The 87,904-nt window shown below is 61.1% G+C and carries 81 protein-coding genes, 2 riboswitches and 1 other annotated feature; of the genes, 37 read left to right on the top strand and 44 right to left on the bottom strand.

What is annotated here, in order from left to right; genetic code table 11:
* Positions 1–661 (top strand): transposase (locus ACTNBU_RS02230; protein WP_441030278.1); only part of this gene is annotated, 661 nt, incomplete at its 5' end.
* Positions 662–968: 307 nt separating this feature from the next.
* On the opposite strand, the gene prmA is transcribed toward ACTNBU_RS02230, so the two are convergent.
* From prmA to spoIID, 8 genes are all read right to left on the bottom strand, one after another.
* Complete coding sequence (gene prmA / locus ACTNBU_RS02225; protein WP_441030276.1) at positions 969–1,922, bottom strand: 50S ribosomal protein L11 methyltransferase; 954 nt, start codon at positions 1,920–1,922, stop codon at positions 969–971.
* Positions 1,923–2,024: 102 nt separating this feature from the next.
* Positions 2,025–2,897 (bottom strand): DegV family protein, encoded by an 873-nt coding sequence (locus ACTNBU_RS02220; RefSeq protein ID WP_441030274.1) that lies wholly within the window; start codon positions 2,895–2,897, stop codon positions 2,025–2,027.
* Complete coding sequence (locus ACTNBU_RS02215; protein WP_441030272.1) at positions 2,890–3,477, bottom strand: DUF1836 domain-containing protein; 588 nt, start codon at positions 3,475–3,477, stop codon at positions 2,890–2,892. Before ACTNBU_RS02215 ends, ACTNBU_RS02220 begins: the two co-directional genes overlap by 8 nt.
* 228 nt (positions 3,478–3,705) lie before the next feature.
* Positions 3,706–5,088, bottom strand: a complete 1,383-nt coding sequence (gene mnmE, locus ACTNBU_RS02210) for a tRNA uridine-5-carboxymethylaminomethyl(34) synthesis GTPase MnmE (protein ID WP_441030270.1) — start codon at positions 5,086–5,088, stop codon at positions 3,706–3,708.
* A gap of 30 nt (positions 5,089–5,118) precedes the next feature.
* Complete coding sequence (locus ACTNBU_RS02205) at positions 5,119–5,697, bottom strand: flavodoxin family protein (protein WP_441030268.1); 579 nt, start codon at positions 5,695–5,697, stop codon at positions 5,119–5,121.
* A 126-nt stretch (positions 5,698–5,823) separates the two neighbouring features.
* Positions 5,824–8,637, bottom strand: a complete 2,814-nt coding sequence (gene ileS, locus ACTNBU_RS02200; protein ID WP_441030266.1) for an isoleucine--tRNA ligase — start codon at positions 8,635–8,637, stop codon at positions 5,824–5,826.
* A 46-nt stretch (positions 8,638–8,683) separates the two neighbouring features.
* Positions 8,684–8,884 (bottom strand): PF20097 family protein, encoded by a 201-nt coding sequence (locus tag ACTNBU_RS02195; protein WP_441030264.1) that lies wholly within the window; start codon positions 8,882–8,884, stop codon positions 8,684–8,686.
* Between the two features lie 41 nt (positions 8,885–8,925).
* Positions 8,926–9,179, bottom strand: a binding site (T-box leader).
* Positions 9,180–9,267: 88 nt separating this feature from the next.
* Positions 9,268–10,299 (bottom strand): stage II sporulation protein D, encoded by a 1,032-nt coding sequence (gene spoIID / locus ACTNBU_RS02190; protein WP_441030261.1) that lies wholly within the window; start codon positions 10,297–10,299, stop codon positions 9,268–9,270.
* 235 nt (positions 10,300–10,534) lie between these two features.
* Between spoIID and ACTNBU_RS02185 the strand changes: the two genes are divergently transcribed.
* Positions 10,535–11,293 carry a ZIP family metal transporter gene (locus ACTNBU_RS02185; protein ID WP_441030259.1) on the top strand — a complete coding sequence of 253 codons (759 nt, stop codon included), beginning with the start codon at positions 10,535–10,537 and terminating at the stop codon, positions 11,291–11,293.
* A gap of 743 nt (positions 11,294–12,036) precedes the next feature.
* Here ACTNBU_RS02185 and ACTNBU_RS02180 read toward each other — a convergent pair.
* A complete protein-coding gene (locus tag ACTNBU_RS02180) occupies positions 12,037–12,204 on the bottom strand; it encodes a hypothetical protein (protein WP_441030257.1) in 168 nt (55 codons plus the stop codon).
* Between the two features lie 118 nt (positions 12,205–12,322).
* Here ACTNBU_RS02180 and ACTNBU_RS02175 point away from each other — a divergent pair, with 118 nt between their 5' ends.
* A complete protein-coding gene (locus ACTNBU_RS02175) occupies positions 12,323–12,565 on the top strand; it encodes a helix-turn-helix domain-containing protein (RefSeq protein WP_441030255.1) in 243 nt (80 codons plus the stop codon).
* A gap of 74 nt (positions 12,566–12,639) precedes the next feature.
* Here ACTNBU_RS02175 and ACTNBU_RS02170 read toward each other — a convergent pair whose 3' ends face one another.
* The 5 genes from ACTNBU_RS02170 to ACTNBU_RS02150 all read right to left on the bottom strand — a co-directional run bounded on the left by ACTNBU_RS02170 (position 12,640) and on the right by ACTNBU_RS02150 (position 16,886).
* Positions 12,640–12,804 (bottom strand): hypothetical protein, encoded by a 165-nt coding sequence (locus ACTNBU_RS02170; protein ID WP_441030253.1) that lies wholly within the window; start codon positions 12,802–12,804, stop codon positions 12,640–12,642.
* A gap of 163 nt (positions 12,805–12,967) precedes the next feature.
* The gene (locus tag ACTNBU_RS02165; protein ID WP_441030251.1) at positions 12,968–13,633 is read right to left on the bottom strand and encodes a peptidoglycan recognition protein family protein; all 666 of its coding nucleotides are present in this window, start codon (positions 13,631–13,633) and stop codon (positions 12,968–12,970) included.
* Positions 13,634–13,637: 4 nt separating this feature from the next.
* Positions 13,638–15,659, bottom strand: a complete 2,022-nt coding sequence (locus tag ACTNBU_RS02160) for an ABC transporter permease (RefSeq protein WP_441030249.1) — start codon at positions 15,657–15,659, stop codon at positions 13,638–13,640.
* On the bottom strand, positions 15,634–16,530 hold the full coding sequence (locus ACTNBU_RS02155) for an ABC transporter ATP-binding protein (protein WP_441030247.1): 897 nt from the start codon (positions 16,528–16,530) through the stop codon (positions 15,634–15,636). The genes ACTNBU_RS02160 and ACTNBU_RS02155 overlap by 26 nt, the downstream gene beginning before the upstream one ends.
* Positions 16,527–16,886, bottom strand: a complete 360-nt coding sequence (locus ACTNBU_RS02150; RefSeq protein ID WP_441030245.1) for a GntR family transcriptional regulator — start codon at positions 16,884–16,886, stop codon at positions 16,527–16,529. The genes ACTNBU_RS02155 and ACTNBU_RS02150 overlap by 4 nt, the downstream gene beginning before the upstream one ends.
* 502 nt (positions 16,887–17,388) lie before the next feature.
* On the opposite strand from ACTNBU_RS02150, the gene rpsO reads away from it, so the two are divergent.
* The 3 genes from rpsO to ACTNBU_RS02135 all read left to right on the top strand — a co-directional run bounded on the left by rpsO (position 17,389) and on the right by ACTNBU_RS02135 (position 22,043).
* Positions 17,389–17,655 (top strand): 30S ribosomal protein S15, encoded by a 267-nt coding sequence (gene rpsO / locus ACTNBU_RS02145; protein ID WP_441030243.1) that lies wholly within the window; start codon positions 17,389–17,391, stop codon positions 17,653–17,655.
* A gap of 350 nt (positions 17,656–18,005) precedes the next feature.
* Positions 18,006–20,156 carry a polyribonucleotide nucleotidyltransferase gene (locus ACTNBU_RS02140; RefSeq protein WP_441030241.1) on the top strand — a complete coding sequence of 717 codons (2,151 nt, stop codon included), beginning with the start codon at positions 18,006–18,008 and terminating at the stop codon, positions 20,154–20,156.
* Positions 20,157–20,433: 277 nt separating this feature from the next.
* A riboswitch (glycine riboswitch) is annotated at positions 20,434–20,532 on the top strand.
* 125 nt (positions 20,533–20,657) lie between these two features.
* Complete coding sequence (locus ACTNBU_RS02135; protein WP_441030239.1) at positions 20,658–22,043, top strand: alanine/glycine:cation symporter family protein; 1,386 nt, start codon at positions 20,658–20,660, stop codon at positions 22,041–22,043.
* A 92-nt stretch (positions 22,044–22,135) separates the two neighbouring features.
* On the opposite strand, the gene ACTNBU_RS02130 is transcribed toward ACTNBU_RS02135, so the two are convergent.
* Positions 22,136–22,603 carry a VOC family protein gene (locus ACTNBU_RS02130; RefSeq protein WP_441030237.1) on the bottom strand — a complete coding sequence of 156 codons (468 nt, stop codon included), beginning with the start codon at positions 22,601–22,603 and terminating at the stop codon, positions 22,136–22,138.
* Positions 22,604–22,784: 181 nt separating this feature from the next.
* On the opposite strand from ACTNBU_RS02130, the gene ACTNBU_RS02125 reads away from it, so the two are divergent.
* The 4 genes from ACTNBU_RS02125 to ACTNBU_RS02110 all read left to right on the top strand — a co-directional run bounded on the left by ACTNBU_RS02125 (position 22,785) and on the right by ACTNBU_RS02110 (position 28,536).
* Entirely contained in the window at positions 22,785–23,573 is a 789-nt protein-coding gene (locus ACTNBU_RS02125) for a carbon-nitrogen family hydrolase (RefSeq protein ID WP_441030235.1), read from the top strand.
* A 393-nt stretch (positions 23,574–23,966) separates the two neighbouring features.
* On the top strand, positions 23,967–25,157 hold the full coding sequence (gene trpB / locus ACTNBU_RS02120; RefSeq protein ID WP_441030233.1) for a tryptophan synthase subunit beta: 1,191 nt from the start codon (positions 23,967–23,969) through the stop codon (positions 25,155–25,157).
* The gene (trpA, locus tag ACTNBU_RS02115) at positions 25,150–25,926 is read left to right on the top strand and encodes a tryptophan synthase subunit alpha (RefSeq protein WP_441030231.1); all 777 of its coding nucleotides are present in this window, start codon (positions 25,150–25,152) and stop codon (positions 25,924–25,926) included. The genes trpB and trpA overlap by 8 nt, the downstream gene beginning before the upstream one ends.
* 450 nt (positions 25,927–26,376) lie before the next feature.
* Positions 26,377–28,536 carry a M28 family peptidase gene (locus ACTNBU_RS02110; protein WP_441030229.1) on the top strand — a complete coding sequence of 720 codons (2,160 nt, stop codon included), beginning with the start codon at positions 26,377–26,379 and terminating at the stop codon, positions 28,534–28,536.
* A gap of 77 nt (positions 28,537–28,613) precedes the next feature.
* Here ACTNBU_RS02110 and ACTNBU_RS02105 read toward each other — a convergent pair whose 3' ends face one another.
* The 5 genes from ACTNBU_RS02105 to ACTNBU_RS02085 form a co-directional block, all read right to left on the bottom strand.
* Positions 28,614–29,084 carry a helix-turn-helix domain-containing protein gene (locus ACTNBU_RS02105; protein WP_441030227.1) on the bottom strand — a complete coding sequence of 157 codons (471 nt, stop codon included), beginning with the start codon at positions 29,082–29,084 and terminating at the stop codon, positions 28,614–28,616.
* Positions 29,085–29,248: 164 nt separating this feature from the next.
* Entirely contained in the window at positions 29,249–29,653 is a 405-nt protein-coding gene (rpsI, locus tag ACTNBU_RS02100; RefSeq protein WP_441030225.1) for a 30S ribosomal protein S9, read from the bottom strand.
* Positions 29,654–29,667: 14 nt separating this feature from the next.
* Positions 29,668–30,099, bottom strand: coding sequence for a 50S ribosomal protein L13 (rplM, locus tag ACTNBU_RS02095; RefSeq protein WP_441030224.1), 432 nt, complete (start codon positions 30,097–30,099; stop codon positions 29,668–29,670).
* A 237-nt stretch (positions 30,100–30,336) separates the two neighbouring features.
* Positions 30,337–30,600: a pro-sigmaK processing inhibitor BofA family protein gene (locus ACTNBU_RS02090; protein ID WP_441030222.1), complete on the bottom strand. Its 264-nt coding sequence runs from the start codon at positions 30,598–30,600 to the stop codon at positions 30,337–30,339.
* Positions 30,591–30,866, bottom strand: a complete 276-nt coding sequence (locus ACTNBU_RS02085; protein WP_441030220.1) for a DUF2508 family protein — start codon at positions 30,864–30,866, stop codon at positions 30,591–30,593. The genes ACTNBU_RS02090 and ACTNBU_RS02085 overlap by 10 nt, the downstream gene beginning before the upstream one ends.
* 115 nt (positions 30,867–30,981) lie before the next feature.
* Between ACTNBU_RS02085 and ACTNBU_RS02080 the strand changes: the two genes are divergently transcribed.
* Entirely contained in the window at positions 30,982–31,434 is a 453-nt protein-coding gene (locus tag ACTNBU_RS02080; RefSeq protein WP_441030219.1) for a nucleoside deaminase, read from the top strand.
* 204 nt (positions 31,435–31,638) lie between these two features.
* On the opposite strand, the gene ACTNBU_RS02075 is transcribed toward ACTNBU_RS02080, so the two are convergent.
* The gene (locus ACTNBU_RS02075) at positions 31,639–32,478 is read right to left on the bottom strand and encodes a hypothetical protein (RefSeq protein WP_441030218.1); all 840 of its coding nucleotides are present in this window, start codon (positions 32,476–32,478) and stop codon (positions 31,639–31,641) included.
* A 185-nt stretch (positions 32,479–32,663) separates the two neighbouring features.
* A riboswitch (purine riboswitch) is annotated at positions 32,664–32,762 on the top strand.
* Positions 32,763–32,818: 56 nt separating this feature from the next.
* Here ACTNBU_RS02075 and ACTNBU_RS02070 point away from each other — a divergent pair.
* Positions 32,819–34,084 (top strand): amidohydrolase family protein, encoded by a 1,266-nt coding sequence (locus tag ACTNBU_RS02070; RefSeq protein WP_441030217.1) that lies wholly within the window; start codon positions 32,819–32,821, stop codon positions 34,082–34,084.
* Between the two features lie 86 nt (positions 34,085–34,170).
* On the opposite strand, the gene ACTNBU_RS02065 is transcribed toward ACTNBU_RS02070, so the two are convergent.
* The 7 genes from ACTNBU_RS02065 to ACTNBU_RS02035 all read right to left on the bottom strand — a co-directional run bounded on the left by ACTNBU_RS02065 (position 34,171) and on the right by ACTNBU_RS02035 (position 39,901).
* A complete protein-coding gene (locus ACTNBU_RS02065) occupies positions 34,171–34,641 on the bottom strand; it encodes a COG2426 family protein (RefSeq protein ID WP_441030216.1) in 471 nt (156 codons plus the stop codon).
* Between the two features lie 70 nt (positions 34,642–34,711).
* The gene (locus tag ACTNBU_RS02060; protein ID WP_441030215.1) at positions 34,712–35,527 is read right to left on the bottom strand and encodes a hypothetical protein; all 816 of its coding nucleotides are present in this window, start codon (positions 35,525–35,527) and stop codon (positions 34,712–34,714) included.
* On the bottom strand, positions 35,521–36,216 hold the full coding sequence (locus ACTNBU_RS02055; protein WP_441030213.1) for an ABC transporter ATP-binding protein: 696 nt from the start codon (positions 36,214–36,216) through the stop codon (positions 35,521–35,523). The genes ACTNBU_RS02060 and ACTNBU_RS02055 overlap by 7 nt, the downstream gene beginning before the upstream one ends.
* Positions 36,197–36,589, bottom strand: coding sequence for a GntR family transcriptional regulator (locus tag ACTNBU_RS02050; protein WP_441030211.1), 393 nt, complete (start codon positions 36,587–36,589; stop codon positions 36,197–36,199). The genes ACTNBU_RS02055 and ACTNBU_RS02050 overlap by 20 nt, the downstream gene beginning before the upstream one ends.
* 146 nt (positions 36,590–36,735) lie before the next feature.
* A complete protein-coding gene (locus ACTNBU_RS02045; RefSeq protein ID WP_441030209.1) occupies positions 36,736–37,578 on the bottom strand; it encodes an HAD-IIB family hydrolase in 843 nt (280 codons plus the stop codon).
* Positions 37,579–37,685: 107 nt separating this feature from the next.
* Positions 37,686–39,044, bottom strand: coding sequence for a regulatory iron-sulfur-containing complex subunit RicT (gene ricT / locus ACTNBU_RS02040; RefSeq protein ID WP_441030207.1), 1,359 nt, complete (start codon positions 39,042–39,044; stop codon positions 37,686–37,688).
* A complete protein-coding gene (locus ACTNBU_RS02035) occupies positions 39,041–39,901 on the bottom strand; it encodes a DNA polymerase III subunit delta' (RefSeq protein ID WP_441030205.1) in 861 nt (286 codons plus the stop codon). Before ACTNBU_RS02035 ends, ricT begins: the two co-directional genes overlap by 4 nt.
* Positions 39,902–40,254: 353 nt before the next feature.
* Here ACTNBU_RS02035 and ppdK point away from each other — a divergent pair, with 353 nt between their 5' ends.
* Positions 40,255–42,879 (top strand): pyruvate, phosphate dikinase, encoded by a 2,625-nt coding sequence (gene ppdK, locus ACTNBU_RS02030; protein WP_441030203.1) that lies wholly within the window; start codon positions 40,255–40,257, stop codon positions 42,877–42,879.
* A gap of 129 nt (positions 42,880–43,008) precedes the next feature.
* Here ppdK and ACTNBU_RS02025 read toward each other — a convergent pair whose 3' ends face one another.
* Together ACTNBU_RS02025 and ACTNBU_RS02020 are read right to left on the bottom strand one after the other, a co-directional pair.
* Complete coding sequence (locus ACTNBU_RS02025) at positions 43,009–44,058, bottom strand: ribonucleotide-diphosphate reductase subunit beta (protein ID WP_441030201.1); 1,050 nt, start codon at positions 44,056–44,058, stop codon at positions 43,009–43,011.
* Positions 44,059–44,070: 12 nt separating this feature from the next.
* Positions 44,071–46,584, bottom strand: a complete 2,514-nt coding sequence (locus tag ACTNBU_RS02020; protein ID WP_441030199.1) for a ribonucleoside-diphosphate reductase subunit alpha — start codon at positions 46,582–46,584, stop codon at positions 44,071–44,073.
* A 350-nt stretch (positions 46,585–46,934) separates the two neighbouring features.
* On the opposite strand from ACTNBU_RS02020, the gene ACTNBU_RS02015 reads away from it, so the two are divergent.
* From ACTNBU_RS02015 to ACTNBU_RS02005, 3 genes are all read left to right on the top strand, one after another.
* Positions 46,935–47,801, top strand: coding sequence for a nitroreductase family protein (locus ACTNBU_RS02015; protein WP_441030197.1), 867 nt, complete (start codon positions 46,935–46,937; stop codon positions 47,799–47,801).
* A gap of 146 nt (positions 47,802–47,947) precedes the next feature.
* Positions 47,948–49,246, top strand: a complete 1,299-nt coding sequence (locus tag ACTNBU_RS02010) for an MBL fold metallo-hydrolase (protein WP_441030280.1) — start codon at positions 47,948–47,950, stop codon at positions 49,244–49,246.
* A 17-nt stretch (positions 49,247–49,263) separates the two neighbouring features.
* Positions 49,264–49,647, top strand: coding sequence for a desulfoferrodoxin family protein (locus ACTNBU_RS02005; RefSeq protein ID WP_441030195.1), 384 nt, complete (start codon positions 49,264–49,266; stop codon positions 49,645–49,647).
* A gap of 321 nt (positions 49,648–49,968) precedes the next feature.
* Here the strand turns inward: ACTNBU_RS02005 and ilvD are convergent, their stop codons facing one another.
* The 3 genes from ilvD to ACTNBU_RS01990 form a co-directional block, all read right to left on the bottom strand.
* Positions 49,969–51,651 carry a dihydroxy-acid dehydratase gene (ilvD, locus tag ACTNBU_RS02000; protein WP_441030193.1) on the bottom strand — a complete coding sequence of 561 codons (1,683 nt, stop codon included), beginning with the start codon at positions 51,649–51,651 and terminating at the stop codon, positions 49,969–49,971.
* Between the two features lie 541 nt (positions 51,652–52,192).
* The gene (locus ACTNBU_RS01995) at positions 52,193–52,630 is read right to left on the bottom strand and encodes a citrate lyase holo-[acyl-carrier protein] synthase (RefSeq protein WP_441030191.1); all 438 of its coding nucleotides are present in this window, start codon (positions 52,628–52,630) and stop codon (positions 52,193–52,195) included.
* A 125-nt stretch (positions 52,631–52,755) separates the two neighbouring features.
* Positions 52,756–53,346 (bottom strand): adenylyltransferase/cytidyltransferase family protein, encoded by a 591-nt coding sequence (locus ACTNBU_RS01990; RefSeq protein ID WP_441030189.1) that lies wholly within the window; start codon positions 53,344–53,346, stop codon positions 52,756–52,758.
* 33 nt (positions 53,347–53,379) lie between these two features.
* On the opposite strand from ACTNBU_RS01990, the gene ACTNBU_RS01985 reads away from it, so the two are divergent.
* From ACTNBU_RS01985 to ACTNBU_RS01930, 12 genes are all read left to right on the top strand, one after another.
* Positions 53,380–54,240, top strand: coding sequence for a TRAP transporter large permease (locus ACTNBU_RS01985; RefSeq protein WP_441030187.1), 861 nt, complete (start codon positions 53,380–53,382; stop codon positions 54,238–54,240).
* A gap of 548 nt (positions 54,241–54,788) precedes the next feature.
* Positions 54,789–56,279: an S-layer homology domain-containing protein gene (locus tag ACTNBU_RS01980; protein WP_441030185.1), complete on the top strand. Its 1,491-nt coding sequence runs from the start codon at positions 54,789–54,791 to the stop codon at positions 56,277–56,279.
* Positions 56,280–56,684: 405 nt separating this feature from the next.
* The gene (locus ACTNBU_RS01975; RefSeq protein ID WP_441030183.1) at positions 56,685–59,243 is read left to right on the top strand and encodes a hypothetical protein; all 2,559 of its coding nucleotides are present in this window, start codon (positions 56,685–56,687) and stop codon (positions 59,241–59,243) included.
* Positions 59,244–59,434: 191 nt separating this feature from the next.
* Positions 59,435–62,581 (top strand): alpha-mannosidase, encoded by a 3,147-nt coding sequence (locus ACTNBU_RS01970; protein ID WP_441030181.1) that lies wholly within the window; start codon positions 59,435–59,437, stop codon positions 62,579–62,581.
* Between the two features lie 117 nt (positions 62,582–62,698).
* Complete coding sequence (locus tag ACTNBU_RS01965; protein ID WP_441030179.1) at positions 62,699–63,259, top strand: DAK2 domain-containing protein; 561 nt, start codon at positions 62,699–62,701, stop codon at positions 63,257–63,259.
* Positions 63,260–63,306: 47 nt separating this feature from the next.
* Positions 63,307–64,323, top strand: a complete 1,017-nt coding sequence (locus ACTNBU_RS01960; RefSeq protein WP_441030177.1) for a dihydroxyacetone kinase subunit DhaK — start codon at positions 63,307–63,309, stop codon at positions 64,321–64,323.
* Positions 64,324–64,328: 5 nt separating this feature from the next.
* On the top strand, positions 64,329–65,210 hold the full coding sequence (gene lsrF, locus ACTNBU_RS01955; protein WP_441030175.1) for a 3-hydroxy-5-phosphonooxypentane-2,4-dione thiolase: 882 nt from the start codon (positions 64,329–64,331) through the stop codon (positions 65,208–65,210).
* Positions 65,211–65,230: 20 nt separating this feature from the next.
* Positions 65,231–65,554 (top strand): hypothetical protein, encoded by a 324-nt coding sequence (locus tag ACTNBU_RS01950; protein ID WP_441030173.1) that lies wholly within the window; start codon positions 65,231–65,233, stop codon positions 65,552–65,554.
* Between the two features lie 166 nt (positions 65,555–65,720).
* Complete coding sequence (locus ACTNBU_RS01945; protein ID WP_441030171.1) at positions 65,721–66,872, top strand: polysaccharide deacetylase family protein; 1,152 nt, start codon at positions 65,721–65,723, stop codon at positions 66,870–66,872.
* Between the two features lie 190 nt (positions 66,873–67,062).
* Complete coding sequence (locus ACTNBU_RS01940; protein ID WP_441030169.1) at positions 67,063–67,770, top strand: response regulator transcription factor; 708 nt, start codon at positions 67,063–67,065, stop codon at positions 67,768–67,770.
* 91 nt (positions 67,771–67,861) lie between these two features.
* Positions 67,862–69,310, top strand: coding sequence for a sensor histidine kinase (locus tag ACTNBU_RS01935; protein ID WP_441030167.1), 1,449 nt, complete (start codon positions 67,862–67,864; stop codon positions 69,308–69,310).
* A complete protein-coding gene (locus ACTNBU_RS01930) occupies positions 69,310–70,575 on the top strand; it encodes a S1C family serine protease (RefSeq protein WP_441030165.1) in 1,266 nt (421 codons plus the stop codon). Before ACTNBU_RS01935 ends, ACTNBU_RS01930 begins: the two co-directional genes overlap by 1 nt.
* 29 nt (positions 70,576–70,604) lie before the next feature.
* Here ACTNBU_RS01930 and ACTNBU_RS01925 read toward each other — a convergent pair whose 3' ends face one another.
* The 6 genes from ACTNBU_RS01925 to ACTNBU_RS01900 form a co-directional block, all read right to left on the bottom strand.
* Positions 70,605–70,967, bottom strand: coding sequence for a TSUP family transporter (locus ACTNBU_RS01925; RefSeq protein WP_441030163.1), 363 nt, complete (start codon positions 70,965–70,967; stop codon positions 70,605–70,607).
* A complete protein-coding gene (locus ACTNBU_RS01920) occupies positions 70,964–71,317 on the bottom strand; it encodes a TSUP family transporter (RefSeq protein ID WP_441030161.1) in 354 nt (117 codons plus the stop codon). The genes ACTNBU_RS01925 and ACTNBU_RS01920 overlap by 4 nt, the downstream gene beginning before the upstream one ends.
* 138 nt (positions 71,318–71,455) lie before the next feature.
* Positions 71,456–71,647, bottom strand: coding sequence for a DUF1540 domain-containing protein (locus tag ACTNBU_RS01915; protein ID WP_441030159.1), 192 nt, complete (start codon positions 71,645–71,647; stop codon positions 71,456–71,458).
* Between the two features lie 223 nt (positions 71,648–71,870).
* A complete protein-coding gene (locus tag ACTNBU_RS01910; RefSeq protein ID WP_441030158.1) occupies positions 71,871–73,592 on the bottom strand; it encodes a carbon starvation CstA family protein in 1,722 nt (573 codons plus the stop codon).
* Between the two features lie 18 nt (positions 73,593–73,610).
* Positions 73,611–74,129: a hypothetical protein gene (locus ACTNBU_RS01905; RefSeq protein WP_441030156.1), complete on the bottom strand. Its 519-nt coding sequence runs from the start codon at positions 74,127–74,129 to the stop codon at positions 73,611–73,613.
* 407 nt (positions 74,130–74,536) lie between these two features.
* Positions 74,537–75,217, bottom strand: coding sequence for a FadR/GntR family transcriptional regulator (locus ACTNBU_RS01900; protein ID WP_441030154.1), 681 nt, complete (start codon positions 75,215–75,217; stop codon positions 74,537–74,539).
* A gap of 192 nt (positions 75,218–75,409) precedes the next feature.
* On the opposite strand from ACTNBU_RS01900, the gene ACTNBU_RS01895 reads away from it, so the two are divergent.
* From ACTNBU_RS01895 to ACTNBU_RS01870, 6 genes are all read left to right on the top strand, one after another.
* The gene (locus tag ACTNBU_RS01895; protein WP_441030152.1) at positions 75,410–76,135 is read left to right on the top strand and encodes a hypothetical protein; all 726 of its coding nucleotides are present in this window, start codon (positions 75,410–75,412) and stop codon (positions 76,133–76,135) included.
* Entirely contained in the window at positions 76,132–76,344 is a 213-nt protein-coding gene (locus ACTNBU_RS01890) for a 4Fe-4S dicluster domain-containing protein (RefSeq protein WP_441030150.1), read from the top strand. The genes ACTNBU_RS01895 and ACTNBU_RS01890 overlap by 4 nt, the downstream gene beginning before the upstream one ends.
* A gap of 17 nt (positions 76,345–76,361) precedes the next feature.
* Complete coding sequence (locus ACTNBU_RS01885; RefSeq protein ID WP_441030148.1) at positions 76,362–77,429, top strand: 3-methyl-2-oxobutanoate dehydrogenase subunit VorB; 1,068 nt, start codon at positions 76,362–76,364, stop codon at positions 77,427–77,429.
* Positions 77,430–77,433: 4 nt separating this feature from the next.
* The gene (locus ACTNBU_RS01880) at positions 77,434–78,195 is read left to right on the top strand and encodes a thiamine pyrophosphate-dependent enzyme (RefSeq protein ID WP_441030147.1); all 762 of its coding nucleotides are present in this window, start codon (positions 77,434–77,436) and stop codon (positions 78,193–78,195) included.
* A 1-nt stretch (position 78,196) separates the two neighbouring features.
* Positions 78,197–78,733 (top strand): 2-oxoacid:acceptor oxidoreductase family protein, encoded by a 537-nt coding sequence (locus ACTNBU_RS01875; RefSeq protein ID WP_441030145.1) that lies wholly within the window; start codon positions 78,197–78,199, stop codon positions 78,731–78,733.
* A 481-nt stretch (positions 78,734–79,214) separates the two neighbouring features.
* Positions 79,215–80,291, top strand: coding sequence for a branched-chain amino acid aminotransferase (locus ACTNBU_RS01870; RefSeq protein WP_441030143.1), 1,077 nt, complete (start codon positions 79,215–79,217; stop codon positions 80,289–80,291).
* 56 nt (positions 80,292–80,347) lie between these two features.
* Here the strand turns inward: ACTNBU_RS01870 and ACTNBU_RS01865 are convergent, their stop codons facing one another.
* From ACTNBU_RS01865 to ACTNBU_RS01845, 5 genes are all read right to left on the bottom strand, one after another.
* The gene (locus ACTNBU_RS01865) at positions 80,348–80,812 is read right to left on the bottom strand and encodes a threonine/serine exporter family protein (RefSeq protein ID WP_441030142.1); all 465 of its coding nucleotides are present in this window, start codon (positions 80,810–80,812) and stop codon (positions 80,348–80,350) included.
* A gap of 16 nt (positions 80,813–80,828) precedes the next feature.
* Positions 80,829–81,605 carry a threonine/serine exporter family protein gene (locus tag ACTNBU_RS01860; RefSeq protein WP_441030141.1) on the bottom strand — a complete coding sequence of 259 codons (777 nt, stop codon included), beginning with the start codon at positions 81,603–81,605 and terminating at the stop codon, positions 80,829–80,831.
* Between the two features lie 27 nt (positions 81,606–81,632).
* The gene (locus ACTNBU_RS01855) at positions 81,633–83,162 is read right to left on the bottom strand and encodes an ATP-binding protein (protein WP_441030139.1); all 1,530 of its coding nucleotides are present in this window, start codon (positions 83,160–83,162) and stop codon (positions 81,633–81,635) included.
* 35 nt (positions 83,163–83,197) lie between these two features.
* Positions 83,198–84,562, bottom strand: a complete 1,365-nt coding sequence (locus tag ACTNBU_RS01850; RefSeq protein ID WP_441030138.1) for a vWA domain-containing protein — start codon at positions 84,560–84,562, stop codon at positions 83,198–83,200.
* Between the two features lie 135 nt (positions 84,563–84,697).
* Positions 84,698–85,669 (bottom strand): leucine-rich repeat protein, encoded by a 972-nt coding sequence (locus ACTNBU_RS01845; protein WP_441030137.1) that lies wholly within the window; start codon positions 85,667–85,669, stop codon positions 84,698–84,700.
* 231 nt (positions 85,670–85,900) lie between these two features.
* Here ACTNBU_RS01845 and ACTNBU_RS01840 point away from each other — a divergent pair, with 231 nt between their 5' ends.
* From ACTNBU_RS01840 to ACTNBU_RS01830, 3 genes are read left to right on the top strand one after another with little or no spacing between them, the layout of a single operon-like run.
* Positions 85,901–86,284: a GntR family transcriptional regulator gene (locus ACTNBU_RS01840; RefSeq protein ID WP_441030135.1), complete on the top strand. Its 384-nt coding sequence runs from the start codon at positions 85,901–85,903 to the stop codon at positions 86,282–86,284.
* Positions 86,281–87,132: an ABC transporter ATP-binding protein gene (locus ACTNBU_RS01835; RefSeq protein ID WP_441030134.1), complete on the top strand. Its 852-nt coding sequence runs from the start codon at positions 86,281–86,283 to the stop codon at positions 87,130–87,132. The genes ACTNBU_RS01840 and ACTNBU_RS01835 overlap by 4 nt, the downstream gene beginning before the upstream one ends.
* Positions 87,129–87,746, top strand: a complete 618-nt coding sequence (locus tag ACTNBU_RS01830; protein WP_441030132.1) for an ABC-2 transporter permease — start codon at positions 87,129–87,131, stop codon at positions 87,744–87,746. The genes ACTNBU_RS01835 and ACTNBU_RS01830 overlap by 4 nt, the downstream gene beginning before the upstream one ends.
* The last annotated feature ends 158 nt before the right edge of the window (positions 87,747–87,904 follow it).

Genomic DNA, 87,904 nt, shown 5'->3' with positions numbered 1-87,904 from the left:
CCACATGGCCTCTGTCTATGCCCTGCTGGAGGAGTTTCCGGGAGCCAAACAGGTTGCCGGAGCACACCTGACAAGCCTCAAATCTCTTTTGGAGAAGGCCTCTAAGGGCCGATACAAGCGAGATGTGGCATTGTCAATTCGGGATGCCGCACGAATGTCCATTGGTTCCAGAATGCCTGCCAAATCTCTGGAATTGCAGCATACCATCCGGCTCATTCGGGAACTGGATGCTGAAATCCATGAAATTGAAGCTGAGATTGAGACCATGATGGACGAGATCCGGTCTCCCATCATGACCATCCCCGGCATTGGCTGCCGCATGGGCGCCATGATCCTGGCTGAAGCGGGGGATCTGTCACGTTTTGACTCTCCGGACAAGCTGCTGGCTTATGCTGGTATGTCACCGTCTACTTACCAGTCCGGACAACTGAATAACTGTTACCCACACATGGAGAAACGGGGCTCCAGATATCTGCGTTACGCACTTTTCAACGCCACCAAGTATGTCTGCCTTTGGGACCCAGCCTTTGCCGCTTATCTCGCAAAGAAACGGGCAGAGGGCAAGCACTACAATGTAGCCATCTCCCACGCAGCCAAGAAGTTGGTGCGGCTTATCTTCGCCATGGAGAAATCCGGGCAGCCCTATCGCTCAGCGGCTTGATCCAACTATTTGAATAGACAGCAGGGGTCTGATAAGACCTCAGCTTTTCCATACCCTTTTTGAACCATCTGTCTGTGAGCACTTCCACTCATTTTGAGGGTTGACTTTTAATAGTTAATCTTTCACTTCCGGCGTCCCTGGGGAATTGTCCGGGTCCGGCCCCAGAGACTATCTGCATTTTCCATTGTAGCGGGCGTATCCGGAAAAGAAAGGGGAAAGCCGTCGAGAGGAAAAAGGAAAGCGGTGCATTCTTCAAAAATGCACCGCTTTTTATCCGCAAAAGTCCGAAATTCGCCGTTTTTCCGCCTCACCGGCAGACGTAGGAGAACCATCCCTCGGACTGGTTGGACTCCAGAATGGCCAGCCCCGCCTGACGGAGCTTGTCCGCAACCTCCACCGCCCGGTCGTCGATGATGCCGGAGCAGATGAACACACCGTCGGGCTTCAGCAGCGGCCGCACCGCCGGCGCCAGGGCGATGATGACGTCCGCCACGATATTGGCCAGCACCACGTCGTAGCCGCCGCCGATCTCGGCCTGTAAGGCACTGTCCGTGAGGATGTCTCCGGTGCGGACGGTGTAGACGTCCTTCCCGATGCCGTTGAGGGCGGCGTTCTCATAAGCCACGTCCTGGCACTTGTCGTCGATGTCGCAGGCGAAGGCGTGGGCCGCGCCCAGCTTCAGGGCGGCGATGGACAAAATGCCGCTGCCGCAGCCCAGGTCCAGCACCCGCTCGCCGCCATGGACCCGCTGCTCCAGCGCCTTCAGGCACAGCCGGGTGGTGGCGTGGCTGCCGGTGCCGAAGGTCAGGCCGGGATTCAGGATCAGAGGCACCCGGTCTCCGATGTCGGCGTTCTCCCACTCCGGGATGACAATGAGCCGATCACCGATCTCCATGGGCTTGTAGAACTGCTTCCAGTTGTTCTCCCAGTCCGACTCCTCCAGATTGTCCAGCGTCATCAGCAGGCTCCCACACTCCGGATGCCGCTCCTTGAACTCCGCCAGGGCGACGCGCACCTGCGCCAGTGTGGAAAAGCCGTCCTCGTTGGCCTCCAGATAGAACGTCACCCGGGACTTGCCCTTTTCCGCCGCCATCAGGTCCTCGTCTACGTAGTCCCAGTACTGGTGGTTGTTCTCCAGAAAATCCTGGAACTCCCCTTCGTCGTCAATGACCACGCTGTCGATGCCCTGTCCGGAGAGGAACGCCTCCACCTGCTCCAGACCCTGATGATTGGTGTCGATGTGTACTTCCAGCCACTTCATATGCAGTCTCCTTGAAATTAGGAATTAGGAATGAGGAATTAGGAATGAGAGAGCCGGAAAGCGCAGAACAATGGGCGTTCCGGCTCCTCGTTCCTGATCGCTTTATCGCTCTGTCCCCAGGAAGAACAGGGCCACGGTGCCCGGCCCGGAGTGGTTGCCGATGACCGGCCCCACGTAGTTGATGCGGATGTCCTCCGTGCCGAACCGGCGGCGGACCTCACCGGCCACGAACTGCGCGTCCTCCAGGCAGTCGCCGTGACTGATGAACACCGTCTGACGCGCCGGGTCCACGGCCAGCGTTTCCATCCGGTCCACCAGGGCGGTGAGGGAGGCCTTTCGCCCCCTGGCCTTGCTGACGGGCACCAGACGGCCTCCGTCGTCCATGTGCATCACCGGCTTCACCGACAGCATGGTGCCGAACAGCGCCGTGGCGGCGCTGATGCGTCCGCCCCGTTTCAGATGGTTCAGATCGTCCACCGTGAACCAGTGGCACAGGTGCATTTTCGTCTCCTCGGCGAAGTCCCGGACCTCCTCGATGGTCTTTCCCTGGCGCTGCTCCCGGACGCACAGATAGACCAGCAGCCCCTGGCCCAGGGAGGCGGAGAGGGAGTCTACCACAAAGAGTTTCGCCTCCGGAAACTCGCTTCGCAAGTCCTCCGCGGCGATGCAGGCCGACTGGTAGGTGGTGGACAGGGCGGAGGAGAAACTGATGCAGAGAACGTCCTTCCCGTTCTCCAGCAGCTTCCGCATGGCCTCCTGAAAATCCCCAACGCTGACGGCAGAGGTGGTGGCGGGAGTGCCCCGCCGGATCTTCTCATAGAACTGGTGGAAGTCCATATCCCGGCCATCCAGCCAGTTGCGGCAGTCCTGATCGCCTATGTGAAAGCTGAGGGGCAGTACCGTCAGCGATAGCTCCTCCGCCAGAGCGGCGGTGAGATCACAGCAGCTGTCTGTCACAATGGCAAAATCACGCATCCTCCGCGGCCTCCTTCTCCTGCTTCCGGCGCTCCTTCCGGCTGACCTTCTGGGGCTTTTTCGGCTCCTCCGGCTGACGCTGACGGCGCAGCAGCGCCACATACCGGCTGCTGGCTACCTCCGCGGCGTAGGCCAGCAGGGCGAAGTGGATGGCGGCGTCGGCAATGTCCTCAGGCTGGTTGTACGCCTCCATCATCTCCGTGATGAGGTTCAGCGCCTTGCCCAGACTGTCCCGGAACTGATCGTAGCCCTCGCCCACGTTCTGCCGCTGCTCCAACTGGGCGGAGAGCACCATCTCCATATCTTTTGCGGACATCACCCGCTTCAAAACGCAGATGGCCGTCAGATAGGCCAGATGGGTCCGGTTGTACTTCTTGCCCTCTGCCCGGGGCAGAAGACCGCTTTTCGTGTAGTTGTTCACCATGGCGGAGGTCAGTCCGTCATCCTCCTCGAACCGCAGGATCTGCCGGTCCATATAGGACAGCACCTGATCCATATACAGCGGGAAATCCGGCAGCTGTTCCCAGTTCACCGGCCGCTGGCTCCGCATCCGCTCCTGGATCTCCATCAATTCGTCCATAAAAAACCTCCTTCGTCCCGCACTGATATCAGAAATGGAGACCTCCGTGCCGGAGGCCTCCGCCGCCAGCCGTCACCGGCTGCGCCAGCGTTTCTCACAACACTATTATACAGCGGAAAAACGGTTTTGTAAACGAATCCAAAAAATTTTAAAAACCATGAGCAGGCATCTCGCAATCGTATGACACAGTCCTGCGGTGTCGAATTCCGGCGCAAGCTGCCGGAGCGGTCATTTCCCCACGCAGAACCGGGAGAAGATGCGCTCCACGATGTCCTCCCGGGCGGTACGTCCGGTGAGCTCTCCTAGGGCGTTGAGCCCGTCTTCGATGTCCGTCACCACGGCGTCGGGGGTCAGTCCGGCGGAGAGGGCCTCCCGCGCCCGGCGGACGGCTTCCAGCGTCCGGCGGACGGCGTCCTCCTGGCGGATGTCCGTCAGCAGGCCCCCGGCGTCCTTCGGGTCCCCGGCGGGGAACAGGTCCGCGATGGCGTCCTCCAGCAGGCGTAGTCCGTCGGGGGCCACGGAGCTGAAAGAGACGGCCTGGTCCGGCTCCCGCAGGGACCCGGGAATTTCCAGAACCGGGCAGGAACCCTGGGGGAGCAGGTCGGATTTGCTGAAGCCCAGGATCCAGTGGGGGGCGCGGCTGGCCAGTTCCAGGATCTCCTGATCCTCCTCCGTAGGGCCAGTGACGCCGTCGATGACGGCGATGACCAGCTGGGCGCTGTCCACGGCTCTCCGGCTGCGCTCCACGCCCAGCTGTTCCACGGCGTCGGCGCTGTCCCGGATACCGGCGGTGTCCACCAGACGCAGCAGCACGTCCCGCACCACGGCGGACTCCTCCACCGTGTCCCGGGTGGTGCCGGGGATGTCAGTGACGATGGCCCGCTCATAGCCCGCCAAGGCGTTCAGCAGGGAGGACTTTCCGGCGTTGGGACGGCCCACGATGGCGGTCCGCACGCCGGCCTTCAGAACCTTTCCCCGCTGGCCGGTGGCCAGCAGCCGCTCCAGCGCTGACTCCGTCTCCGCCAGTGTCTCCCGGATCTGCTCCGGTCGGATGTCCTCGATGTCCTCGTCGGGGTAGTCCACCACGGCGTAGAACCGGGAGGCAATGTCCAGCAGCCCGTCCTGAATGCGCTCCAGCGGGCGACGGAGGGCGCCGTCCAGCTGGGCCATGGCGTTTTTGGCGGCGGCGGCGGTCTCCGCGTCGATGAGATCGATGACGGCCTCCGCCTGGGTCAGATCCATGCGGCCGTTGAGGAAGGCCCGCCGGGTGAACTCGCCGGGCCGGGCCTGCCGGGCCCCCAGGGCGAACAGCGTGTTCAGCACCTCCCGCAGCACTACGGGGGAGCCGTGGCAGTGGAACTCTGCGGAGTCCTCACCGGTGTAACTTCCGGTCCCGGGGAACCGCACGGCAAGGCCCCGGTCCAGGACGCCGCCGCTCTGGTCCAGCACGTCGCCGTAAATCATCTTCCGGGGCTCCGTCTGGGAGAAGGGTCGGCCGTTCATAGGCCGGAACACCTGGTCACACAGAGCGAAGCACCCCTCGCCGGAGATGCGGACGATGCCGATGGCCGTGGCGGCCTGTCCGGTGGCGATGGCGGCGATGATGTCCATAGGATTCCACTCCTTCTTCAAAATCGATGTTCAGTCCGCCGCCAGCAGTTGGGCGGCGAAGGCACGGGCCCGCTCCGCTTTGTCCGGAGACATAAAGACGTCCCTGTAGCCCGGGTCGTGCTCCGCCAGCATGCCCAGATAGGTGAGGCGGGAGTGCTTACAGTACCGCTTCATCCCCGCCTCCCACAGGTCAGCGCCCTTTTCCGGCGGATAGCCACAGGTACACAGCAGGGCCAGCTTCTTTCCGGCCCACAGGGAGGGGCCTTTTTCCTCGCCGTAGTATTTGTTCATGCCGTATACCAACCGGTCCAGCAGGGCCTTCATGGGCGGCGTGCAGTACCAGGAGTAGATGGGCGTGGCCAGCACCAGCAGGTCCGCCCGGAGGACGCGGTCAAAGAGGTCCTGCACATCGTCCCGCTGACGGCAGCCGAAGGCGGTCCAGTCCCGCTGACAGGTGCGGCAGGCAGTGCAGGGCTGGATATCCCGGTCATACAGCCAGACGGTCTCCGTCTCCGCGCCGCGGGCCTCCAGAGTCTCGGTAAAAGGTTCCAGAAGCTGTCGGGTATTGCCGTTTTTCCGGGGGCTGCCCATGAGGATCAGCACGTTCATCCCGGTTCCTCCCTTCGGTATTCTGTGCGTATCAGGATAGCACATTCCGCATCGGGGTTCAAGCGCCCCGGAAGCGGAAAAGTCCCCCGGCGGAGAGCCGGGGGACTGTCATACAGGGAAAAATGCTCAGAACTGGGGCAGCTTGCTGACCACGGCCGCGCAGCGGGGGCACAGGGTGGGATGGTCGGCATCCTGACCCACGCGGGTGGAATGCATCCAGCAGCGCTCGCACTTGCCGCCCTTGGCCTCGCTGATCTCGATGGTCAGGCCGGGGAAGTTGGTGCCCTTGCCCACGATGGAGGTCTCCTCTGCGGGGGCGGAGGTGATGTTGCAGTCGGAGACGATGAACACCTCCGCCAGGCTGACGCCGAAGGTGGCCATCAGGGCCTGGGCGGACGCGTCGTCCTCGGCGTGGAGGGAGACATGGGCCTCCAGGGCCTTGCCGATCTTCTTCTCGGCCCGGGCGGTCTCCAGCACGGCGTTGACGTCGTCCCGCAGCTTCTCCACGATGTCCCACTTCTCCATGGCCTTGTCGCTGAGGGCGTAGTCGGTGAAGGGCTTGTTCATCTCGTTGAACACCACGTTCCGGGCGTCATCCTTGGCGCGGTGGGGCATGGCCTGCCAGATCTCGTCGCTGGTGTAGGCCAGGATGGGGGCCATGATCTTGGTCATGGTGTCCAGGATCAGGAACAGGGCGGTCTGGGCGGAGCGGCGCTTGGCGCCGTCCTTCTCCTCGCAGTACAGCCGGTCCTTGATGATGTCCAGATAGAAGTTGCTCATCTCCACCACGCAGAAGTCGTTGACGGCGTGGGTGACGGCGTTGAACTCGTACTCGTCGTAGGCGGCGAAGCACTTCTCGATGAGGGCGTTAAGCTTGGTGACGGCCCAGCGGTCCAGTTCCTCCATCTTGTCGGCGGGCACCAGATCGTCGGCGTTGAAACCGTCCAGGTTGCCCAGGCAGTACCGGGCGGTGTTGCGGAACTTCAGGTAGTTCTGGCTCAGCTGCTTGAAGATCTCGTCGGAGCAGCGGACGTCGGTGTGGTAGTCGGCGCTGGCGGCCCACAGGCGCAGCAGATCGGCGCCGTACTTGTCCATGATCTCATAGGGGTCCATGCCGTTGCCCAGAGACTTGTGCATGGCTTTGCCCTCGCCGTCCACGGTCCAGCCGTGGGTGACGCACTCCTGGAAGGGAGCGCCCTGGCCGAAGGCGCCCACGGCGGTGAGCAGGGAGGACTGGAACCAGCCGCGATACTGGTCGAGGCCCTCCAGATACATGGTGGCGGGCCAGAAGCCCTGGGTCTTCTTCATGGAGGCAAAGTGGGTGGAGCCGGAGTCGAACCAGCCGTCCAGGGTATCCTCCTCCTTGGTGAAGCCGGACTTGGAGCCGCAGTGGGGGCAGGCGAAGCCCTCGGGCAGGATCTCGGCGGCCTCCTTGGAGAACCAGGCGTTGGAGCCCTCGGCGGCGAACAGCCTGGAGATGGCCTCAATGCTCTCGTCGGTGACGATGGGCTTGCCGCAATCCTTGCAGTAGAACACGGGGATGGGCAGGCCCCACTTCCGCTGGCGGCTGATGCACCAGTCGGTGCGCTCCCGGATCATGGACTTCATCCGGTCGATGCCCCAGCCGGGGACCCAGCGCACGTCGTCGCAGGCGGCGCAGGCCTCGTCCTTGAAGGACTCCACGGAGCAGAACCACTGGGGCGTGGCCCGGAAGATGATGGGGCCCTTGCAGCGCCAGCAGTGGGGATAGCTGTGGACGATGTCCTCGGAGGCGAACAGGGCGCCGCTCTCCTGCATGTCCTTCAGAATGACGGGGTTGGACTCGTCGGTGCTCATGCCGGCGTACTTGCCGGCGTACTCAGTGTGCTTGCCCTGGTCGTCCACGGGCACCACCATGTCCATGCCGTAGCGGCGGCAGGTCTGATAGTCGTCGGCGCCGAAGCCGGGGGCGGTGTGGACGCAGCCGGTACCGGAGTCCATGGTGACGTAGTCCGCCAGCAGCAGGCGGGAGGTCTTGGGCAGGAAGGGATGGTCCGCCAGCATGTTCTCGAAGAACGCGCCGGGATGGCTCTCCAGGATCTCATAGCTGTCGAAGCCGCCGATGCGCATGACCTTGTCGGTGAGGGCCTCGGCCATGATATAGATCTCGCTGTTGGGAGCCTTCACCAGGGCGTAGGGCTCATCGGGATGGAGGGAGATGGCCAGGTTGCCGGGCAGGGTCCAGATGGTGGTGGTCCAGATCACGAAGAACAGCTTGCTCTTGTCATAGCCGGGCAGCTTGCCCAGATCGTCGTGCATGGGGAACTTCACATACACGGTGGTGCAGGGATCGTCCTGATACTCGATCTCCGCCTCGGCCAGAGCGGTCTCGTCGTGGGGGCACCAGTACACGGGCTTCAGGCCCTTGTAGATGTAGCCCTTCTTGTACATCTCACCGAAGACCTTCACCTCTTCGGCCTCGAAGCTGGGATCCATGGTCTTGTAGGGGTGCTCCCAGTCGCCGATGACGCCCATGCGCTTGAAGCCCTCCCGCTGCACATCGATATAGTGGTCGGCGAAGGCGTGGCAGGCGGAGCGGAACTCGGGCACGGACATCTTCTTCCGGTCCAGCTTGTTCTGCTTGATGATGGCGGACTCAATGGGCATGCCGTGGTTGTCCCAGCCGGGAATATAGGGGGTGTAGTAGCCCCTCATGGCGTAGGACCGGGTGATGAAGTCCTTCAGGGCCTTGTTCAGGGCGTGGCCCATGTGCAGGGCGCCGTTGGAGAAGGGAGGGCCGTCGTGAAGGGAGAACCGGGGCTTGCCCTCGTTCTTCTTCAGCAGCTCGTTGTAAACGTCCTGCTCCTCCCAGCGCTTGAGCATCTCCGGCTCCCGCTTGGGCAGGCCCGCCCGCATGGGGAACGCGGTCTTGGGCAGATTGATGGTCTTGTTGTAATCCATATCTGTGTCTCCTCCTGTGTCGGTATGATTGATTGTTATTTTGATTTTATTGATAGGGCAGAATGATGGTCTTGCAGTCCTCACAGCGCCAGGCGGCGGGATTGTTCGCCCGGAAGACATCCGTCAGAGCGGCGACGGTCCGGAAGTGGAAAGGGGAGGGGGCTTCGCCCTTCTCCGACCAGAAGATGGGGTTCCGGGACGCCAGCGCGCCCTGCTTCATCTCTTTTCCGCAGTAGGGACAGTTCATGAAAAGACCCTCCTTGCAAAATAAAAAACGCCTTGTCTCTGTCAAGAGACAAAGCGTTCAGAAAACACTCTGCGGTACCACTCTCGGTTGCCGTGCCCTCACGGGCCCCGGCCGCTCGCAGCCTGCTGTCACAGGCCGATGCGTTAACGGGCATCACACGTCCTTGCTTACTCGCGTCGTCTTTCAGCAGGAGGCTCCAAGGTGATCTTCGCCCTCCGCGCCCGTCCGCCTTGCACCAAACGGCGGCTCTCTTTGCGGGAACCAAAGGGGTACTCGTCCTTATCCACGCCGAATATTCAATATACCCTGACATCATATCACGTTTTTCCGGTTTGTCAACCGGCTTTCCCGGGAAAATTACCGTAAAAAATACGTTGGCCCTCTCAGCCGCCCTGCCAGCTCCGGGCGGCGATGGTGACGCCGGTATAATAGTGCTGGATGATTTCCCGCCAGGTCCTTCCCTCTTTCGCCATCTCATTGGCGCCGTACTGGCTCATGCCCACGCCGTGGCCGTAGCCGGTGACGAAAAACACCAGCTTTCCGTCCTGGACCTCCACATCGAAGGAGGCGGACCGCAGGCCGAAGGTGGTCCGCACCTGACTGCCCCGGACGGACACGCCGCCGATGGTGACCCGGTCCACGTTGATGCCCTCGGTGACAGTGAGATCCCGCACCCAGCCGCTGATATCTCCGGAGAGGTCCGCCTCAGGATAGATGGCCAGGAACTTCTCCCGGAACTCCGCCGGAGTAAATTCTACGCGGCTGTAATAGTTGGGAATTTCCGTATCCTTCTCCGGGCTGGACACGCTCTGGAGATAGGGGAGGTCCTGGGTCCACACTTCGCCGGCACTCTTGGTCTGTCCGGCGGAGGAGGAGTGGAACACTGCCAGAATTGGCTGGTCATCATACAGAATGGTCTGGCCGTCGGTGGCGGAGACGGCGTTTTCAATTTTGGCCTCGTACCGCTCCGCGTTTTCGCCCCAGTTGGCCGCGGCCTGCGCTTTCCCCAGATACGCCTGACAGCAGGTGTGATCGCCGCAGATGTCGGCGTCCGGGGCATGATTGCTGCCGGCGGACAGCTTGTACAGGGTGTAGGTCCGGGCGGCCACCGCCTGGGCGCAAAGCGCCTCCTGCTCAAAGGAGGCGGGCATCTCCGCCCGGAGGACGCCGGTGAGATAATCCGCCATGGTCATGGTCTCCACCGTGTCCCCCAGCAGCACCCGGACGGTGCCGGAGCTGTCGATCTCGCCGGGGGGCAGGATCTCGATGGGCTCCGGCTCCTGTTCGCCCGCCTTTTCCTGCTCGTGACGGACCACTGTGACCGTGAACAGCGGCAGCAGGAACAGCAGGCACAGCAGCAGCGCCGAGACCCCAAAATTGTACCGCGCCCGTCTGGCGGTCCTTCGTTTTTTCATGCCGGTATCCGTTCCTCTCTCCGTAAATTTCACATTCCGCACCCGGCGGGTCCGTCCCGCAGGTCCTGGGACAGTCTATGTCCCCCGGAGAAAAATCATGCGGGGACCATTATAGCATACCCGGCATACTTCCAACAAGGGCGACAGGCAGTCTGGACCGCAGTCACACCCTCCGGGACGGCGGCGTATTCTGTCATACGGGTGTAACCACGCCCTTATGACAGGAGGAATTTCAATGAATCACGCACTCACATGGGCGGCGGCCGGTACGGGCTTCACGTTTCTGATGACCGTGACCGGCGCCGCTATGGTGTTCTTTTTTTCAGGTGAGCCGAAGGCCAGATTTCAAAAGGCCATGCTGGGCTTTGCCGCCGGAGTGATGACGGCGGCCTCCGTGTGGAGCCTGCTGCTCCCGGCCATCGACCGGGCGGCGGCGCTGGGCCTGCCGGGCTGGCTGCCGCCCGCGGCGGGACTGCTGGCGGGCGTCTGTTTTCTGGCGGCGCTGGACGGCGTTCTGCCCAGACTCCGGCGGGAGGACCGGGCCCACCGTACATCCCGGGCCACCACTTTGCTGGCTACCGCCATCACTCTGCACAACGTGCCGGAGGGCATGGCTGTGGGGCTGGCCTTCGCCCTGGCGGCCAGGGGAGAGAGCCTGGCCGGAGCGGTGGCCTTGGCGCTGGGCATCGGCATTCAGAACTTTCCGGAAGGTGCCGCCATCTCCCTGCCCCTGCGGCAGGAGGGACTGTCCAGAAGGCGGGCCTTTCTGGGCGGAGCCTTGTCCGGGGCGGTGGAGCCGGTCTTCGGCGTTCTAGTGGTATTCATCGCTGCGGGGGCCACGGCGGCTATGCCCTGGCTGCTGAGCTTCGCCGCCGGGGCCATGCTGTATGTGGTGGTGGAGGAGCTGATCCCCCAGGCCCACAGTCAGGCGGGGACCCATGGATTTGTCACAGGGTTTCTGATCATGATGGTGCTGGATGTGGCACTGGGGTGACGAAGGGGGTGGAATTTTCATCACGGAAGTCCGGTAATGCGCCCCGTTCGGGGCGCGGGGAAATGCCGGGGAAGCCCGCTGGCTTCAAAACCCCCATTCTCTTTTTCCGAGGAAAAAGAGAATGCGCCTTTTGATGGTGTAAGAGAAAAAGGCTCGGGCGGCGGCATTCCGGACTTCGTCCGGAACGCTCGCAGCGCCTATTACGGGGTTTTGGCTTGGCGGAAACCTGCGGGCTTTGCCCATTCAACCAAATACGGCAGTTACAAAAGTTGGGGTCCCGCCCGGATGCACCGCCCTCCTCTTTTCACTGCCGCACCCTGGCAGTTTGAGAGAGCCCGGCGCCGTTCTTTCGATACCCACCGAATTGCGTCAGCAAAAAAGAAGCAGGGGCTATCTGGGAGCACCCCTTCCACCAAGCTCCGGCAACTACCAGGGTGCGGCAGCAAAACAGGAGCAGGAGGCATCCGGGAGCGCCCCCAACTGACGAAACTGCCATACGCGGTTGAGTGGTCAAAAGCCCTCGAATCAGCCCCCCAATAACCCCTCGTAAAAGGCGGGAAAAGGCGTTTCAGGCAGAGCCTGAAATGCCGCCGCCAGCGTCTTTTCTCTTGACACCATCAAAAAGCGCTTTCTCTTTTCGGCGCAACCGAAAAGAGAAAGGGGGGGTTGCCCGCGGCGGAGCCGCAAGCCCGCGGCCTTCGCCGCACCATCCCGCACCCCCGCGAGGGACAACTCCTATCTTATTATTGATACCGATAATTCCTGGCGGTACACTCATCCACGTATTTCATAAACTGCCCATGATCCCGGAACTCCATCAGGCAGTACCCCTCCGCCGGGTGAAAGGACACCACCCGCGCCGCGGCGTTCACCCATACCCGCCACACCGGCGGCTCCTCCTGCTTTGCCATTTCACGCCTTCTTTCTCCTCTGAATGCCTCTATTTTATGCGATTACTGCATAAAAATCAATATGCAATTTTCGCATACAATAGAATAAAGCGACTTGACAGCGAGGAGGCGGTCGGCGATGTATCAGCGCATTCGGGACCTGCGGGAGGACCGGGATCTGACCCAGGGGGCCATGGCGGAGCTGCTCCACATTTCCCAGGCCACCTATTCCCGCTATGAGAGCGGCTCTCTGGACATCCCCAGCGCCACGCTGATCGCCCTGGCCCGGTTCCACAGCACCAGCGTGGATTATCTGCTGGGCCTCACCGACGACGATGCGCCGTCCCGCCCGCCTGCGGGACGGGCGGATGGATCGGAGTGAATGCGGACAGAGCGGACACGCCTATGCGTGTCCGCTCTGTAATCTTTTCCGGGTCCAGCAGGGCACTTTCCGCGTCACTGATAGCGGTAGTGCTTGCCGGTGAACCCGTCCACATAGTTCAGAAACATCTCATGGCTGCGGAACTCCATCAGCCGGCAGCCCTCGGCTTCATGGAAAGAAACGATGCGGTTCTTGGTGTCGACCCAGATCCGCCACATGGTATCCGTGCGCTGTTCCATTTTCTTCTCTGCCTCCAAACACATATTCCAATCGCCTGCTCCCTTTCCGGTGAAACAGTTCTGTTGTGACTTCCATCGAGAGTTCCCTCTAATTACTAAGACGAATCAGAAGGCAAAATAGTTGCACGAATTTTCAGAAAAATTTTTAAAGACTGTGGAAAACTTACCGCTTCTCCTGCTGCAGCACCGCCAGCTCCGCCGACACATCGCTTAAAAAGGCGTCCCATGCCTCCGGGTTTTCCACATAGTACAGGGGACACAGCTTTCCCGTCACATCGTAGTGGCGGATGACGTCCCGCTCCGGATCCAGCCGGAATTCCCGGCACAGCCAGGCCGTCAGCTCCACCACCCGGTCGTAGGTGACTGTGGAAAACTCCCCGGTGTCGTCGGGATGGCAGACCTCAATGGAGACGGTATCGCCGTTGCGGCTGTTAGAGGCGTAGGCCTCCTCCGTCAGGGGGACGCACAGCAGGACCTCCCCCTCCAGACCCACCACAAAGTGGGAGCTGGCATAGGTGCCGTCCTTTCCGGTGGACAGAGATTCAAAGTAATTCCGGTTGGCCTGAGCAGTGGTGCCGGGATTGCCCACGTAGTGGATGACGATGCCGTTGATCTCCTCCAGCGGCGTGCCGGGGCGGGACCACTGGTTCACCGTCAGCAGGTCCTCCGTCACGTAGTCCGGCAGCACCGTGTCCTCCGCCGGAGGACCGGCGGTGAGCCATCGGAACAGCCCTACCGCCAGCCCGCAGGCCAGCGCCAGCAGCGCGGCGCACAGGATCACGAACCGAGGATTCCACCGCCGGCGTCTCTTTCTTCTGCGTGCGGACATGCGCTTATCCCACCGCTTCCGTCACAAAAGTCTCCGTGGGGCCGTCGGCGCCGCCGATGATGCCGATGGCCGCGGCCTCTGTCTCCGTCAGGATCTCCGTCGGGACCCCTCCGTATTTCAGGGCGAACTCCCGGTCGTCCAGTTCCGCGTAGGTCACCAGATCCCGGTCCGTTACCAGACCCAGCTCCTTCAGGCAGGCCACGGTGTTTTCCATGCCGGGACGGACTCTGATGGTAATCCAGTTGCTGCTGCGGGTGGACTCATCGGCATAGCTGAACTGCAATTCCAGATCGATGGCGTAGTCACCCCCGCTGTCCTCGTTGAACCAGTCGTAGGTGCCCCAGGTGCCGTCGGCGGCGTCTTTTGCCGCTGCCTCCAGAACAGAGGCGGCTTCCCGGCTGTTCAGATCATAGCCGCTCTCGCTGACATCACAGTACAGATAGCCGCCCTCCACGGTGTAGCGGCTGTCGCCTGCGTGGAGCCGCCGGGTCTTCATGTCCTCGTCGTTGATGAGCCGGTCCAGCAGATTGTCGTAGGTGCCCTCCTGGACGAGACGTTCACGGGTCAGGGGCAGATCATAGCTCCGCCGCACCTCTCCGCCGCCGGTGAACTCGTAGACCAGCGTGAGATAGGTGAAGGTCACGGCGTTCTCCCCGCCGCCGTCGGGAGTGACGATGTCCCAGCTGTGGGGAGAGCGAATGTAGTCCTCGTCCGCCACGATGGTCTGATGGAGCTGCCGGATCTGCTCGATGACCGCATTGTCCTCGCCGGGATAGAGGGTGTAGCTGTTGCCGGCGGCGTCCAGACGGACCTCTTTCACGCTGTTCAGCTCCGGCACCCGTCCGGCGATGTTCAGCACGTCGAACCGCAGGATGCCGCACAGGGCGATGCAGCCCAAGGCCACCGCCGCCAGGCCCATCCAGCTCCTCCGGAACACCCGCAGGGACTTGGCCAGCAGCATGGAGGAGCCGTAGTAGCCGATGGTGCCCGCCACCAGCATACACACCACCAGAGGAACGGAGTCGTAATACTGGCCGTCCTGGAAGCTGCTCCAGAACAGGGCGTACAGCAGCTGTCCGCCCAGCAGGGCCGCCAGGGCCGCAAGACCGAAGCGGAACACCGGCTTCATCCAGCCCACGGCCACCACGTCCCCGGCGCTCTCGCTGCGGCGGTGGGCATACAGCGCCCAGGCCAGGGTCAGCAGTGCCACGCCCACCAGGGCGTAGACGCCGATGAGCCAGAAGTTCCGCAGCGTCACTTCCGCAAGCCCGCTGGTGAAATAGCCGGTGTTGGTCAGCGCCGTCCGGGCCTGCACCTCCTGCCAGGTCCGGTCCACGTTCACGCGGTCCAGCAGATACACCGTGGGGGACAGGAATTCCACCGTGCCGGAGTAGCTGCTGGTGAGGCCGAACAGATAGCCCTGGGCGAAGGTGGACAGCAGCCAGTCCAGCATCACGGCCAGGAAGTGGAGCAGGAAATACACCGCCGGCAGGGCGAAGATGTTGCCCACGCAGAAAGCCGCCAGGGTGGCGGTGGAAAAGTAGAAGAAGCTGTCTCCCAGCACGCCCAGAACGGTGACCAGCAGGCCCACCGGCTCAAAGCAGCTGTAGATCAGGGTCAGCAGAACGCACATGGCGCCGGTGACCACGTAGGGGATCAGCATCATAGCCATGCCGGAGAGGAAATTGGTGACGAACAGCCCTGACCGGCGGATGGGCAGGGTGTGCATCATGCTGACGCTGCGGGGGCTGTACAGATAGCTCCACACCGTCATGGCGCAGAGGATGGCGTAGCACAGGGAGACGATGGGCACGGCGTAGGCCAGAATGTCGTAGTAGCCTGCCGTCACCTCCAGGGGCTGGATGACCAACTCGGGATACCGCAGCTTCTGGAACAGCACCGCCAGCGGCATCAGCAGTCCCAGGAAGGAGGCCATGCCCCACAGGGGCCAGAAGCGGCTCAGGTTCTTCCGGAACAGTCCGGCGCTGAACAGTCCCCGGTCACAGGACCATGTCTTTGACTTCATAGTTCACACCTCCCAGTTCGTAGATGAAGATCTCCTCCAATGTCAGGGGCACCGCGTCCACCAGCAGCGGACTGTAGGCCGCCACCCGCTCCTCCGCCTCCCGGGCGCTCATGCGCATGATGAGGGTGTGGATGCGGCCCATCTTCGACGCGTGAAGTACCGGCAGCTCCGCCGGGACCTCCGTCACGCCGTCAGGGAACACCACCTGGAGCTTGACCATGTTGTCCTGGAGCTGGGCCAGAGACCGCTCCAGCAGCACCTTTCCGTGATCCATGATGCCCACATGGTCGCAGACGTCCTCCAGCTCCCGGAGATTGTGGGAGCTGACCAGCACTGTGGTGCCCCGCTCCGACACGTCGCCCATCACCAGGGACCACACCTGCCGCCGCATCACCGGGTCCAGGCCGTCCACCGGCTCATCCAGGACCAGATAGTCCGGCATGCAGCAGAGGGTCAGCCAGAAGGCCGCCTGCTTCTGTATACCCTTGGACAGGCGGCGGATGGGCCGCTTCTCGTCGATCTGGAAGACCTCCTTCAGCTTTTCATACCGCTCCATATTGAACGCGGGATAAAAGCTCCTGTAGAACCGCATCATGTCCCGGATGGAGGACTGGGGGAAATAATACCAGTCGTCCGGAATGGCCGCGACCCGGGCCTTCAGGGCGCTGTTCTCCCAAACCGGCTCCCCGGCGATGGAGATGGTGCCCTCGTCCTGGCGGTAAATGCCCGTCAGATGGCGGATCAGCGTGGATTTGCCTGCGCCGTTGGGTCCCACCAGTCCGTAGACGCTGCCGGTGGGCACCGACAGCGAAGCACCGTCCAGAGCGGCAAAGCCGTCGAACCGCTTCACAAGTTCCCGTACTTCGATCATTGGTCTACCTCCTTCAGCAGCGCCGCCAGCTCCTCCTGGCAGACGCCCAGATACCGCAGCTCCCGGAGCAGGTCCCTGGCCTGCCGCAGCAGCTCCTCCCGCCGCCGGGCCCCGGCAGCGTCGTTCCCGGCGGCAAAGCTGCCCTTTCCGGGAACGGAATAGATATACCCCTCTGCCTCCAGCTCATTGTAGGCCCGCTGGATGGTGTTGGGATTGATGGCCAGCTGAGCGGCCAGCGCCCGGACGGAGGGCAGCTTCTCGTCCGTTGCCAGCGCCCCGCTGACGATCAGCTTCCGCAGCTCGTCCCTGATCTGCTCATAAATGGGCCGGGAGTCCCGGTAATTCAGGCTGATCATCCGCTCACCTCCTGTTTAAAATGACTGCCGCGAGAAGGACGGTTGCCAGCGCGGCAACACCCAGTAACATGACAAGCAGCGACATGACGCACCTTCCTCAACAACTGTACTAACCGTATTAGTACGGTTAGGTTATCATGAACGGTGTCCGTTGTCAAGGGTGGATTCCGGGATTTTTGCTTTTTTCATGCCGACAGCCCCGGCGGTGCGGAATGAAGGGCTGCGGCATCGGGCAATCTACGTGGGGAGGGCGTTTGCACGTCCTGGACGGTCTTCCGGAGAAACATCCCGGCAAATTAAACAGATTCCGAGGAGATACGCCCGTCCGGCCGGAAAAAAGTTGCGAAACGGCGTATTTTTTCCTTTACAAGCCGGGAATTCTATGCTATATTGACTAGGCACGCGAACGTGCAGAAAACTTTCCCCGAAGCTTCGTACCGCGGATCTTCACCGGCCCGGCGCGCAGTTTCGCGGGGCATCGTATGAAAGGTGGAAATTGATTATGCTGCGCAAAGAACAGAAGACCGAGATCATCAACGCCAACCGCACCCATGAGAACGACACCGGCTCCCCCGAGGTCCAGGTGGCCATTCTCACCGAGCGGATCGCCAACCTCACCGCCCATCTCCAGCAGAATCCCCAGGACAACCACTCCCGCCGGGGCCTGTTCAAGATGGTCGGCCAGCGCCGCCGTCTGCTGGACTACCTGCAGAAGAAGGATATCGAGCGCTATCGTGCCCTGATCGCCAAGCTGGGCATCCGGAAGTGATTTCAAAAAAGTTGTTCAGACTTTTTTGAGCGGGGCTTGCCGGATTTCTCCGCGCACTTACGCCCCGCCGCAATGCGGCGGGGCGTTCGCACACTCCGGAACCTGAGGGTCATTTTTTGGGCCGTACACGCCGCTGCAAAAATGATCCCGTCCGTTTCACCGGCTCCGGCCGGTGGAACCGGAGGGCGCAGGCCCTCCGGACGACCCTTTCCCTGCTGAAGAATCGGAATTCCCGCCGGGAGAGACGGACTTTTTGTGTTTGAAACTGTGCCCGAATTTGAGACTCGGACATGCTTTCAAATACGAAAAGCGTCCCTCCCGAGCAACATCAAATGTAAAGGAGAAACGCAATGTCAACCATCATCACCAAGAGACAGTTCCCCAACTATCACAAGTATGAGATGGAGCTGGCCGGCCGTCCCCTGACCCTGGAGGTGGGCAAGCTGGCCGAACTGGCCAATGCCGCCGTCATGGTGGGCTACGGCGACACCCGCGTGCTGTGCTGCGCCACCGCCGCTCCCCGTCCCCGGGACGGCATCGACTTCTTCCCCCTGAGCGTGGACTTTGAGGAGAAGATGTACGCCGTGGGCCGTATTCCCGGCAGCTTCAACCGCCGTGAGGGCCGTCCCGGCGAGAAGGGCATCCTCACCAGCCGTGTCATCGACCGCCCCATCCGGCCCCTGTTCCCCTATGACTTCCGCAACGACGTGTCCATCATGTGCACCGTCATGAGCGTGGACCACGACTGCTCTCCCGAGATCGCGGCCCTCATCGGCACCTCCGCCGCCCTGGCCATCTCCGACATTCCCTGGAACGGCCCCGTGGGCGCCCTGAAGGTGGGTCTGGTGGACGGCAAGCTGGTGTTCAATCCCACCAGCGAGCAGCGGAAGGTCTCTGACCTGGACGTTACCGTGGTCTCCACCGGCAAGAAGGTGGTCATGATCGAGGCCGGCGCCAACGAGGTGCCCAACGACGTCATGTTCGAGGCCATCCGTCAGGCCCATGAGGAGAACCAGAAGCAGATCGAGCTGATCAACAGGATGGTCGCCGAGATCGGCAAGCCCAAGTTCGACTATCCCCACGCCGCCTTCGATCAGGAGCTGTTCGACGACATCGTGGCCAACTTCATGGACGAGGCCAAGGCCGCCATGGACACCGACGACAAGAACGTCCGTGAGGCCCGCTGGAACGCCATGATCGAGAAGTGGCACGAGAAGTATCTGGACACCCATCCCGATATGGACCAGTACCTGGAGGAGATCACCTACAAGTTCCAGAAGAAGATCGTCAAGGCCTGGCTGCTGGAGGGCCACCGCGTGGACGGCCGCCAGAAGAACGAGATCCGTCCCCTGGCCGCTGAGGTGGGCGTGCTGCCCCGCGCCCACGGCTCCGGCCTGTTCACCCGCGGCCAGACCCAGGTGCTGTCCGCCTGTACGCTGGACACCCTCTCCGCCAACCAGAAGCTGGACACCATCTGGGAGGAGACGGAGAAGCGGTATATGCACCACTACAACTTCCCCGGCTACTCTGTCGGCGAGGCCAAGCCCGCCCGTTCTCCCGGACGCCGTGAGATCGGCCACGGCGCGCTGGCCGAGCGCGCCCTGCTGCCCGTGATCCCCTCCGTGGAGGAGTTCCCCTACGCCATCCGCGTGGTCAGCGAGGTGGTCAGCTCCAACGGCTCCACCTCTCAGGGTTCCATCTGCGGCTCCACCCTGGCTCTGATGGACGCCGGCGTGCCCATCAAGGCCCCCGTGGCCGGCATCTCCTGCGGCCTGATCCAGGACGACGACGGCTCCTTCACCACCTTCATCGACATCCAGGGCGTGGAGGACTTCCACGGCGAGATGGACTTCAAGGTGGCCGGCACCAAGAAGGGCATCACCGCCATTCAGATGGACCTGAAGAACGACGGCCTGACCATGGAGATCATCAAGAACGCTCTGGACATCACCTATGACGCCCGGTGCCAGATCCTGGACCAGATCATGCTGCCCTGCATCGCGGAGCCCCGGAAGGAAGTTTCCAAGTACGCGCCCAAGATGCTGACCATGCACATCAATCCCGACCGCATCCGCGAGGTCATCGGCTCCGGCGGCAAGGTCATCCAGAAGATCGTGGCCGACACCGGCTGCAAGATCGACATCAACGACGATGGCTCCATCTTCATCTCCGCCCCTAACCCCGAGGCCTGCAACGCCGCCAAGAAGTGCATCGACGACATCGTCTTCGAGCCGGAGGTGGGTGCGCTGTACTATGGCCGCGTGGTACGGCTGATGACCTTCGGCGCCTTCGTGGAGCTGGCTCCCGGCAAGGACGGCCTGGTCCACATCTCCAAGCTGGCCGACCACCGCATTGAGAAGGTGGAGGACGCCTGCCGCATCGGCGACATGATGTGGGTCAAGGTCACCGACATCGACGAGAAGGGCCGCGTGAACCTGAGCCACAAGGACGCCATGCGCGAGATCAAGGCCAAGGAGGCCGCCGGCGAGCGCATCAAGTAAGAACCGCGTCTCCGGACACAAAACAGCGCTTCAGGAAAGTCCGGGAGGGATCTTCCCTCCCGGACTTTTGTCACACGAACCGGCGGGCAGAAGGGTTTTCTGAAACTTTTTTGCCGCCTCTGTTGACAATTGCTGTCGAACGTAGTAAGGTAATACTTGCTCCGGATTTCCGGGGGAAAATTCAATAACGGCAAACGAAGTTCTTAGGGAAATGGCGGAAGCCTGCCGAAGGAGTAAAACTCTCAGGCGCCCGGAGATCCGGGTGGGGACTAAGAATGGATGTGGCTCTGGAGAAGCTCAATGACGAGTACCGAAGGTGCAAGGCGCGGCGGCCGGCCGCGCTGAATCTCTCAGGTAAAAGGACAGAGTATAGACCGGAAGGGTCTTTCCGCGCGTTCTGCGGAGTGGATTACCGGATCTGTTGGTTGAGTGGGACCGTGTCACAGTCCCGCTCTTTTTCTTTTTGTCTCGTTTGCCGGGAACAGAGGGGAAATCAACACTATGGAAGCCATCATCACCAAGATCGTTGGCGCAGTCAACGACGTCCTGTGGAACAAGCAGCTGCTGCTGTTGTTCCTGCTGCTGCTCACCGGTATCTATTACTCTATCCGTACCCGGTTTGTCCAGATCCGCAAATTCGGCGAGGGCTGGCGCCGCCTGTTCGGCAGCTTCTCCCTCAGCGGCGAAAAGGCCGGCAAGGAGGGCATGAGCTCCTTCCAGGCTCTGACCACCGCCATCGCCGCCCAGGTGGGCACCGGCAACATCACCGGCTGCGCCACCGCCCTGTACTCCGGCGGCCCCGGCGCCATCTTCTGGATGTGGGTCTCCGCCTTCTTCGGCATGTCCACCATCTACGGCGAGGCCGTGCTGGCACAGAAGTTCAAGACCACAGACAAGGACGGCCATGTCACCGGCGGTCCCATCTACTATATCCAGGCGGCCTTCAAGGGCGGCCTCGGCAAGTTCCTGGCCGGCTTCTTCTCCATCGCCATCATCCTGGCCCTGGGCTTCATGGGCAACATGGTCCAGTCCAACTCCATCGGAGACGCCTTCCACACCGCCTTCGGCATCCCCAAGGCCGTCATGGGCGTCGTTGTGGCCGCCATCGCCGCGTTCATCTTCATCGGCGGCGTGCGGCGCATCGCCTCCTTCACGGAGAAGATCGTGCCCATCATGGCCTGCTTCTACATCCTGGGAAGCCTCGTCATCCTGGTCATCAACCACGCCAACCTTCTCCCCGCCATCAAGTCCATCTTCGTGTGCGCCTTCAATCCCCAGGCCGTCTTCGGCGGCGCACTGGGTCTGGGCGTCAAGGAGGCCATGCGCTTCGGCGTGGCCCGGGGCCTGTTCTCCAATGAGGCCGGCATGGGCTCCACGCCCCACGCCCACGCCCTGGCAAAGGTGGAAAAGCCACAGGATCAGGGCGTCATCGCCATGATGGGCGTGTTCATCGATACCTTCGTGGTGCTGACTATGACGGCGCTGGTGATCCTGTCCTCCGGCCTGCTGGAGCCCATGAAGGAGGGCGGTCTCACCGGCACGGCCCTGGCCCAGGCGGCCTTCACCCAGGCCTTCGGCTCCTTCGGCAACGCCTTCGTGGCCATCTGCATGCTGTTCTTCGCCTTCTCCACCATCATCAGCTGGTACTTCTTCGGTGAGACCAACGTGAAGGCCCTGTTCCACGGCAGCAAGACCGCTCGGGTGGCCTACGCCGTCATCGCCGTGTGCTTCATCTTCGTGGGCTCCTTCCAGAAGGTGAGCCTGGTGTGGGATATGTCCGATATGTTCAACGGCCTCATGGTCATCCCCAACCTGCTGGCGGTGCTGGCGCTCAGCGGCTTGGTGGCCAAGGCCGCCTGCGGCGACGGCGACGAGCTGAAAAAGTAAGTCCGGCCCATCCTAAAGCGCAGACCGTTTCAACAGAAAGCCCCGCGGCATCCGGCAGGATCCGGAGACCGCGGGGCTTTTGCAATGGCTGTTCAGCGCATACAGCCGCTGACGAATTTCAGGGGGACGTCCATCCGTTCCGCCGTTTCCTCCGGCGTCATGCCGCTGTCCAGAAACCGTCTGCACACGTTTTTCATATTTTCGCCCACTTCGATGATGTGGCCGTCGGGATCGTAAAAGCGCACGGCCCGCTGGCCCCACGGGTGTTCCAGTGCCGGATGGACATACCGGATGTCCGGTAGGCCCTCCAGCCGGGACAGAAAGCCGTCGAAGTCGTCCTCCTCAAAGTACAGCTCTCCGTCTTTTCCGCCGAACCGAATGTCCTCCGCCCCAACACGGAGAAGATCTGCCCAGCTGTCCGCGGTCTGTAAGCACACGCCGCCGGTGAGAGTCACGTTGGCGCCGAAGTCCATGATGACCCGCAGGCCCAACACGGTCCGGTAAAATGCCTTGGACCGCTCCATATCCCGCACTGCCAGCAGGGGATTTTTGAATTTCATCTGCCGCTCCGCCCTTTCCAAAAGAGCAGGCCGTCCGCCTGCTTCACAGGATGCTCTGATTCTAACATGAGCGCTGGGGTTTTTCAACCGGTGTCCGCCGCTAACTTGCAAATTTACGGCGGCTGTGGTACAGTTTTGATAGAAAAAGACCATTAAAGACCGCCAAAACAGGAGGAACATCATGAGAATCAGTATGCTTCAGATGAATATCAAGCTGAATTCGCCCCGTGAGAATTTCGCTCACGCGGAGGAGCTGGTGCGGAAGGCCGCCCTCCAGCACCCGGATGTCATCACCCTGCCGGAGACCTGGACCACGGGCTTCGCGCCGGAGGGGAACATCGGCGACTTCGCGGATCAGGACTGCGCCCAGGTGCGGGAGACCTTCTCCGCCCTGGCGAAGGAATTGCACGTCAACATCATCGCCGGGTCGGTGGTGAACCGAAAGCCCGACGGACATCTCTACAATACTGCCTGCGTCTTTGACCGGGAGGGGAAGATGATCGCCCAGTATGACAAGGTCCATCTGTATAGCCCCGCCGGGGAGGATAAGACCTTCCGGGCCGGCAACTCTCCCTGCAATTTCACCCTGGACGGCGTGCCATGTAGTCTGGTGATCTGCTACGATATCCGCTTCCCGGAGCTGTTCCGCACGGAGATGCTCCGGGGCTCCCTGGTGCAGTTCCTGGTGGCCGAGTGGACGGAGGAGAAGGTGCTGGTGTGGGATATCATGAACCGCTCCCGGGCCATTGAGAACCTGTGCTATCTCTCCTGCACCAGCCCCGGCGGTGTCATCGACGGCGTCCAGTACAGCGGCCACTCCGCCGTCTACGGACCGCTGGGCGAGTGCCTGGCGCTGGGCGGCCGGGACGAGGAGATCGTCACCGCGGACCTGGATGTCTCCCACATTCTGGCCACCCGGCGGGCCATGGACGTCTACCGTGACCGCCGCCCGGACGTGTACGACCTGTGAGGGCCGGGCGGTGTCAAAGTTTTTCTTGACAACCGGGGAAAAGGCGAGTATGATAACGCCAATAAGTCAAATATTGCTTTAAACCATTGAAGTGAAAGTAAAGGCCGCCATGCGCGCGCAGAGAGTCCGGGGTGCTGGGATCCGGATCGAGATGCAGATGGTCACAATGGGTCACTGAGGGCGCGGTGAAAGCGGTTGTCCGCAAGTATCCCGTGACGCCGGAGGCGGGCGTTATCCTGCCGGGAGTATGTTGGTACTCTGCTGAGGGCACGGCTTTGACCGTGAAACAAGGTGGCACCGCGGTATGGAATTTCTACCGTCCTTGATGGATCATCCATCAGGGACGGTTTTTTTGCGTTTCAACGGAACAGAGATCGACAGGGAGGAATTTTTATGACACAGAGAAAAGGGCGCTTCGGCATCCACGGCGGACAGTATATCCCCGAGACGCTGATGAACGCCGTCATTGAGCTGGAGGAGGCCTACGACCGCTATCGGGAGGACACGGCGTTTCAGGCGGAGCTGACGCAACTGCTGAATGAGTACGCCGGACGGCCCAGCCGCCTGTACTTCGCCAGAAAAATGACCGAGGACCTGGGCGGGGCGAAGATCTATCTGAAGCGGGAGGACCTGAACCACACCGGCGCCCACAAGATCAACAATGTGCTGGGCCAGGCGCTGCTGGCCAAAAAGATGGGCAAGACCCGCCTCATCGCCGAGACCGGCGCGGGGCAGCACGGCGTGGCCACCGCCACCGCCGCGGCCCTGTTCGGCATGGAGTGCGTGGTGTACATGGGCGAGGAGGACACCAGACGCCAGGCCCTGAACGTGTACCGGATGCGGCTGCTGGGGGCGGAGGTCATCCCCGTGGCCAGCGGCACTGGTACCCTGAAGGACGCCGTCTCCGAGGCCATGCGGGAGTGGACCAACCGCATCAGCGACACCCACTACTGTCTCGGCTCCGTCATGGGCCCCCATCCCTTCCCCACCATCGTCCGGGACTTCCAGGCGGTGATCTCCAAAGAGATCAAACAGCAGCTCATGGAGAAGGAGGGCAGGCTCCCCGACGTGGTGCTGGCCTGCGTGGGCGGCGGTTCCAACGCCATCGGCGCGTTTTACCACTTCATCGACGATCCCTCCGTCCGGCTCATCGGCTGCGAGGCCGCGGGCCGGGGCATCGACACCCCGGAGACCGCCGCTACCATCAATACCGGCCGGGAGGGCATCTTCCACGGCATGAAGTCCTATTTCTGCCAGGACCAGTACGGACAGATCGCGCCGGTGTACTCCATCTCCGCCGGTCTGGACTATCCCGGCATCGGCCCGGAACACGCTTGGCTCCACGACATCGGCCGGGCAGAGTACGTGGGCATCACGGACGAGCAGGCGGTAAACGCCTTTGAGTACCTCAGCCGCACGGAGGGCATCATCCCCGCCATTGAGTCCGCCCACGCCGTGGCCCATGCCATGACTCTGGCGCCCACCATGGGGAAGGATCAGATCATCGTCATCAACATTTCCGGCCGGGGCGACAAGGACTGCGCCGCCATCGCCCGGTACAGAGGGGAGAATCTCCATGAGTAACATTGCAAAGGCCTTTGCCAACGGCAAGGCGTTCATCGCCTTCATCACCTGCGGCGACCCGGACCTGGAGACCACCGTCAGGGTGGTCCGGGAGGCTGTCCGGGCCGGAGCGGATCTCATTGAGCTGGGCATCCCCTTCTCGGACCCCACCGCCGAGGGTCCCGTCATCCAGGCGGCCAACATCCGGGCACTGTCCGGCGGCGTTACCACGGATCAGATCTTCGACATGGTCCGGGAGCTGCGGAAAGATGTCACCGTCCCCATGGTGTTCATGACCTACGCCAACGTGGTGTTCTCCTACGGCTCGGAGCGGTTCATCTCCGCCTGCGCCGGCATTGGCATCGACGGCCTCATCCTGCCGGACGTGCCCTTTGAGGAGAAGGAGGAGTTCGAGCCCATCTGCAAGCGGTACGGCCTGGATCTGGTCTCCCTGGTGGCCCCCACCTCCGAGGACCGCATCTCCATGATCGCCCGGGAGGCCAGCGGCTTCCTGTACATCGTCTCCTCCATGGGTGTCACCGGCACCCGCGGCGAGATCACCACGGACATCGGGGCCATGGTGAAGCTGGTGCGGGAGGCCAGTTCCATCCCCTGCGCCGTGGGCTTCGGCATCTCCACGCCGGAGCAGGCGAAGAAGATGGCCGGTCTCTCCGACGGCGCCATCGTGGGCAGCGCCATCGTCAAGCTGGTGGGGAAGTACGGCCGGGACGCCGCGCCCTACGTGTATGACTACGTGAAATCCATGAAGGACGCCGTGCGTCAGGCGTGAGGTCTCTGCGGAAAAATCCCTCAAAAAAATGCTTGCATTTTTTTCCGATTGCGATTATACTAACCCCAATTTGTGATTGGAGTCTGTCCAGTCAAAAATCATGACCGCCCTTCTGCCGGAAGGGCCAAGGCTACACGGACGGCCGGGTCAAATGCCGAAAACCCGTCGAGGAGCCGGGGACCGCACCGCGGGTGCGGGTGGCAACTTTCGTTGCCTTATTGATTGAGTTCAAAGCTCAAATTTTATGAGTTGGAACATGTCAACTTGTGAAACGGTCAATAAGAGTGGTAAAAGTGATTTTTGCTGTATAGACTCTGAACTGCCAGTCGATCCCGGTTCCGCGCGCCATGGGAGGGCGCCGGAATTTCGTAAGACAACAGGTGACACGTTTCAAAACGTGTCACCTGTTTTTTATAGATCAAAATTCCATTTATTAGGAGGAAAAGAGAATTGAAAAGATCCCTGACCGCACTGTTCCTGGGCCTGACGATGCTGCTGACGGCCTGTAGCCAGACGCAGGCGCCCGCCGCATCGGCATCCGCTCCCGCGTCCCCCACGCTTCAGGAGCTGTACGATAGCTACATCAGCGCCGTCTCTCCGGACTTCGCCTATGACGTGGCCCTGGAGCTGACCACCAATCCGTCCTTCTTCAACTCCGACCTGGGCGGCCGGAATTCCGGCAGCGACGCGGAGCACGCCGCCGCGGACTATCTGGCGGGCGTGATGGAGGACATCGGCCTGACCGATGTGGAAAAGGTGGCCGCTCAGTGCGACCGCTGGCAGTTCAACGGCGCCTCCTTCACCGTGGACGGGAAGAATTACGACGTCTACTCCTATGCCGCCGCCTCCACCCCCGCTGAGGGGATCACCGCCGAGGTGGTCTACGCGGGCAAGGGCACCATGTGGGACTATGAGGACCTGGACGTCACCGGCAAGATCGTTCTCATCGACATTGACCAGCGGAACGACTGGTGGATCACCTATCCCATGCTGGAGGCGGAGCATCAGGGCGCGGCGGCGGTACTGGCCGCCAACGTGGGCGGCTACGCCCAGATCGCGGAGGACGCCCTCAACAGCCAGGACATCTGCGGCCCGGCCAATATCCCCACCCTGTCCATCAGCGTGGCGGACTCCCGGGAGATCCGGGAGAAGCTGGCCGCCGGACCGGTCACCGCCACCCTGACGGTGGACAACGAGGTGGACATCGACGCGGGCACCACCTACAACGTCACCGGCGTGCTGAAGGGAAAGTCCTCGGACCATCAGATCCTGGTAGGAGGCCACTATGACGCCCACTTCTGGGGCTTCCAGGACGACAACTGCGCTGTAGGCCTGGTGCTGGCCATGGCCAAGGCCATGATCGACGCGGGCTATCAGCCGGAGAACGACATCGTGTTCTGCCTCCACGGCGCCGAGGAGTGGGGTTCCTCCTACACCCAGTACGACTGGACCGTGGGCGCCTGGGAGATGATCAACCATGTCCACCCCGAGTGGGTGGGGAAGACCCTGTCCTTCATCAACTTCGAGCTGCCTGCCTATGAGTTCGACACCTACACCAGCACCTATTCCGCGCCGGAGATGTTCACCATGCTGGACTATTTCGCCAACGAGTACGACTACTCTCCCGATCCGGTGGGCTGCTTCCCCGACGGCGTGCTGACCGGCGGCTACCAGACCTACACCTACTCCGACGACTTCTCTTACTACGCCGCCGGTGTGCCCTCCACGGTGAACGGCTTCCTGCTGCAGGAGGATATGGAGACGGTGTTCCCCTTCTATGAGAACATCTACCACAGTCAGTATGACAATCCGGACACCTACAACGAGGCAGTCATGAACTTCAACATCCAGTACTACGGTGCCCTGGCCATGTACGTCGACCAGACCCCCGCCCTGTATCTGGACTTCACCGCCCAGTATGACCGGGTGCTGGAGGCCATGGATGAGGAACTGATGGCGGAGGCCGGCGTGGATGTGTCCGCCTTCCAGGACGCGCTGGAGGCGTTGAACACCGCCGCCCGGGCCATGAAGGAGCAGGTAGAGACCGTCAACAGCGGCTATCGCCAGGCTCGGGAGGAGAACGATGCGGAGACCATGGCAGCCCTTTGGGACCAGGGTAGGCAGCTGACGGATCAGAACCTGGAGGCCTTCCGGTACGCCCAGAAGCACCTGCTGGGTCTGATGTATGAGCGGCCCATCGTGCCCCATGAGGCGCCCCAGGAGAACATCCAACTGTGCCGGGACATCATCGCCTGCCTGGAGACCGGCGACGTGGCCGCGGCGGTGGACGAGTACGCCTGGACGGTAAACAACGTGCTGGAGTGGTACGCCATGTACTTCTCTCCGGAGGTCATCGTCGTGCAGGACGACATGCTCTGGGGCGAGGGCAATCAGGACAACCTGTACTGGGGCACGGACATCGGCTTCACCAAGGCCGACGTGGACGCCGCCACCCGCAGTCTCTTCGTCCGCTATGACGAGGAGGGCGGAGATTTCCGGGAGGAGATCGCCGTCTACGAGGCTGCCGTGGAGGCCCAGATGGAGATCCTCCGGGAGCTGGGGGACCAGGAGACCGCCGCCATGACGGAGCTGGCGACCCTGCTGGGCTGAGGAACCCAACACTGCCCGATATGCGCATCGACCCGGAGCCATAGGGCAGCGGGTCGATGCGCATATGTGAGATTCTCTCAGCGGTCCAGCTCTTTTTTCACGGCCTTAGCCAGAAGCTGCTGGCCCTCGGGGGAGCGGAGGACCTCCAGCACCGTGTCCCGGACCAGCGTCTGGAAGGACTTGCTTTTCAGCAGGGCGCTGAACACCGCGCTGTCGCCGCTGCCGCCGGAGGACTGCACCACCTGGGCGGCGGGACGGGGTGCGGCCTTGGGTGCAGACCGGACGGCGGGTTCGGCGGGCTCCTCCGCGAAGCCGCCACTGAGCCAGGACTCCATGCTGGTGGGATCGTCGCTCTCACCCCGGAGATAGGACAGGGAGACGCCGAAATACCGGGCCAGCTTGGTCTGCTGGTCCTGGGAGGGGGTCTGACGGCCCGTCTCGAATTTTTCAACGGACATTCTGGGAAAGCCCAACGCCGCCGCCAGGGCGGGACGGCTCATGCCCTTCTGCATGCGAAGCGCCTCGATGCGCTGTGCGATAGTAACCATGGGATTATTTCCTCCTTTTGATCGTGGGGACGGCTTTGTTCTGACGGCATCCATTCTATCACAGATGCGGCGTCCTGTCACGCGTCGTATGCGGATCTGCTGGCTGGCATAAAAAATCCCCGGAAGCGGCTGCTTCCGGGGATGATTCGTATCGATACGGTAAATCAGCGCTTGCTGAACTGGGGAGCACGCCGCGCTGCTTTCAGGCCGTACTTTTTGCGCTCCTTCATACGAGGATCGCGGGTCAGGAAGCCGGCCTTCTTCAGAATGGGACGATAGTCCTCGGAAGCCAGCAGCAGGGCACGGGCGATGCCGTGGCGCAGGGCGCCGGCCTGGCCGGAGACGCCGCCGCCGGTGACGGTGGCAACGATGTCCATTTTGCCGGCGTTGCCGGTGGACTCCAGGGGCTGACGGACCACCATCTTCAGGGTGTCCAGGCCGAAGTAGTCATCGATGTCACGGCCGTTGATGGTGATGGAGCCGGTGCCGTTGGGGAACAGGTGGACACGGGCCACGGAGGACTTCCGACGGCCGGTACCATACAGATAGGGTTTCTTAGACTGATACATGCTCTCGCTCCTCCTTATTCAACGTCCAGGGCAACGGGCTTCTGGGCCTGCTGCTCATAGTCCGCGCCGGCATAGATGTGCAGACGCTTGAGGGAATCCTTGCTGACGGTGTTCCGGGGCATCATGCCGCGGACGGCCACCCGCATGGCAACCTCGGGCTTCTCCTGCATCAGAATGCGATAGGGGGTCTCTTTCAGGCCGCCCACCCAGCCGGAGTGAGTCCGGTAGATCTTCTGAGTGCCCTTGTTGCCGGTGAGGACAGCCTTGCCGGCGTTGATGATGATGACGTTGTCGCCGCAGTCGGCGTGGGGGGTGTAAGTGGGCTTCATCTTGCCGCGCAGCAGATCGGCGGCCCGGACAGCCGTCTTGCCCAGGGGCTTGCCGGCAGCGTCCAGAATGTACCACTTACGCTCAATGTTGGCCTTGTTTGCCATAAAAGTGGACATGGTGTTTCCTCCGTACATATATATTTGACTCGCTTTACAAATCAAGAGCTCCGGGTTAAAATCGGAGCATGAATATTTATAGCACAAGGGCACAAAGCTGTCAACAGCAAATTCATTTAACAGCTGGTTATCTTAATTTTTCTTCGATTTTCTATTGATATCTCTCGAAATCTTACTTTCCATTTTTAAAATCAAAGCAGGAGAGGCAGAGACCCCTCCCGCGTTCCGCTTATGTAGCTACAACACCCATTGCACCAACAGCAGCAGCACGAAGCCCGGCAGCCCCAGAACGCCGATGACCAGGGCGTTCCAGATGTTCAGCCCCAGGCTGATGCCGGTGACGGCGGCGGTGAGATTCACCGCCCACAGTGCCAGAAAACCCAGCAGTGTGTTGGCCAGTATCCGCAGCGCCAGCCGCAGGGGCGCGCTGAACACCCGCAGCAGCGCGATGATGAGAAAGCCCGCCAGAATGGCGGCCAGCATCTTCTGATTCAGGTCCATAGGGCGTCCTCCTTCGTCTTTGCCGCCGCTGCCGCTGCCGCCGGAGAGTGCGGACACCGGCCCTTGATGACCCGGATGAGATAGTTGCACCGGGCCTGGATGGCGTTGATCTGATAGATGCAGGATTCCACCAGCTCCGGCTCCACCGCCAGATCGAACTGGTTATAGGCCGCCTGCAGATCACCCTGGGCGGCGGCCAGTTCCGCCTTCAGGTCCTCCAGTTCCGGGTCGGGAGCCGGCTTTTTCGAGAAGCACCAGGCGCGCATCTTCGTCCCCCCCTTACGATTGATTCTACGGGAAGTCTTTCCAAATATTCCAAAAATATTCCCGCCGGGGCGTGTCCCGGCGGAAAATCGCGCCCACGGGCGCCAGGAGGTTCTGATGGAACACGAGACCTATATGCGCCGGGCGCTGGAGCTGGCCCGGGAGGCCGCCGCGGCCGGAGAGGTGCCGGTGGGCTGCGTCATCGTCCGGGAGGGACGGATCGTCGGCGAGGGGCGGAACCGCCGGGAGGAAAAGCAGTCCGCCGCCTCCCACGCGGAGATGGAGGCCATCGCCCAGGCCAACGCGGCGCTGGGGTCCTGGCGGCTGGACGGCTGCACGCTGTACGTGACCCTGGAGCCCTGTCCCATGTGCACGGGCGCGATCCTGAACGCCCGGGTCTCCCGGGTGTTTTATGGTGCCAGAGACCCGGCCATGGGGGCCTGCGGCGGCGTCATCAACCTCTGCATGGAGGACTTTCCCAACCGTCCTGCTCTGGTGGGCGGCATCCTGGCAGAGGAGTGCCAGGCGCTGCTGACGGCGTTTTTCCGGAATCTGCGGAAGGAAAGTTGACATAAAATTTTTGATAGACTGTCCGAATTTAAAACTTTTGTAACAAACCAGGCTGGCTTCCTTAACAAACCTCGGGTATCTTAATAATTGCAAGAGACAAACTTCTTTTCATCCAATCTTCCAAACAGATAGAGAAAGCGCCAGCCGGAAGGCTGGCGCTTTCTCTATTCCGTATTTTGTTTCCATAAAAGACAGTCCGGCGGCTCAACTGTTCTCCGGACCGGCGGAGGTCTCCTCTCCGCTGGCCCGCATCAGAAGAAGGCCCAGCATCAGCACCGCGCCGCCCAGATACAGCATGGAGGCGGGCAGGTCGTGTCCATCCGCCAGTGTGGCCAGGCACAGGATCAGGGCACAGGCGGCGTACAGGGAGAGGCGCCGGGTCCGGCCGCAGTGGAACCCGAAGGAGGACGCGCGGTACAGCGCCAGGATCAGGAAGGCCAGGGCCAGGATCTCCACATAATAGGCAGCCAGGGATGGATTCACGGAGTCCTCCCGGTAGACCAGCACCAGCCGGACCAGCAGGCAGCCCGCCGGGACCAGAAGCAGGTTCCCGCTGAGGGAGGAGTCCCGGTTCTCCCGCTTTCCGCCCCGGCGGCAGGTGTCCAGCAGCACATACAGCGCTCCGGCGGACAGCACGGTGAGGATGCCCAGCAGGATATACAGCCGGGGCGTGATGGCGAACAGGATGCTGTCCGCGCTGACGCTGGGCCGGAACCGGGCCAGCACGATGTCCGCGATGCCGGACGCTCCCCAAAGGAAGACGCCCGTCACCATCAGCGTCAGGACGCCGGTGTTCCGGACGGAGAAATAGCCGGTGAACGTCAGGGGCGTATCCTCCTTTTCACCCGGCAGCCGACGGGTCAGCAGAAAGATTACCAGCGCCAGCGCCGCCAGAAGGACAGGCAGCAAAAGGGCGAAGGGATTTCCCGCCACGGGCAGGCCGGTATCGGCCTCGAAGCCGGTGCGGTTCTGGGCCAGCCGCAGGACGAAGGCGGCGGCTCCGCCCGCCAGGGCGGTCAGGGATACGGCTTGGTATTTTTTCATATGAAGCCTCCAAAACAGCACGGTCCGGTGTCTCCGGAGAGACGGGGGACCGTTCAGGATCCAAATGGGGCGCACAGTGCCGCGTTTGCGGCTCCGACTGCAATATTGTATCACAGATCCCGCCGTTTGTCTATGAGGGCGGCAGGCGGGACGGGGTTGCTTTTTCCGGCGGAGGGTGCTATGATGAATACGAAAACAGCAAAGATCATATAGTTCCGCTGTCATGGCGCGGAAGTTTCTACGGGGCCGCCGGAGGTCCCGCTATGAGTGTTCGGCCGGAGGAAGCACCGGTCCGGGCGCTCGTTTTGTTTTTATGAGAAACGTGTGAGGTGTATTTGCGATGATCACCATTTTAAAAGGCAATATCGTGTCCGCCCCCGCTCTGGGGGAACTGGACATCACGGAACAGGGCTATCTCGTCGCTGAGGACGGCGTCATCACCGGTGTGTTTCCGGAGCTGCCGCCCCAATACCGGAACGCGGCGGTGGAGGACTGGGGAGACTGCCTGATCCTACAGTCTCTGGCGGACCTGCACATCCACGGCCCCCAGTACGCCATGATGGCCATGGGCATGGATCTGCCCCTGCTGGACTGGCTGAACGCCTATGCCTTCCCCACAGAGGCCCGGTACGCCGATCCCGACTTTGCCCGGGAGGTCTACAGCCGCCTTGCCCGAGACCTGGTGGCCGGGGGCACCACCCGGGTGTGCATGTTCTCCTCCCTCCACCGGGAGGCCACGCTGATCCTTATGGAGGAGCTGGAGAAGGCGGGCGTCGTGGGCTATGTGGGCAAGGTGAACATGGACCGGAACAACGCCCCCTGCCTTCGGGAGACCACAGAGGAGTCGGAGCGGGAGACCCTGCGGTGGCTGGAGGAGTGCGGGCGGTTTCAGAATATCCGCCCCATGCTGACGCCCCGGTTCACCCCCTCCTGCACCGATGAGCTGATGGCCTTCCTGGGGAAGCTGGCGGCGGAGCGGGACCTGCCCATTCAGTCCCACCTGTCGGAGAACCACGCGGAGATGGAACTGGTGGGCCGGCTCCACCCGGACTGCGCCCGGTATTGGGAGACCTACGCCAAATTCGGCCTGTGGAATGACCGGACGCTGATGGCCCACTGCGTCCACAGCGACGCGCGGGAGCGGCAGGCCATGCGGGATGCGGGCGTGACGGCGGTCCACTGCGCCAACTCCAACAACAGCATCTGTTCCGGCGTGGCACCGGTGCGGGTGATGCTGGACGAGGGCGTCAAGGTGGCGCTGGGCAGCGACGTGGCCGGCGGATCCTCCATCAGCATGTTTGACGCTGTGGCGGACGCCATCCGGGCCTCCAAGGACCGCCGCATCATGGACGGCTGGCAGACCGACTTCCTCACCGTGGCGGAGGGCTGGTATCTGGGCACCTCCGCCGGTGCGGCCTTTTTCGGAGACGCGCCGGGTTTCGCGGCGGGCAATCCCCTCCACGCCCTGGTGCTGGATGACGGGCAGCTGCTCCAGCCCCATTCTCTGACGGCGCGGGAGCGGTTTGAACGGTGCGTGTATCTCCGCCAGCCGGGAGCCATCCGGGCGGTGTGGAGTGCGGGGAAAAAGGTGTATACCGCCGGATAAACGCAAGATGGAAAAAGAGAGCCATAGAGACGGTGAAAGCCTGTCTCCATGGCTCTTTTCTCATGAGAGATCCGGTCATCCGCACCTCAGAACAGCCGCACCACGCCGATGGTAACGGCGGTGATGATGCCGCCGGCGATGATGACCCCCAGAAAGATGGCGGGCAGGGCCTCCCGGAGCCGGATGTCCAGTACGGAGGCCACCAGGGCCCCAGTCCAGGCACCGGTGCCAGGCAGGGGAATGGCCACCAGCACCACCAGCCCCAGCAGGCGGTACTTCCGCACCAGACGGCCCTTCAGATGGGCCCGATGCTCCAGCTGCACGATCCTGGGCCCCAGCAGGGGCGTGGCCCGGAGCCAGTCGAAGACCCGGCGGGTCAGCAGGATCAGAAAGGGGATGGGCAGCATATTGCCTACCACCGCGGCGGTACAGGCCGTCCAGGGCTCCAGGCCCTGGGCCACGCCGATGGGGATGGCCCCCCGGAGCTCCAGTACCGGTATCATGGCCCATCCGGCGGTGAGCAGCAGTTTTTTAAGTATCGTGTCCAAAAAGCCCATGCGGTCCTCCAAAACGAAAGTCACGGTCTCCAGCAGTCCCGGAGACCGTGACGGAGCTGTGAAATATAGTTTACTCCAGGTTGAGGTGCCGTTTCAAGAAATAAGTTGTTAAGAAATAGAAAACAGCGCCATAAATTGCCGCGCAGGCGGAGAGGAACCACAGACTGGCGTGGATGGCCGCTGTTCCGCTGAGGTGAACGTCTGTCAGATCCATCAGAAAGTAGTAGAAGGCCGATTCGTCCAGCCCGATGATCAGCGCGGAACTGATCATCTGCATGGCGAACTGCAATATGAAGAAGAACAGCACGGACCAGGCCATCTTGTGGGAGGGACGGCTGTGACCGATGGCCAGTGCCGCGTAGAACTCCAGACACAGAACGCAGCAGCCCACGAAGCACAGCACCAGCAGCTCCACGCCGAAGGCCACGGCGTTGAAGGAGTACTTGCCGGTGAGGGCGTGCAGAAGCTCCTGGCAGAGGTCCAGGATCTCCTGAATGGCAGACACGTCAAAGGCCATAAGGACGCAGGCCAGACAGACCATCGCAAAGGACAGGGCGAACCAGACGGCGGAGACGATGAGCTTGCTCCACACCTGCTGGTGGATGGAGCAGGGCAGGGTCATCATGATGTAGCCCTCGTCCTGCAGCAGGTTCTTGTAGAACCGCTGGACCATCACCACCAGGCTCATGATGCACACGCCGATGATGGCCACCACGAAGGCTATGATCAGCAGACCGCCCAGGATATCCAGCAGACGGTTGTCGGTCTCCAGCAGGCCCCGGGTGGAGAGATTGGCGCCCACGGAGGTGGCCAGCAGCACCAGATACAGCGGCAGCATGATCCGTCCCGTGGCGCGGAATTCGTGCTTCAGCAATTTTCTCAGCATTTGAACACCTCCCGGAACAGTTCGTCCACACTCATGCCCTTTTCCTCCCGGATCTCATCCACACTGGCCTGCAGCACAAGACGTCCCTGGTTGATGAAGATGACCTCATCCAGCACCCGCTCCACGTCAGCGATGAGGTGGGTGGAGATCACCACCGCCGCCTCGGGATTGTAGTTGCTGATGATGGTGGAGAGGATATAGTCCCGGGTGGCGGGGTCCACACCGCCGATGGGCTCATCCAGCAAATACAGGCTGGCGGCCCGGCTCATCACCATGATGAGCTGTACCTTCTCCCGGGTGCCCTTGGACATCTGCTTGATGTGCTGGTTCTCCCGGATGTTCAGATGCCGGAGCATCTCCTCCGCCGCGTCCCGGCGGAAGTCCCTGTAAAAGTCCTGATAGAAATCCATCAGCTGCCGGGTGGTCATCCACAGGGGGATGCACGTCCGCTCCGGCAGATAGCTCACCACACTGCGGGTGGCCCGTCCGGGGGCCGTGCCGCAGATGCGGATGTCGCCCGCCGTGGGGGTCAGCAGGCCGTTGGCCAGCTTGATGAGCGTTGTCTTGCCGCTGCCGTTGGGGCCCAGCAGGCCCACGATGCGTCCCGGCTCGATGGCGAATGTGACATCCTCCAGCGCCGGGGTTTTGCCGTAGCGCTTGGTCAGCGCGTTACATTCCAGAACCGCCATGTTCCGTTGCCTCCCTCTCTGATTCCTGACGCACCAGGGTCAGGATCTCCTCTTTTTCATAGCCCAGATGGGTCATGGCCGTGAGGAACGCATGGATCTGCGCCTCCGCCAGACCTCGCTTTGCCGCTTCGATCATGTCTTTGTCCTCCGTTACAAATCGTCCCGCGGTCCGCTGACTGTACACCAGACCGTCCCGCTCCAGCTCCGCCAGCGCCCGCTGCATGGTATTGGGATTCACACCGGCCTCCGTAGCCAGATCCCGCACCGAGGGCAGCCGCTCTCCCGGCGGGAAAATGCCGGAGACGATGCCCTGCTTGATCTGATGGATCAACTGGGAATAGATGGGCGAGCCGCTGTTGAACTGCCAAAGCATCCGAACACCTCCTCGTAAGAATCAACTGTATCAAGCAATTAATACAATAACACAAGATAGGGATTTGTCAATAGGGAATTTGAAAAAAATAAAAAATCCGCGCCCGGGCAGATCCCCGGGCGCGGAAGTATCAGTGCGAAGGGAGATCAGTATTTCCTGTCCAGGATGGCGATGACGTCTGCCAGTGCGCTGTGACGGGCGTCGGAGACGATGGTGGCGCCGCTGGCGCGGACGGCCTCGGAACAGTTGGCTGGAGCGAAGCCCTGGGCAGCCACCGTCAGCATGGTGATGTCGTTGGACTCATCGCCCACGCAGTAGAGGTCCTTCCGGTCCACGCCCAGCAGTTCCGCCAGCCGCAGGACCATGCCGCCCTTGTTGGCGCTCTTCTGGGTCATCTCCAGCAGGACGTCGGAGGAGAAGGTCAGTTCATAGTCGCCGGCCCAGCCCTTTTCCTCCATGAACCGCACCACGTCCTCCAGAACGGACCGCTTCTCTTCAAAGAGCAGCTTACCCAGAGGCAGGGGGACGTCCGCCATGCAGGCGCGCTCGTCAGCGCCCACCTTCGTCAGATGCTCGTGTTTCCGGCTGTAGGCGTTGGGGTGGACGGTGTGGACCACATTGTCGATGTGATAGGCCTCCAGCGCCACGGCGGGGAAGGTGTCCAGCACCACCTGAGCCCGCTCCTTGGCCGTCTCATCCAACAGGGAGAACTCCAGATATTTCTGGCTGTTCCAATCATAGATGGCGGCGCCGTTGCACACCACGCAGGGAGCGCTGATGGGCAGCATGGGCGCGATGGGGGAGAAGGCCGCCAGCGCCCGTCCTGTGGAGATGGCGAAGCGTCCCCCTTGGGCGGTGAAGGCTTCGATGGCCTGCCGGTTCTTCTCCGACAGCGGGGGGATGGGCAGGCCGCGGCGGAGACAGTCCTCCGTGAAGATCAGGGTGTTGTCGAAATCAGTGGCGATAAGCACGCCGTCGAATTTTCCCATGGATCGGTCCTCCTTTGAGATGTGGCAGATGGAGCTGCTTTCAAAAATCCCGCCGCCCGGGTCACGGACGGCGGGACGCCTTTTCTGTGGATATCGGTTTTATCAGATCACTCGCCCTGGGAGGGCGCGGGTGTTCCGCCCTCTCCGCCGCTCTTCCGGCGGTTTCCCCGGTGATGGGGACGATGACGATTGGGCTTCTGTTCTCCGGAGGGTTGCTGTCCCGCTGCTGCGGCCTTCGGCGGCTTCGGATTCTGGGGCCGCTCCTCCTGCTTTTTCGACTGCTGGCGGGCCTGTCCGCCCTGACGGGGCTTTCCTTCGGAGCGGCTCTCCTGACGGGGCTTCCCCTCGGGACGATTCTCCTGCCTGGACGGCTGAGCCTGGGAAGCGGTCTCGCCGCCTTCCGCGGGCTTTGCGCCGCCCCGATGGCCCCGGCCCCGATGACGGCGCCGGCGCTTGTCGCCGCCGCTGTCCGGTCCGCCGATCTTCTCCCGGACGGGGGCCTCCTCGGCGGCCATGGCCTGGCTCTCCAGGCGGCTCATATAGAACGGCGTGGACATGGCGGGGGACAGCGCCGGCTCCTCGTCCTCCTCCGCGGGCTCCACATACCGCTCCGGACGCTCCGGAATGGCGATGCCGTCCCGACTGCCCTTGCCGTTCCTCAGAACGCAGATCTCGCAGTTGTGATAGCACTTCAGGGGATCAGAGGGCGCGGCAGAGTCCAGCGCAACCTTCACCTGCTCCCGCAGCAGATCCACGCTCTTGACGTTTCCGGGGCCGTCCGGCGTCTGCACGAAGGACTCGTTCTTCGGCATCCGCTTGGCGGCGTCCTCGTAGGCGTTCTGCTCATATTTCAGGCAGCACATGAGCCGCCCGCAGATGCCGGAGATCTTGGCGGGGTTCAGGCTCAGGTTCTGGGTCTTGGCCATCTTGATAGACACGGGCATGAAGCCGTCCAGGAACTGGGAGCAACAGAAGGGCCGCCCGCAGATGCCCAGACCGCCGATCATCTTGGCCTCGTCCCGGACGCCGATCTGCCGCAGCTCGATGCGGGCCCGGAACACGCTGGCCAGATCCCGCACCAGCTCCCGGAAGTCCACCCGGCCGTCGGCGGTGAAAAAGAAGATGATTTTGCTGCCGTCGAAGGAGCAGCTGACGTTCACCAGCTTCATCTCCAGGCCGTGGTCCGCGATCTTCTTCTCACAGATGTCGAAGGCCTCCCGCTCCCGCTTCCGGTTGTACTCCACGGTGCGGCGGTCGTTCTCCGTGGCCATGCGGATCACCGGGGACAGCGGCTTGACGATGGCGCTGTCCTCCACATCGTGGTTCCCCTGGGTCACCGTGGCGAACTCCATGCCCTGGGCGGTTTCCACGATCACCTCGTCGCCCATCCGCGCCTGGATGCCCTTGGGGTCAAAATAATAATTCTTGCATCCGCCCCGAAAGCGGACGCTGATGACTTCTGTCAAAGGATACCCTCCAATTCCACGGTCAGGGCGCCCAGCGTCTGACCGGCACTGACGTTGTATTGGCATTGCTGCCGGTAGTTCTGCAATATTTCTATTGTGCCCATGATTTGTGCTCTTGTCAAGTTTTTTGCGAGGGAAGCGGCGGTTTTTCCCATGTTTCCGGTCTCCGGGCGACCATATTGCGCCAGAAGCGCCGCCGCGAAGGCCCCGTAGGTCTCCTCCAGAAGTGTCTGAAGGCCCTCCCGGGTGCATTTGCTCTTCTCCAGCCGCACCAGCACCTCCGCAACGCTGCCCCGCTTTTTGCCGCCGATGGCCCGGCACAGGGCCTGGGCGTCCTCGGAGAGCGTCCGTTCCGCCTCGCCGGCGGGCCGGAGCTTCAGTTCCACGCACCGGGACCGGAGGGTGGGCAGAACCGCCGCCGGATTTTCCACGCAGAACAGGAACGCCGCGTAGGGCGGGCCCTCCTCCACCACTTTCAGCAGCACGTTCTGATCCGTCTCCGTCAGGATGGCGCAGTCCGGAAAGAGATAGACCTTCCGCCCGCCCTCATTGGGCCGGATATAGGCGTCCGCCCGCACCTGACGGATGACATCCACGGCGATGTTCTTGTGCTCCGTGTCCTGCACCACGGTGACGTCGGGATGGATGCCCTCCCGGACCTTCCGGCAGCCTGCGCAGGCGCCGCAGGGCCGGGTGTGTTTCCCGGTACACTGAAAAGCCGCCGCGGCAAACAGGGCGGCAGCCATGCGGTCGCCGCTGCCGGTGAACAGCAAAGCATGGGCCAGAGTCCCGCGCTCCGCCGCCTCCCGCAGCCGCGCGGCCACGGTCTCATTTCCAGGCAGTTCCAGTTCTGCCAAGGCGCTCACTTCCTTCCTGTTCTTCCGCCGCATCCCGGATGGCATCAGGACGCGGCTGCTCAGGTAGTCATTTCTTTTCATCATACCACGATTCCGGAAAAATCGGAAGCCGGATCCGGAAAAAATTCCGCAGGACCGGAGACATCTTCCTTTGAAATTGAAACGATTGCCTGTGGGTTTTGCACAATTCACCTTGAAATTTTTCATCCCGGATTTCCCGTTCTCATCAGAAAAAAACATTGTTTTTTCCGACCTTACAAATTATAATTTATATGCTAATTTCTGCATTCCCTGAGTGGCAAACATTTTCCGCGAATTTGGCAAGGACAGAAAAACGGAGGAGTATGCGTAGTATGAGCAAAAAGTATTGTTACCTGTTCACCGAGGGCAACGCGAACATGCGCGAACTGCTGGGCGGCAAGGGCGCGAACCTGGCCGAGATGACCAACATCGGCCTGCCCGTTCCCCAGGGCTTCACCATTACCACCGAAGCCTGCACCCAGTACTATGAGGACGGCCGTCAGATCAACGACGAGATCATGGCCGAGATCATGGAGTACATCGAGAAGATGGAGCAGATCACCGGCAAGAAGTTCGGCGATATGGAGAATCCCCTGCTGGTCTCCGTCCGCTCCGGTGCCCGGGCCTCCATGCCCGGCATGATGGACACCATCCTGAACCTGGGCCTCAATGAGACCGTGGTGGATGTGCTGGCCAAGAAGTCCAACAACCCCCGCTGGGCGTGGGACTGCTATCGCCGCTTCATCCAGATGTATTCCGACGTGGTCATGGAAGTCGGCAAGAAGTATTTCGAGCAGCTCATCGACAAGATGAAGGAAGAGCGCGGCGTCACCCAGGACGTGGAGCTGACCGCCGAGGATCTGAAGGAGCTGGCCGGCCAGTTCAAGGCCGAGTACAAGGCCAAGATCGGCGAGGACTTCCCCTCTGATCCCAAGGAGCAGCTGATGGGCGCCATCAAGGCTGTGTTCCGTTCCTGGGACAACCCCCGCGCCAACGTGTATCGCCGTGACAACGACATCCCCTATTCCTGGGGCACCGCTGTCAACGTGCAGTCCATGGCTTTCGGCAACATGGGCGACGACTGCGGCACCGGCGTGGCGTTCACCCGCAACCCCGCCACCGGCGAGAAGAAGCTGATGGGCGAGTTCCTGACCAACGCTCAGGGCGAGGACGTCGTGGCCGGCGTTCGTACTCCCATGCCCATTGCCCAGATGGCTGAGAAGTTCCCCGAGGCGTTCGCCCAGTTTGAGAACGTCTGCAAGATCCTGGAGGATCACTACCGCGACATGCAGGACATGGAGTTCACCGTGGAGCACGGCCAGCTGTACATGCTGCAGACCCGCAACGGCAAGCGCACCCCCGCTGCCGCTCTGAAGATCGCCTGCGACCTGGTGGACGAGGGCATGATCGACGAGAAGAAGGCCGTGGCCATGATCGAGCCCCGCTCTCTGGACACGCTGCTGCATCCCCAGTTCGACGCCGACATCCTGAAGAAGACCACCGTCATCGGCAAGGCTCTGCCCGCCTCTCCCGGCGCCGCCTCCGGCAAGATCGTCTTCTCCGCTGAGGACGCCAAGGAGTGGGCTGCCCGCGGTGAGAAGGTCGTCCTGGTCCGTCTGGAGACTTCTCCCGAGGACATCGAGGGCATGAAGGCCGCTCAGGGCATCCTGACCGTCCGCGGCGGCATGACCTCCCACGCTGCCGTCGTGGCCCGCGGCATGGGTAAGTGCTGCGTCTCCGGCTGCGGCGACATCAAGATGGACGAGGAGAACAAGAAGTTCGAGCTGGCCGGCAAGACCTACGGCGAGGGCGACTGGCTGTCTCTGGACGGCTCCACCGGCAACATCTATGACGGCGCCATCCCCACTGTGGACGCCTCCATCGGCGGCGAGTTCGGCCGCGTCATGGGCTGGGCCGACAAGTATCGCCGCCTGAAAGTCCGCACCAACGCCGATACTCCCCACGACGCCGCTCAGGCCAGGAAGTTCGGCGCTCAGGGCATCGGCCTGTGCCGCACCGAGCACATGTTCTTCGACGCTGACCGTATCCCCGCCATCCGTGAGATGATCTGCTCCGACACCGTGGAGCAGCGCGAGAAGGCTCTGGCCAAGTTGGAGCCCATGCAGCAGGGCGACTTCGAGGGCATCTACGAGGCCATGGAGGGCTGCCCCGTTACCATCCGCTTCCTGGATCCCCCCCTGCACGAGTTTGTGCCCACCGAGGAGGCCGACATTGCGTTGCTGGCCAAGGACATGGGCAAGAGCGTTGAGGACATCAAGGCCATCATCGCCGGCCTGCACGAGTTCAACCCCATGATGGGTCACCGCGGCTGCCGCCTGGCTGTCACCTATCCGGAGATTGCTGCCATGCAGACCCGCGCCGTCATTAAGGCCGCGCTGAACGTCCAGGCCCGTCATCCCGAGTGGACCATGGTCCCCGAGATCATGATCCCCCTGGTGGGCGAGGTGAAGGAGCTGGCCTATGTCAAGAGCGTCGTGGTGAAGACCGCCGACGAGATCATTGCCTCCGTCAAGTCTGACATGAAGTACAAGGTCGGCACCATGATCGAGATCCCCCGCGCCGCCCTCACCGCCGACGAGATCGCCAAGGAAGCCGACTTCTTCTCCTTCGGCACCAACGACCTGACCCAGATGACCTTCGGCTTCTCCCGCGATGACGCTGGCAAGTTCCTGGGCGCTTACTACGACAAGAAGATCTACGAAAACGATCCCTTCGCCAAGCTGGACCAGAAGGGCGTCGGCAAGTTGGTGAAGATGGCCGCCGATATGGGCCGCGCCGCCAACTCCGACATCCACCTGGGCATCTGCGGCGAGCACGGCGGCGATCCCTCCTCCGTGGAGTTCTGCCACCGGGTGGGCCTGGACTATGTCTCCTGCTCTCCCTTCCGCGTGCCCATCGCCCGTCTGGCCGCCGCCCAGGCCGCTATCAAAGATTGATCACTCCTGCTTAATGGCTTGATCGCATGAGAAAGCCCCCGATTCCAGACGGAATCGGGGGCGTTTTTTGCACTTATATGTAAATGATATCCGGTTTATCTACGGAAAAGCATTGATATTGAACCGGTGTCAGTCCAAATCGTCCACCAGTGCGGTACTCTTGGCATACGCCGTGCTCCTGGCCTCGAAGAAGTCGGTCTTTACCATGTTGGCGTTGGAATACTGACTGACCCAACCCATGCTGGCGGGCTCTTCCCGGTTGTCCTCGTACAAATAGCCATATCCCAGACCGGACCAGCGCAGGTTGCCCAGATAGCGGATATAATCCGTCACCATTCTGGTATTCAGGCCGGGGATGCTGTCGCCGATCACATAGCGGCCCCAGGCGCTCTCCTGCCGTACGCCCTCATCCAACATCTCACGGAGAATGGCGATATTCTCCTCCGTAAACAGCTCCGGCTGCTCCTTCTGCAGCTCCAGCAGAATGTTCCGGAACAGCCACAGATGGGTGTTCTCATCCCGGTTGATGTAGCGGATCTCCTGGGCGGAGCCGGGCATTTTGCCGTTCCGGGAGAGATTGTAGAAGAACATAAAGCCGCTGTAGAAATAAACGCCCTCCAGGATGTAGTTTGCCATGAGCACCTTCAGGAACGTGACGGCATCCTTGTGCTCCTGAAACGCATTGTAAAGGCTGCCGATAAAGGTGTTGCGCCGCAGCAGATGTTCATCGGTCTTCCACTGGTACAGGATGTCATCCCGCTGAGTAGGGCTGCAAATGGTGTCCAGCATATAGCTGTAGCTCTGGCTGTGCACACACTCCTGAAAAGTCTGGATGGACAGGCAGAGATTCACCTCATTGGCTGTTGTATACTCTGCAATATTGGGCAGGTTTGCCGTCTGGATGGAGTCCAGAAACACCAGAAAGCTCAGAATTTTATCATAAGCAGTCCGCTCTGCCACAGAAAGGCGGGGATAGTCTTTCACATCCTGGGCCAGATTGATCTCCTCGGGGATCCAGAAGTTGTTCATCGCCTGCCGGTACCAGTCACTGACCCAGGGATACTTCATATTGTTGAAGTCATTCAGATTGGTGGTATTGCCGCCGATCAACCGGCGCAGGCGAACATCGGTATCGCCGTCCGGGTTGAACAGCGGCCGTTTCTTCATCAGTTCTGCCATAGGTCTTCCTCCTTACGATGAACAGCTTTCGCATTCTTCCACTTCCAGCGACTTGCTGCGGATATAGTAAATGGTCTTGACGCCCTGTTCCCAGGCCAGCAGATACAGCTCCAGTACCTGGCGCAGTGTGTATTCATTGGTGATATACAGATTCATGCTCTGGGCCTGGTCAATGTGGCGCTGACGGACACCGCAGGCCCGGACGCTCCACCTCTGATCGATGTGGTGGGCGTTTTTATAGTACCAGTACGTGTCGATGGACAGATCCGGCGCCACACGGGGGAGGATGCTGCCCTTCTTTTCCTCCAGGAAGAACTTGTTCATGACAGGGTCGATACCGGCGGTGGTGCCGGCCAGGATGCTGGTGCTGCTGGTGGGTGCCACGGCCAGCAGATAGGCGTTCCGCATCCCTTGCTTTTTGACCCGATCGGCCAAAGCCTGCCAGGCGGGAGAGGTGTAGTTCCGCTGCCGGAAGTACTCTTCCGTCTGCCAGGCGCTTCCCTCAAACAGGCTGTAAGCGCCCTTTTCCGCTGCCAGTTCACAGCTGGCGGAGATGGCGGCATAGTTGATGGTCTCAAAGACATGGTCCACGAAGGACAGATGCTCCTCGCTCTCCCAGGCGATCCCGTGCTTTGCCAGCATGTGATGATAGCCGCTGACGCCAAGGCCGATGCTGCGGTAACGCTGATTGGTGAGCTGGGCATAGGCCAGGGGATAGAAGTTCAGATCGATCACATTATCCAGAGCGCGTACAGCGGTCCGGACCACCTGCCCCAGCGCCTGCTCATCCTCCACGGGCAGGTTTCCGAGAGAGAGGCTCGCCAGATTGCAGACCACAAAGTCACCGGGCCGGGTGGTCTGCACGACCACGGTATCGCCCTCTGCTGTCTGGACTTCAGTGGAGACTGCCTCGATAGGGGACATATTCTGGGCGATCTCCGTGCAGAGATTGGAGCAGTAAATCATGCCCTTATGTCCGTTGGGATTGGCCCGGTTGACGGTGTCCCGGTTGAAGGCAAAAGGAGTCCCAGTCTCCACGGCACTTTTCAAGACCAGACGGATGATCTCTTTCACCGTGACCGTCCGCTTGGCAATGCGGGGATCATTGACGCAGCTCTGATAACGGCGTTCCCATTCCTCGCCCCAGTAATCCTCCAGCGCATACCCCTTCACAGTGAGAATATCGTGGGGGCACATAAGATACCACGGGGAGTTCAGATCTTCCTTGGCCAGCTTCCAGAAAAGGTCGGGATAGCAGACTGCCGGAAACACATCATGTGCCTTCATCCGGTCGTCGCCGTTATTGGTCCGAAGCTGTAAGAACTCCGGCAGATCACGGTGCCATGCGTCCAGATAAACGGCCACGGCGCCCTGACGCATTCCCAGCTGATCCACAGCCACGGCGGTGTCGTTGACCAGCTTGATCCAGCGGATCACGCCGCCGGCGGCACCGTCAAAACCGCGGATGGCGCTTCCGGTGGCGCGGACCTTGCCAAAGTAAAGCCCCATGCCGCCGCCGAATTTGCTGACGCGGGCAAAGTTGTCGATGCTGCGGTAGATCCCGTCCAGACTGTCCGGGACGGTGTCGATGAAGCAGCTGGATAGCTGATGGTATGGCTTGCGGGCATTGGAAAGGGTGGGGGTCGCCATGGTGACCTGCATCAGACTGAGCATATCATAGAACCGCCGGACCCAGCCCATGCGGTCATGGGTCTCCTTCATGGCCAGGTGCAGGGCAATGCCCAGGAACATCTCCTGGGGCGTTTCCAGCGCCACATGCTGGTGCGTCTGAATGACATACCGTTTGAGCAGCAGATCCAGTCCGGACCAGGTAAACCGCTTATCCCGACTGTCGTCAATGAACGCGGCGGCCTGCTCAATCTCCGCGCGGGAATAGTTTTGCAGGATGTACTCCCCATACAGGCCCTCCCGGGTCAGATAGACGAGCTTGTCATAAAAGCCGGTGATCCCGCGGCTGGCCATCTCCCGGGCAAGACGGCGGCGGAAGTCGAAGTTCAGGAAACGTGCCGCGATCAGCTCCCATCTCGGAGCCTCCTGCGTGGTCAGTTCCACCGCCGCCTTGGTCAGCATGGCCATGAGTTCGTCCGGCTCCATCCCGGGCTTGGCAAAGCCGCTGAACTGCGCCGCCAGCGCGGTCAGAGAATAGACGGAAGCGTCGAAGTCGTGCTGGATCTCCAGAAGACAGCCGTCCAGCTCGCCGCAGCCGGACAGCGCGGTGATCCGCTGACGGGCCTGCCGGAGCTCCGTGCGGTGATACCGGTACAGGATGTAGCTTTTCGCGGCTTCATAATGGCCGCGCTCCATCAGGGACAGTTCCACCAGATCCTGGATCTGCTCAACAGAGGCGTTCTCGTGGCTGAGGCGGGCCTCCACCATGGCAAGCAACTGCTCAAGTTCATCCTCCGCGGGCGTTTTATCCACGCTGGAGAAGGCCTTTTTCATGGCATTTATAATTTTCTGCGGATCATATGTTTCAACAGCACCGCTGCGCTTCAAAATCTCCATTTTGTCATCCTCCGTACAATCATAGGATATATTGTACTCTTCACCGTGAGCCTTTTCAAGGCCCATGCGTTGCCAATATGCAGTCCAGCATCAGATGCGAAATGGCCGCAGAAGCAATGAGTCGTTTATTCTTTGCGGTGTGGGATTGTTATTCCTGATTAATGGATATTCTGTCGTGCATGAAAATTCCAAAATTCAGAAGGCTTGTTCATGTTTCAACGAAATTATTCCATGTAGAACTTGCAATTCTAAGCAAGATGTAATATCATATAAAAATATAGATTGAAGATGAGGGATGATGGCTTTATAGGCCGTCCTGAATATCTCAAATTGATTTAGGAGGCACATCCATGAACTATAGTGCGCTGATTCAAAACAGAAAATCTGTCCGCGAATTTACGGACAAGAAAGTATCCGCGTCTGCGCTTGCGGAAATTGAGGCCTATTATCAGAAATCCTGCCAGCGCCTGGTTCCCGAGCTGGAGACGAAGCTGTGCGTTTTCGGTGAAGAGGCGAAGGAAGCACTGGAAGGTGCTGCCGGCTACGAGAGCTTTCTGATCGGCGCACCGCACTACCTGGTTCTGCTGTCCACCAAGGGCGATCTTGCGGGCGAAAACGCCGGTTACATGATGGAGGACATGGTCCTGAAGCTGACCGACATGGATCTGGGCTGCTGCTGGATCACCTTTACTGACAGCGAGAAGGTCAAGGCTGCTCTGAAGATCGACTCCGAGCTGGATGTGGCCGCCATTGTGGCTTTTGGCCAGGGCGTAAAGACCACCAAGCGCCTGCGCGTGAACATCCTGAGCATGTCCAACGTGGACATCAGCGCCAAGCGCCAGTATTTTGCCCCCAAGCACAGTCTGCATGACATGGTCTTCATGGATACCTGGGGCAACTGTGAGGGCCTGGATGAGTACATCGGCTTCTTTGATGATATGCTGTGGGAGGCCCTTTATGCGGCCACGCTCTCTCCCAGCTATCTGAACAGACAGCCCTATGGCTTTATCATCCACGAGGGTCAGATCACTCTGGTGAAGGCGCCGGACAGCTACACCGATGAGATCGACGCCAAACTGGGCCTGGGCATCGTGCTGCTGCACTTCACCAGCACGGCCTCTCAGTGGGCCGGCAAGATCAAATGGGGATTCGGTGGGGATGCCGCAAAGCTCCAGCTGCCGGAGGGCTATGAGGCCGTTGCGTCCTGCAAGCTGTAACAAGCCCTGCTGCACAATGAGCAAAAGCTCTGGAGAGGTCCTTGCCCCTCCGGAGCTTTTCAATTTCGCAAGCAGCGAATGTTATAATAGGCAAACCATCACAAGAAAAGATTTTTAAATATTATGAAAGAAAATGAGGAGGAGTACTGATGATTTCCCGGGATATCCGGTATGTGGGTGTAAATGACCACGAGATCGACCTGTTTGAGGGCCAGTACCGTGTGCCCAACGGCATGGCCTACAATTCCTATGTGATCGCTGATGAAAAGACGGCGGTCATCGATTCGGTGGACGCGCGTTTTGCGCGGGAGTGGATGGACAACATTCAAAGCGTCCTGGGCAATCGGGTGCCGGATTACATCGTCGTCCAGCACATGGAGCCGGATCACTCCGGCAGTCTCATCCGCTTTCTGGAGGCCTATCCGGACACGAAGATCGCGGCGTCCGGCAAGACCTTCGAGATGATCCAAAACTTCTTCGGCGCGGACGTCTCTGCCCGCCGGACGGCCGTGAAGGAGGGCGACACCCTGTCTCTGGGCAGGCACACCCTGCGCTTCATCGCCGCCCCCATGGTCCACTGGCCGGAGGTCATTATGACCTATGACGCTGCGGATAAGGTGCTGTTCTCCGCCGACGCCTTCGGCAAGTTCGGCGCCCTGGACGCGGAGGAGGACTGGGACGACGAGGCCCGCCGCTACTACATCGGCATCGTGGGCAAATACGGCGGCCCGGTGCAGACGGTTCTGAAGAAAGCCGCCGCGCTGGACATTCAGACCATCTGCCCGCTGCACGGTCCGGTGTTGAATGAAAACCTGGGCTATTACATGGACCTCTACGGCAAGTGGTCCTCCTACACCCCGGAGGAGGACGGCATCCTCATCGCCTACACCTCCGTCTACGGCAACAGCAGGAAGGCTGTGGAGCAGCTGGCGGAGACGCTGAAGGCCAATGGGCAGAAGGTGACTGTCTGCGACCTGGCCCGCAGTGACATGTCCCAGGCGGTGGCGGACGCCTTCCGGTACAGCAAGCTGGTGCTGGCCACGACGACCTATAACAACGACATCTTCCCCTTCATGCGGGAGTTCATCGAGCATTTGACCGCCCGGGGCTTCTGCGGCCGGACGGTGGCCATTGTGGAGAACGGCAGCTGGGCGCCCTCCGCGGCCCGGGTCATCAGGGGCCTGCTGGAAAAGAGCAAGGACCTGACCTACGTGGATCCGGTAGTGACCATCCGGTCCGCGCTGAACGAGACCAGCGCCGCGCAGCTGGAGCTGCTGGGGAAGGCCCTGTGCGGCGAAGCCGCCGCGCCTGAGTCCGCGTCCGGCGGTAACAAGAAGTTCGTCTGCAAGATCTGCGGCTATGTGTACGAGGGCGAGACGCTTCCCGCGGATTTCGTCTGCCCCATCTGCAAGCACGGCACCGGGGATTTTGAGGAGATTCAATAAATCAGGAGGAAATGATTATGAGCGAGACGAAGTTTTACATCTGTGAGCATTGCGGAAACATTGTCGGCAAGATCCATGACGCAGGCGTTCCCCTGGTGTGCTGCGGCCAGAAAATGAAAGAACTGGTCCCGGGTACCGTGGAAGCCAGCACGGAAAAGCACATTCCAGTAGCCTCCGTGGAAGGCGGTATCGTCAATGTCACCGTGGGTGCCGTGGAGCATCCGATGACGGAAGAACATTTTATCCAGTGGGTCTATCTGAAGACCACTTCCGGTGGCCAGCGCAAGACTCTGACTCCCGGCTCCGCCCCCGCGGTCTCCTTTGCCCTGACCGGAGATGACAAGCCGTTGGCGGTCTATGCTTACTGCAACCTTCATGGCCTGTGGATGTCTGAGCTCTGAGAAACCTGAGCGCAAGTAAAAGCTGACGGCAGCCCGGATGCGCAATACAGCTGCTGGACGATATTGGGAAAGGTCCAGCAAACATATTTCCTCGCAATATATGTGGCCGCCCAAGCTGGGATCAAGAAAGGCTAAGCACGATCCTCCTTTCCTATTAAGGCGGTCGTAAAGCAATCTTATAGAAAGACAGCGAGTCCCAAATTTGGGACCTGCTGTCTTTTTTTGACCGGTAACGGCGCAGCTTCTATACGAAATACCCGGCAGCAAACATGGAATTCGTTTTCTTTGAAAAATCCGTACTGGTTTTCAATTTGATCATGATCATTCCAGAATACCGCCCTGGTCAGCACTCTTGGCATCCCGGGCATAGCGGGCCAGATAACCGTCCACGGCCATGGGGGTATAGCGGAAGGCTGCCCGGCGGCGGGCCAGCTCCTCCTCGGAAACCAGCAGATCGATGCGGCGCTCCACCACGTCAATAACGATCCTGTCCCCGTCCTCAACGAGGGCGATCGGACCTCCGGAGGCGGCCTCCGGTGAGATATGGCCCACAAAGCAGCCGTTGTTGGTGCCGGAGAACCGGCCGTCCGTAATGAGAGCGGTACACTTGTTCAGACCTTGTCCATACAGCAGTTTCATGGGTTTGAACATCTCCGGCATACCCGGAGCTCCCTTGGGACCGGCGTAGCGGATCACTACCACATGGCCGGGCTTCACCAATTGTTTGCCGATGGCCTCGTTGGCCTCATCCTCTCCTGAGAAACAGATAGCGGTGCCCTCAAAATGCCGGACCTCCGGCGCAATGGCAGCCGGTTTGGCCACAGCGGTATCAGGTGCCAGGTTGCCGTGCATAATGGCAAGACCCGCCAGCGTGGAAAAGGGCTTGTCCATAGAGGTGATGACCTCCGGGTTTCTGGGGTACAGGCTGCGGTAACCCGCTGCGTTTTCGCCGATGGTGTGGCCTGTGACACTCATGCAGTCATTGTACAGGATAGACGCCAGCTGGCGCTGCACCTCCGGAATGCCGCCCGCCTGGTAAAAGTCCTCGGCGTCATAGTCCTTGGAAGCCGGGTTAATGCGGCAGATCAGGGGAACGGTAGTGCCATACTCCTCAAACCAGCCCATGACGGTCTGGGCTGGGATCCCGATTTCATGGGCAATGGCGCATGTGTGAATGACGCAGTTGGTGGAGCCGCCGGTGGCCAGCAGCACCATAATGGCGTTGCGGATAGACTCCTCCGTGATGATGTCCCGGGCGGTCAGGCCCTCCCGAACCATCTGAACAATGGTCTCGCCGCTCTCCAGGGCAGCCCGGGTCCGGGCGTTGTAGACGGCTGGGATAGCCGCGGAACCCGGCAGGCTCATGCCCATGGCCTCCGCCATGCAGCACATGGAGTTGGCGGTAGCCATGTGCTGGCAGGAACCGATGGTGGGACAGCAGGCATCCGTCAACTCAAGCACCTCTTCCCGGGACACCTTCCCGGCCTGATACATGCCATAGGCCTCCTCCGAAGATGTGGAATCCGACTTCCGCTTGCCGCCGAAGGAAGGACCGCCCAGCATACAGCCCCCTGCCAGAAAAATACATGGGATATCCAAGCGGGCGGCAGCCATCAGCATTCCGGGCACGGTCTTGTCGCAGGAGCCCACCAACACGAGACCATCCAGCCGGTGGGCCCGGGCCATGATTTCAATGCCGTCGGCCACGATCTCCCGGGAGGGCAGGGAATAGCGGGATCCGCTGTGGGTGGTGCAGACGCCGTCGCAGACGGCGATGCAGCCGAACTCCACTGGAGTGCCGCCCGCCCGGTAAACGCCGTATTTCACCTGTTCGCTGAGCTCCCGCAGATTTTTGTGGCCGGGTACAATGTCCGTGAAGGAATCGCAAATGCCGATGACGGGCCGGGAAAAATCGTCGTCGGAAAAGCCGTTGGCTTTATAAAGGGTACGGCAGGAGATCATGCTGTCCGGCATGAAGGTGCCGGCCTGAAATTTCTTTTGCATATCATGGACACTTCCCTTTTCAGATTTGAAGAACACGGCGGGGGGATATTCCTGTGTCGTGTAACGATTTGGCAAAAGAGCCTTCCTGCTTTTCTGCCTTTCCGAAGGGGCTCGTACAGGCAGCAACTCTCCACCGCCTGAGACTTCCGGTCTCCCGGCCGATCTCTGACTTGAGGCTCAAGAGAAACTGCTTCATGCGCACGATGCTTTTCATCGTATCATAACTTGCAGGTATTCCAGCGCCTTTGTTTAGTGATTTAAACTGTGACATTTATCGCGTTAAAAGTATATCACAGCAAGGAAAAATTGTCCATAACTTCCTTTATATTTTTCGGCATATTATTCTCTCTGCAATTTCGCGGCCGCAGGATAATACAATGCCGATATTATACTGAAATGCAACAAAAAATGGCGTTTTACTATGGGGCCCCACTTCCTCATAATTTATGCTGCCGCTCAGGCCGCGATCAAGACTGATCGCTCCTGCTTAATGGCTTGACTAAAATGAGAATGCCCCCGATTCCAAACGGAATCGGGGGCGTTATCTTGCGCTTAAGCATAAATGACAGTTACTCCGACTTGACGCAGACAAACTTTTTTCGTTCATTTGCGATAGAACAGTGCCCGGAGACATTTCCGCACATGAAAGGCCCTTGTCCAGGACCCATTGGACGAGCCTCCGGCCGTGGCCGCAGACCTTGGCGTCCTCCTCGCAGAGAAGCCAAGCGCGCCGGGGCAGTCCCAGCATCTGCCGGGAGAGGATCGTCAATACATCCATATCCCAAAGCCGCCCCTGTGGGCGATGTTCCTCCGGCGCGGTGGCCAGACGCTTCTCTGCCCATGGATCGGCGTCTGCCAAAAGGGCTTCCTCACTTGTGATTCCTCTGTAACGCGCCCCGCTCTTGGTGGGATATGGCTGAAGCGAAAGGCACAACTGGCGCAGCCTTTTCTGAAAACCTGCCGGTGCCAGAGAGAACACCTTTTGGCCACGGGAATATTCATGCGGAAGTTGACAAGACGGCGCCCTCTATTCGCAAGCATCTGCTCCCTCACAGGCCAGGATCTCCAACAGATTGGCTGACAGGTCCTCTGTTCCCCGAATAGTCACGGGCGTTTTTCCTCAGCCGTACCAAACCGCTGTGTCAGGTAAGCCCCTGTGCAGTCCGGCACAAGACGCAGCAGTTCCTGGGTGACACCACCGTTTTCCTCCAGCAGCCGGCGCACCCGGGACGCGCTGATGGGCGTACCCTCCTGACAAGAACGCGGGAACTCACAGAACTCCATGCCATAGGCTGGCAGCAGCCGTCTCATGGTCTCGTTGTATTGCCGGGTGACCGCGTCAAAGGGCTCCTGTCCTGCAAAGCGTCTGCGGATCCCAAGGGCCGGCGCGATCCTGGAGGCGAACAGCGTGACATCCAGCTCAGATTGCAGTGCGGAGGGATCCTCAGTTTCCTTGAGGAAGTAGGTTGGAAAAGTAAGCCCAGAGATCATGTACTTCCCGCTGGGGCAGACGCGCACATTGTCCATATCCGCCGTTCCCTGCCGCACCAGCGCGATACGGTCCTCAAAGGGAAAGACTGAACGATCTTCCTCCACCACAAACACATACAAAAAACCGCAGTGGGCCGCAGCATGGCGGATCAGGGCCAGATGTCCGTTGGTCAAGGGATTGCAGTTCATGACGATGGCTCCCACGTCCGTCTGTCCCTCCGCCGGATGGGGGAGACCGTGCAGAAAGCGATCCAGTCCGTCCCGGCTGTTTTCCAGCAGCAGGACATCCGCAGTTTCCACAACAGGGAAAAAGCCGCAGCGGGCAAACAATTCCCGGTTGTGGGGCCTCGTGAATACGAACAGATCGCATATATGATCCTCTGCTATTTCCTGGCGGTCAAATGCAACATGCCCTACCGGAAGAAGCGGTCAAGCCTGAAGGAGATCGCTGTTTCCCTGCGGGACACGCTGCCCGCCCTGCTGCTGCCGATCATCATTATGGGCTCTATTATCACCGGTATCTGCACTGCGACGGAATCCAGCGCCCTGGCGGTTGCCTATGCGCTCATCGTCTCCCTTGCAAAAGGCAGACTCACCTGGAAAGCCTTCAAGGAATCCTGCATCCGGTCCGCAAAGGCCACAGCGAATGTCCTGTTCATCATTGCCGTTTCCACGGCGATGGGCTGGGCAATTACCACGCTCCAGGTCGCACAGACATTGGCCGCGTTCTGTCTGCAATTCATTACGAGCAAGATCTTCTTCCTGCTGTTCATGAACATCCTGCTCCTGATCCTCGGAATGGTTCTGGACGCTACGCCTGCGATCCTCCTGATGGTTCCGATCCTTTGGCCGGTGGCACAGAGCTACGGGATCGATTCCATCCAGTTCGGCATCATCATGTGTCTGAACCTTATGATTGGAAATCTGACCCCGCCTGTGGGTATGATGTTGTTTGTGATCTCCAATGTCGGAAAAGTGAAGCTTTCGTCTCTGTACAGAGCCATCCTGCCTTTTGTGGCAGTGGCAATCGTTGCACTGATGCTTGTGACATATGTTCCGGCATTCTCTACGTTCATTCCGAATCTATTGATGCCATAGCGGCCTTATCCGATTCCCCTGCAATATACGCACCCGCCCAGGCTGGGATCAGAGACTGATCGCTCCTGCTCAATGACCCGATCAAATGAAAACGCCCTCGATTCTAAACAGGATCGAGGGCGTTGCTTTGCACTTATTATAAATGGTGTTCCGTCTATTTGAAAAAATGGTATCCGACAAGAAGAGTTCCTGCGCGCTAAGACAATTCTGAGAGGTGCCTTGATTTCCAACCGATTATGCGCAGGCAGAGCCTGCAACCGATTTTGAGCATCATTCCTGATGACACCGCCATTATCACCTGCAGCAATACCGCTGGGATGGGCGGCCTTCCCGCAGCAGATGCCCCTCCGATATCAGTTCCGGATCTTGCTGCGCTCCTGTTGGGGCCGCGGAGAACGATCCGAAGCTGGAATTGCGATATCTGCCTCAAAATTCCGATCGAAAATAGGAGCCGCCGCACGGGATCTCATCTTGATTTTTATAGAGGACCTGATTAAAATAAAAATTGAAGAATTTGGAGAAATTTTCCCACAAAGGAGTAAATGTTCGTGACAGCCTTCAAACGTTTTACCGCTCTGGCCTGTGCCGGCGTGCTGGCGATAACACTGACCCTCCCTGCCTTTGCGGCGGGGACATATTCCGACCTGCCCCAGACCCATTGGGCCTACCGATCCATGGACACCGCCGCTCAGCTGGGCATTATCAATGGCGTGAGCGCCAATACCATGGCGCCTTCCGCCGGTCTGACCTGGGGCCAGTACATCGCCATGATCACCCGCGCATTTGATTCCACCCGCTACCATGACGCTGTCCGTTCAGGGCTTCACTGGGATGCCGCGGGATATCAGACTGCTTTGGATACGGGGCTCATTCTGGAGAACGATTTCCTCCCCGTGACGAAGGATACGCTGGGACAGCCCATCACCCGGCAGGATGTGGCCGTTCTTCTGGACCGGGCCCTGCCCGATGACGTAGTCCCGTACCAGCGCTGGTGGCAGAGTGATGACTATGTAAAGCCCGCTGTTGAAGAGACCCTTACGGATTTTTACACCATGGACAAAGAGCACCAGTCCTCGGTGAGGCGCCTGTACGATCTGAATATCATCAACGGCAAGGCGGACAACACCTTTGGCGGAACAGACCTTCTCAAGCGCAGCGACGGCGCCGTCCTGCTGATGCGTGCCCTGAACGAACTGGACAGCGCCAGATACGGCGTGAAGAAGCAGGTAACGGTCCGTGCGGTGGATGGACAGGGAAGGGAATTGCTGCCCGCCCAGACGGTGGAGACCTATATCGGACAGTACGTGGGCAGTTTGCTGGACGACAGCGCTGTACCCAACTACGTAAAATCCGGCAATGATATTTCCATAAGCACCGCCTGTGACAGCTACACGATCAATTACCGTCCCATGACCGAGTCTGAGATCCAGGAGGCGGACTTCTGGGCCCGTGTGCAGCGGGGCGAAGCCAGCGCCGGGGACTATGAGCTCCAGGACTTCTGGCTCAAATACCCGGGTGAGAATGCGCGCAAGCATCTGCTTCTGTTCGGAGACGCTTACACCCGCCGTTTCAGCAGCAAGCAGGAGGCGGATGCCCATATGGTCACTGTCACCATCCCTGTCTGGAAGCTGGACAAAAACGGAAAGAAAGTCTCTGGGACCAGGAGTTTCCGGATCCACGCTGCCCTGGCCGAGGATGTAAAGGAGATCTTCACTGAGATCTACAACGATCCGGAGAAGTTCCCTGTCTGTGATATCGGTGGCTACAACTGGCGCGGAGATTCGGCCAAAGGCGAGCACAACTGCGGCACCGCCATCGACATCAACCCCAATGAGAACTACCAGATCCGGGATGGACAGGTCCTGGTGGGTTCCCTCTGGAGCCCGGGGAAGAATCCCTGCTCCATTGGCCCCAACAGCTCGGTGGTCCGCATTTTCGAAGAACACGGCTGGAGTTGGGGCGGGGACGCCTGGGCCTATAACAGCGACTCGTCCACTGGTTATCACGACTATATGCATTTCTCCTACATGGGCGGTTGAATAAAAGAGGATCGCTGCAAAGAGCCGCCTGTCTGAAAAGGAATTTACTGGCTCGAGTGTGCCGTTCCGGCTATTTTGATGATATCAAAGATTTGATCGGGCGGAAAATACCCTGGCTGTGAAGCAGCGGCTGGAGTCCAACGGATCTCCGCAACATATATGCCATATGTGCCGCAGAACGGCCGCCGTCAGGGATTGAGAAACGGACGTGCTCTCTGCGCACTGATACTGCAAACGATGCCCCGGGTTCTCTGAATCCGGGGCGTCGTAGTCCGTTGCAATGAAACTGCTTGATTGCAAGGGAGATTTATGCCATAATACTAACATGGGCTTTACCCTGAGCGAGAAACGACTCCGGGAGCCGCCGTATCCACTGAAGTTTAGGAGAAAGAAAGGAAGAACACCATGCGAAAACAGCGCTTCTCCAGGATCCTGGCCGCGGTTCTGTCCGTGCTGGTCCTGACGCAGTCTCTCTGCCTGACTGCGTTTGCAGCCGATGCCGTTGCCGTGATCATTCCCGCAGGCAGCGATGAGACCACTGTGAATGAGATCCTCACCGACGCCCTGCTGGGCAAGGATCAGGAGACTGTGGAATGGGAGTACTATTGCACAGGAACGAGCAAGATTTTGACAACAAATAAGGCCTGGGGTCCTATCGAGGGCTTTACCAGCCAAACGGGAACCTATATCAAGACCACCTACACCCACCCCGCGCTGACCGACAACGCGGACGGCGAGTATCAGGTGCGCGTTACCGGCACGACGGATGAGTACACCATCGATAAGGTGTCCGGTCTGGATGCCCCCATCACCCTGGCGGAGGGCCAGACGGCGGCGCTGAACACCGGCGACCTGAAAGCCGCCATCTTTGACGCCGTGGTGATCACGGGCGATGACCTGACCCTGCGCGCGGATGACGTGACCATTCAGTACCAGACGAAGAATCTGCTGGGACAGACCACCTGGTCTGATCTGGACGGTCTGACGGAGGTGGGCACCTATACCATCCGGATCTCCTGGGACGGAAATGATATCTACAGAAGCTATGAGGGCACTGTGGAGATCGAGGTCGTCAGCGGTCTGCTGACTTCCGCTGTCCAGCTGCGCAGCGGCGCCTCCGCGGCGCTGGTCTATGACGCGGACGGCACCCTTGACTGTGCCGCCACCGAGCAGGCCATCTTTGACGCCGTAGTGGAGACCATGGTGCCCCAACTGACTGTTGACGATGTGACCGTGGAGTATTACGCCACCGCTACCACCGGCTCTCTTGGTAGCGTAGGCACCGCCTGGATGCCCTTGGACGGCGGCAGCAAGAAACTGCTGACCTATCCCGCCATCTCCGCCGGTGAGCAGAAGATCCGCATCTCCTGGAGCGGCAATGACGAGTATGAGGGCTTCTCCGAGGATACCACCGTCACCATGACCGACCGGGAGGCCCTGCAGTTCCATCTGAACGAGGGTCCCTACGAGGTGGGTCTGGTCTTCAATGCCCGGCAGGGATATGACTATGACGCCACGGCCAAGGCCATCTTTGATGCCGTGGTGGAGTCCACCTCTCCTGTTGATGTCACCGCCGACGACGTCACGGTGGCCTATGACGCCAGCCTCACCGGTCTCACCACCAATTACAAGCCGCTGAACAACGCCGATACCGCCACCAAGAAGTTCGGCGAGGGCACCTGGAGCATCCGGATCGCCTGGGGCGGCAATCAGCAGTACGCCGGCAGCTCCGTGACTGTGGACGTCACCATGACCGACAGCCGTCTGGACAGCGCCGTTGTTCTGAAAGAGGGCGTGTCCTTCACCTACAACAAGGACGTGGCGGTGATGAAGCAGGCCGTCCTGGACAGCGTGATCGACTGGGAGAATTCCACCCTGCCCGACAGAGAGACCCTGACCATCGATGATTTCACCTTCACCTACAAGGCCCAGCTCTCCCTGCTGGACGGCGCCACCGGTGATATGGCCGACAGCATCGTCGATAAGATCCTCGGCGACGAGAACGTCCAGACGGCCTATGTGCCCTTCGAGGGCAAGAGCTACGAGGCCTTTGGTCAGACCTGGGGCAGCTATCCCCAGATCGGCGCCGGTGAGCAGGAGATCCGGGTGGCCTACAACGGCAACGCCGCATACAAGCCCAGCGCCGAGACCGACGGCACCGTGACCATCAACAAGGCCAGCGTGAAGGTCAGCGTGAAGACCACCAGCATGTACCTCAGTGCCGCGCAGAGCGGCCGGGATCTGGTCACCACCGATCCCGAGGATAATTTCGACCTGTACATCCTCTACGCCGGCATCACCAGCAACGTGACCACCGGCATCTATCTGGAGCTGCCCGCCCGCTACACCAGCAACAGCACGTTCATGAATGTAGTGGATAAGATCCTGGAGGGCCTCGGACAGCCCACCCTGACCCAGATGCTGCAGGACGGCATCACCGTTGGCCAGCTGCGGGAGCTGCTGAACGCCACAGAGGTGATCGAGGCTCTGGAAAAGCTGGGCGTGGATACCGGCTCCTTGGGCCAGATCATTACGGTGATCAACAAGCTGCCCTCCATCGGCGACAACATCCGGATCGCCTTCGGCATGCCCAATCAGGCCGGTATCTATACGGTGGCGGCTATCACCGACAACAGCAACTACAAGACCGGTGTCGGTATGGGTATGCTGGTGCTGAAGGCCGATAAGGCCGAGCTGGTCTGGAACCAGGCGATCGGCAGCAAGCTCACCGCCGCCGAGGCCCAGAACACGGATTTCGGCGCCACGCTGATGATCAACGGCGAGGCGGTGAAGGATCAGTCCAGCGTCCATGTCCTATACTCCGGCATTACCAGCAAGTGGAAGATCTACTCCAGCACTACCACGCCGCCCACGGAGGCGGGCCGCTACACCATGACCGTGACGGTCCTGGGCGGCAACTATCTGGCCTCTCCCATCAACCGCTCCTTCCAGATCACGAAGTAACCGCGGCGGACTTTGGCTGCGCAGATCACAGTGCCCCCGATCCCGTTTGGGATCGGGGGCGCCCTTTTGCGGAATTGCGGACCGGCGCGGAAAACACGGATTGCAGGATGGCGCGATCCGTATATAATAAAAGTATCCGTTGTTCCCCGGGAGATCCGTGACAAAAGATGTACGATGAGAGGGAAATGATCATGTACTTTATCGATCAGAGAATTCAGGTCATCTGCGATCAGCTCCGGCTGCTGCGCTTCGGCAGCCGTCAGGACATCACGGGCTGGAAATACAAGGCGGGGCAGTACTTCCGCCCGGAAGAAGCGGATGCCGGAGGCCCGCCCTGGGAGGACTTTGACATCGATACGATGCACTGGTACGCCAGGCACGGGGAGCGGCCGACGCCCGGGGGCGCCTTTCGGGGACGGCAGACAGACTGCAACGGGCTGGAAGGCGCCCATTACTGGTTCCGCAGCCGCGTGACCGTTCCCGCTGGTCTGGCGGGGAAATCTGTCTGGATGAGGCTCCGCACGCAGATCGACGATCAGGATGACGGCAAGAACCCCCAGTTCCTGATCTTCATCAACGGCAGGGTGGCCCAGGGCGCCGATATGTACCACCGGGAGATCCGACTGTTTGAAAAGGCCCGCGGCGGGGAGGAGCTGACCATCGACGTGCAGGCCTACACCGGCACGCTCCACCGGGAGTTCAGCTTCCTCCCGGAGCTGTATACGCTGAATGAGGACGTCAACAGACTGTACTACGACATTCAGGTCCCCCTCTGGGCGTTCCCGAGAATGGGGAAGGACGACAAGACGCGGCTGGACATTCAGACGGTACTGAACGACACCATCAATCTGCTGGATCTGCGGGACCCGGACTCCGATGCGTTTCTGGCCTCCGTCCGGGAGGCGGACGCGTACATACAGGAGAACCTCTATGAGAAAATGGGCGGCCATGACGACGTGATCGCCACCTGCATCGGACACACCCACATCGACGTGGCGTGGTGGTGGACAGTGGCCCAGACCCGGGAAAAGGTGGTCCGCTCCTTCGCCACGGTCTTGAAGCTGATGGAGGAATACCCCGACTATCACTTCATGTCCAGCCAGCCGGTCCTGTACGACTTTCTGATGCAGCGCTACCCGGAACTGATGGAGCAGATCCGGGAACGGGTCCGGGAGGGCCGCTGGGAGCCGGAGGGCGCCATGTGGCTGGAGGCCGACTGCAACCTGACCTCCGGCGAATCCCTGGTGCGGCAGTTCCTCCACGGCAAGCGCTTCTTCAGGGAAGAATTCGGCGTGGACAGCCAGATCCTGTGGCTGCCGGATGTGTTCGGCTATTCCGGCGCCCTGCCCCAGATCATGAAAAAGTGCGGCGTGGACTATTTCATGACCACGAAGCTGGCCTGGAATCAGATCAACAAGATCCCCAACGACACCTTTATCTGGCGGGGGATCGACGGTAGCCAGGTGCTGACCCATCTGATCACCACCGTCAATATCGGTCAGGACCCGCAGAAGAACTTCTACACCACCTACATCGGGATGCTGCACCCCGACGCCATCATGGGCGGCTGGGAACGCTATCAGAACAAGGAGATCAACAACGATATTCTGGTGTGCTACGGCTACGGCGACGGCGGCGGAGGCCCCACCCGCCGGATGCTGGAGGTCTCCCAGCGGATGGAGAAGGGCGTGAAGGGCATCCCTAAGGTCCGTCAGGCGGGGCCGCTGACCTACTTCCGGGAGCTGGAAGACCGCGTGAAGGACAACCGCCGTCTGGAGACGTGGGAGGGGGAGTTCTACTTTGAGTATCACCGCGGCACCTACACCTCCATGGCCCGGAACAAGCGCAGCAACCGGAAGAGCGAGTTCCTGCTGATGGATCTGGAGCTGCTGGGTGTGCTGACCGGCGATTACCCCGCCGGAAAGCTCTCGGAAATGTGGCGGGACACGGTGCTGCTGAACCAGTTCCACGATATCCTCCCCGGCAGCTCCATCTGGGAGGTCTACGACGTCACCCGACAGGAGTACGCCCGGCTGGCGGATGAGGCGGGAGCCATGATCCGGACCCGTCTGTCCGCACTGGCAGGGCCGGGCGGCGGCATCACGGTGTTCAATACCACCGGCTTCACCCGGGATGACGTGGTCCATCTGGGAGCGGTCCGGGCGGAGGCCCTGGCGGATGACCGGGGAAATGTCTATCCCGTCCAGCAGACGGAGGAGGGCGCGCTGGCATACCTGAGAGACTTGCCGCCCAAGGGCTTCCGGTGCTTCCGCCCCGCCGCCTGCGCGGCGGAATCGCCGTTCGTGCGCATGGATGACTATCATTTGCAGACACCGTATTACACCGTCGCCCTGGATGCCCACGGCCATTTCACGTCTATTTTCGACCGGGAGAATGACCGGGAGCTGCTGAAGCCCGGAAAGCGGGGGAATGTGCTCCGTCTCTATGAGGACAAGCCGGTGAACTTCGACAACTGGGACATCGACATATTCTACACGGAGAAGTCCTGGGACGTGGACGACCTGGTGTCCATGGCGTGGACGGAGGACGGTCCCGTCCGAACTACCATGGACCTGACCTGGAAGTGCAGCCGGTCGGTGATCCGGCAGAAGATCCATTTCTACGCCAACACCCGCCGCATCGACTTTGAGACGACGGCGGACTGGAAGGAGCATCAGCATCTGCTGAAAGCGGAGTTCCCGGTGGACATCCACGCCGATGAGGCCACCTTTGAGATCCAGTTCGGCAATGTGACCCGGAAGGTCCACACCAACACCAGCTGGGACAAGGCCCGGTTCGAGTCCTGCGCCCACAAGTGGATGGACTTCTCCGAGGGACATTACGGCGTCAGCCTGCTGAACGACTGCAAGTACGGACACAGCGTCTGCGACGGCACCATCGGCCTGACGCTGATCAAATGCGGCGTGGACCCCAATCCCAACGCCGATGTGGAGACCCATACATTCACCTATGCCCTGTATCCCCACGGGGAGACCTGGAAAGAGGCCGGCACCGTCCGGGAAGCCTATTATCTGAACCAGCCCGCCTGCGCGGTCCCCGGCGGGGAGCCGGGCCGGGCGTACAGCTTCGCCTCCGTGGACCGGCCCAACGTAGTGCTGGAGACGGTCAAGCAGGCGGAGGACGGAGACGGAGTCGTGCTGCGTCTGTATGAGTGCGAAAACGGGCGGACGAAAACCACACTGACCGTCCCCGCGTCCTTCACCAAAGCCTACTCCACAAATCTGCTGGAGGGTACCGAGGAGGAACTTCCCCTGAAGGACGGCAGAGCCACCTTCACCATGATGCCCTTTGAGATCAAAACGATCCTGCTGCGCTGAGACCGCCATATCCGCCGCCGGAAAACAGCGCCCCCTGTTCGGGAGAACAGGGGGCGCTGTCCTGTCTGATCCGGGAGATGGGCCAATGCGGCGCGCCTGAAAAATGCCTGCGCGGCTGTGACCGCCGCGGAGGCGGAGTTGACGGAGATCGACTCCAAATTCGGCGACGCCGACCACGGCCTGACCATGACGAAGATCGCCGGGGCCATCTCCGCCGCGGTGGATGACGCGGAGGGCGGCATCCAGACCATGCTGGACGATGCGGCCATGGCCGTCATGTCCCTGAACGGCGGCAGCGCCGTCCCCCTCTGGAACACATGGCTGGACGGTATGCAGGAGGACGCTCCGGATGAGGACGAGATCGACGTGGCGGGCATCCAGGCCATCTTCGCCAAGGCGTTTGAGGAGATCGACGACATGTCCGGCGCCAAGGTGGACGACAAGACCATGATGGACGCCCTGATCCCCGCCAGCGAGGCCATCGCCGCCTACGAGGGGGACAGCGCGGACGAGCTGTTTGCCGCCGCCGCCAAAGCCGCCACCGAGGGCGCGGAGAACTCCAAAAACTTCGTGTCCAAATTCGGACGGGCCAAGAGCTACGGCACCAAGACCATCGGCACGCCCGACGCCGGTGCCACATCCATGGCCCGGTTCTTCCAGGGGCTGGCGCAGGCCTGAACAAAGCCTCTCTCCCGCACGGGCGGGATGCGATAGACGATCAAATTTTGAGTGGAGGTATCCTGTATGAAAATGAAAAAGTTTATCAACGCCCCGAGACCGTCACCGATGAGGAACTGACCGGCCTGGGACTGGCGCACAGCGACATCCTGGACGTGGACAGCCATCTGGTCATCAGCAAGGATCTGGCGGATGCGGACCGCGTCACCATCGTCACCTACGGCGGCTCCGGCCATGAGCCTGCTCAGGCGGGCTTCGTGGGCAAGGGCATGCTGGACATCCAAGCGGTGGGCGACATCTTCGCCGCCCCCAACGGCCAGCTGGTGTTTGACGCCATGAAGCTGGCGGACAAGGGCCACGGCGTGCTGCTGCTGACCCTGAACTACGCCGGCGACCAGCTGGCCGGCAAGCAGGCTATGAAGCTGGCCAAGAAGGCCGGCCTCAATGTCCGGCAGGTGGTCACCGGCGAGGAGATCCAGTACGATCCCAACGGCGAGGACAACAAGCGCGGCCTGGCCGGTGCGGTGGCGCTGTACCATGTGGCCGCCGCTGCGGCCCGGGAGGGCAAGTCCCTGGACGAGGTGGCCGAGATCACCCAGAAATATGCGGACAACATGGCCTCCATCACCGTCAAGTCCACCGACGCCACCCATCCCCAGAACGGCATGTCCTTCGGCGACCTGGGCGAGACGGATCTCATGGAGATCGGCGCCGGCCAGCACGGCGAGGGCGGCGGCGTCCGGGTGCCCATGATGTCCTCCAAGGACACTGTGGCCGCGGTGGCCGAGGCCCTGTGCAAGAGCCTGGAGCTGAAGGCCGGCGACAAGGCGTTCGTCATGATCAACGGCTGCGGCGCCACCACCATGATGGAGATGCTGGTGCTGTTCAAGGACACTGTGGAGTTCCTGAAGGCCAAGGGCGTGGAGGTCGTGGCCAACATGGTGGGCGAGATCCTCACCGTGCAGGAGGCCGCCGGTTTCCAGATGAATATCGCCAAGTGGGACGATGAGACGCTCCGCCTGTGGAACACCCCCGCCCACACGCCCGCGTTCAGCAAGGAGTGACCGACATGGCAGATGCGATCGGAAACAAGGCAGCCAAGGATTATCACCTGAATATCCCCGCCCCGGAGCAGGGCTTTTTTGCCAAGGGTCTGGGCCACGGCGACTGGGGCACCAAGAACCGCCTCTCCCGCCTGTTCAACCCCGTCAGCGGCAACACGGTCATGCTGGCCTTTGACCACGGCTACATCATGGGCTCCACCGCGGGCCTGGAGCGCATGGACGTCACCATTGCCCCCCTGTGCCAGTACGCCGACGTGCTGATGGCCACCCGGGGCGCTATCCGCTCCTGCATCCCGCCCACGGTGAACAAGCCCATCTGCCTGCGGGCCACCCATGACGCCAGCGTCCTCATCGACGACATGAGCACCGGCAACGGCCTGGGCGCGGACATGGAGTCCGCCATCCGCATGAACGCCTCCGCCGTGGCCATCCAGTGCTTCATCGGCGGCGCCGGAGAGGCCCAGTCCCTGGAGACGCTCTGCCGCGCCGTGGACGCCGGCGAGCGGTACGGCATCCCCGTTCTGGGCGTCACCGCCGTGGGCAAGGAGATGGCCCGCACCACCCAGTATTTCCTGCTGGCCACCCGGATGCTGGCGGAGCTGGGCGCGTCCTTCGTCAAGACCTATTACTGCGACGACTTTGAAAAGGTGGTGGCCGCCTGTCCCGTGCCCATCGTCATCGCCGGCGGCAAGAAGCTGCCGGAGGACGAGGCGCTGACCATGGCCTACCGGGCCATCTCCGACGGGGCCCGGGGCGTGGATATGGGCCGCAACATCTTCCAGAGCGAGCATCCCGCCGCCATGTGCCAGGCGGTAGCCAAGATCGTACATGAGAAGTTCACGGACAAGGAGGCCTATCAGTTCTATCAGGAGCTGGCTTCCAAATAAGAAAGACAGGAGGGTCCCCTATGGCAGCTGAATATATGCACATCGGCATCCCCGTTCTCAACAAGAAGCCCAACATGGTCTACAACGAGTGGGGCAAGTTCTGGGTCAACGAGAGCGTTGACGCATACGACTACAAGATCGAGTATCTGAAGTTCGAGGAGGGCACCCGTTTTCCGGAGATTCTCTCCAAGCAGCCCCATGTGGCCTACAAGGTGGACGACATGGATCCGTATATCGCCCAGGCCCAGCAGGTCATCTTCGGGCCGGAGGCGCTGAGCGACACCGTCCGTCTGGCTTTCGTCATCCAGGACGACGCCATCATTGAGCTCTACGAGGAGAAGTAAGACAGCATTCGGAGTGCGCCCCGGTCCGTCCATCGGACCGGGGCGCGGTTTTTACCGGTATGGAAGAAACCGGGAAGACCCGTCCTTCCCTTTACAAGCCCTCTCCGAATGTGGTAAAATATCATATTCCAAGGATCGGAGAAAGCACCGGAAAGGGGGAGGGCTCATGAGACGAAAACTGCTGGCGCTGGTGTGCATACTGATGCTGCTGGCGGGGATGGCCGCGCCCTCCGCTGAGGCAGCGGGGAATGTGTACTTCACCGCCGCCAACGACACCATGCTGGAGCTGTCCGACGCCACCATGCCCTTCTGGGCCAACGGATACCTGTACGTGGCCAGCACGGTGTTCTCCGTCCAGACCCTGAGTGTGGGCTCTTTTTACAATGCCGCCAAGCAGCTGGCGGGCGTCTACTCCCGGGAGACCGCTAATTGCGCGCTGTATTTCGATCTGGCCAAAAACACGGTGGATGACAGTGACGGCTTCGGCTACTATCCGCCGGCCATCCTGCGGAACGGCACGGTGTTCCTTCCGGTGAGTCTGGTGTGCAGCTACTTCAACATGAGCTATACCAACACCAAGGTGGAAAAGGGCTATCTGGTCCGGGTCTATGACAAAAACGCGGTCCTGTCCAACCGTCTGTTCAACGATGCCGCCACGTTCAACATGGCGTATGTCTACGAGCAGTATATGGCCGCCAAGACGGCACCCAGCCAGTCGGAACAGACCGCCCAGCAGCCTGAGAACAGCACCGGCAGCGGAGGCAGCGCCGGACAGACGGCCACTGGCAGCCAGACGCTCCATCTCTGCTTCCGGGCGGACGAGCGCGAGAACGTGGAGTCTCTGCTGGATATACTGGACAGAAAGAACGCCGCCGGAACCTTTTATCTGACCATGGAGGAGATCGCCGCCTCCGGCAATCTGGTGCGGCGCATCGCGGTCTCCGGCCATGGGCTGGGCCTGGCTGCGGACGCTGCCCTGGAGACGCCGGTGGCGGAGCAGCTCCGCCTGGCTAATGAGGCGCTGTGGCAGGCGGCGGGCGTCAAGACCCGGCTGTGTGTCCTGGAGAACGCCGGTCAGGAGGAACGGATGCAGGCGGAAGCGGCAGGCTACCGGGTGCTGTCCGCTCAGGTGGACGCTTCCGCCTTCGGACTGAAGAGCACTCCCGCCGCAAAGACGTTGTTCAGCAAGATCACCGCCCGGCGGAGCAGCGTCACGGTCTGGCTGGGCAGTCAGGTGTCGGAGTCCGGCCTGCGGGCCCTGCTGGACCTGACCGCCGAGGCCGGAGACCGGCTCTCCTGCCTGCGGGAGACATCCTGAGAGATCCGGACCGCCCGATACGCCTGTTTGAGGGCGGCACTGGCGGAAATTTACAAACCATTCAACATTCCGGGTAAAAACCGGATATAATGAAAGTGTTGGGAATACTTCCGCCGGGTCCGCTGCTCGGCGGGGACGGAAACAGAGAGAGGCCGGATCCAACCGGCCCCCTGAGATGGGAGGAAAGACCATGGCACGCAATATTTTGGTGGTGGAGGACGACAAGCACATCTCCGATCTGATCCAGATGTACCTGGTGAAGGAGGGATTTGATGTCCGGATCGCCGGAGACGGCGGAAAGGCCGTTGAGGAATTCCAGAAGGAAGCCCCGGACCTGATCCTGCTGGACATCATGCTGCCGGTCATGGACGGCTGGGCGGTGTGCGCCAAGATCCGGGAGACCAGCAAGGTGCCCATCATCATGCTGACGGCCAAGAGCGAGGTCTTTGACCGCATCCAGGGTCTGGAGATGGGCGCCGACGACTACATCGTGAAGCCCTTCGAGATGAAGGAGCTGATCGCCCGCATCAACGCCGTCCTCCGCCGGACGGAGATCCCCAATGACACCACGAAGCGTCTGGTGTTCGACAAGCTGGTCATCAACCTGGACTCCTATGAGCTGATCGTGGCCGGTAAGAAGATCGACACGCCTCCCAAGGAGCTGGAGCTGCTGTACCATCTGGCCTCCACGCCCAACCGGGTGTACACCCGGAACCAGCTGCTGGACGAGGTGTGGGGCTTCGACTACTTCGGCGACAGCCGGACGGTGGACGTCCACATCAAGCGCCTGCGGGAGAAGATCGAGAACGTCAGCGACCAGTGGGCGCTGAAGACGGTCTGGGGCGTGGGCTACAAGTTCGAGCTGCTGGGCGCCCAGTCGGCGGAAAAGAACGGATGATCTCCGCGGCGGAGCCGCGGACACTGGCAGGCAGCCGGAAAAGCCGCGGCTTTTTCGGCCCCCGGGCCATAGAGGTGGAAGGAGACCGCGTATGAGAGAAAGGATCAGCCGCAGATTTCAGGGGCTGTACTGGCGGCAGCTGTTCGTCACGGCGGGCATGGTGCTGCTGACACTGGCGCTGCTGGGCGCCTCTTTCTTTTCCCTGAGCTACAACTATGTCCGCCAGCAGCGGAGCGAGGAGCTTCTGGTCCGGGCAAAAACGGTGGCGTCCCTGTCCGCCCATTATCTGCAGAACAACCGCTTCCTCAACGAGGACGAATTCCAGAAGCTGGCCTCCTTTGCCGCCAGCGTGTCGGACGTGGATTTCCTCATCTGCGACACCGACGGCAATGTGCTGCTGTCCACGGACGCCAGTCTGGCCGGGAAGACCGTCATGGTGCCCCAGAACCTGACGGAGACGGTGCTGTCCAAGGGCAGCTGCTCCAGCCGCAGCAGTCTGGACGGAGTGTATCCGGAGAAGCGGATCATCGTGGGCGTGCCCGCCGCACTGGGGGACATAGGCGTCGTAGGCGTGGTCTACGCCGTGGCAGGAACCCTTCCACTGGACACCATGTGGCGGGGCTTCGCGGGACTGTTCATCATGACATCCCTGGCGGTGCTGATGATCGCCTTCATGGCCTCCTCCGTCACCACCATGCGCCTGGTCCAGCCCATCCGGGAGATGGCACAGGCCACCCGGCAGTTCGCCGCCGGAGACTTTGACATCCGCATGCGGGACTATGGCCGCAATGACGAGGTGGGAGAGCTGGCGGCCTCCTTCAACAACATGGCGGAGTCCCTCCAGCAGACGGAGCGGCAGCGCCGGGAGTTCATCGCCAATATCTCCCATGAGCTGAAGACCCCCATGACCACCATCGCCGGCTACACCGACGGCATTCTGGACGGCACCATCCCGCCGGAGAACGAGCGGCAGTATTTGCAGATCATCTCCGACGAGAGCCGCCGCCTGAGCCGTCTGGTGCGGCGGATGCTGGACGTCAGCCAGCTCCAGGCCATGGACCCCCTGAAAAACGGCAATCATTTCGACCTGTGCGAGAGTATGCGCCGGGTGCTGATCTCCATGGAGAAGAAGATCACGGACCGAAATCTGGACGTGGAGGCGGATATTCCCGACGTGCCCATTCTGGTACTGGGCGACAATGACATGATCACCCAGGTCATCTACAATCTGCTGGAGAACGCCGCCAAATTCGCAACCCCCGGCTCCACGCTGTATCTGGGCGTCACCACCATCGACGGCAAGGCACTGGTGACGGTGCGGAACCAGGGCGAGACCATCCCGGCGGAGGAGCTGCCGCTGCTGTTCGAGCGGTTCCACAAGAGCGACAAGTCCCGCAGCGAGGACAAGGACGGCGTGGGCCTGGGCCTCTATATCGTCAAGACCATTCTGGAGCAGCACAAGGAAAAAATCAACGTCACCAGTGAGAACGGCATCACCACCTTCACGTTCTCTCTGCGGGAAGAGGAACGGGGGAACTGATGGACCAGGAGATGACGAACCGGACGCCGGAGGAGCGGGATCCCCGGGAGATCGTGGAGACCTTCCAGCTGCCTGTTCAGGAAGTGGTGGAGACCTACGTCCAGGACCGGCCTCTGCCGGGACGGGTGCGGTGGGTGACACCGCCACCAAAACGGCGGAAAAAGACGGGGCTGTGGATCTTTCTCGTCTGCGCCGCCATCGTGGCGGGCCTATCGGCGACGGCCTGGCTGTGGCAGAAAAGCCATCAGCCGGAGATGCCGGAGAACTTCTATTTCAGCTATGATGAGGAGAGCGTCGACCAGGGCGTGCATCTGTCGGTCTGGGAGCCGGAGGGAAATGTGTCGCTCCGGATGGCGCCGGACCATGGGCCGGAGCTAACGGCCCAGGAGATCTACCGGCTGGTGAACCCTGCCGTGGTGACCATCCAGGTCCAGCTGGACAAGGGCTCCGCCATCGGCACCGGCGTCATCTTCACCTCCGACGGCTATCTCCTCACCAACTACCACGTGGTGGAGGGGAGCAATAGCTGCAAGGTGATCCTGGCGGACAACATGGTCTATGCCGGATCCTACGTGGCCGGAGACCGGGACAATGACCTGGCGGTGCTGAAGATCGACGGACAGGACCTGCCCGCAGCGGAGATCGGCAGCTCGGATGCCCTGATCGTGGGAGACAAGGTCTACGCCATCGGCAATCCCCTGGGCGTGGAGCTGCGGGGCACGTTCACGGACGGCATCGTCTCCGCCATCAGCCGCAGCGTCAGCGTGGACGGCCGGACCATGAATCTGGTGCAGACCAACGCCGCCCTGAATTCCGGCAACTCCGGCGGCCCGCTGATCAACTGTTACGGCCAGGTGGTGGGCATCAACACCATCAAGATGAGTTCCTCCTTCTCCAGCGTAGAGGGACTGGGCTTCGCCATTCCCTCCGCCTCCATGTGCGACATTGTCAACGATCTGCTGGCCTTCGGCGAGGCGAGACGGGAGCCCCAGATCGGTGTCAGCGTCAGCCAGCTGGGCGACATCCTGCCCGACGGCACGGTGGGCATTGAGGTGGTCAGTGTGATGGAGGGCACCGCGGCGGACCGGGCCGGCGTCCAGGTGGGGGACTATATCGTCTCCGCCAACGGCGAGTCCGTCAAGACCAGCCAGGACCTGCTGCGGATCCGCCGGGGGCTGAACATCGGCGACCAGCTGGAGCTGACCATCTGGCGGGAGGACGCATATCTCACCGTGGTTCTGGATCTGCTGGAGACCATATCGTAATAGCAAAACTGACCTGTCCCACGGACAGGTCAGTTTTCTCGCTTCGGCCACAGCAGCAGCACACCGGACAGCAGCAGATACACACCGAAGGGCCTCCGCAGCACATCCACATCCAGACTGGTGGCGGCCCAGGCACCCAGCAGGGCGGCGATGACCGCCGCCGGGATAGCGGCTTTTAGCGTGGGCTTGTGAAGATAGCCATTTTTCCAGTGGCACAGCAGTGCAGAGGCGGCGGTGGGCAGAAAAAACAGCAGGTTGATGCCCTGAGCCGTCCGCTGGTCCACGTTCAGAAACAGGGTCATCACCAGCAGAAGCAGCGTTCCGCCGCCCACGCCCCAGGCGGAGATGGTGCCCGCCGCCAGTCCGCAGAGAAAGGATAGCAGCCAGCTCACAGCAGATACTTCACCCCCGCGTAAAAGAGGAAGCCGGCAAAGACCCACTTCAGCACTTTGGTGGAGACCTTTCCGTACAGTTTTCCCCCCAGCCATCCCCCGGCCAGTCCGCCCAGAAGATAGGGCAGGGCCTCTGTCAGCGACAGCTTCGCCCGCAGGAAATAGACGGCGGCGGAGACTGCGCACACCGGAAAGATGACGCCCACGCAGGTGGCAAACAGCTGGCGGCGGTCCAATGCCTTCTCGCGGCTCATCAGCGGCAGAAAGACCATGCCGCCCCCGCCGCCGAACAGGCCGTTGGCCAGCCCCGCCGCCGCACCGGCGATCCGTGCCCGCCAGGGTGATGTCATAAAAGGCCCCCTCTCTGGAATATGTAAATCGGGCGCCCCGACAGCCGGAAGAGCAGACGGAGGGGCGGCTCCCTCGCCGAGAGGGCAGCCGCCGCAGACAGCGGAAAGCAACGGAGCCACGCCCCTCCTGTGCAGCCGTTACTTCAGCTTAAAGCTCTCGCAGTCGGTGCACTGGACCTGCGTGGGATTGGTCTCGTGGGTGCCCACGGTGATGCTGTTCAGGCCGCAGTAATCGGTGTCCTGGCAGTGGTTGGCGCAGCTGGTGACGGTGCATTTGATGCTCTGGTTGGGGGTGCAGGTGCAGCCGTCATTGGTCTTATCGATGGCCATGATTCAATTCCTCCTGACGATGAAATGTTGGCTTTCGCCGCACTCTATTGTGCGCTGCCGTCCGAAAAATATGTACCCGCCCTTTTCAACGAAAAATTTCCAAAACCGACAGAAGAACAGCTCCGGTCCCGCGCAAAAAAAGACACCCCGCTCCCAAGGAGCGGGGTGTCTTCACAACAGCGGAGACTGGCAAAACTCTGCCGTTTGACACAGAGGGGACTGCTTACTTCGCAGCAGCCTTCTTGCGCTGATTGCCGATGGTAGCAATGCCCTCAATGGCCAGAATGACAGCCAGGACCACCAGCAGAACGCCCAGGATGACCTGCGCATAAGCGCCCCAGTCAGCACCGCCGGCAGAGATCTTACCGGCCTGCTGGATGGTGTTGATGATCAGAGAGGCGATGGTGACGCACAGCATGAAGGCCATGGGGATGAGGAACATCTTGTTGTTCTTGCCGATGTTGCCCAGCCAGGTAGCCACAGCCAGCAGGCCCAGAGCAGCCAGCAGCTGGTTGGCGGAGCCGAACAGCGCCCAGATCTTGGCATAGCCGTGCATGCCGAGGGCGATACCCAGGACCACGGTGATGAGAGTGGCAACCAGGGGATTGGTCAGGACCTTCTTGTAGCCGGTGACGTTCTCGGGAGTCTCACCCTTGGAGCCGTCCAGCCAGAACTCCTGGAACATGAAACGGGCCAGACGGGTGGCGGTATCCAGAGAGGTCAGGCAGAAAGCGGAGTAGGTCAGGACCAGCAGAGTGTACAGAATGTCATAGGTGGCGCCGCGGCTGGGATCGATCATGCCGGCGATGCCGCCGCCGAAGATGGCGGTAGCGCCCTTCAGAGCGGAATCGGGGTTGGCAGCGTTCCAGCTGTAAGCATAAGCAACAGCGCACAGGGTCAGGATGGCCAGGACGCACTCCAGCAGCATGCCGCCGTAAGCGATGGGACGGGCATCCTTTTCCTTATCCAGCTGCTTGGCAGTGGTGCCGGAGGACACCAGAGAGTGGAAGCCGGAGCAGGCGCCGCAGGCGATGGTGGTGAACAGCACGGGGAACACGGGGGAAGTGGACTCCGCGGACTGGATCACGGGCAGGCTGTCCATGGAGGGATGGGCCATAAACACGGCCACCACAGCCAGAGCCAGCATGGCGTACAGCAGGAAGGAGGACAGATAGTCACGGGGCTGCAGCAGGATCCACACGGGAGTGACGGAAGCGATGACGATGTACAGACCAACGATGTACATCCAGGTGCTGGAGGACAGATAGATGGGATGGAAGTTCATGCCGATGGCGATGATGGCCACGATGGCGACGACACCCACCACGGAGGCGACGCTCATGGGAGCGTTGCGGCGATAGACGCAGAAGCCGAAGACGATGGCGATCAGAATGAACAGGATGGACACCATGGCAACGCGGGCCTGGCTGGTGGAAGCGGCAACATCCAGAGCGCCGTCCACATAGGTGGCACCGAAGGTGCCGGCCACGATGGAGGCGAAGGCGGCCACGACCAGGATCAGGGTCAGGTAAGCGAAGATGATGAACAGACGCTTGGCGCGCTTGCTCATGTTGGCGGAGATGATCTCGCCGATGGAGCGGCCGCCGTGACGGACGGAGGCGAACAGGGCGCCGAAGTCATGGACGCCGCCGACGAAGATGCCGCCGATGACGATCCACAGCATGCAGGCCAGCCAGCCGAAGCCCAGACCAGCAGCGCTGATGGGGCCGGTGATGGGGCCGGCGCCGGCGATGGAGGAGAAGTGGTGGCCCATCAGGACGGGGGCCGGAGCGGGAACATAGTCGATACCATCTTCCATGGTATGAGCGGGGGTAGCTTCGTTGGTTTCACCGACGCCCCACTGCTTGCACAGCCAGCGGCCATAGAAAATGTAACCGCAGGCCAGCAGCGCAACGCCAATGATGAGCAGTACTAAGCCATTCATTAGATATACTCTCCCTTCTTATTTTTCCCCGGAGGGGAAGTTCCTCTCCAGGAGCTTGCGCGCTTCCTTGCCGGCTGGATTGGAAAGGAAGCTGTTTGTCGAGATTTCCATTGCTGCTATGTGATACTCCATCCAGCCATGGAGTGCCAGCCGAAAGTATTTGCGGAAGCGGGTCTTTTTGATGAGGGCCTTTGCCTCCGGATCGATGGTGTCCGCCAGGATCACCAGTGTGACAAAGGAGGACATGTGCTCCTTGTGGGGCTTGACGTTGCTCATGCCCGCCTTCATGGACAGATAGATCTGCTTCTGCGCTTCCTGCGCGTCCAGATGCTCTGTCAGATAGAAATAGACGTATTCGTGATTCTCCACGGCGCTGAGCACATGCTTCTTGCTGAGAAGATAGTTCTCATCCCGGAGAAAGAAGAAAGCCGTGGCGGGAAAAGAACCGCCGTCCACCGTTACTTCCCGTGCGATGTCGTAATGATGGGAATATGCGTTCAGCAGCTTGTCCAGCCGCTCCTGCATGGTCATATCCATAAATCAGTTCCCTGCCTGCCCTTCCTTCGGAGACATCTGCTTTTTATAAAAACACCACAAAAATCTGGGCGTTCACATTTCGTTATTATACACGCTTTCGACGAATTTGTTAAGGGGGTCTTTCCAAATTTGTGTACAATTTGTGAATAAGCCAAAAATAATTGTTTATTTCAGCAACGAAATCGTATAACTCAAACAAATGATTCCGTTGAAATGCTAAAAGATTTTTAAGTTTTTTGTGTTTTCTAACCAAAGACATCACTGGTGAATAGCAGACAACGCGTGACGATGTCCGACAGGATGAGACAAGGCCCCCGCGCGGATGGGTCCGGCGGGGGCTGAAAAGGGCGCATTTCCGCTTTGAATGCGATTTTTGGATGTAAAAGGGGAGACGGACGCCGGAAGGCTCAATCCAGAGTCTGGATGAGATGCTTCATATGGATGCTCATGGCGTAGCTGGCGCCGTCGCTGTCCCGGGCCAGCAGGAACTCCAGGATCAGCCGGTTATCCTGCAGGGCGATGTCCTGCATCATCTTCCGGCTCTGGGAGATCTGCATGATCTCGTTGACGGCGCTGTTGATGATGGGATACAGCCGCCGCATGTACTCATTGTGGGACGCCTTGATGAGCGCCAGGTGGAACTCCTGGTCCGCCAAAGCCCAGTCTCCTCCCTGAGCTGCGGTGGTCTCCACCCGCAGGGCCTTCTTCCGGATGACCTCCAGCTCCTCGTCGCTGGCCCGGCGGCAGGCCAGCGCCACGGTGGCCGGCTCAAAAATCAGCCGCATCTCAAACAGGTCCTTGGCCCGGACCCGGGAGTGCATGGTCTGCAGCACCGACAGATCCACCGCCTCCTCCGGCAGGTCCGGGGAGACAAAGGTGCCCTTGCCCCGGCGGATCTCCAGAACGCCCTGGGCCACCAAAAAGGAGATGGCCTCCCGAAGGGTGGTGCGGCTGACATTCAGCGCCAGGGACAGCTCATTCTCATTGGGCAGCTTGCTGCCGGGAGGATAGATCTTCTCCTCCGCGATCATCTCATACAGGCGGTCTGCCGTCCGCTCCGACAGCTTGATTTTCTTCGTTTCGCTCATTGTGATATCCCTCCGTATTCCGCGCGTCGCACGCAATTCCCTTCGTCATTTTAAATATAAACGATTTTGTCAAAAAGTACAAGATGTCAATTGACATATTACTTCGATTACTATACAATGACATCATACAACATATAAATTAGTAATACAATATAATTTTCCGAAAACGGACAGAAAGGGGGGACAACGGGTATGAGGCTCCACGGAGCGCAGATCACACTCCACCGTCTGCTGATCATCACCGGACACTACGGCACAGGAAAGACGGAATTTTCCGTAAATCTGGCGCTTGATCTGGCGGAAGCCGGGGAGAAGGTCCGCCTGGCGGACCTAGACATCGTGAACCCCTATTTCCGGTCCCGTGAACGGAAGCGGGAACTGACAGCCGCCGGCGTACAGGTCATTACCTCCTCCCAGGCGTGTTCCGACGCGGACGTCCCCGCCCTTCCGGCGGAGCTGCTGACGGTCTTTCAGGACCAGACCTGCCGGGGCGTGCTGGACATCGGCGGCGACCCGGACGGCGCCCGGGTGCTGGCCCGGTTCCAGCCCCAGATCCTCCGGGAGGACTATCAGATGATCTTCGTCTCCAACGCCAACCGGCCGGAGGTCCGGACGCCGGAGCGGGCCCTTGCCTGTCTCCGGGGCATCGAGGCTGTCACGGGCCTGCGGTGCGGCGGCATCGTCAACAACACCCACCTATGCGGGGAGACCACGCCGGAGGAGGTCCGCAAGGGAGCCCGTCTGGCGGAGGAGCTGTCCCGGGAGACGAGGCTGCCCGTCCTGTGCCATGTGGCGGAGGAGGGCGTGGCCGCCCAGCTGGACGGCTGGGACGCGCCGGTGTATCCCATTACCATCCGAATGAAAAAGCCGTGGGAAGTGCTCCCCACCGGCAAAAGGGAAGGAGGACCTCAGGTATGACTGCAAAAATTACCTTTGATTCCGACCGCTGTAAGGGGTGCGAACTCTGCACTGCCGTCTGTCCGAAGCACATCGTGGCCATCGACCAGGACGCCATCAACCACAAGGGCTATCACCCCGCCCACGTCACCGATATCACCCAGTGCGTCGCCTGCGCCAGCTGCGCGAAGATCTGTCCCGACTCCGTCATCACCGTGGAGAGATTCTGAAAGGAGGATGTGTATCCGTGGAGAAAGAACTTTGGAAAGGAAATGAAGCCATCGCGGAGGCCGCCATCCGGGCGGGCTGCGACGCCTATTTCGGCTATCCCATTACCCCCCAGAGCGAGGTGCCGGAGTACATGTCCCTGCACATGGCGGAACATGGCAGGATCTTCGTCCAGTCCGAGTCGGAGTTGGCCGCCATCAACATGGTGTACGGCGCCGCGGGCTCCGGTATGCGGGCCATGACCTCCTCGTCTTCCCCAGGCATCAGCCTGAAGCAGGAAGGCATCACCTACCTGGCCGGCGCGGAGCTGCCGGCGGTCATCGTCAACTGCATGCGGGGCGGACCGGGCCTGGGTACCATCCAGCCCGGCCAGGGCGACTACTATCAGGCCACCCGGGGCGGCGGCAACGGCGACTACCGCACGGTGGTGCTGGCGCCTTCCAACGTCCAGGAGGCGGTGGACTTCGTTCAGGAGGCCTTCGACATCGCCGACCAGTACCGCAACCCGGTGGTGGTCCTGGCAGACGGCCTCATCGGCCAGATGATGGAGCCCATCGTCTGGCATGAGGTGCCCAAGCGGGACCTGCCGCCCAAGGACTGGGCCGCCTCCGGCCGCCATGGCCGGGACCACACCAATATCATCAACTCCCTGTACATCGACCCGGATGAATGCGACCATCACAACGTGCATCTGGAGGAGAAGTATCAGGCAATGAAGAAAAACGAGGTCCGCTGGGAGGAGCGGGACTGCGAGGACGCCGAACTGGTCATCACCGCCTACGGCACCCCCGCCCGCATCGCCCTCACCGCGCTGGAGCTGCTGCGGGAGGAGGGGATCAAAGCCGGACTGTTCCGTCCCATCACCCTGTGGCCCTTCCCGGAGAAGGCACTGCATGATCTGGCGGGAGAGGACCACGTGAAGGTCATCCTGGATGTGGAGCTCAGCTCCTCCGGTCAGATGCTGGACGACGTCCGTCTGGCCGTGGAGGGACAGAAGCCCATCCGCTTCGTCGGCCGCGCCGGCGGCGCCATCCCCAGCGTGGAGGAGATCGTGGAAGCCGCCAAGGCGGCGCTGAAGGAGGCGTGAACCTATGGCCATCGTATATCAGAAGTCCAAGGGACTGACGGATAAGGAGCTGCACTACTGCCCTGGATGCAATCACGGCATCATTCACAAGCTGGTGGCAGAAGTCATGGAGGAGCTGGGCATCATCGACGAGACCATCGGCGTCTGCCCCGTGGGCTGCTCTGTGTTCGCCTACAACTACTTCGCCTGCGATATGCTGGAGGCCGCCCACGGCCGTGCTCCGGCGGTGGCCACCGGCATCAAGCGGACCCATCCCAACACGCCGGTGTTCACCTATCAGGGCGACGGCGACCTGGCTTCCATCGGCGCCGGCGAGATTGTCCACGCCGCCATGCGGGGTGAGAAGTTTACCACCATTTTTGTCAACAACGCCATCTACGGCATGACCGGCGGCCAGATGGCTCCCACCACCCTGATCGGTCAGCGGACTACCACGTCCCCCCTGGGCCGTACCCGGGAGCAGGCGGGCATGCCCATCCGGGTGGCGGAGATGCTGTCCACTCTGGACGGCTGCGTCTACGCCGAACGGGTCTGCGTCACCGACATCCCCCATCTGAACAAGGCAAAGGCCGCCATCAAGAAGGCGTTCCAGAAGCAGCTGGCGGGAGAGGGCTTCACCTTTGTGGAGGTGCTGTCCACCTGTCCCACCAACTGGGGCATGACCCCGTTGAAGGCCCGCCAGTGGCTGCTGGACAACATGGTGCCCTACTATCCGCTGGGCGTCATCAAGGACGTCGGTGCGGAGGAAGCTGCGGAGGTGAAATAAGATGAAAAAGGAGATCATCATTTCCGGCTTCGGCGGACAGGGCGTCATGGCCATCGGCAAGAATCTGGTGGAGGCGGGTATGGCCGAGGGCCTGGAGGTCACCTGGGCGCCGTCCTACGGCCCCGAGATGCGGGGCGGCACCGCCAACTGCCACGTGGTGCTGTCCACAAAGCCCGTGGGCTCTCCGCTGTTCACCTATCCCACGGAGCTCATCGCCATGAACGCACCCTCCCTGGAGAAGTTCGTCCCTATGGTGAAGTCCGGCGGACTGGTGTTCGTCAACAGCTCCGTGGTGAAGGACCGGGTGGAGCGGCCTGACCTGAAGGTGGAATACGTCCCCTGCGCGGAGATCGCCTATGAGATCGGCAACCCCAAGGTGGGCAACATGGTGATGCTGGGCGCCTATATCGGCGCCACCGGCGCGCTGAAGCCGGAGACCGTCCGGGCCATGATCGAGCACATGTTCACCGGACCCAAGGCAAAACTGGTGCCCCTGAATATGAAGGCGCTGGAGGCGGGTATCGCCTGCGCCCAATAGACACGGATGAAAAGACCGCGCCGGGCCGGACTGGAAGAGCTTCCGGCCCGGCGGCGTCTGCGCGTTTGGAACGGCGATTTTCGGGCAAAAATCCCCAAATTTTTGCCGCACCGCAAAAAAACAGTTGACTTTGCCGGCTTGCGGGCGTATAAAAGGGGTATATCGTTGATGCAATGAACGGGACATGTCCCGGAAGGGTCCGCCCTCTCAGAGAGCTGCCGTTACGGTGCGAGGCAGCAGAGCGGCTTCTGTGGGATCTCACCCGTGAGCAGTCCGCCCAACGGGAACCATGTTCCCCAGTAGACCGGATCGGGCGCCTCCCGATACAGGGGCATTCGAGCGGCCGCGCCGGCGCGCCAACGAGAGTGGTACCACGGAAGTTCAGCTTTCGCCTCTCCTGGAGAACAGGATATGGCGGGAGCTTTTTTTGTGGGACGAAGAGAGAAATTCATCATTATATTTTAAAGGAGAGCGTATTCACATGTTGGACATCAAAATCACCAAGACCACCGCGCCGAAGACGAAGCCCGCCGACGAGAGCAAGCTGGGATTCGGCAAGATCTTCAGCGATCATATGTTCCTGATGGACTATGACAAGGGACAGGGCTGGCACGACGCCCGCATCGTCCCCTATGCCCCCTTTGCTCTGGATCCCGCCTGCGTGGTGTTCCACTATGCGCAGGAGATCTTTGAGGGCATGAAGGCCTACCGCACCGCGGACAACAAGATCCAGCTGTTCCGTCCGGAGTGCAATGCCCAGCGTATGCAGGACTCCTCTGACCGTCTGTGTATCCCCCAGATCCCCGTGGAGGACTACATTCAGGCCGTGAAGGCCCTGGTGGAAGTGGAGAAGGACTGGGTGCCCCACTCTGACGGCGCCTCCCTGTACATCCGTCCCTTCGTGTTCGCCACCGACGTGGGTCTGGGCGTCCACGCCAGCAAGAAGTACACCTTCTGCATCATCTGCGCTCCCTCCGGCGCCTACTATGCCGAGGGCATCAACCCCGTGAAGATCTATGTCGAGGATGAGTACATCCGCGCCGCTCCTGGCCTGACTGGCTTCACCAAGTGCGGCGGCAACTACGCTGCCTCCATCAAGGCCGGCGAGATGGCCGAGGAGCAGGGCTTCGCCCAGGTGCTGTGGCTGGACGGCGTGGAGAAGAAGTACGTTGAGGAAGTCGGCAGCATGAACATCATGTTCAAGATCGACGGCAAGATCTACACCGCCGCCTGCAACGGCACCGTGCTGCCCGGCGTCACTCGCCGCAGCTGCATTGAGCTGCTGCGTGACTGGGGCTATGAGGTCATCGAGGGCAAGCTGGCCATCGAGGACGTCATGAAGGCCGGCCACGAGGGCAAGCTGGAAGAGGTCTTCGGCACCGGCACCGCCGCTGTTGTCTCTCCCGTCAAGGAGCTGGACTGGAAGGGCGACAAGGTCTTCATCTCCGAGGGCAAGATCGGCCCCGTCACCCAGAAGCTGTACGATACCATGACCGGCATGCAGTGGGGCAAGCTGCCCGACACCAAGGGCTGGATCGTTCCCGTCTGCGAGGGCTGAGCGTAAAACCGGATACCGAATACAGAGGACCCGCCGCGTTTCGCGGCGGGTCTTTTTTATATCGTGTTTCGGTTTTGCCTGTTCTCCCGCTCCCGCCGCAGCAGGGCGATGATGCGGGCCACGCTGCTCACCAGGGAGCAGCCCACGGCAATGGCTCCGGCGGAAGCCGCCGTCTCCATGCCCCGCTGGACGAACAGAGGCATATCCCCGTTGATGAGAGCCTCCAGGGTGTAGTAGATGCCGCCGCCGGGCACCATGGGGATGATGCCGATGATCAGGAAGATGGTGGCGGGGGTTTTCAGGATGCGGGCGAAGATCTCCGACAGCACCGCCACCACCACGGTGGCGGTCAGGAAGCGGGCCACGCTGCCCCAATTGTCCGGAAGAAGATACACCAGCCAACCCATTGCCCCGGTGAAGCTGGCAGCCAGGATGAACCGCCACCGCCGCAGCTCGAACACAAAGCAGAAGGTCAGACAGGCCAGAAATGCCCAGAGACAGGGCAGAAAGGTTTTCAGCACAGAGAGTTCCCTCCCTTCATGCCAGGCCGGCGGCCGCCGGAAGGGCGAACCGCACAGCGGTAATCGCCAGCGCCACGCCCACGGCGATGCCAAAGCCTACGATCAGCACTTCCGCCAGACGGGTGACTGCCGTCAGGAAGTCGCCCGCCAGAACGTCCCGGATGACGTTGGTGATGGCGATCCCCGGCACCAGCAGCATCATGGCGCCGATGATGCACTTGTCCGCATCGATCCCAACACCCCAGCGGAGAAGCAGCAGCGGCGGCAAAGCCATGAGCATACCGGCCAGCAGATTGGTGAAAAAGACATTGGCCCGGACCCGTCCCATGGAGGACAGCGTCCATTTGATGATGAGTCCGCAGGGAAAGGCCGCCAGCGCGTCAGTGAACCGCCCGCCCCAGAACAGGGTGAAGAAGAACGCCGTCAGCCCATAGGCCAGATAGCTGACCGTCAGGGGATACCGGGGCTCCGCCATGACCTCCGCCAGCCGCCGCTGGTTTTCCTCCATGGGAGGCGTGTCCCGGCAGATGTCCCAGCACAGGGCGTTGAGCTTGTCCAGCTTGCGGAGGTTGTTGGCGGCGGTCTTGATGCGGACGGACTTGGTGTAGTTCCGCTCCCCCTCCTGGATGTTGACGATGATGCAGGAGGGGATGGCGAACACCTCTGTATCCGCGCATCCGTAGGCGTTCAGAATGTGCTGGATGGACTCCTCCACCCGGAAGATCTCCGCGCCGTTCTGCATCAGATCCCGGCCGATGGTACAGCAGAAATTCAGCAGCTTCTCCGTCTCCAAAGCTTGCGCTCCTCTCTGATCAGACGATCAAATTTCCGGTACGGACGCACCGCCCGCCTGACGGGCCGCGGCGATGTCCGCGCTGATCCGGCGGCGGCTGTCGTCGAACAGCAGCTCCTTGTTGTGGCGGAAATAGGCGTCGCAGCCGAAATTCTCCACGAACCAGGAGGTGTCCGGCCCGGCGGTCAGCTCCGTGACGAACAGCACCAGTTCCTGACTGTCCCCGAAGGTCTCCTCCAGGAACCGGAAGGCGCTGTCGAACATGGAACCGGTCTCATCGCCCAGGGCCGCCCGGGCGTCCACCTGTCTGCCGAACCAGTCCCGCAGGGTGTCCATGGCCTCGCTGTCGGGGACGACCTCCCGGACCAGCCGCTGCTGATAGTCCTCCAGCGCCCGGATGACCCGCAGACGGGCGTCCCGGCGGTCCTTGTCCAGCTGCCCGGCGTCGGCGGCACGGCGAAGGGCGTCCCGCTCCCCGGATGCCAGCGACTCCAGCACCGCCTGGGCGGCGGTCCCATCGGCCCGGTCCCGGACCTCCAGCAGCGCCCCGTGGAGGGATTCCGTCAGGGCGTCCTGCCGCCGGGTCTTTCCGGCGGCCTCCGTCAGCCGGGACAGCAGCAGGCCCAGCACCGCCAGCCGCTCGTCAAAGGGGGCGGCCCGCAGCTCCAGAACCGTGGAGCCGGGCCACTTGCCCCGGAGGATGTCCTCCACGTGGTACGTCCGCTGATATTTGTAGTACAGCTCCAGGTAGTTAGCAAAATCCCGGGCGATGCGGGGCAGCTGGATATACTCACCCACCACCTGGGCATTGACAGGAATGCCCAGCTTCTCATAGGCGTACAGCAGCTCGCTGAGATCCTCCCAGCCCCGGGCGGTGGCGAACTGCATGCCGTCTACGGTGGTCTCCATGTGGTAGAAGTTCTCCTTCTTGATGTCCAGATAGGAGATGACGGCACCATGGAGTCCGCGCTTCCGGGCGTACTCCTTCCAGACGGAGAAGTCCGCCTCCACGTCCATGCGCTTCACCCGGTCCAGCGTCACCACGTCGAAGTCCCGGACGGACCGGTTGTACTCCGGCGGATTGCCCGCGGCGGCGATGAGCCACCCCTCCGGCAGACGCTGGTTGCCGAAGGTCTTGCATTGCAGGAATTGCAGCATCATGGGGGACAGCGTCTCGGAGACGCAGTTGATCTCGTCCAGAAACAGGATGCCCTCCCGCAGGCCGGTGCGCTCCATCAGATCATACACCGACGCCAGGATCTCACTCATGGTGTACTCCGTGACGGAGAACTCCTGTCCGCCGTAGACCCGCTTCTCAATGAAGGGCAGGCCCACGGCGCTCTGGCGGGTGTGGTGGGTGATGGTGTACGCCACCAGCCCCACGCCCATCTCCCTGGCAATCTGCTCCATGATCTGGGTCTTTCCCACGCCGGGAGGGCCCATCAGCAGCACGGGCCGCTGGCGGACGGAGGGGATGAGATAGTTCCCCAGCTCGTCCTTGGTCAGATACGCCCGCAGGGTGTTCTGAATTTCCTCTTTTGCCTGTTTGATATTCATGCCCGTATCCTCAAATCTTTCTCAGAAAACATTGGTCACAGCTCCGGCAGCTCCGCCAGATCGCTCTCGTCCGGCTCCCAGCCGGATTGGTTGGCGGCATCCTCCAGCTCCGGCTCCGTCAGATCCAGACGGATGGCCCAGGGGGGCACCTCCACCGCCATGGCCGGTTCTCCCGGCATGACGAAGGCCACTTCATAGGGCGGCCGCTTTTTGGGATAGATGCCCATGCCGTCGGTGAAGTAGAGCAGGCCTCGCAGATGGGCAAAGGCGCCCTGTTCCATCAATTCCGCCACATGCCGGAACACGGGCCGGAAGTCCGTGGCGCTGCCGCCGGACAGCTCAAACCGCTTCATATACTCCTTCAGCTCCGACAGGTCGCGGATCACCTGGTCAGACCGCACCTGATCGTCGCACTGGATAATGCGGATGTTCACCTTCCGGGTGAAGGTCTCGGTGCTGCGGAGGATGGAATAGGTGATCTCCAGAAACCGCCGCACCAGCTCCCCGGAGGTGGACATGGATGTGTCCACGGCGATGACGAAGTCCTCGATGCGCTTTTCCTCCTTGGTCTCCGGCGGCTCCACCAGGGGCATGTTGCCGTACAACCGCAGGCCGTAGGAGTAGAAGCCGTAGTCAAAGGCGTCGCCGTCCACCGCCAGGACCTCCCGGGGCACGGCGAACCGCCGCAGGAAGGCCCGGTAGTCCACCGAAGGCCGGTTGGCCACCCGGATCTGCTGGCAGATGGCCTCTCCGCCCACGGCCTGTCCCGCCAGAACGGTCTCCAGACCCGTCTGGGTCCGCTCCGACGCGCCCTGCCACTTCCGGTCCTGCCGGTCGCTGCGCTCCTGATCCTCCCGGCTCTGGGGACACCACAGGCCGTGGTCGTCGGCGAAGAACTCCCGCTGGAGCCGGGCGCGCTCATATTCATCCACATCCCGCCGCAGCAGGGCGCGGTAGATGCCCTCCGCCGTCAGCACCGGCATGTCCTCCCGGAGGATGCCGTACCACTTGCCCCGGAGCTGGGGGGCATTGCCGGTGCCGAGACAGGGATAGTCCAGCCCGTCCAGCACGCTCTCCACGGCGATGTCGCAGGCCAGATCCCACAGCTCCGGGATCTTTCCCTGCTTTTTCGCCAGATGCCGCAGCATACAGTGGAGGATCACGTGGAGATAGATGCGGTTCATCCCGGTTCGGGACCGGAGATACCGGTCGGAGAGATAGCCGCCGTCGTAGTACAGCGACTCCCCGTCGGCGGCCAGCGTCACCGTGACGCCGTCTCCGGGCCGGAACGCCAGCCCGCACAGCGCCGTGTCCAGATAGGGGAGGTTCAGATAGAGCTCGTTCCGGGCGGCATTGAGAATGTCCAGACCGATCTCGGTGAGGGTTTTCTGTTTGTCCATAGACCGTCCTTTTCAATTAGGAATGAGGAATTAGGAATTAGGAATGACGGTGTCCGGCTTCGCCGGACGAATTTCAGAATATTCCGGGGCGGGAACCCTTCAATTCCTCATTCCTAATCTCTAATTCCTAATTTTTCAAAGTGCGAACCGTTTGCTCCGGCCTGCCGGAAAGCGGCGGTGGAGCTGTTCCAGCAGCAGCGCCTGGGCCTCCGGGCTTCGCCGCTGACGGGCCTGCTCGCAGGCCGCTTCCAGAACCGGCTTTTCCGGCAGCGCGGCGGACAGGAACCAGGCAAAGCCCTCCATGTCCCGGCGGGACAGCAGCCAGTCCAGCGTGTCCCCGGCACGGCTCCGGAGGTAACCGAGATACCGTGCCGCCGCTTCATCACCCAGACCCCTGGGCAGACGGAGCCGCCACCAGGCCAGACGCAGGGCGCAGTCCCCGTCGTGTTCTGTTTTCAGAAAGTCCGGCCACAGGGCGTCAAAGTCGGCGGGAGAGAACGCCCGGTCCCGGAAACAGTGGTGATAGGGATACCCGGCGCCGAAGATGTTGTAGTCGAAGTGGTGGGCCGGACAGTTCTCCTCATAGGATTCCAGAAATTCCGGAAAGATCAGCCGGATCCGGGAGCCGTCGGGATAGGTCATGGAGACGTCCAGCTCCCGGGTCAGCTCTCCGGCAAAGTAGCTCAGCAGCCGGGCCTTTTCATCCGCCAGATGGAGAATAAAGGTATCCAGCAGGCGGCAGTTCATGAAGACGCTGCCGCCCCACCGAACTGCGGTGTCATGGAGTTCCAGTGTCTTCAGCCCGGCGCAGTTGTACAGGGCGTAATCCCCCACGGACTCCACCGTCCGGGGCAGGACCAGCTCTGTCATGCGGGCGTTGTCCGGCTCGCCACTGACGGGGCCGCAGGTGATCCGCAGCTGTTCCCCCGCCGGAGCGGCCCGGCCCGGCGTGAAGGCATGGTGGCCGATGGCCGTCACCGGCCGTCCGGCGACGGTCTCCGGGATCACCGCCCGGCTGTCCCAGGTCTCCGCCCGGAGAAGGGTGACGCCGGTCCCGTTTGGCTGCCAGATCAGCAGCAGATTGCAGTTTCCCTGGATGATCTCCACCGGCGCTCCCTCCTCTCAAAAGTCCATAAATGCCGGAATCAAAGGCGTGGAAAAGTCATTTGGCACGGTTATTCTATCATACGGGCTGTTTTTTTCAATGGGATACGACGGGAAAAATCTGTCTGATTTTTGAAACCGGGGAAATTTTCTGAAAAAACATTCCGTACCCTCTTGACAAACTGTTTATACTGTATATACTGTACATGTACAGTACGAACGGAGGACCCATCCATGGAAATCATCATCCGAAATACATCCGATCAACCCATCTACGACCAGATCTGCACCCAGCTGAAGGCCCAGATCGTGGCCGGTGAACTGGAGGCGGGGGCGCTGTTGCCCTCCATCCGGGCGCTGGCCAAGGATCTGAAGGTCTCCGTCATCACCACCAAGCGGGCCTATGACGAGCTGGAGGCTGAGGGCTACGTGTACACCGTGGCCGGAAAGGGCTGCTTTGTGGCGGAAAAGGATCTGGACCTGATCCGGGAACAGAAACTGAAGGAACTGGAGGGACATCTGTCGGCGGCGGTCCAGTTGGCCCGGACCTGCGGACTGTCCCGAGAGGAGCTGCTTGAAACGCTCCGCATCCTGTCAGAGGAGGACGAAACGCAATGAATGCCATTGAGCTGTCTCATGTGAACAAGAGCTTCGGCGACTTCGCCATTCAGGACTTGAGCCTGACGGTGCCGGGGGGCACCATCTGCGGCCTGGTGGGCGAGAACGGCGCCGGAAAATCCACCACCATCCGTCTCATCATGAACGCCCTGCGGCCGGACAGCGGCACCGTCCGGGTGCTGGGTACGGACGCCTCGTCGCCGGAGTTCCTGGCGGTGAAGGACGACATCGGCGTGGTGCTGGACGAGGCCTACTTCCCAGAGGTCCTGAACGTGGACCAGGTGGGGAAGATCATGGCCAAAACCTACCGCCGGTGGAACCCGGCGAAATACGGCACCTATCTGGACCGGTTCCAGCTGCCGGAAAAGCGGCAGTTCAAGGACTTCTCCCGGGGCATGAAGATGAAGCTGGCCATCGCCGTGGCCCTGAGCCATGACCCGAAGCTGCTGATCCTGGACGAGGCCACCGCCGGTCTGGACCCCATCGTCCGGGATGAGATCCTGAATATCTTCTTCTCCGAGTTTGCCCGGGACGAGGAACACTCCATCCTCATCTCCTCCCACATCCTCAGCGATCTGGAGAAGCTGTGCGACTACATCGCCTTTCTCCACCAGGGGCGTCTGCTGTTCTGCGACGAAAAGGACCGGCTGCTGGAGGCGTACGGCATCTTCACCGGCACGGTGGAGCAGGCGGACAGCCTGCGGCCGGAGGCAGTGGTGTACCGGGAGGACGGCAGCTACGGCGGTGTCCGGGCGCTGGTGCGCCGGGCGGAGGTGCCCGCCGGGTTCCTGCTGGAGCGGGCCACTATCGAGGATATCATCCTGTTTACCGTGAAAGGAGCGAAATGATGAAAGCCCTGCTCTTAAAGGACACCTGCGTGATCTGGAAGCAGATGAAGTACTTCCTGTTTCTCATCGTGATCTTCTCCGCCATTCCCTCTGCCTTCAACAACATCTTCGCCATCGTCTATGCCGCCATGCTGCCTTACACCGCCATGGCTTACGATGAGCGCAGCAAATGGGATCAGCTGGCGGCCATGATGCCCTACTCCGCCCGGGATCTGGTGCTGAGCAAGTACGTGTTTGGCTGGCTGTGCATCGCCGGAGCCACGGTGATCTCTGTGCCCATCCAGTGCGCCGTCTCCCTGCTGGGCGTCAACGGCGGATTCTCCCTGACGACGGTGCTGCTGTCCGTATGCTGCGGCCTGGGCATCATGTCCATCTCCCTGCCGCTGCTGTTCCGCTTCGGCGTGGAGAAGGGGCGGCTGACCATGTTCCTCATCATCTTTCTGGTGTGCGGCGGCGCCGGAGCCATCAGCACCATCGCGGTATCCGCGTCGGAGGGATATTCCTCTATGGCGTTCCGGCAGGCGGTCCTGCCCATCGCTGCCATCGCCGCGGCAGTGCTGACGGCGGTGTCCGTGCCGCTGTCCGTAAAATTTTACGGACGGAGAGAGAACTGATGTCCGGCGAAAAAGACCGGCGGCTGCGTGGATCCACCTGTCTCTTATACACATCTGACGCTGCCGACGAGTGTTCTGTTGTGTAGATCTCGGTGGTCGCCGTATCATTTAAAACGGGGGGGGGGGGGGGGGGGGGGGGGGGGGGGGGGGGGGGGGGG

This window comes from Dysosmobacter sp. HCP28S3_G4 (assembly GCF_052065175.1).
In the GTDB taxonomy this organism is placed as follows: Bacteria; Bacillota; Clostridia; order Oscillospirales; family Oscillospiraceae; genus Oscillibacter.
The sequence above is the reverse complement of the archived record's forward strand: the minus strand, read 5'-3'. Positions and strand labels throughout refer to the sequence as shown.

Excerpts from the sequence above, each read along its gene's own strand:
- lsrF (WP_441030175.1), top strand. The coding sequence starts at position 64,329 with ATGGCAGATGCGATCGGAAACAAGGCAGCCAAGGATTATCACCTGAAT.
- ACTNBU_RS02015 (WP_441030197.1), top strand. The coding sequence starts at position 46,935 with ATGAACTATAGTGCGCTGATTCAAAACAGAAAATCTGTCCGCGAATTT.
- ACTNBU_RS01850 (WP_441030138.1), bottom strand. The coding sequence starts at position 84,562 with ATGGACAAACAGAAAACCCTCACCGAGATCGGTCTGGACATTCTCAAT.
- ACTNBU_RS02160 (WP_441030249.1), bottom strand. The coding sequence starts at position 15,659 with ATGAAGTCAAAGACATGGTCCTGTGACCGGGGACTGTTCAGCGCCGGA.
- ACTNBU_RS01875 (WP_441030145.1), top strand. The coding sequence starts at position 78,197 with ATGAAAAAGGAGATCATCATTTCCGGCTTCGGCGGACAGGGCGTCATG.
- ACTNBU_RS02025 (WP_441030201.1), bottom strand. The coding sequence starts at position 44,058 with ATGGCAGAACTGATGAAGAAACGGCCGCTGTTCAACCCGGACGGCGAT.
- ACTNBU_RS01975 (WP_441030183.1), top strand. The coding sequence starts at position 56,685 with ATGCGAAAACAGCGCTTCTCCAGGATCCTGGCCGCGGTTCTGTCCGTG.
- ACTNBU_RS02080 (WP_441030219.1), top strand. The coding sequence starts at position 30,982 with ATGGAACACGAGACCTATATGCGCCGGGCGCTGGAGCTGGCCCGGGAG.
- ileS (WP_441030266.1), bottom strand. The coding sequence starts at position 8,637 with ATGGATTACAACAAGACCATCAATCTGCCCAAGACCGCGTTCCCCATG.
- ACTNBU_RS01920 (WP_441030161.1), bottom strand. The coding sequence starts at position 71,317 with ATGACATCACCCTGGCGGGCACGGATCGCCGGTGCGGCGGCGGGGCTG.
- ACTNBU_RS02130 (WP_441030237.1), bottom strand. The coding sequence starts at position 22,603 with ATGAAATTCAAAAATCCCCTGCTGGCAGTGCGGGATATGGAGCGGTCC.
- ACTNBU_RS02020 (WP_441030199.1), bottom strand. The coding sequence starts at position 46,584 with ATGGAGATTTTGAAGCGCAGCGGTGCTGTTGAAACATATGATCCGCAG.
- ACTNBU_RS01935 (WP_441030167.1), top strand. The coding sequence starts at position 67,862 with ATGAGAGAAAGGATCAGCCGCAGATTTCAGGGGCTGTACTGGCGGCAG.
- ACTNBU_RS01940 (WP_441030169.1), top strand. The coding sequence starts at position 67,063 with ATGGCACGCAATATTTTGGTGGTGGAGGACGACAAGCACATCTCCGAT.
- ACTNBU_RS01890 (WP_441030150.1), top strand. The coding sequence starts at position 76,132 with ATGACTGCAAAAATTACCTTTGATTCCGACCGCTGTAAGGGGTGCGAA.
- ACTNBU_RS02060 (WP_441030215.1), bottom strand. The coding sequence starts at position 35,527 with ATGCTGAGAAAATTGCTGAAGCACGAATTCCGCGCCACGGGACGGATC.
- prmA (WP_441030276.1), bottom strand. The coding sequence starts at position 1,922 with ATGAAGTGGCTGGAAGTACACATCGACACCAATCATCAGGGTCTGGAG.
- ACTNBU_RS02065 (WP_441030216.1), bottom strand. The coding sequence starts at position 34,641 with ATGGGCTTTTTGGACACGATACTTAAAAAACTGCTGCTCACCGCCGGA.
- ACTNBU_RS02085 (WP_441030220.1), bottom strand. The coding sequence starts at position 30,866 with ATGCGCGCCTGGTGCTTCTCGAAAAAGCCGGCTCCCGACCCGGAACTG.
- ppdK (WP_441030203.1), top strand. The coding sequence starts at position 40,255 with ATGAGCAAAAAGTATTGTTACCTGTTCACCGAGGGCAACGCGAACATG.
- ACTNBU_RS01945 (WP_441030171.1), top strand. The coding sequence starts at position 65,721 with ATGAGACGAAAACTGCTGGCGCTGGTGTGCATACTGATGCTGCTGGCG.
- ACTNBU_RS02045 (WP_441030209.1), bottom strand. The coding sequence starts at position 37,578 with ATGGGAAAATTCGACGGCGTGCTTATCGCCACTGATTTCGACAACACC.
- ACTNBU_RS02070 (WP_441030217.1), top strand. The coding sequence starts at position 32,819 with ATGATCACCATTTTAAAAGGCAATATCGTGTCCGCCCCCGCTCTGGGG.
- ACTNBU_RS02220 (WP_441030274.1), bottom strand. The coding sequence starts at position 2,897 with ATGCGTGATTTTGCCATTGTGACAGACAGCTGCTGTGATCTCACCGCC.
- ilvD (WP_441030193.1), bottom strand. The coding sequence starts at position 51,651 with ATGCAAAAGAAATTTCAGGCCGGCACCTTCATGCCGGACAGCATGATC.
- ACTNBU_RS02195 (WP_441030264.1), bottom strand. The coding sequence starts at position 8,884 with ATGAACTGTCCCTACTGCGGAAAAGAGATGAAGCAGGGCGCGCTGGCG.
- ACTNBU_RS02205 (WP_441030268.1), bottom strand. The coding sequence starts at position 5,697 with ATGAACGTGCTGATCCTCATGGGCAGCCCCCGGAAAAACGGCAATACC.
- trpA (WP_441030231.1), top strand. The coding sequence starts at position 25,150 with ATGAGTAACATTGCAAAGGCCTTTGCCAACGGCAAGGCGTTCATCGCC.
- ACTNBU_RS01970 (WP_441030181.1), top strand. The coding sequence starts at position 59,435 with ATGTACTTTATCGATCAGAGAATTCAGGTCATCTGCGATCAGCTCCGG.
- ACTNBU_RS02135 (WP_441030239.1), top strand. The coding sequence starts at position 20,658 with ATGGAAGCCATCATCACCAAGATCGTTGGCGCAGTCAACGACGTCCTG.
- ACTNBU_RS01880 (WP_441030147.1), top strand. The coding sequence starts at position 77,434 with ATGGCCATCGTATATCAGAAGTCCAAGGGACTGACGGATAAGGAGCTG.
- ACTNBU_RS01835 (WP_441030134.1), top strand. The coding sequence starts at position 86,281 with ATGAATGCCATTGAGCTGTCTCATGTGAACAAGAGCTTCGGCGACTTC.
- ACTNBU_RS01855 (WP_441030139.1), bottom strand. The coding sequence starts at position 83,162 with ATGAATATCAAACAGGCAAAAGAGGAAATTCAGAACACCCTGCGGGCG.
- ACTNBU_RS02180 (WP_441030257.1), bottom strand. The coding sequence starts at position 12,204 with ATGGCAAAGCAGGAGGAGCCGCCGGTGTGGCGGGTATGGGTGAACGCC.
- ACTNBU_RS02175 (WP_441030255.1), top strand. The coding sequence starts at position 12,323 with ATGTATCAGCGCATTCGGGACCTGCGGGAGGACCGGGATCTGACCCAG.
- ACTNBU_RS01910 (WP_441030158.1), bottom strand. The coding sequence starts at position 73,592 with ATGAATGGCTTAGTACTGCTCATCATTGGCGTTGCGCTGCTGGCCTGC.
- mnmE (WP_441030270.1), bottom strand. The coding sequence starts at position 5,088 with ATGGACATCATCGCCGCCATCGCCACCGGACAGGCCGCCACGGCCATC.
- rpsO (WP_441030243.1), top strand. The coding sequence starts at position 17,389 with ATGCTGCGCAAAGAACAGAAGACCGAGATCATCAACGCCAACCGCACC.
- ACTNBU_RS01950 (WP_441030173.1), top strand. The coding sequence starts at position 65,231 with ATGGCAGCTGAATATATGCACATCGGCATCCCCGTTCTCAACAAGAAG.
- ACTNBU_RS01830 (WP_441030132.1), top strand. The coding sequence starts at position 87,129 with ATGATGAAAGCCCTGCTCTTAAAGGACACCTGCGTGATCTGGAAGCAG.
- ACTNBU_RS02215 (WP_441030272.1), bottom strand. The coding sequence starts at position 3,477 with ATGGACGAATTGATGGAGATCCAGGAGCGGATGCGGAGCCAGCGGCCG.
- ACTNBU_RS02140 (WP_441030241.1), top strand. The coding sequence starts at position 18,006 with ATGTCAACCATCATCACCAAGAGACAGTTCCCCAACTATCACAAGTAT.
- ACTNBU_RS01915 (WP_441030159.1), bottom strand. The coding sequence starts at position 71,647 with ATGGCCATCGATAAGACCAATGACGGCTGCACCTGCACCCCCAACCAG.
- ACTNBU_RS01900 (WP_441030154.1), bottom strand. The coding sequence starts at position 75,217 with ATGAGCGAAACGAAGAAAATCAAGCTGTCGGAGCGGACGGCAGACCGC.
- ACTNBU_RS02105 (WP_441030227.1), bottom strand. The coding sequence starts at position 29,084 with ATGGTTACTATCGCACAGCGCATCGAGGCGCTTCGCATGCAGAAGGGC.
- ACTNBU_RS02155 (WP_441030247.1), bottom strand. The coding sequence starts at position 16,530 with ATGATCGAAGTACGGGAACTTGTGAAGCGGTTCGACGGCTTTGCCGCT.
- spoIID (WP_441030261.1), bottom strand. The coding sequence starts at position 10,299 with ATGAAAAAACGAAGGACCGCCAGACGGGCGCGGTACAATTTTGGGGTC.
- trpB (WP_441030233.1), top strand. The coding sequence starts at position 23,967 with ATGACACAGAGAAAAGGGCGCTTCGGCATCCACGGCGGACAGTATATC.
- ACTNBU_RS01895 (WP_441030152.1), top strand. The coding sequence starts at position 75,410 with ATGAGGCTCCACGGAGCGCAGATCACACTCCACCGTCTGCTGATCATC.
- ACTNBU_RS02075 (WP_441030218.1), bottom strand. The coding sequence starts at position 32,478 with ATGAAAAAATACCAAGCCGTATCCCTGACCGCCCTGGCGGGCGGAGCC.
- rplM (WP_441030224.1), bottom strand. The coding sequence starts at position 30,099 with ATGTCCACTTTTATGGCAAACAAGGCCAACATTGAGCGTAAGTGGTAC.
- ACTNBU_RS02055 (WP_441030213.1), bottom strand. The coding sequence starts at position 36,216 with ATGGCGGTTCTGGAATGTAACGCGCTGACCAAGCGCTACGGCAAAACC.
- ACTNBU_RS01930 (WP_441030165.1), top strand. The coding sequence starts at position 69,310 with ATGGACCAGGAGATGACGAACCGGACGCCGGAGGAGCGGGATCCCCGG.
- ACTNBU_RS01870 (WP_441030143.1), top strand. The coding sequence starts at position 79,215 with ATGTTGGACATCAAAATCACCAAGACCACCGCGCCGAAGACGAAGCCC.
- ACTNBU_RS02165 (WP_441030251.1), bottom strand. The coding sequence starts at position 13,633 with ATGTCCGCACGCAGAAGAAAGAGACGCCGGCGGTGGAATCCTCGGTTC.
- ACTNBU_RS01840 (WP_441030135.1), top strand. The coding sequence starts at position 85,901 with ATGGAAATCATCATCCGAAATACATCCGATCAACCCATCTACGACCAG.
- ACTNBU_RS02090 (WP_441030222.1), bottom strand. The coding sequence starts at position 30,600 with ATGGACCTGAATCAGAAGATGCTGGCCGCCATTCTGGCGGGCTTTCTC.
- ACTNBU_RS02005 (WP_441030195.1), top strand. The coding sequence starts at position 49,264 with ATGAGCGAGACGAAGTTTTACATCTGTGAGCATTGCGGAAACATTGTC.
- ACTNBU_RS01905 (WP_441030156.1), bottom strand. The coding sequence starts at position 74,129 with ATGGATATGACCATGCAGGAGCGGCTGGACAAGCTGCTGAACGCATAT.
- ACTNBU_RS02125 (WP_441030235.1), top strand. The coding sequence starts at position 22,785 with ATGAGAATCAGTATGCTTCAGATGAATATCAAGCTGAATTCGCCCCGT.
- ACTNBU_RS02050 (WP_441030211.1), bottom strand. The coding sequence starts at position 36,589 with ATGCTTTGGCAGTTCAACAGCGGCTCGCCCATCTATTCCCAGTTGATC.
- ACTNBU_RS02185 (WP_441030259.1), top strand. The coding sequence starts at position 10,535 with ATGAATCACGCACTCACATGGGCGGCGGCCGGTACGGGCTTCACGTTT.
- ACTNBU_RS02150 (WP_441030245.1), bottom strand. The coding sequence starts at position 16,886 with ATGATCAGCCTGAATTACCGGGACTCCCGGCCCATTTATGAGCAGATC.
- ACTNBU_RS02170 (WP_441030253.1), bottom strand. The coding sequence starts at position 12,804 with ATGGAACAGCGCACGGATACCATGTGGCGGATCTGGGTCGACACCAAG.
- rpsI (WP_441030225.1), bottom strand. The coding sequence starts at position 29,653 with ATGTATCAGTCTAAGAAACCCTATCTGTATGGTACCGGCCGTCGGAAG.